Annotated in this window: 100 protein-coding genes, 2 tRNA genes and 1 rRNA gene (1 of these 103 running past the window's edge); 59 read left to right on the forward strand and 44 right to left on the reverse strand. The window is 40.7% G+C overall.

What is annotated here, in order from left to right:
* The 3 genes from PSR9079_RS14300 to rhlB all read right to left on the reverse strand — a co-directional run.
* Nucleotides 1-117, reverse strand: a 16S ribosomal RNA gene (locus tag PSR9079_RS14300); the annotation flags it as partial.
* Nucleotides 118-663: 546 nt separating this feature from the next.
* A complete protein-coding gene (gene gppA, locus PSR9079_RS14305; protein ID WP_145239897.1) occupies nt 664-2,157 on the reverse strand; it encodes a guanosine-5'-triphosphate,3'-diphosphate diphosphatase in 1,494 nt (497 codons plus the stop codon).
* 47 nt (nt 2,158-2,204) lie between these two features.
* On the reverse strand, nt 2,205-3,482 hold the full coding sequence (gene rhlB / locus PSR9079_RS14310; protein ID WP_145239899.1) for an ATP-dependent RNA helicase RhlB: 1,278 nt from the start codon (nt 3,480-3,482) through the stop codon (nt 2,205-2,207).
* Nucleotides 3,483-3,572: 90 nt separating this feature from the next.
* Between rhlB and trxA the strand changes: the two genes are divergently transcribed.
* Nucleotides 3,573-3,899, forward strand: a complete 327-nt coding sequence (gene trxA / locus PSR9079_RS14315) for a thioredoxin TrxA (protein ID WP_145239901.1) — start codon at nt 3,573-3,575, stop codon at nt 3,897-3,899.
* Nucleotides 3,900-4,080: 181 nt separating this feature from the next.
* Entirely contained in the window at nt 4,081-5,340 is a 1,260-nt protein-coding gene (rho, locus tag PSR9079_RS14320) for a transcription termination factor Rho (RefSeq protein ID WP_064666866.1), read from the forward strand.
* 278 nt (nt 5,341-5,618) lie between these two features.
* On the opposite strand, the gene PSR9079_RS14325 is transcribed toward rho, so the two are convergent.
* Entirely contained in the window at nt 5,619-8,435 is a 2,817-nt protein-coding gene (locus tag PSR9079_RS14325) for an ATP-binding protein (RefSeq protein ID WP_149982163.1), read from the reverse strand.
* Between the two features lie 79 nt (nt 8,436-8,514).
* Between PSR9079_RS14325 and PSR9079_RS14330 the strand changes: the two genes are divergently transcribed.
* The gene (locus tag PSR9079_RS14330) at nt 8,515-9,099 is read left to right on the forward strand and encodes a DNA-J related domain-containing protein (protein WP_149982164.1); all 585 of its coding nucleotides are present in this window, start codon (nt 8,515-8,517) and stop codon (nt 9,097-9,099) included.
* A 7-nt stretch (nt 9,100-9,106) separates the two neighbouring features.
* Here the strand turns inward: PSR9079_RS14330 and dbpA are convergent, their stop codons facing one another.
* Nucleotides 9,107-10,495: an ATP-dependent RNA helicase DbpA gene (gene dbpA, locus PSR9079_RS14335; RefSeq protein ID WP_145239907.1), complete on the reverse strand. Its 1,389-nt coding sequence runs from the start codon at nt 10,493-10,495 to the stop codon at nt 9,107-9,109.
* A gap of 224 nt (nt 10,496-10,719) precedes the next feature.
* On the opposite strand from dbpA, the gene PSR9079_RS14340 reads away from it, so the two are divergent.
* Both PSR9079_RS14340 and PSR9079_RS14345 read left to right on the forward strand, forming a co-directional pair.
* Entirely contained in the window at nt 10,720-12,123 is a 1,404-nt protein-coding gene (locus PSR9079_RS14340) for a M20/M25/M40 family metallo-hydrolase (protein WP_149982165.1), read from the forward strand.
* A 92-nt stretch (nt 12,124-12,215) separates the two neighbouring features.
* A complete protein-coding gene (locus PSR9079_RS14345) occupies nt 12,216-13,154 on the forward strand; it encodes a tetratricopeptide repeat protein (RefSeq protein ID WP_149982166.1) in 939 nt (312 codons plus the stop codon).
* A gap of 112 nt (nt 13,155-13,266) precedes the next feature.
* Here PSR9079_RS14345 and PSR9079_RS14350 read toward each other — a convergent pair whose 3' ends face one another.
* Nucleotides 13,267-15,225: an alpha/beta hydrolase family protein gene (locus PSR9079_RS14350; RefSeq protein WP_149982167.1), complete on the reverse strand. Its 1,959-nt coding sequence runs from the start codon at nt 15,223-15,225 to the stop codon at nt 13,267-13,269.
* A 315-nt stretch (nt 15,226-15,540) separates the two neighbouring features.
* Between PSR9079_RS14350 and PSR9079_RS14355 the strand changes: the two genes are divergently transcribed.
* Nucleotides 15,541-16,830 carry a hypothetical protein gene (locus tag PSR9079_RS14355; RefSeq protein WP_149982168.1) on the forward strand — a complete coding sequence of 430 codons (1,290 nt, stop codon included), beginning with the start codon at nt 15,541-15,543 and terminating at the stop codon, nt 16,828-16,830.
* Nucleotides 16,831-16,886: 56 nt separating this feature from the next.
* Here PSR9079_RS14355 and PSR9079_RS14360 read toward each other — a convergent pair whose 3' ends face one another.
* Nucleotides 16,887-17,807 carry a DUF808 domain-containing protein gene (locus PSR9079_RS14360; RefSeq protein ID WP_149982169.1) on the reverse strand — a complete coding sequence of 307 codons (921 nt, stop codon included), beginning with the start codon at nt 17,805-17,807 and terminating at the stop codon, nt 16,887-16,889.
* Nucleotides 17,808-17,930: 123 nt separating this feature from the next.
* On the opposite strand from PSR9079_RS14360, the gene PSR9079_RS14365 reads away from it, so the two are divergent.
* Complete coding sequence (locus PSR9079_RS14365) at nt 17,931-18,215, forward strand: MliC family protein (protein WP_149982170.1); 285 nt, start codon at nt 17,931-17,933, stop codon at nt 18,213-18,215.
* A 76-nt stretch (nt 18,216-18,291) separates the two neighbouring features.
* Nucleotides 18,292-20,313, forward strand: coding sequence for a methyl-accepting chemotaxis protein (locus PSR9079_RS14370; protein ID WP_149982171.1), 2,022 nt, complete (start codon nt 18,292-18,294; stop codon nt 20,311-20,313).
* Between the two features lie 84 nt (nt 20,314-20,397).
* On the opposite strand, the gene PSR9079_RS14375 is transcribed toward PSR9079_RS14370, so the two are convergent.
* A complete protein-coding gene (locus PSR9079_RS14375) occupies nt 20,398-23,031 on the reverse strand; it encodes a sensor domain-containing protein (protein ID WP_149982172.1) in 2,634 nt (877 codons plus the stop codon).
* A 166-nt stretch (nt 23,032-23,197) separates the two neighbouring features.
* On the opposite strand from PSR9079_RS14375, the gene ubiD reads away from it, so the two are divergent.
* The 5 genes from ubiD to PSR9079_RS14400 all read left to right on the forward strand — a co-directional run bounded on the left by ubiD (nt 23,198) and on the right by PSR9079_RS14400 (nt 27,155).
* Nucleotides 23,198-24,664, forward strand: a complete 1,467-nt coding sequence (gene ubiD, locus PSR9079_RS14380) for a 4-hydroxy-3-polyprenylbenzoate decarboxylase (RefSeq protein ID WP_149982173.1) — start codon at nt 23,198-23,200, stop codon at nt 24,662-24,664.
* Nucleotides 24,665-24,750: 86 nt separating this feature from the next.
* Nucleotides 24,751-25,464: an NAD(P)H-flavin reductase gene (gene fre / locus PSR9079_RS14385; protein WP_149982174.1), complete on the forward strand. Its 714-nt coding sequence runs from the start codon at nt 24,751-24,753 to the stop codon at nt 25,462-25,464.
* Nucleotides 25,465-25,566: 102 nt separating this feature from the next.
* Nucleotides 25,567-25,890 (forward strand): hypothetical protein, encoded by a 324-nt coding sequence (locus PSR9079_RS14390; RefSeq protein WP_246175571.1) that lies wholly within the window; start codon nt 25,567-25,569, stop codon nt 25,888-25,890.
* Nucleotides 25,891-25,919: 29 nt separating this feature from the next.
* On the forward strand, nt 25,920-26,633 hold the full coding sequence (locus tag PSR9079_RS14395) for a helix-turn-helix transcriptional regulator (protein WP_149982175.1): 714 nt from the start codon (nt 25,920-25,922) through the stop codon (nt 26,631-26,633).
* A 108-nt stretch (nt 26,634-26,741) separates the two neighbouring features.
* Entirely contained in the window at nt 26,742-27,155 is a 414-nt protein-coding gene (locus tag PSR9079_RS14400; RefSeq protein WP_149982176.1) for a CBS domain-containing protein, read from the forward strand.
* Nucleotides 27,156-27,185: 30 nt separating this feature from the next.
* On the opposite strand, the gene add is transcribed toward PSR9079_RS14400, so the two are convergent.
* The 8 genes from add to cyaY form a co-directional block, all read right to left on the reverse strand.
* A complete protein-coding gene (gene add / locus PSR9079_RS14405; protein ID WP_149982177.1) occupies nt 27,186-28,187 on the reverse strand; it encodes an adenosine deaminase in 1,002 nt (333 codons plus the stop codon).
* A gap of 125 nt (nt 28,188-28,312) precedes the next feature.
* A complete protein-coding gene (locus PSR9079_RS14410) occupies nt 28,313-31,006 on the reverse strand; it encodes a CHASE domain-containing protein (protein WP_149982178.1) in 2,694 nt (897 codons plus the stop codon).
* Between the two features lie 38 nt (nt 31,007-31,044).
* Nucleotides 31,045-32,154, reverse strand: a complete 1,110-nt coding sequence (locus tag PSR9079_RS14415) for a heme biosynthesis HemY N-terminal domain-containing protein (RefSeq protein WP_149982179.1) — start codon at nt 32,152-32,154, stop codon at nt 31,045-31,047.
* Nucleotides 32,151-34,016, reverse strand: coding sequence for a uroporphyrinogen-III C-methyltransferase (locus tag PSR9079_RS14420; protein WP_149982180.1), 1,866 nt, complete (start codon nt 34,014-34,016; stop codon nt 32,151-32,153). Before PSR9079_RS14420 ends, PSR9079_RS14415 begins: the two co-directional genes overlap by 4 nt.
* The gene (hemC, locus tag PSR9079_RS14425) at nt 34,017-34,955 is read right to left on the reverse strand and encodes a hydroxymethylbilane synthase (RefSeq protein WP_149982317.1); all 939 of its coding nucleotides are present in this window, start codon (nt 34,953-34,955) and stop codon (nt 34,017-34,019) included.
* A 62-nt stretch (nt 34,956-35,017) separates the two neighbouring features.
* A complete protein-coding gene (locus tag PSR9079_RS14430) occupies nt 35,018-35,923 on the reverse strand; it encodes a DUF2914 domain-containing protein (protein WP_149982181.1) in 906 nt (301 codons plus the stop codon).
* A 25-nt stretch (nt 35,924-35,948) separates the two neighbouring features.
* Nucleotides 35,949-36,605: an alpha/beta hydrolase gene (locus tag PSR9079_RS14435; protein ID WP_149982182.1), complete on the reverse strand. Its 657-nt coding sequence runs from the start codon at nt 36,603-36,605 to the stop codon at nt 35,949-35,951.
* Nucleotides 36,602-36,925, reverse strand: a complete 324-nt coding sequence (gene cyaY / locus PSR9079_RS14440) for an iron donor protein CyaY (RefSeq protein WP_145239944.1) — start codon at nt 36,923-36,925, stop codon at nt 36,602-36,604. Before cyaY ends, PSR9079_RS14435 begins: the two co-directional genes overlap by 4 nt.
* Nucleotides 36,926-37,073: 148 nt before the next feature.
* Here cyaY and lptM point away from each other — a divergent pair, with 148 nt between their 5' ends.
* From lptM to PSR9079_RS14480, 8 genes are all read left to right on the forward strand, one after another.
* Nucleotides 37,074-37,268, forward strand: coding sequence for an LPS translocon maturation chaperone LptM (gene lptM, locus PSR9079_RS14445; protein ID WP_149982183.1), 195 nt, complete (start codon nt 37,074-37,076; stop codon nt 37,266-37,268).
* Entirely contained in the window at nt 37,268-38,521 is a 1,254-nt protein-coding gene (lysA, locus tag PSR9079_RS14450) for a diaminopimelate decarboxylase (RefSeq protein ID WP_149982184.1), read from the forward strand. Before lptM ends, lysA begins: the two co-directional genes overlap by 1 nt.
* 62 nt (nt 38,522-38,583) lie before the next feature.
* Nucleotides 38,584-39,414 (forward strand): diaminopimelate epimerase, encoded by an 831-nt coding sequence (gene dapF, locus PSR9079_RS14455; protein WP_145239950.1) that lies wholly within the window; start codon nt 38,584-38,586, stop codon nt 39,412-39,414.
* Nucleotides 39,411-40,043, forward strand: a complete 633-nt coding sequence (locus PSR9079_RS14460) for a DUF484 family protein (RefSeq protein WP_149982185.1) — start codon at nt 39,411-39,413, stop codon at nt 40,041-40,043. Before dapF ends, PSR9079_RS14460 begins: the two co-directional genes overlap by 4 nt.
* Entirely contained in the window at nt 40,040-41,005 is a 966-nt protein-coding gene (locus PSR9079_RS14465; RefSeq protein WP_149982186.1) for a tyrosine recombinase XerC, read from the forward strand. Before PSR9079_RS14460 ends, PSR9079_RS14465 begins: the two co-directional genes overlap by 4 nt.
* Before the next feature lie 12 nt (nt 41,006-41,017).
* Nucleotides 41,018-41,731: an HAD-IA family hydrolase gene (locus tag PSR9079_RS14470; protein WP_149982187.1), complete on the forward strand. Its 714-nt coding sequence runs from the start codon at nt 41,018-41,020 to the stop codon at nt 41,729-41,731.
* 17 nt (nt 41,732-41,748) lie between these two features.
* Nucleotides 41,749-42,861: a retroviral-like aspartic protease family protein gene (locus PSR9079_RS14475; protein WP_149982188.1), complete on the forward strand. Its 1,113-nt coding sequence runs from the start codon at nt 41,749-41,751 to the stop codon at nt 42,859-42,861.
* Between the two features lie 8 nt (nt 42,862-42,869).
* Nucleotides 42,870-43,226: a HopJ type III effector protein gene (locus PSR9079_RS14480; RefSeq protein WP_145239960.1), complete on the forward strand. Its 357-nt coding sequence runs from the start codon at nt 42,870-42,872 to the stop codon at nt 43,224-43,226.
* On the opposite strand, the gene PSR9079_RS14485 is transcribed toward PSR9079_RS14480, so the two are convergent.
* Nucleotides 43,219-43,629 carry a GNAT family N-acetyltransferase gene (locus PSR9079_RS14485; protein WP_145239962.1) on the reverse strand — a complete coding sequence of 137 codons (411 nt, stop codon included), beginning with the start codon at nt 43,627-43,629 and terminating at the stop codon, nt 43,219-43,221. The two genes, PSR9079_RS14480 and PSR9079_RS14485, sit on opposite strands and share 8 nt — an antisense overlap.
* A 46-nt stretch (nt 43,630-43,675) precedes the next feature.
* Nucleotides 43,676-43,981 (reverse strand): DUF6482 family protein, encoded by a 306-nt coding sequence (locus PSR9079_RS14490; protein WP_145239964.1) that lies wholly within the window; start codon nt 43,979-43,981, stop codon nt 43,676-43,678.
* An 85-nt stretch (nt 43,982-44,066) separates the two neighbouring features.
* Here PSR9079_RS14490 and PSR9079_RS14495 point away from each other — a divergent pair, with 85 nt between their 5' ends.
* The 3 genes from PSR9079_RS14495 (at nt 44,067) to PSR9079_RS14505 (ending at nt 46,436) form a co-directional block, all read left to right on the forward strand.
* The gene (locus PSR9079_RS14495; RefSeq protein ID WP_149982189.1) at nt 44,067-44,759 is read left to right on the forward strand and encodes a pseudouridine synthase; all 693 of its coding nucleotides are present in this window, start codon (nt 44,067-44,069) and stop codon (nt 44,757-44,759) included.
* 81 nt (nt 44,760-44,840) lie between these two features.
* On the forward strand, nt 44,841-45,215 hold the full coding sequence (locus PSR9079_RS14500) for a BlaI/MecI/CopY family transcriptional regulator (protein ID WP_145239968.1): 375 nt from the start codon (nt 44,841-44,843) through the stop codon (nt 45,213-45,215).
* Between the two features lie 9 nt (nt 45,216-45,224).
* The gene (locus PSR9079_RS14505; RefSeq protein ID WP_149982190.1) at nt 45,225-46,436 is read left to right on the forward strand and encodes a M56 family metallopeptidase; all 1,212 of its coding nucleotides are present in this window, start codon (nt 45,225-45,227) and stop codon (nt 46,434-46,436) included.
* A 146-nt stretch (nt 46,437-46,582) separates the two neighbouring features.
* Here PSR9079_RS14505 and PSR9079_RS14510 read toward each other — a convergent pair whose 3' ends face one another.
* A complete protein-coding gene (locus PSR9079_RS14510) occupies nt 46,583-46,966 on the reverse strand; it encodes an MAPEG family protein (RefSeq protein ID WP_145239972.1) in 384 nt (127 codons plus the stop codon).
* 273 nt (nt 46,967-47,239) lie between these two features.
* On the opposite strand from PSR9079_RS14510, the gene PSR9079_RS14515 reads away from it, so the two are divergent.
* On the forward strand, nt 47,240-48,121 hold the full coding sequence (locus PSR9079_RS14515; RefSeq protein WP_145239974.1) for a DMT family transporter: 882 nt from the start codon (nt 47,240-47,242) through the stop codon (nt 48,119-48,121).
* 56 nt (nt 48,122-48,177) lie between these two features.
* Here the strand turns inward: PSR9079_RS14515 and PSR9079_RS14520 are convergent, their stop codons facing one another.
* The 3 genes from PSR9079_RS14520 to PSR9079_RS14530 all read right to left on the reverse strand — a co-directional run bounded on the left by PSR9079_RS14520 (nt 48,178) and on the right by PSR9079_RS14530 (nt 52,627).
* Complete coding sequence (locus PSR9079_RS14520) at nt 48,178-48,495, reverse strand: DMT family transporter (protein ID WP_149982191.1); 318 nt, start codon at nt 48,493-48,495, stop codon at nt 48,178-48,180.
* Nucleotides 48,495-50,027: a bifunctional GNAT family N-acetyltransferase/carbon-nitrogen hydrolase family protein gene (locus PSR9079_RS14525; protein ID WP_145239976.1), complete on the reverse strand. Its 1,533-nt coding sequence runs from the start codon at nt 50,025-50,027 to the stop codon at nt 48,495-48,497. The genes PSR9079_RS14520 and PSR9079_RS14525 overlap by 1 nt, the downstream gene beginning before the upstream one ends.
* Nucleotides 50,028-50,335: 308 nt before the next feature.
* Nucleotides 50,336-52,627, reverse strand: coding sequence for a penicillin acylase family protein (locus PSR9079_RS14530; protein WP_149982192.1), 2,292 nt, complete (start codon nt 52,625-52,627; stop codon nt 50,336-50,338).
* Between the two features lie 165 nt (nt 52,628-52,792).
* Here PSR9079_RS14530 and PSR9079_RS14535 point away from each other — a divergent pair, with 165 nt between their 5' ends.
* From PSR9079_RS14535 to nadE, 3 genes are all read left to right on the forward strand, one after another.
* Nucleotides 52,793-56,158 carry an ATP-binding protein gene (locus tag PSR9079_RS14535; protein WP_149982193.1) on the forward strand — a complete coding sequence of 1,122 codons (3,366 nt, stop codon included), beginning with the start codon at nt 52,793-52,795 and terminating at the stop codon, nt 56,156-56,158.
* A 38-nt stretch (nt 56,159-56,196) separates the two neighbouring features.
* Entirely contained in the window at nt 56,197-56,820 is a 624-nt protein-coding gene (locus PSR9079_RS14540; protein WP_145239982.1) for a YceH family protein, read from the forward strand.
* Nucleotides 56,821-56,930: 110 nt separating this feature from the next.
* Nucleotides 56,931-57,767: an ammonia-dependent NAD(+) synthetase gene (gene nadE, locus PSR9079_RS14545; protein ID WP_149982194.1), complete on the forward strand. Its 837-nt coding sequence runs from the start codon at nt 56,931-56,933 to the stop codon at nt 57,765-57,767.
* Here nadE and PSR9079_RS14550 read toward each other — a convergent pair.
* Complete coding sequence (locus tag PSR9079_RS14550; protein WP_179959194.1) at nt 57,764-58,660, reverse strand: sulfite exporter TauE/SafE family protein; 897 nt, start codon at nt 58,658-58,660, stop codon at nt 57,764-57,766. The genes nadE and PSR9079_RS14550 overlap by 4 nt on opposite strands.
* Before the next feature lie 218 nt (nt 58,661-58,878).
* On the opposite strand from PSR9079_RS14550, the gene folM reads away from it, so the two are divergent.
* From folM to folX, 3 genes are read left to right on the forward strand one after another with little or no spacing between them, the layout of a single operon-like run.
* Nucleotides 58,879-59,598: a dihydromonapterin reductase gene (folM, locus tag PSR9079_RS14555; protein ID WP_149982195.1), complete on the forward strand. Its 720-nt coding sequence runs from the start codon at nt 58,879-58,881 to the stop codon at nt 59,596-59,598.
* 19 nt (nt 59,599-59,617) lie between these two features.
* Complete coding sequence (folE, locus tag PSR9079_RS14560; RefSeq protein WP_145239988.1) at nt 59,618-60,172, forward strand: GTP cyclohydrolase I FolE; 555 nt, start codon at nt 59,618-59,620, stop codon at nt 60,170-60,172.
* A 4-nt stretch (nt 60,173-60,176) separates the two neighbouring features.
* Nucleotides 60,177-60,536, forward strand: a complete 360-nt coding sequence (gene folX / locus PSR9079_RS14565) for a dihydroneopterin triphosphate 2'-epimerase (protein WP_145239990.1) — start codon at nt 60,177-60,179, stop codon at nt 60,534-60,536.
* On the opposite strand, the gene PSR9079_RS14570 is transcribed toward folX, so the two are convergent.
* The 5 genes from PSR9079_RS14570 to PSR9079_RS14590 all read right to left on the reverse strand — a co-directional run bounded on the left by PSR9079_RS14570 (nt 60,533) and on the right by PSR9079_RS14590 (nt 72,597).
* A complete protein-coding gene (locus PSR9079_RS14570; protein ID WP_145239992.1) occupies nt 60,533-60,967 on the reverse strand; it encodes a YqaA family protein in 435 nt (144 codons plus the stop codon). The genes folX and PSR9079_RS14570 overlap by 4 nt on opposite strands.
* Nucleotides 60,968-61,033: 66 nt before the next feature.
* Entirely contained in the window at nt 61,034-61,405 is a 372-nt protein-coding gene (locus PSR9079_RS14575) for a DUF4870 domain-containing protein (protein WP_145239994.1), read from the reverse strand.
* A gap of 185 nt (nt 61,406-61,590) precedes the next feature.
* Nucleotides 61,591-63,771: a S9 family peptidase gene (locus PSR9079_RS14580; protein WP_149982196.1), complete on the reverse strand. Its 2,181-nt coding sequence runs from the start codon at nt 63,769-63,771 to the stop codon at nt 61,591-61,593.
* 168 nt (nt 63,772-63,939) lie between these two features.
* Nucleotides 63,940-68,337 (reverse strand): S8 family serine peptidase, encoded by a 4,398-nt coding sequence (locus PSR9079_RS14585; RefSeq protein ID WP_149982197.1) that lies wholly within the window; start codon nt 68,335-68,337, stop codon nt 63,940-63,942.
* Nucleotides 68,338-68,541: 204 nt separating this feature from the next.
* Nucleotides 68,542-72,597: a S8 family serine peptidase gene (locus tag PSR9079_RS14590; RefSeq protein ID WP_149982198.1), complete on the reverse strand. Its 4,056-nt coding sequence runs from the start codon at nt 72,595-72,597 to the stop codon at nt 68,542-68,544.
* A gap of 249 nt (nt 72,598-72,846) precedes the next feature.
* Between PSR9079_RS14590 and PSR9079_RS14595 the strand changes: the two genes are divergently transcribed.
* Nucleotides 72,847-73,317 carry a DUF2721 domain-containing protein gene (locus PSR9079_RS14595; protein ID WP_145240002.1) on the forward strand — a complete coding sequence of 157 codons (471 nt, stop codon included), beginning with the start codon at nt 72,847-72,849 and terminating at the stop codon, nt 73,315-73,317.
* Nucleotides 73,318-73,442: 125 nt separating this feature from the next.
* Nucleotides 73,443-73,895: a c-type cytochrome gene (locus PSR9079_RS14600; RefSeq protein ID WP_149982199.1), complete on the forward strand. Its 453-nt coding sequence runs from the start codon at nt 73,443-73,445 to the stop codon at nt 73,893-73,895.
* 68 nt (nt 73,896-73,963) lie between these two features.
* Here PSR9079_RS14600 and PSR9079_RS14605 read toward each other — a convergent pair whose 3' ends face one another.
* On the reverse strand, nt 73,964-74,620 hold the full coding sequence (locus PSR9079_RS14605) for a cytochrome b/b6 domain-containing protein (protein WP_149982200.1): 657 nt from the start codon (nt 74,618-74,620) through the stop codon (nt 73,964-73,966).
* A 123-nt stretch (nt 74,621-74,743) separates the two neighbouring features.
* On the opposite strand from PSR9079_RS14605, the gene PSR9079_RS14610 reads away from it, so the two are divergent.
* A complete protein-coding gene (locus PSR9079_RS14610) occupies nt 74,744-75,448 on the forward strand; it encodes an AzlC family ABC transporter permease (RefSeq protein WP_149982201.1) in 705 nt (234 codons plus the stop codon).
* Nucleotides 75,448-75,747 carry an AzlD domain-containing protein gene (locus tag PSR9079_RS14615; protein WP_149982202.1) on the forward strand — a complete coding sequence of 100 codons (300 nt, stop codon included), beginning with the start codon at nt 75,448-75,450 and terminating at the stop codon, nt 75,745-75,747. The genes PSR9079_RS14610 and PSR9079_RS14615 overlap by 1 nt, the downstream gene beginning before the upstream one ends.
* A 27-nt stretch (nt 75,748-75,774) precedes the next feature.
* On the opposite strand, the gene PSR9079_RS14620 is transcribed toward PSR9079_RS14615, so the two are convergent.
* Complete coding sequence (locus PSR9079_RS14620) at nt 75,775-76,929, reverse strand: iron-containing alcohol dehydrogenase (RefSeq protein ID WP_149982203.1); 1,155 nt, start codon at nt 76,927-76,929, stop codon at nt 75,775-75,777.
* Nucleotides 76,930-77,102: 173 nt separating this feature from the next.
* Here PSR9079_RS14620 and PSR9079_RS14625 point away from each other — a divergent pair, with 173 nt between their 5' ends.
* Together PSR9079_RS14625 and PSR9079_RS14630 are read left to right on the forward strand one after the other, a co-directional pair.
* Entirely contained in the window at nt 77,103-77,975 is an 873-nt protein-coding gene (locus PSR9079_RS14625; RefSeq protein ID WP_149982204.1) for a LysR family transcriptional regulator, read from the forward strand.
* A 95-nt stretch (nt 77,976-78,070) separates the two neighbouring features.
* Nucleotides 78,071-78,562, forward strand: a complete 492-nt coding sequence (locus PSR9079_RS14630; protein WP_145240017.1) for a glutathione peroxidase — start codon at nt 78,071-78,073, stop codon at nt 78,560-78,562.
* A 49-nt stretch (nt 78,563-78,611) separates the two neighbouring features.
* On the opposite strand, the gene PSR9079_RS14635 is transcribed toward PSR9079_RS14630, so the two are convergent.
* Complete coding sequence (locus PSR9079_RS14635) at nt 78,612-78,800, reverse strand: PA3496 family putative envelope integrity protein (RefSeq protein ID WP_145240019.1); 189 nt, start codon at nt 78,798-78,800, stop codon at nt 78,612-78,614.
* Nucleotides 78,801-79,207: 407 nt separating this feature from the next.
* Between PSR9079_RS14635 and PSR9079_RS14640 the strand changes: the two genes are divergently transcribed.
* The gene (locus PSR9079_RS14640; RefSeq protein WP_145240021.1) at nt 79,208-80,005 is read left to right on the forward strand and encodes a YggN family protein; all 798 of its coding nucleotides are present in this window, start codon (nt 79,208-79,210) and stop codon (nt 80,003-80,005) included.
* A gap of 83 nt (nt 80,006-80,088) precedes the next feature.
* Here the strand turns inward: PSR9079_RS14640 and PSR9079_RS14645 are convergent, their stop codons facing one another.
* Complete coding sequence (locus PSR9079_RS14645) at nt 80,089-81,531, reverse strand: aminotransferase-like domain-containing protein (RefSeq protein ID WP_149982205.1); 1,443 nt, start codon at nt 81,529-81,531, stop codon at nt 80,089-80,091.
* A gap of 116 nt (nt 81,532-81,647) precedes the next feature.
* Here PSR9079_RS14645 and PSR9079_RS14650 point away from each other — a divergent pair, with 116 nt between their 5' ends.
* Nucleotides 81,648-82,583 carry a DMT family transporter gene (locus tag PSR9079_RS14650; RefSeq protein ID WP_149982206.1) on the forward strand — a complete coding sequence of 312 codons (936 nt, stop codon included), beginning with the start codon at nt 81,648-81,650 and terminating at the stop codon, nt 82,581-82,583.
* Between the two features lie 77 nt (nt 82,584-82,660).
* Here PSR9079_RS14650 and PSR9079_RS14655 read toward each other — a convergent pair whose 3' ends face one another.
* On the reverse strand, nt 82,661-83,515 hold the full coding sequence (locus tag PSR9079_RS14655; RefSeq protein WP_220494565.1) for a diacylglycerol/lipid kinase family protein: 855 nt from the start codon (nt 83,513-83,515) through the stop codon (nt 82,661-82,663).
* A gap of 323 nt (nt 83,516-83,838) precedes the next feature.
* On the opposite strand from PSR9079_RS14655, the gene PSR9079_RS23675 reads away from it, so the two are divergent.
* The 3 genes from PSR9079_RS23675 to PSR9079_RS14665 all read left to right on the forward strand — a co-directional run bounded on the left by PSR9079_RS23675 (nt 83,839) and on the right by PSR9079_RS14665 (nt 84,425).
* A complete protein-coding gene (locus tag PSR9079_RS23675; protein ID WP_169019719.1) occupies nt 83,839-83,979 on the forward strand; it encodes a hypothetical protein in 141 nt (46 codons plus the stop codon).
* 211 nt (nt 83,980-84,190) lie between these two features.
* A tRNA-Ser gene (locus PSR9079_RS14660) sits at nt 84,191-84,281 on the forward strand.
* A gap of 51 nt (nt 84,282-84,332) precedes the next feature.
* Nucleotides 84,333-84,425: transfer RNA gene (locus tag PSR9079_RS14665), tRNA-Ser, on the forward strand.
* A 1,333-nt stretch (nt 84,426-85,758) separates the two neighbouring features.
* Here PSR9079_RS14665 and PSR9079_RS14670 read toward each other — a convergent pair.
* Complete coding sequence (locus tag PSR9079_RS14670; RefSeq protein ID WP_149982208.1) at nt 85,759-86,547, reverse strand: amidohydrolase; 789 nt, start codon at nt 86,545-86,547, stop codon at nt 85,759-85,761.
* Entirely contained in the window at nt 86,535-87,677 is a 1,143-nt protein-coding gene (locus PSR9079_RS14675; protein ID WP_145240033.1) for a methionine aminotransferase, read from the reverse strand. The genes PSR9079_RS14670 and PSR9079_RS14675 overlap by 13 nt, the downstream gene beginning before the upstream one ends.
* Before the next feature lie 90 nt (nt 87,678-87,767).
* Here PSR9079_RS14675 and PSR9079_RS14680 point away from each other — a divergent pair, with 90 nt between their 5' ends.
* Genes PSR9079_RS14680 through PSR9079_RS14695 form a run of 4 tightly spaced genes read left to right on the forward strand, consistent with a single transcriptional unit; the run spans nt 87,768 to nt 89,970 of the window.
* Nucleotides 87,768-88,385: a methylthioribulose 1-phosphate dehydratase gene (locus PSR9079_RS14680; protein WP_149982209.1), complete on the forward strand. Its 618-nt coding sequence runs from the start codon at nt 87,768-87,770 to the stop codon at nt 88,383-88,385.
* Nucleotides 88,382-89,068: an acireductone synthase gene (gene mtnC / locus PSR9079_RS14685; protein WP_145240037.1), complete on the forward strand. Its 687-nt coding sequence runs from the start codon at nt 88,382-88,384 to the stop codon at nt 89,066-89,068. Before PSR9079_RS14680 ends, mtnC begins: the two co-directional genes overlap by 4 nt.
* A complete protein-coding gene (locus PSR9079_RS14690) occupies nt 89,065-89,607 on the forward strand; it encodes a 1,2-dihydroxy-3-keto-5-methylthiopentene dioxygenase (protein WP_145240039.1) in 543 nt (180 codons plus the stop codon). The genes mtnC and PSR9079_RS14690 overlap by 4 nt, the downstream gene beginning before the upstream one ends.
* 24 nt (nt 89,608-89,631) lie before the next feature.
* Nucleotides 89,632-89,970, forward strand: coding sequence for a gamma-glutamylcyclotransferase family protein (locus PSR9079_RS14695; RefSeq protein ID WP_149982210.1), 339 nt, complete (start codon nt 89,632-89,634; stop codon nt 89,968-89,970).
* On the opposite strand, the gene mtnA is transcribed toward PSR9079_RS14695, so the two are convergent.
* Nucleotides 89,967-90,992, reverse strand: coding sequence for an S-methyl-5-thioribose-1-phosphate isomerase (gene mtnA / locus PSR9079_RS14700; protein WP_149982211.1), 1,026 nt, complete (start codon nt 90,990-90,992; stop codon nt 89,967-89,969). The genes PSR9079_RS14695 and mtnA overlap by 4 nt on opposite strands.
* Nucleotides 90,993-91,124: 132 nt before the next feature.
* On the opposite strand from mtnA, the gene mtnK reads away from it, so the two are divergent.
* Nucleotides 91,125-92,342, forward strand: coding sequence for an S-methyl-5-thioribose kinase (gene mtnK / locus PSR9079_RS14705; protein WP_149982212.1), 1,218 nt, complete (start codon nt 91,125-91,127; stop codon nt 92,340-92,342).
* 89 nt (nt 92,343-92,431) lie between these two features.
* On the opposite strand, the gene PSR9079_RS14710 is transcribed toward mtnK, so the two are convergent.
* Nucleotides 92,432-93,913: an FMN-binding glutamate synthase family protein gene (locus PSR9079_RS14710; protein WP_149982213.1), complete on the reverse strand. Its 1,482-nt coding sequence runs from the start codon at nt 93,911-93,913 to the stop codon at nt 92,432-92,434.
* Nucleotides 93,914-94,093: 180 nt separating this feature from the next.
* The gene (locus tag PSR9079_RS14715) at nt 94,094-95,872 is read right to left on the reverse strand and encodes a DUF885 domain-containing protein (RefSeq protein WP_149982214.1); all 1,779 of its coding nucleotides are present in this window, start codon (nt 95,870-95,872) and stop codon (nt 94,094-94,096) included.
* A gap of 355 nt (nt 95,873-96,227) precedes the next feature.
* On the opposite strand from PSR9079_RS14715, the gene PSR9079_RS14720 reads away from it, so the two are divergent.
* The 12 genes from PSR9079_RS14720 to PSR9079_RS14775 all read left to right on the forward strand — a co-directional run bounded on the left by PSR9079_RS14720 (nt 96,228) and on the right by PSR9079_RS14775 (nt 108,863).
* Nucleotides 96,228-97,214, forward strand: coding sequence for a GGDEF domain-containing protein (locus PSR9079_RS14720; RefSeq protein WP_149982319.1), 987 nt, complete (start codon nt 96,228-96,230; stop codon nt 97,212-97,214).
* A 115-nt stretch (nt 97,215-97,329) separates the two neighbouring features.
* Entirely contained in the window at nt 97,330-98,085 is a 756-nt protein-coding gene (gene ubiE / locus PSR9079_RS14725; RefSeq protein WP_145240051.1) for a bifunctional demethylmenaquinone methyltransferase/2-methoxy-6-polyprenyl-1,4-benzoquinol methylase UbiE, read from the forward strand.
* A gap of 40 nt (nt 98,086-98,125) precedes the next feature.
* Entirely contained in the window at nt 98,126-98,731 is a 606-nt protein-coding gene (locus PSR9079_RS14730) for a ubiquinone biosynthesis accessory factor UbiJ (RefSeq protein WP_149982215.1), read from the forward strand.
* Between the two features lie 17 nt (nt 98,732-98,748).
* Entirely contained in the window at nt 98,749-100,353 is a 1,605-nt protein-coding gene (ubiB, locus tag PSR9079_RS14735; protein ID WP_149982216.1) for a ubiquinone biosynthesis regulatory protein kinase UbiB, read from the forward strand.
* An 80-nt stretch (nt 100,354-100,433) separates the two neighbouring features.
* Nucleotides 100,434-100,673, forward strand: coding sequence for a Sec-independent protein translocase subunit TatA (gene tatA / locus PSR9079_RS14740; protein ID WP_149982217.1), 240 nt, complete (start codon nt 100,434-100,436; stop codon nt 100,671-100,673).
* Nucleotides 100,674-100,678: 5 nt separating this feature from the next.
* On the forward strand, nt 100,679-101,011 hold the full coding sequence (tatB, locus tag PSR9079_RS14745; RefSeq protein ID WP_149982218.1) for a Sec-independent protein translocase protein TatB: 333 nt from the start codon (nt 100,679-100,681) through the stop codon (nt 101,009-101,011).
* 47 nt (nt 101,012-101,058) lie between these two features.
* A complete protein-coding gene (gene tatC / locus PSR9079_RS14750; RefSeq protein WP_149982219.1) occupies nt 101,059-101,802 on the forward strand; it encodes a twin-arginine translocase subunit TatC in 744 nt (247 codons plus the stop codon).
* Nucleotides 101,803-102,333, forward strand: coding sequence for a hypothetical protein (locus PSR9079_RS14755; RefSeq protein WP_149982220.1), 531 nt, complete (start codon nt 101,803-101,805; stop codon nt 102,331-102,333).
* Nucleotides 102,333-103,115 (forward strand): TatD family hydrolase, encoded by a 783-nt coding sequence (locus PSR9079_RS14760; RefSeq protein WP_149982221.1) that lies wholly within the window; start codon nt 102,333-102,335, stop codon nt 103,113-103,115. The genes PSR9079_RS14755 and PSR9079_RS14760 overlap by 1 nt, the downstream gene beginning before the upstream one ends.
* 2 nt (nt 103,116-103,117) lie before the next feature.
* Nucleotides 103,118-104,968, forward strand: a complete 1,851-nt coding sequence (locus PSR9079_RS14765; RefSeq protein ID WP_149982222.1) for a sensor domain-containing diguanylate cyclase — start codon at nt 103,118-103,120, stop codon at nt 104,966-104,968.
* Nucleotides 104,969-104,977: 9 nt separating this feature from the next.
* Nucleotides 104,978-105,985, forward strand: a complete 1,008-nt coding sequence (gene hemB / locus PSR9079_RS14770) for a porphobilinogen synthase (RefSeq protein WP_149982223.1) — start codon at nt 104,978-104,980, stop codon at nt 105,983-105,985.
* 142 nt (nt 105,986-106,127) lie between these two features.
* Nucleotides 106,128-108,863, forward strand: coding sequence for an ExeM/NucH family extracellular endonuclease (locus PSR9079_RS14775; protein WP_149982224.1), 2,736 nt, complete (start codon nt 106,128-106,130; stop codon nt 108,861-108,863).
* Nucleotides 108,864-108,941: 78 nt separating this feature from the next.
* On the opposite strand, the gene PSR9079_RS14780 is transcribed toward PSR9079_RS14775, so the two are convergent.
* The 6 genes from PSR9079_RS14780 to PSR9079_RS14805 form a co-directional block, all read right to left on the reverse strand.
* Entirely contained in the window at nt 108,942-109,373 is a 432-nt protein-coding gene (locus PSR9079_RS14780) for a hypothetical protein (RefSeq protein ID WP_149982225.1), read from the reverse strand.
* A 401-nt stretch (nt 109,374-109,774) separates the two neighbouring features.
* Entirely contained in the window at nt 109,775-111,859 is a 2,085-nt protein-coding gene (gene fusA / locus PSR9079_RS14785; RefSeq protein ID WP_145240072.1) for an elongation factor G, read from the reverse strand.
* Between the two features lie 165 nt (nt 111,860-112,024).
* On the reverse strand, nt 112,025-113,188 hold the full coding sequence (gene nagA / locus PSR9079_RS14790; RefSeq protein WP_149982226.1) for an N-acetylglucosamine-6-phosphate deacetylase: 1,164 nt from the start codon (nt 113,186-113,188) through the stop codon (nt 112,025-112,027).
* Complete coding sequence (locus tag PSR9079_RS14795; protein ID WP_145240076.1) at nt 113,185-114,114, reverse strand: ROK family protein; 930 nt, start codon at nt 114,112-114,114, stop codon at nt 113,185-113,187. The genes nagA and PSR9079_RS14795 overlap by 4 nt, the downstream gene beginning before the upstream one ends.
* Nucleotides 114,107-115,243: an SIS domain-containing protein gene (locus tag PSR9079_RS14800; RefSeq protein ID WP_149982227.1), complete on the reverse strand. Its 1,137-nt coding sequence runs from the start codon at nt 115,241-115,243 to the stop codon at nt 114,107-114,109. The genes PSR9079_RS14795 and PSR9079_RS14800 overlap by 8 nt, the downstream gene beginning before the upstream one ends.
* Nucleotides 115,244-115,260: 17 nt before the next feature.
* Nucleotides 115,261-115,343, reverse strand: the 3' portion of a protein-coding gene (locus tag PSR9079_RS14805) for a D-tagatose-bisphosphate aldolase, class II, non-catalytic subunit (protein WP_149982228.1). 1,201 nt of this gene lie beyond the right edge of the window; the window shows 83 of its 1,284 coding nt (coding positions 1,202-1,284); its start codon lies off the right edge, out of view — the gene reads right to left on this strand; it ends in the stop codon at nt 115,261-115,263.

Genomic DNA, 115,343 nt, shown 5'->3' on the forward strand with positions numbered 1-115,343 from the left:
CTCACCCGTCCGCCGCTCGTCAGCAAAGTAGCAAGCTACTCTCTGTTACCGCTCGACTTGCATGTGTTAGGCCTGCCGCCAGCGTTCAATCTGAGCCATGATCAAACTCTTCAATTAAAAGTTTTTTGTCTTTCGACAGCTCAATGAATTCTGAATTTATTTAATATCTTTCGATATTGAATTGACTGTGCCGAAGCAACTTATAAATAAGTTACTTCTGTTGGTCACTCAGCTTCTCTTTCGAGAAATCACATTGAGACTCTAAATTTTTTGCCTTGCTTAGCGAACTAAGCTCGGCTGTTAGAACTCAATCTGTACGAGTGCCCACACAGATGATTGCTTTATATTGTTAAAGAACGTTGCGACATTGTCGCTAAGGATGCGTATAATACATCCTTTATTTTTCGAGTCAACACTTAGCTTTAAACTTTCTTGCGAATATTTAAAACCTAAGTTTTATTTAACTCTCTGAGTTGTTCGTGCCTCGCTATGCGTTGTCCGCTGCGCGTCGCCATATCCCGTCTCAGTGGGGTCGCATTATAGGGAGATCCAAAAACAGATCAACACTTTTTTTGATCTTTTTTGATTTAATTGACTGTTCGAACAAATTTAGTGCATAAAGGTGGTTTTTAATACAATAAAAGGGCTTTTACAGCCCTTTTGTTACTTAACAATAAACTTCCAACCAGCTTTTGCTTGCTGTTTAGACTCTTGTTGGAGCTCACTTGCCATTAGCGGGTGCGCTTTTAGCCAATCATTTTCAAATATTAGTGTTAGAGCGTCATTATTAACAGTTAATACTAATTTTGGTAATACATCATCTTGGCGACGCATTGATAAGATCACTGCGATCCTAAGCAACCGTGTTACATACTGAGTAAGCTGAGCATGGCAGCCTAAATACTCAAAAACATTCTTTTGCAGATCTGAACGATGTGCATTCGCTACAGCCGCAATAATTTTATGCTCCGATTGTGAAAAGCCTGGCATATCGGTGTTTTCTAAAATATAAGCGGTGTGCTTTTGATATTGCTTATACTCAATTAACAAACCAATCTCATGCAATTGCGCAATCGCTTTTAGTAAAGGCAGGCCACTATTGTTGAATAGTGGCCACTGCTCGCTGACTTGAGCTGCGAGGTGACTGGCGAGTTCTGCAACTCGGTTCGCTTGTTTTTGATCGACATGATAACGGCTCATCAGGCCATCAACAGTGCGCTTTCGAATATCATGATTATGAAACTCAGGGATCATGCTATAAAGCACACCTTCACGAAGTGCGCCTCCTGCTAATCCCATTTTATCAATTTCAAGCGCTTCGAATAAAGCAATTAAAATAGCGAGCCCTGACACAAAAACTAAACGTCTTTCTTCACTAAGCCCAGGTAAATCTAGCTCAGCGATGGTCTCATAGGCGATCGATTGCTTTTTAATTTTATTGAGTTTATCTAAACTCAGTGTTTCATCGAGTGATTGTGCCACCATAATTTCTTGGATAGCTTGTACAGTACCCGATGCACCTGATGCAATCTCCCAACCCGCCACTTTATAACTTGGCGCTATATCATCAATAACTACTCGTGCGGCTTTAATAGCAGCATTGAAATTAGCGTCATTGAGTTTACAGTCTTTAAAGTAACGTTCTAGGTAGGTAACACAGCCCATGTTTAGGCTTTTATAATGTAGTGCGTCGAATCCCTTACCTATAACTACCTCAGTACTGGCACCGCCAATATCTATTACTAGTTGGCGACCACTACATGAAGATGTATGCGCAACGCCTTTATAAATAGTGCGCGCTTCTAGCTCACCACTAATGACATTAATTTTATGCGCAAGGATTTGCTCGGCTTTGATTTTAAATTCATCAGCATTCGTTGCTAAGCGCAAAGTAGCGGTGGCAACAATAGTAATGTTGTTTTTAGGGATATCTTGAAGACGCTCTGCAAATAGTGCGAGACATTCCCAGCCTCGTTGCATTGCTTCTGTGCTCAGTAAATTATCATCATTTAGCCCTGCGGCTAATCTGACTTTGCGTTTAACTCGGCCTATTGTTTGTAAGCCGCCAGCAATTGACTTAGCGATCAACATGTGAAAACTGTTAGATCCTAAATCAATTACTGCATAAACATTTTTTTGCGGTTTAAGTTGCCCCACCGTTCAAAAACCTCTAGTTACTACTACGACTATAACGACGGTCGCAATTACGACCGTGCTTTTTGGTAACTATTGTTTGGTCTACGTCCGCTGTTGTTACTACGACTACGTGGGCCTGTTGAATAATTACGCTTTCTTTGAATAGTAGGCTTAGTTAAATCATCAAGCAATGCACTTTTATCATAATGTGATAAAGGAATGCTGTGCTCTATGTATTCTTCAATTTCATGAAGATTATATGCGTACTGCTCACATGCAAAACTAATTGCCTTACCTGATGCCCCAGCGCGTGCTGTACGGCCAATACGATGAACATAATCTTCACAATCATCTGGTAAGTCGAAGTTAAATACATGACTCACTTCAGGGATATGTAAGCCACGAGCAGCAACATCTGTTGCCACAAGGAAGTCTAAATCACCTTTAGAGAATTGCGCTAAAATTGATTGGCGTTTTTTCTGATTTACGTCACCAGTGAGCATTCCCACCCGGTGTCCATCAGACTTTAACCATGCATAAACCGTTTCACAGCTATGTTTAGTATTTGCAAACACAATGGCTTTCTCAGGCCATTCTTCTTCAATCAAAGTTAATAACAGCTTAACTTTATCTTCTTGAGAAGGATGAAATAACTCTTCAACAATGCGCTTGCCAGTTTTCACATCGGGTTCAATTTGTACATGCTCTGGGTTTGTCATGTGCTCAAACGCCAGTTCTTGAACGCGATACGATAACGTTGCTGAAAATAATAAATTAAGGCGTTGTGATGTATCCGGCATACGGCGGAACATATAGCGAATGTCTTTTATGAAACCCAAATCAAACATACGATCGGCTTCATCAAGTACCACTACTTCGATTTCATTGAGGGTGTAACACCCTTGTTTATATAAATCGATTAAGCGCCCTGTGGTGCCAATTAAAATATCAACGCCTTTTTCTAATTGTGCACGTTGTTTTTCGTAATCTTCGCCACCATATACTAAACCTAAGTTAAGATTACAGTGTGGCGCTAAAATTTTTGCATCTTTGTGGATCTGAATCGCAAGCTCCCGAGTAGGGGCCATGATCAGGGCTCTTGGATGTTTACTAGGTGCTTTGCTAGATTGTAATAACCGATGGCACGTGGCAGTTAAAAACGCCAACGTTTTGCCTGTACCTGTTTGTGCTTGACCCGCAATGTCGCGGCCATCACAAATAAAAGGTAGGCATTTAGCTTGTATGGGTGTGCAATATTCAAACCCACTTTCGGTTAACCCGGCAACCACTTCCGGTGCAATAGCAAAGTCTGAAAACTTTTTATCGGTCAAATGTGTCTTAGTCATAGCGTTTAAGCATAACGTTTAAACTTGCAATAAGAAACAAGAGTGTTTAAATACGCATTAAATAATTCGCCTAACTTATCGGAGAGCGCAATGAGCGAGAAAATTATTCAATTAACTGACGATGGCTTTGAAGCTGACGTTTTACAATCAGACAAGCCTGTATTAGTTGATTTTTGGGCAGAATGGTGTGGACCGTGTAAAATGATCGCGCCAATTCTTAATGAAGTGGCAGAAGAGTTTGATGGCCGTGTTGTAATCGGTAAATTAAACATTGACCAAAATGCAGGCACACCACCTAAATTTGGTATTCGTGGTATCCCTACGTTACTTCTTTTCAAAGAAGGCCAAGTTGCGGCAACTAAAGTGGGTGCACTTTCTAAAACTCAACTTGTTGAGTTTTTAGAAAACAACATCTAAAAATATGCCTAAAAAAAGGGCCACAGCCCTTTTTTTTAATTTTTTTTGTATAAAGACTGGACGCCTAGCGAATGACCTGCTAGTTTATAAAGCCAACTAATCCTTAGTTTACCAACAAACCTCTCTCACTAATCAATATCGATTATATGAGCATGATAACTGTAATAAAGAACCCACCAATATGCATTTACGCGAATTAAAAGACAAGTCGATCAAAGAACTTGTAGACTTAGCTGAGTCCATGGGGCTCGAAAACGTAGCCCGCTTAAGAAAGCAAGATATTATCTTTGCTATCCTTAAAGCCCACGCCAAAAGTGGAGAGAACATTTTTGGCGGTGGTGTATTAGAAATCTTACAGGATGGTTTTGGTTTCTTAAGATCATCAGAAGCCTCTTACCTTGCTGGTCCTGATGACATTTATATATCACCTAGCCAAATTCGTCGTTTTAGTATGCGTACTGGTGATTCTATAATGGGTCTCATACGTCCACCTAAAGACGGTGAACGTTACTTTGCATTACTAAAAGTAAACGAAGTAAATTTTGATAAACCTGAAAACTCTCGCACGAAAATTCTTTTTGAAAACCTTACCCCGCTACATGCAAACGAACGTTTACGTATGGAACGCGGTAATGGTAGCACCGAAGATATCACTGCTCGAGTACTTGATTTAGCCTCTCCAATTGGCCGTGGTCAACGTGGTTTATTAGTAGCACCGCCTAAAGCGGGTAAAACAATGCTACTACAAAATATTGCGCAATCGATTACCCATAACCACCCAGATGCGACATTGATGGTACTACTTATCGATGAGCGTCCAGAAGAAGTTACTGAGATGCAACGCCTAGTAAAAGGTGAAGTTATTGCATCAACGTTTGATGAACCAGCAAGCCGTCACGTACAAGTTGCTGAAATGGTAATTGAAAAAGCAAAACGTTTAGTTGAGCACAAAAAAGATGTAATCATCTTACTGGATTCAATCACACGTTTAGCACGTGCTTATAACACGGTAATTCCTTCATCAGGTAAAGTACTTACTGGTGGTGTTGATGCTAACGCCCTGCATAAACCAAAGCGTTTCTTTGGTGCTGCGCGTAACGTTGAAGAAGGCGGTAGTTTAACTATTATCGCAACTGCGCTTATCGATACCGGCTCTAAGATGGATGAAGTTATCTACGAAGAGTTTAAAGGTACTGGTAATATGGAATTACACTTAAATCGTAAGATTGCTGAAAAGCGTGTATTCCCTGCAATCGACTTTAACCGCTCAGGTACCCGTCGCGAAGAGCTACTGACTAAACCTGATGAACTACAAAAAATGTGGATTTTACGCAAAATAGTTCATGAAATGTCTGAAATTGATGCCATGGAGTTTTTAATTGATAAACTCTCTATGAGCAAAACCAATGATGAATTTTTTGATTCGATGAAGCGTCAATAATTCTCTTTACTAGATTCTAAAATGCCTGTTAATACAGGCATTTTTTTTGCCTATCCCTCAATCTCACTCCTATTATACATTTGTTTTATTAATCTCTTTGCTCTGTTCCCTATAGACGAAAATCATCAAACTGTGCAGTACTGAGTAAATATTAAAACTGCGATTATTTAAATCCAGCACGCAGTAATGCCTCTCAATAAAACGCTCAACTCGCTTTATTGGTTAGTAGTAACTTATAGTCTTAAAGTAACGACCTCTTAAGCTTATATATCGCTCTTTTAAGTCAGCTGTTGTGATAGCTGCTTAATCAAATCATCTACTAATTCTTTTACGTCTGCATCACTGCTGGGGTTATGTTTTTGTGATAAGAGTGATTTATCTAAGCACATCGCTGCATTAGCTACATCAGTTAATGAAAATATCTGTGCGGCACCAAGGATACGATGGCTATCTTGCTGTAATGCAATATAGTCCTTTGCTGCAAGGTGCTGTGTAAGTGATGCTATTTCATCATCAAAGCTGGCAATAAAACTCGTCACTAAATCGCTAATATCAGGATTAGCTAAAGGTAGCGTGCTGGTGCTATTTAAATGCGCTGCGAGTGCCTGATAAAACGCTTCTTTTTCTATTGGCTTACTTAAATAGCCAGTAAATCCCATCGCTAAGTAATTATCTATTTCATGACTCATTGCATTAGCTGTTAACGCAAAAATAGGTTTATTAAAACCACACTTATTTAACAGTTCAAATGCACTAAGGCCATCCATTACTGGCATCTGTATATCTAATAAAACAACATCTGGAAATTCACTGAGGCACTGTTCAACTGCTTGCTCACCATTACTTACTGAGATCACTTCAAGGCCAATCGACTTTAAAAAGCGCGTTATTAGTCTACGATTGTCGGGATGATCTTCTGCTAATAATACTCGCCCAACTAGACCTTTAGTTGCAGCTGGTTTTGAGTTGTCGGTAGCAAGAAGGGTTGGCGCATACTCTTTACATGGCACATTAAAAATAAACTCACTGCCATTACCATGCTCACTTTCAACACTAATATAACCCCCCATCATAATTGCTAATTGCTGGGAAAGACTCAAACCAAGTCCTGAACCACCGAACCTGCGAGTGATGGTATTATCGCCTTGTTGAAAACATTCAAAAATGTTTTTTATTTGCTCTGTATTCATACCAATCCCCGTATCAATCACTTTAAAGCATACGCCTTGTTCGGTGTGATTAATATCCAGAGTAACACTGCCGTGCTCGGTAAATTTGATCGCATTAGTCAGTAGGTTTATTAGTATTTGCTTGACGCGGATCATATCTAACTTAGTCCAATAACTCGAGCCTAAGTGATTTTCTAATAGCAGCGTTAAGCCTTTGCTTTTAGCCTGCATACTTGACATAGCATAAACATCATTTACAAGCTCCACGAGGTCAAACTCGCTAACATGTAAATCTAAACGGTTTGCTTCTATCTTACTAATATCGAGCACATCATTAATCAAATCTTTTAAATGATCGCTATGTTTTTTAATAACTAACAATTCTGTTTGTAATTGCTGGGGCTGATATAAACCATGCAATAAGTCGTCTGTTTGCCCTAAAATAGCGGTAAGTGGTGTGCGTATTTCATGGCTGATATTAGCCAAAAACTGGCTCTTAACTTGATTCGCGGCACGTAGCTCTTGTGCCACATATTGTAATTCTTGAGTACGTTGCTCAACTTTTTGCTCTAATTGGGTTTTGGCCTTTTTTTCGATTGCACGGCGATATAATACAACTGCACAGATCAATACCAACATCAGCACAATAGACAGTAAAATAGTTAACTGTGAGCGTTTTTCAATCTTTAATTCTTGTAGGCTACGCTCTTGTTTAAGCTGTTTAATTTCTTGGTTTAACTGGTTCGACTGAAACTGAGACTGAAATACATTTAACGCTTTCATAACCTCTTCACTGGTTATGCTACGTTGATAATCGACAAACTGTTGGTGCAGATGAATAGCCCGCTTATAGTCACCGGCACCAGCACTTAACAACGCCTCGATACCTAAGCCGTCTTTAATGCGCAATTCATCTTTATATTCTTTGGCTAGTGATATTGATTGTTGTAAATTTTGCTCCGCAATATCAATATCCCCCATCACTAATTGCACTTTAGCTAAAACATGTAAAGAAGCTAACCGTAAGGATTGATTATCTATCTGCAGGGCGTATTTTTGAGCTGCTTGTGCGTGATACAAAGCTGCATCCAACTCATCTATTTTTAAATTTATGTTAGCTAAGTTGGTATGCTGTACGGATAATTGATAGGCGTCATTAACACTTTGATAATAGCGTAAAGCGAGCTGGTAATAGTGCAACGCTAATTGATTTTGACCCGACTCAGTATAAGCAACCCCCATGTTGCCATAGGCACGAGCAATCCCCTCTTCATCACCCAATTGCTGAAATACATCGAGCACTTCACGATAAATTTCAAGTGCCGAATCATAGCTAGATAAACGAATATAGATGCCCGCAATATTATGAAGAATATCAGCTTTGTCTTGCGCGCTACCATCTATTTCATAAAGTGCTTTTGCCTGCTGGTAATGCTCTAAAGCAAGCTCCATGTTGTGCATATTAAAATATGCAAGGCCAATATTACTTAGCAAGTTGGCTTGTTTTAATGGACTCTTTAAACGTACCGCTAAGTTTAACGCACGGCTGTAATCAATAATGGCTTGTTGTAATAAACCTTGAAAATATTGCACCACGCCCTGCATTTTTATTGCTCGAAAATGTAACTCAGGCAGGTTTTCAAATGTACTATGCTGCTCAAGCAACTGATAATAATGCAATGCTTGGGGATAATTACTCAACTCAAACGCACGCTCAGCTAAACCAGAATAAATAGCAACTTGTTGCTGATTTGATAATTGTGTAGACAGTAACTGGGTTGCTAACAGCTGCTTTTCAGGCCATTCATCCGTAACTTTAAATTGTTCAAAAAGTGCTACTTGTTGTTGAGCATTACCTGATTGAGAAAAAACGCCAAGCACACTAATCGAGCAAATAAATAATAGGCGCTTAAACTGACCCAGCATAATTTTTTCCTTGGAATTTTGTTAGCAGTAGAAGCTATGATAGTTTAGTCAAGATACACCAATAACTAGACTGTAAACAATGCTTAACCCACTGATTGATGAGATTTTCGAGTTAATTTTAACGAAGCACATTTGGAAGGTTCACACTTTAGCATTGGAATTATCTGAGCGTGGTGTAATTAATGACTTAGATACAGATCCATACCGTGATCTGTTTAAGCGTAACTTTTTAATTATGAATGCACTTTATCAACTGCAGCAACAACTGTTGCCAAATCAATATTTATTGGTAGCCAGTTTACATATAGAGCTCACAGATAATCCAGATAAGATAACCATTGCAGCGCATGACTCATTACAAGCGTACTATCTAGATTGGCAAAATTACGATGCCTCGATAACAGAAGTTAAATCACTGTTAGATGATTTTTGGCGTACGTTTCGTGCATCACCAACAATAAATACGCTTGATCAACAACAACGCCAGACATTATTAAAGCGCTGGGAATTACCTGACGATTTTTCTATGCCGGCATTGCAAAAGCGCTGGCGGCAGTTGGCAACACAATATCATCCAGATAAACAACATGGTAATGCAGAGCAGTTTAAACAGTTAAAAAATGAATATGAGCAGCTTAGAGCAAGCTGCTCAAAAACATCATAAGCAATAATTAACGAGTTAAACGACGGGCACGAATTTTACGGCCTTTAATATTACCTTCCGTTAATTTTCGTAGCGCGGGCTTTGAGCTATTACGTTCGACAGCCACAAAAGCCACATTATCAAGCACATTAATTTTACCGACTTGACGCCCTGCTACGCCATCTTTACCGGTTAATGCACCTAAAATATCACCTGCGCGTACCTTTTGCTTTTTACCTGAATCGATCATTAGTGTCACCATTTGTGGTTTGTATGGTGGCTTTTCAAGTAGGCTAAACGGCGGTAATTGTTCTGGTAAAAAATCACATTCATAATGGTCACCAATTTGTGCCACTTTGAATTGTTCCGCATCGCCATAAATAGAGCATGCAATGCCTTTTTTACCAGCACGACCAGTACGACCAATACGGTGTACATGGGTTTGTGGGTCATGGGCAAGGTGGTAGTTAATCACCATATCCATATCATCGATGTCTAAACCACGAGCGGCTACATCAGTGGCCACTAAAATCGAGGCGCTTTTATTAGCAAAGTGGATCAAGGTGCGCTCACGATCTCGCTGCTCTAAATCACCATGCAATGACACGGCACTGAAGCCTTCATCAGCTAAATCATCACACACCTGTTGAGTTTCGACCTTGGTATTACAAAACACCACACAGCTTTCTGGCTGAAACTTCAGCAGCAACAATTTTAATGTATTAAAACGTTGTTTGTTATTATCCATTTTATAAAAGTACTGTTTGATCGTACTTTTTTCTTGCTCTTCTTCAACCTTCACCATAACAGGGTTGCTTAATACACGTTTGGCAATCGCTTCTATCGCGCGCGGAAAAGTGGCGCTAAATAATAAAGTTTGACGCTGTTTTGGAATACGCTCAATAATCGCATCCAAAGTGTCTTGAAAGCCCATATCAAGCATTTGATCGGCTTCATCAAGTACCAGAGTGTCTACATCATCTAAACGTAGCGTACCTTTGCGAATATGATCATCAACACGCCCAGGTGTGCCAACAATAATATGTGCACCATGCTCTAGTGAACCAATTTGTGGACCAATCGACACGCCACCACATAGAGTTAATATTTTTATATTGTGAATACCACGCGCTAATTTACGCATTTCCACAGCTACTTGCTCAGCCAACTCACGGGTTGGACAAAGCACTAAAGACTGTATACGAAAACGCTTAACATTAAGCTTGGCCAACACACCTAAACTAAATGCGGCAGTTTTACCTGAGCCAGTTTTAGCTTGTGCAATGATGTCTTTACCTTCAAGCACTGGCGGCAGGCTTTGCGCCTGTACAGCGGTCATTTGGGTGTAACCTAAAGTCGATAAGTTATCGACCAAACCTGATGGTAAAGCGAGTGATGAAAAAGCTGTAGCGGTCAAAGTAATTTCCAGTGCAATAATTAAACATGAAAAGCCGCTGCAGATGCCCGACTTAGTTATGCTGCATAATAGCAGAATATACAAATTGCTACCATTAAGCTGACCATATTCTCAATAAACATTCACCATAACATCACCACCGATAGGCATTTATCTCATCTACTTTTGTTGCTCAGTATTAAATGCTTTAATAACCCTCACTTGAAAATATAACCAGGTCAATAATGAAAAAAATCATCACCGGATTACTGCTAGCCGGCAGCTTTTTAGCCAATGCCGCCGAGCCTGAATTTACCGCAAAGCAACTTCAGCAAGTCACCGAACTAAGAACTAATGCCAGTAACAGCGAGTTAAGCTATCAATTGCTTGAATCGCTTACTACTGAAATAGGACCTCGCTTACCTGGTACAGAAAATGATAAAAAAGCCGTTGCGTGGGCCCAAGCTAAATTTAAAGAGCTTGGTTTTGATAAAGTATGGCTAGAAGAGGCAACCTTTCCTGAATGGCGCCGTTTTAGTGAAAGTGGCAAAATTTTAACGCCAAGCGAGCAACCTTTGCACCTAACAGCATTAGGCCACAGCGTTAGCACACCGAAAGATGGCATTACCGCTGAAGTTGTATTATTTGAAACGCTTGATGAACTTATCGCAGCACCAGCAAACAGCTTAAAAGGTAAAATAGCTTATATAAATTACCATATGAACCGCCATATTGATGGCAATGGTTATGGTCCTGCTGTTCGTGCTCGCTCAACAGGTTCAGTTGAGGCTGCAAAAAAAGGCGCGATTGGTTATATGATGCGTTCTGTTAGCACCGCACACCACCGCTTTGCTCATACCGGTGGCAGTCACTATCAAGAAGGTGTTACGAAAATCCCTAATGTGACCATTGCTAACCCTGATGCAGATCAGCTAGCTCGATTAGTTGCACTAGGTAAAAATGTTACCGTAAATATCAATGTGCAAACTGAAGATCGCGGCCAAGGTACTGGCTATAACGTGATTGGTCAGTTCAATGGCACACAAAACCCTGAACAGTACGTACTTATTGGCGGTCATTTAGATTCTTGGGATTTAGGCACTGGCGCACTTGATGATGGTGCAGGCGTTGCGTTAACCATGGCTGCTGCCAAACATATTAGTGAAATAAAACGTCCTAAACGCAGCATTCGTGTAGTGTTATTTGCCGCTGAAGAGCTAGGATTATGGGGCGCTAAAGCTTATTTCAAAAAGCATGCAAATGAACTTGATAAAATTGTTGCCGCAGCTGAATCTGACTTTGGTGCTGATGTAGTGTATGGCTTTGAATCGAATGTATCTGCAGCCTCGTTGCCAGTAGTGCGTGCAATAGCCAAGCAACTTGCGCCGCTAAATGTTGAATACATAGGTAAAAATAGCGCTAATGGTGGGCCTGATTTAATTCCATTTAAAAATGCCACCAGCGCGCCAATTTTTGAGCTGCACCAAGACGGTACTGATTACTTTGACTACCATCACACTGCTGATGATACGCTTGATAAGATCGATCCGGCTAAACTTAAGCAAAATACCGCAGCATATGCTGTATTTGCGTTTATGGCAGCTGATGCTAAAACTACAATTAAAGCAAAGCCTGTAGCGAGTAAATAAGCTAACCAAACATACTTTCTTACAGTTTTCTGCTTTGCATCTAACCTTCCTTGTTTTAATTTAACGTAAAACAAGGAAGGGAAAAAGGTCATATGCTACTATTCAATACCAGCGATTCATTGTCGTTTTTCAGCCAAACAAAAACCTGCCCATACTGTCATCACGATGACTATCGACTACAAAACCAAAGCCGCTTTTTGCGTTTTTCAATTGTCCCTATGCTGCCATTAGCATGGCATTACCAATACCAGTGTAGCCATTGTCAGCACAATGTGCAGCTTTCAATTATGCAACTGCCATGGTTAGAAAAGCTTTCTTTGATCAAATATTTTATAGGCTCGATATTACTTATCTGGTTATCAATTTACTTCTATACACAACATCTTGATGAGCTAAAAGCCAAGCAAGCAATACTCAGCCAGCCACAAGCATTCGATACTTACTTGGTACATGCTGATAAGTTTTCTAACGAACCATTGCGCCCTGAAAACCTAAAAGTAGCTCAAGTACTCGAGTTTGATGACCAAAATATCACCTTTCAAATCAGCAATTATCGCTATAAACGCGACAGCGGCATTACTATGGCTATGCGTACCAGCTTATTGATACAAAAAGATTATTTCTCATCAAAAACAATAACTTTACCGCGCAGCGAAGTACAGCGTTTATATGAGGATGGTGCTATTTATGATGTACTACGCCCTTATGCATATAGCTTATATGGTGGTTTTGTGATGTTCCCACCACGCCCTAAACCGCTATATGAAGGGTTGAAGCTTAATAAAAATAATCAGCAAGGCATCATCTATTACAAAGATGGGTTATTTCCTGAAGCGTTCGAAAGCTTTTTACTCGCCAGCAAAGAAGGCTCACAATGGGGTCAGCTTAATACTGCGCAAATGTATCGTGATGGTGAAGGGGTAGAAAAAGATATCAGCCAAGCTATTTATTGGTATCAACAAGCTGCAGGGCAAAATAACCACAAAGCCAAAGTACAATTAAAAGAACTCTGTCTAAAACATGCTTGCTAGTAGCAATTTTATAACAGCTTCAGACTCGCAAGCTGTTGTTACAAAATAAGATCACTAGTTTATAATAAAAATGGCAGGCCAAAGCTTGCCATTTTTATGCAAACATATTTTTTCACAATGTTAAATGTTGCTCTAAAAACGCTAACACTTTTTTATAGTAGTATGTTCTATGTTCTTCTTTATAAAAACCATGCCCTTCATCTTCAAGCAGTTCATATATATAAGGATGTTTAGCTTTTTTAAGAGCCGCAATAAGTGATTCGGCTTGTTCAATCGGTGCACGCTGATCTTCACCACCATGTACTATCAGCACTGGAGCCTTTAACTTATCAATATTATAGCTAGGTGAAAAAGCCTTTAATTGCGCTTCATCTGTGCCTATAACAGTTTCTAAATAGTTGACACCTGAACTATATTGCTGAGTATCACCTTCGTTATACATTAGGGGTAAATCATAAATCCCCATTAAACCAATGGCGCATTTAAACATGTTGGGTTCTAAAATCGCACTTTGCAGCGCAGAGTACCCACCAAAACTTGACCCCATAATACAAATATTGTCTTTATTAACTGTACCATCTGCAATTAATAACTTTACGCCATCAATAATGTCATACTGAACATTCTCTCCCCATTGACGATAACCCGCTTTTTGAAAATTCATGCCAAAGCCTTTTGAGCCACGAAAATTCACTCTCAGCACCGCAATCCCCTTATTAGCCAGCATCTGTACCTCTGGATCATATCCCCAATAATCTCGAGCAATAGGCCCACCATGCGGCATAACCACTAAAGGTAAGTTTTTCTCAACTTTACCGTTAGGTACGGTTAGATATGCAAGAACCTGTAAACCATCACGACTTTTAAATCGAATAGGCGTAGTTTGCGCCATATCAGCTTCTTTAATCCAACCCCGTGTAGAAAAAAGAATCCGTAATTTATTGCTTTTCGCATCATAGAGATAAAACTGACCTGGGTTAATATCACTAGAGGCATAAATGATACTTTTGTCACCTACTTCAGTGCTACTAATAAGCTGTACTTGGTTACCAGGTAATGCACCTAGCATATCTTTTAAACGTTTACTTTTTTCTGATTCACTATCTATAAACGAGTAACTTGGATAATCCGCTTCAGTCTCAATGGCAAATAATTCTTTAGTTACTTCATCGACCCACACATGCTTTGGTGATACCTGTTTATCTTGAAATATCTGTGTTGCTTTATTAGTGATTAAATTTATTTTTATTAAGCCTTCAGCTTCACCATTTGAAGATGCCATCGCATAGACAAAATTACCCGTTTTATCAAATGTTTCAAGGCTTATATCAGTGTAATTAACACCCGTTAAATCCAACTCTTTCCAACTCCCTCCTTCTGGCTCTCTGATATGTATTTTTGCATTGAGGTAATCGTCTGTTGAAATTGCAATACGAACATTACCTTCATGATCAGTTAAAAATCGCCCCATTGGCATTGGTGAACGAGTAATTTGAGTACGTAAGCCACGATACACATCAACCTCATATACAACCGAAGTTGGCTCGTTACTGGCAGTCCAAGGATAAGTTACTACCAATACCTTTTTATCATCATGGAGTAGTGGATCAAGTAAGTAAGAAGTACCATTAACTGGCGTTTGCTTTTTTACACGCGAACCTATTTGCTGCTCGCCATGCATACCGATGACATACTTACCACGGCTACCGTCAGCATTTATTGCAAACAATTCTCCATAATAAATAGGCGTATCTTGCCACCCTCTTAAGTATTCTTTTTCAAGAATGACACGCTCATTATTAACCCAGTGATATTCACCAACCTGCGCATTACCAGGAAAACTAACAGCATGAATTACAGAAAACTTACTGGTGTCTACAATTATTAATGAATTTTTACCTTCCAGTTTTTTAATAGCCCCAATATAGCTGCCATCAGGCGAAATAGTAACGCGGCTAAATTCATCAGCTTTACTGAAGTTATCAACAGAGAGTGACTTTGAATTAACAGTGCCAGTAAAAGTAAGCGAAAATACCAATATCACTAATATAAAGAGGGAAAGCCTAAACATATTTAACTCCATTTAACATTTTAATTATTATTATCATCTATTTAACAATAACTAAAAAGAACTCAATTATCTACATTTTTAGGGGCATTATCAGCTTTAATTTATGACAAAATACGAAGCAAATAGGCTGTATTTTTTGCTATCCGACAAATTATAAATAGATATTATTCTCTATAGCTTCAAAATTATTTTCAATTCAAAAAATCATTAGTATGTGCCACAGCTGTTTTGCTAAATCATAATTCTCAGGTCTTTACTTTGCTTTTGTTACACTATAACATAACCGACATATTATAACAAAACACCGGACTGTTTATGATTTTACCTAACTTTAAAACTTGCTTAATTGCCTCTATGGTTGCTGTACTGTGTGCCTGTAACAGTGAAATTGATGACCTTGTAGATAAAAATGCTGAGCAGAAAGATGACCATGACCACACCGAAATCACTGCAAAAGGGCGATTAGCGATTAGCCATGCTGATATTGCTAACGTATCTGTTTTTAACGCTGACAACAACTCGTTGCTGGAGACCTTTAATACCAGCAACATAATAAGTGGTCTATATGCCAGTCCTAATTTCCGTTATGCAGTATTGATCCAGCGAGCAGAAAATTATGTTGAGTTCATTGACGGTGGATTATTTACAGAAGATCATGGTGATCACCAACATGGTTATGAACAGCAACCCGAGCTGCATGATTTAATCTTTAGCGATAGTAAACCAACCCATTTTGATGTCAGTGAACAGCAAGCTGCACTGTTTTTTGATGGCGATCTTGATGCAGGGATCCCTGCAAGCTTTGTGTTATTAAGTGATGAATCACTTGCTGCTGGGAAAACGTTAGCAGCACATAGCTTTAACAATGCCATGCATGGTACAGCGCAAATTCGCGGTGAATCGGTAATAACAACTTATCGCAGCGAAGATATAACTAGCGTGCTGCCAAATTATGTTGAACAACTGCATATTCATGGTGATCACTTTCATCAAGAACAGCGGTTTGCAGTGGATTGCCCTGCACTACATGGCAGTGCGCAAAATCACCAGCATATCGCTTTTGGCTGTAGCGATGGTGTATTAGTTATAACTGAAAAAGGTGGTGTGTTTAACGCAGCCAAAGTAGCTAATCTCAACAGCTTTGCTGAAGGTACGCGTATTGGCACAATTAAAGCGAGTGAACACAGCGAACTATTTTTAGGTATTGCACAAAGTAAGCTTTTTTACACCATCGACCCAGCATCAGCTGAAATGACACAGCTTGCATGGCAACAAAATACTGAAAATACCGTATTAGCAAGTGCACTGGATAGGATTACCGGCGAGTTTTATGTACTTGAAAGTGATGGTTTCTTGTCAGTGCTACATGCTGAAGATGATTGGCAAGTCAGCGCACGCTTTAAAGTACTCGAAAACCCAGCTGGTAACTATGCACTCGCGGCCTCAGCGGCCGACGATACTTTATATATCAGTGATGCAAACAACCAAACAGTATTAAGTATCGACACCCATGAGCAAACGACTAAAACTATTCTTAACCTTGATTTTATCCCTAATCAAATTACCTGGTTAGGTATAGCTGCTGAATCAAAACATGAACACTAATTAATTCAAGCAAATAACTTTCATAGCATTCCCTTGCTAATTCATTGCCAGCAAATTTACTTTGCTGGCTTTTTTGCTTTCATGCTGACAATTCCATGATGAACTAACACAGCAATCGCACCGGCTAATACACCTAATAAACCATCGAACAGTAAAGGCGCAATAATCTCTCCCAGCGTACCTAAGTTTGCCAGTGCAAACTCAGCAACAGCGGTTTGCCAATGATGCAACACACTAATACCATGCACTAAAATTCCTCCACCCACTAAAAACATCGCTACCGTACCTGCAAATGCTAAAAACGCCATTAAACGTGGTGCTGCGGCTAATAAACCTTTACCTAATAATGCTTTAAAACGGTTTCCTGTTTGCTGTGCTTGGTTAAGCAAATACAAACCAGCATCATCGAGTTTTACAATCCCTGCCACTAACCCATAAACGCCTATGGTCATGATCACCGCAATAACACTTAAGACTAGCGCTTGATTTAGTAAACTTGCACCCGCCACGGTGCCTAGAGTGATAACTATTATTTCTGCCGATAAAATAAAGTCGGTTCGAATAGCCCCTTTTACTTTTTGTTTTTCGTACTCAACTAAATCTAAATTTTCGACAGCATCTACATCATCATTTTTCGTAGCTGGTAATAACTTTTCAACTAACTTTTCTGCACCTTCAAAACACAAAAATAATCCACCAACCATCAATAAAGGTGTAATAAGCCAAGGCAGCCAGACACTTATTAATAACGCTGCAGGAACTAAAATAGCTTTATTTAAAAATGAGCCTTTCGCTACCGCCCACACGACCGGTAGCTCACGATCGGCAGTGACTCCTGTCACTTGTTGCGCGTTTAAGGCTAAATCATCCCCTAATACACCCGCAGTTTTCTTCGTGGCGACTTTACTCATAGTGGCAATATCATCTAATAAAGTGGTGATATCGTCCAATAATGTCAATAGGTTAGTACCTGCCATCTCATTTCCTTTGCAGTTAAAAAATTTATAATAATCAACATAGCCTAAACAAGTATTTTCACCAAAGGTTAATTTTCGTTTGCTATGCTAGTTGCTAAACATATTTAGCCAAGGTACTTGTTAATGTATAAAACCCTATTAATTGCACTCGGTGTTATTAGCCTCAGTGCATGCACAGAACAATTAAATAGTCAGTCTTTCTCCTGCGATAGCCAGCTAAGCGCCGTTATTACCAGTAACGATGAAGAAAGTGCCACGCTAAATTACAATCAAGTAAATCATTCGCTGACCAAACAAATCAGCGCCTCGGGCGTAAAATATACCAATGAAGATGTGCTGTTTTGGACCAAAGGGAATGAAGCAATGTTGATAATTGATGGCAACAAATATCATTGTAATTTAGAGTAATACAATCGCTCGCCAAACTTATAATTTATAAAAATACTGCTACACTCATAAATAATTAAGTATTTACGGGTTCACTATGCGCGCTATTGCTATTAAAACGAAACTAATTTTTGCCTTTGCCACAATTGGTTTTTTAATGCTCGCCAGCAGTAGTTTTTTTTACTGGTCATTAGGACAAATTAATCACGCCACTTCGGATATAGAAACTTTAGCTGTACCGGTACAACAGCAAAGTCATGCCTTGCGGTTATCGCTGTTATCAATCACCAAATTTAATGCCGTTGCATACAGCCAAACAAGTAAAGCCAGTTTGCAACAGCAGCAACAGAGAACTCATGAAGAACAAGCTTTATTTAAAACCAAGCTAGAAGAATTAAACTCTCAGCTGCACGACCAACCGCAAATGCTGCAATTACTATCGAAAATAACACAACGCTATCAGCAATTTAGTACCACTAGTGCAACAATGTTTAACACCAAACAACAAGGCCTAACAGCAGCAACTCAGGTTACCTCATTAGCAAATGATTACGCTAATAATCTTGCTGACTTGAGTAGTGGCTTACTTGATTTAGAACTAATCGAAGTAACACCGGAGCAACAATCGTTATTAGCCGCTATTGTTGGTACCGCGACCCGCATTGACGACTTACTATTCACCTTAGGCAATAATGTTAAGAGCATCAACCACATTAGCTCCCTACAAACACTCACAGAGCACCAACAAGATACCGCTTTTTTATTAGACAATATCCAATCTAATTTTACATACCTACAACAGCAAGCGAGTGAGTTAAAAAATCAAACAAATTTCAGCAACCTAAAAGACCTTCTCAGCTTAATTAATCAACAGTTGGCAACACTGTACCAGCAACAAAGTACTCTTTTGACCAGTAAAGTTGCGACCGAGCAAGCCTTTGCTGTATTCCAGCAACAGTTTCAACTTACCGAGCAGCTCATTATTGAGTTAAATCATTTAGCCGATAAACGCTTTGATACCTTGCAGGCGGATGCTCAGTCGGTGATCACTACAGGTTCGCGACTCGCGATTATTATAAGTTTAGTGCTTATTTCGTTTGCAGCCTTGATCTGCTTTTTAACCACCAAAGCAATGTTAAAACCACTCAATGCTGTAAATAAAGCACTATCACGTATCGCTTCTGGGGATTTATCGAAACGTACAAAGCCCCATAATGATGATGAATTTGGTGTACTTTTAAACAATATCAATCAATTAAGCGATGATCTAAGTACATTACTAAGTGCGATAAGTGATAACGCCCACACCTTAGATCAATCAGCAATTCAAACCAGTGCACAAGGCCAACATATGACCGAAGCAGCACAGCAGCAATTAGATCGTATTGCAGAGGCCGACTCGGTGGCGCATAGCATGCATAGTAATTCCCAAGCGGTCTGTGAACGAGCTGATAACACCTCTAATGAAGTTGCTAACGCTTCGCAGTTTGCCAATGATGTAAATCAGATTGCTGATCGTAACAGCCAGCGTATTGCAGCGTTACTGACTCGGCTTGATCAAGCTGTACAAAGTACTAATGAGCTAACCCAACACACACAATTAATTGGCGCAATCGTGGATACAATTAGCAGTATTGCTGAACAAACTAATTTACTTGCGCTAAACGCTGCTATTGAAGCTGCCCGTGCAGGAGAAAATGGCCGAGGCTTTGCTGTTGTGGCAGATGAAGTTCGCTCTTTAGCTGCACGAACGCAAAACTCGACTAGCGAAATACATACAATGATCCAAACACTGCAACATCAGGCCAATACTGCTCATCATGAAATTAACGATGGGCAACAACAAGCAAAAGAATGTGTAGCAAATAGTAGTGAATTAAACCAAGCGGTGGATAAAATAAAAAGTACTTTAGTGACAATTAACCAAATGAGTATGCAAATTGCTAGTTCATCACATCACCAGCTTGATAACAGCAATGAGATAAAACAGATTATGGCGCAAGTAACGGTGCAAGCACAAACGAATGCCGAACATGCAAAGTCACTCGCCAATCAAAGTGAAGACGTTAACCAACTCGCTCACTCATTAACCAGCGCAGTAGAAAGATTTAAGTTCTAACTCTGAATATAAAACCCATCTGCAGCTATTGTGATAATGATAAATACACGCCACAGAAATAACGTTGCAGTGGCGTGTAGCAACTTATTTATTATTTTGCTCCGCGATAAACTCCCTAATGTATTTATCAAATAGTGCCGCAGGCAGTGGTTTGCTGTATAAAAAACCTTGAATATAATCACAATTTAGAGCGTTTAAAAAAGCCAGCTGTGCAAAGGTTTCAACTCCTTCGGCAACAACTTTGAGCTGTAGGTTACTAGCCATTGAAATTATTGCACTAACCATCGCACAATCTTCAAGATCATCCGGTAAGTCTTTTATAAACTCCCGATCTATTTTTAACTTACTCAGCGGAAAACGCTTTAAATAACTCAACGATGAGTAACCGGTGCCAAAGTCATCAATTGCTAAACCCACGCCGGTTGCCCGTAATGCTTGCAACTGCTGCAAAATATTTGAGCTATTATCAGCAAGTAGCGTTTCTGTAATTTCAAGGGTTAAACACTGAGCTGATAACTGCGTTTCCTGTAGAACACTTTTAACTAACGCTTCAATATCTTGGCGAATAAATTGCACGCTAGACATATTTACCGTAACAAAAAACTGATCACCGAAACAACCACACCACTTAGCAGCTTCGCGGCATGCTTCTCTGAGTACCCACTCACCAATTGGAATGATTAATCCTAACTCTTCACATACAGGAATGAATTGTGCCGGCGACACATCGCCAAGCTCCGCACTATGCCATCGCAATAATGCTTCACAGCCGACCGTTTTTTTATCGTGGCTAATAATTGGCTGAAAATAAACGGTAAACTCGTTATTACTAAGCGCTTTATGAAGAGCATTTTCGAGCCTACTGCGAGCAGTCGCTTGTTCATGCAAGCCACTGGTAAAGAACTCAAAGCAGTTTCGCCCTTGCGCTTTAGCTTTGTACATAGCGCTATCAGCATTACGTAGTAATATTTTTCGATCGCTGCCATCGTCGGGGAAAATAGTGATCCCCATACTGCCGGATACAAATACATCTTGCTCACCAATTTTAAATGAAGAACTAAGCGCCAGCAGAGCTTTTGTAGCTAGTCGCTCAATATCTGCTAACTTATTGATCCCTGGCAGTAATAGCGCAAACTCATCGCCACCTAAACGGGCAACTACGTCAGAGCTGCGCATACATGCTTTAAGCCTTTTGGCAGCCTCAAGTAATAGTAAATCACCACTATTATGCCCTAAGGTATCGTTAACGCTTTTAAACCGATCTAAATCAATAAAACAAATTGCCAAACGCTTATTATCAGCTGTCGCACGGATCATTTCTTGATCTAGCTTGCTATTATAATGATAGCGATTTGCCAAACCCGTTAAGGTATCAAAATTAGTTTGTAGCCACATTTCCTGTTCATTTTCTTTGCGTAAAGAAATGTCGTTAAATAAGGCAACATAAACTTCAATGTCTTTTTCCTCGTCAAATACTACCGAAATATTGACCCAGCTCGGGTAAATACTACCATCTTTGCGGCGGTTCCATATTTCACCTTCCCAGTGCCCAGCCTCATTTAAACGTCGATATAACACTTTAAAAAACGATGGTTTATGATGGCCCGAATTTAATATTGCAGGTGATTTACCAAGCACATCTTGTTCTTGATAACCGGTGATCTGTGTGAAGGCTTTATTTACAGCTTGAATTTCATTATCACGATTAGAAACTAAAATACCTTCATTAGTTGTTGAAAATACCGTGCTCGCGAGTCGTTGTTGTTGAAGTGCTTTTAATTTTAAAGTGATATCACGAATTAAATGTATTTCACCAATTTTGCTATTTTTTTCGTCGATAACTGCGGTTACTCGTGCCTCTCCCCAAAATACCTCTTTAGCTCCGTGAAATTGACACTCACTATCAACCCCAACTACTCCTTTCGAACACTCAGTAAATGAGTAAATATTTTTATCTTCCAGTGGCTCGCCTGCCGTCAACTTTTGCACAGCCGCAGTATTAGCTGTAATGACCCTATGTTCGACATCCGTGTAAACGAGCAGATCATCAATACTATTGAAAATCGCTTTTAGCGTCGCACTGTCTTTTTGCGCCGATTTTTTAGCTCGGCGTAATCGCAAAGCTAACATGGTTAAAGTCGCTAACAGTATTAGTAGTACAGAAATAGATATTAGCGCTAACAGCAATTGATCGGTGCGTTTTTGTTCTATTTCATTAGTTTGAATGGCAACCAATTGTTCAAGATTTTCTTGATAATGCCAAAGCGCTTTTTCAAGGTTACGTTGAGATGAAATATCATGTATGACAGAAAATAAAAAATCTTTATTTTCAATTGTAAATGGGGCTGAATAAACGCTAACGGTACGTGTTTCACCGCTCGCTAATCGGTGTTTGAAAACAAAATAGTTTTGCCCTTTACTCAGAGCAGCTTGGCGTTCCTGTGCAACTTGTTGCTCAGTAAATATATTAATTTGCTGGATACGCATTGTTTGCAATTGCGCAATACTGTAACCATAAAATGCTGCCGCTGCTTTATTAGCAAATTTAATTTCACCCGTTTGCGGTTCTACCACTAACATCACGGCACTGTGCTCATTAAAAAGCGGCACATTGAGCGCGGAATTTAATGATTGCTTAGCACTTACTTGATCTACAAAGGTAATTACACAGCAAAGAAGAACAGCCTTGATAAATGTTTTTACGATAAGCCCACCCATTAATCAAAAACTCATTTCAAACATTTGTCCTAAACTATAGCTTACTCACCTTATAATGTAACAAAAATGATCGCTTAAATGCGCTCTAAAAACACCTCATTAATTCGCTTAACGTCTTTATTTAAGTATAATGCCAACAGTCTTTTAAGCTTTAAAGCGGCCCACAATGAAATACAAAGATCTACGTGATTTTATCGATTTATTAGAAAAAAAAGGTGAACTGAAGCGTATTCACCAAGAAATTGATCCTTATCTTGAAATGACCGAAATTGCCGACCGCACACTACGTGCTAAGGGACCCGCTTTATTGTTTGAAAACCCTAAAGGTTATGATATCCCCGTACTAGCTAACTTATTTGGTACACCAGAGCGTGTTGCCATGGGAATGGGTAAAGAACACGTTAGCGAACTACGGGAAGTCGGTAAGTTGCTGGCATTTTTAAAAGAGCCAGAGCCACCAAAAGGCATTAGAGAAGCATTTAGCCAAATTCCAGTGTTTAAGCAAGTATTAAATATGCCTGCCAAAGAAGTTAAAAAAGCGCCTTGTCAGCAAATTATTCTAGAAGGCGATGATGTTGATTTAACTAAGCTGCCAATTCAACACTGCTGGCCTGGTGATGTGGCTCCATTAATCACTTGGGGTTTAACCGTCACCAAAGGACCTTTCAAAAAACGCCAAAACTTAGGTATTTACCGCCAACAATTACTCGGTAAAAATAAAATCATTATGCGCTGGTTATCACACCGTGGCGGTGCTCTCGATTTTCAAGAATGGTGTAAAGAAAACCCAGGCCAACCTTATCCGGTATCGGTAGCATTGGGTGCTGATCCTGCGACAATCCTAGGTGCCGTCACGCCAGTGCCAGATACCTTGAGTGAATACGCCTTTGCCGGCTTGCTACGTGGTAGCAAAACAGAAGTAGTTAAGTCGATCTCCAATGATTTACAAGTTCCTGCCAGTGCTGAAATAGTTCTTGAAGGCTATATAATGCCGGGCGAAATGGCACCTGAAGGCCCTTATGGCGATCACACGGGTTATTACAATGAGGTTGATAACTTCCCTGTTATGACCGTGACCCACATGACACATCGTAAAGATCCTATTTATCACAGCACTTTTACTGGTCGTCCACCAGATGAGCCGGCAATTTTAGGAGTCGCACTCAATGAAGTCTTCGTACCTATTTTACAAAAGCAATTTCCTGAGATAGTCGATTTTTATCTACCGCCAGAAGGCTGTTCATATCGTATGGCGATAGTGACAATGAAAAAACAATATCCAGGTCATGCCAAGCGCGTGATGATGGGGGTATGGTCGTTCTTGCGTCAGTTTATGTACACAAAGTTTGTCATTGTCTGTGATGATGACGTTAACGCACGTGATTGGAATGACGTGATCTGGGCGATTACTACACGTATGGATCCCGCCCGCGACACGACTCTAATTGAAAACACTCCGATTGATTATTTAGACTTTGCATCACCGGTTTCAGGTCTTGGTTCAAAAATGGGTATGGATGCCACTAATAAATGGCCCGGCGAAACCACTCGTGAGTGGGGCGAACCCATTGTGATGGATCAAGCGACTAAAGATCGCGTCGATGAAATCTGGCAAAGCTTAGATATTCTTTAACAGCTCTTTTAGAGGCTATAAACTCACTATGCGGATATGTTATTATTGTTCAAATAAAGTGCGTATCCGCTAATTTAAGGTAAAACATGCAAACATTACACGCTGAAGTTGTCGCTATCAGCCCACTCACTGAATTTGTTCACAAAGTAATTTTAAAACCTGTTGAAAGCGTCACCTTTGAAGCTGGCCAATATTTGCAAGTAGTGCTTGGCGAAAAAGACAAGCGCGCGTTTTCAATTGCCAGCCGCCCTTCACAGTCTGATGAGCTAGAACTCCATATTGGCGCATCTGCAGTTGATTCATATGCAATGCAAACTTTAGAGCATCTTCGCCAAGCCCATGCTGAGAAAACTCAGGTGTTGATTGAAGCCGGCTTAGGCATTTCACAGTTGCGTCTCCAATGCGAACGCCCAATTATTTTACTCGCTGGCGGCACTGGGTTTTCATACGCAAAATCTATGGCTGATCATTTAAGTGAAATCGGTTGTGAGCGTCCGGTATTGTTCTATTGGGGTGTGCGTGAAGAGTCAGCCTTGTATGCGCATACTGAAATGCAAACATGGGCCGATAGCCGTGAAAACTTTACCTTTATACCAGTAGTTGAAAACCCAACAGCTAGCTGGACAGGCCACACAGGCTACGTACATAAAGCGGTGATGAACGATATCGTATCGCTTGCCCCATATGATATTTACATGGCAGGGCGTTTTGACATGATAGGTATTGTCCGCGATGATTTCCTAGCACATGGTGCAATTCGCGAAAACATGTACGCCGATGCATTTGCATTTATAAAATAGTATAACCAGAGTAACCAGCTTAATTTTTATCCGTAAGCTGGTTACTGACACTCCCTGACAGCCCGCTATGATTTACTTAGCTCTTCTTAAACAAGGAGAACTATGATGACCACAAATTTAATCGAAGTTGTAAATTTCAAACTAAAGACTGATACAAATTTAGCGCAGTTCCATATCGCTAATAATGATTTTCAGCGTTATATTGATAACCAATCAGGCGTACTTTACCGCTCCCTTGCTAAACAAGCCGATACCCAGCAATATAGTAGTATCATTTATTTTGCTACGGTTGCTGATGCCCAAAAACTGCGTGATACATTTTTTGATAATGCTATTTGCCAACAGTACACTTCTCTCATTGCAAAAGAATCGATAAAGCTGGATCGTTTTGAAGTGCTTAGCCAAACAGCTTGCCAACAAAGCTAACACTGTATTTTTGAAAACAAGGATAACCAATGCACAAATCAGAGCGGCTATTTCAATTAGTAAACATACTTAAGAGTCGCCGCTTTGCGATCACTGCAAACGAACTTGCCAATAAATTACAGGTATCTCAGCGAACAATTTATCGCGATATTCAGCACTTACAGAGCTCGGGCGTGCCCGTTGAAGGTGAGGCAGGCACTGGCTATTTAATTACCGATTACGACCTACCACCGATGATGTTTACTCTTGAGGAGCTACAAGCACTGTTGCTAGGTAGTAAAATGGTCAGCGCTTGGACTGATCCACAGTTAGCGGCGAATGCCCAAGCTGCAATGACTAAAATTAATGCAGTGTTGCCTAACAGGTTAAAGCAACGCGTTGCAGAGCTGCCGTATTTAGTCTCTGCATTTCATCACGATAAAAGCCACCAAACGACCACTTTGATACTTCGTAAAGCCATCACTAATAAAACCTGCATTGAATTTCATTATCTGGATGTAAACCAACGACCAACTCAGCGTATTGTCGACCCTTTAGGACTGGTATATTGGGGAGCAAAGTGGACTCTTATCGCTTATTGTCAGTTGCGCAGTGACTACCGAGAGTTTCGCTTAGATCGTATTCAAAGCATTATTCCACTCGCCAAGGCATTTGATACTAATTCACAAAAAAGCTTAGCGCATTATATGGAGTTAGTGAAAGCCAAATACCAAACTCACTCTGATGGTCTGGCTCATAATTAAATTTAGCTGTGATTGTTGTTACCTATCAGCGCAATCAACATAAACAATTTCACAAACGGCCAATCCTTAACCATACTTTGAATAACTCATTAATTGGGAGAGACCCAAATGTTAAACACCAAAGTAAAAGATTTTATGCAGCGCAAGTTACCGCATATAACCCCTGAAACCGAGATGACCACAGCAATTGCAGAACTACAAAAATTCAAACTACTGGGAGCGCCAGTGTTTGATGATAATAAATGTTTAGTGGGCTTTATTTCTGAGCAAGAACTGCTAAAACCGTTAATGCAAAATAGTTATTTTTGTGACGGTGTGGTTAAGGTTTCACAACTGATGCAAACCGAGGTTGTAACCGTCAACGGCGACACCAACATAATGGAACTTGCAGAGCAAATGAAAACCGGTAAGCCGAAAAACTACCCTGTTGTAGAAGGCACTACGGTCATAGGCATGATAGGCCGTAGTGATATTCTTAAAGCCATGTTTGATAACTACCTAAGCTGCCAACGTGAGCATTAGGCGCATAATTTAATGGCTTGTGCATCGTAACTATCGAGCAGCGACTGCTTGCTTTAGTTGCTGTTTTTCAGCATCACTCAAGTATGCAATATCAAGTGCATTGGCTTGGGCTTTTTCCATATCAGCCTGAGTCAGTCCTGCAGCAGGTCCTGCAACCATGTATTCATGTTCAATTTCGATGCCTTCCACTGCGGGATCATCGGTATTAATACACGCTAAAATACCATGATCTAAGAAGCGCTTCAGTGGATGTACATCTAAACTCGCTACTGTGCTGGTTTGCACGTTACTAGTTAGGCACGATTCAATACCTATGCGTTTATCACGTAGGTAGTCCATTAGCTTGGCATCTTCAATAGCTTTGACACCATGGCCAATACGCTCAGCACCTAGCTCATTGATTGCTTGCCAAATACTGGCAGCTCCCAGAGCTTCACCGGCGTGAATCGTTGCGCTAAGGTAAGCATCACGTACTTGCTTAAAGTGATCGACAAATAACTCGCCCGGAAAGCCAATTTCATCACCAGCTAAGTCCACTGCAACTAAATCATTTTTAAACGCGAGTAAGGCATCTAACTCTTGCTGGCAAACTCTAGTACCATAAGTACGTGATAATATACCAATCAGGTTAGCTTTAACCGTGCTACTTTGAGTCGCACTTTTAATACCATCAACTACAGCTTCAACAACACCTTGTGGATGTAAGCCTTGGCTTTGTGCCATGTAGTAAGGGCTAAAACGCAGCTCTACATAATCAAGACCTTGTGCTTGCGCATCTTCAATATTTTCGATGGCAATACGCCGACACGCATCGTAATCACCCAATACCGTGACGCCCCAGTCAAGCTTTTGTAAAAAAGCCATTAAGTTAGGCTCAGGATCGATAACTTGCACATGCGGTATTAAGTCTGCAACATTATCAGCAGGCAGCTTAATATTGAACTGACGACCTAAATCAAGAATAGTTTGCGCGCGGACATTACCATCTAAATGGCGATGGATATCTAGCAAAGGGAGTTTTTTATTGATCATAATTAGCACTCAGTTCAGTTAATTTGCGCGGATCATACGCACTTAAATCGGTAATTCAAGTTTAGATGATTTTGTTTGTATTATTGAGGTCATTTGTCAGCCCCGCTCGATAAAAGTACTAAAAATTAATCACTACTCTTTTGTAGATAATGCCATATGGTTTTAAATAGCTTTTCGGCATCGATTGGTTTTGTTAAATAGCCATTCATACCAGCTGCGAGAGCTTTTTTAACATCATCATCATGAGCATTTGCTGACAGAGCAATAATAGGAAGCTGATGTATAAATAGCTCATCACGAATCACTTTAGTGGCTTGCAAACCATCCATATTAGGCATTTGAATATCCATAAGCACTAAATCATAACGGGTTTCAGAGACCTTCTCAATGGCTTCAAAACCGTCACTGGCAACATCAGCAATACACCCTTTGGTTTTTAATATAGCGGTAGCAACATGTTGGTTTAGCGGATTATCTTCCACCAATAGGATCTTAAATTCAGCAAGCGATAAAGTACTCGTGTCAATCTCAGCAAAGAGAGGCTCTAATTGCTCGGCTTTAGCGAGAGGCGAGATACGTGGTAAGGTAAAAGTGAAAGTTGAACCTTGTCCTTCCTCGCTTACTAAACTAATATTTCCTCCCATCAATTCAACCAATTTTTTGCAAATACTTAACCCCAAACCTGTACCGCCGAACTGTCGCGAGGTAGAGCTATCGGCTTGTGCAAACGGTTGAAAAAGTTGCTGTTGAGCTACTTGGCTAATACCAATACCAGTATCACTGACACTAAAGTAAGTGACGTCTTGCTGCTGCCATACTTTGAGTGTGATTGTGCCTGTAGCGGTAAACTTAATCGCATTATTTAATAAATTTAGCAAGACCTGCTTTAAACGTATTGGGTCGCTATCTAGCTGAAGATCCGCGTTGTTATCGAGTTCTAATATTAATTTCAGCGACTTTATATCAACGTCAAATTTCACCAAATTAACTAATTCATCAATAAGCTGATTTAACGCAATAGGCTCTTGTATTAAATCGAGTTTGCCAGCTTCCATTTTAGAGAAATCGAGTACATCATTTAATACTCGCAGCAACACACTCAGTGCACCATCAGCTTGTTCAATATAATGGCGGGCTTGTTGCCAATCTTGCTGTTGCAACGCTAAATAATGCAGACCTTTAATGCCATTGATCGGAGTACGTACTTCGTGACTCATATTCGCTAAAAACTGGCTTTTGATTTGACTTGCTTCATCTGCTTTTTGTTTTTCTTGACGCAACACTCGTGTTTGTTGAGCAACTTGCTCGCGCACCTGAATATTGGTGCCGGTCACTGAGATTAAAAAAGTGATCAGTAACCAAACAAATAACATCCCTAATATTTGTGCAAACCAATACATTATCCATGACGTTTGTGTTGTTGGTTCAAATAGCTGAACTTGCCAAATTCGCTGCCCGATAACTAACTGGTATTCACTCAGCAGTTCACTATCGGTGCGAGATGCGCGGTAGATTAGTTGTCGCTGCTGCGCATCAGTCACATCGTAGAAGTGCATACTTATTTGACTACGATGATTAACCTGCAAAGTATCAGCCAAGCGCGCTAAGTTAATAACGCCAACCACAAAGCCCCTAAAATCACCTTGCATATCTAAGTCACCAAAAACCGGAAAGAAAAACAACACCCCAGTATCATCATTGTTACTTTGTACAAGCTTCATCGGCTCGCTGATAATCAACTCATTTAATGCTTTTGACATCATCATCACATTACGGATTTGCGCATTTGAGGCTAAATCAAAACCTAATACCTCTTCATTACCCAGCATCGGATGTACATACTGTACAGGGTAATAACTGTCCCGTTTAGTCACACTCTGCCACTGTTGCTGGGGTGATTGCTCTTTTATATAAAACTCATTAAAGCCTTCTAGACGAATTTGTTGTTGGTATTGAGCAACCGTTGATAACGGTACATTTGGCACCCATTCTAGGGCAAGTACTTCATTGCTGTAATTAAGTTGAGTTGTAGTAAAACGCTTAAATTCAGCGTAACTAACTTCATCACTACTGGCAAAAAAAGTAGAAAGCAGAGCTAAATGCGCCGATACCTCATCTAATTTATGATTTATTTCCAACCGAACTTCAGCTACTTTTGCTTCTTGCTTTTGAATATCTTTGTCTTTTTTCACACTTGCTGCAGCATAAAAGCTAACACTTATAACAATATAAATTAGGGTTGCAGGTAAAATTACTTGTAAGCGATGACGCATCTGCTCGTAATTAAAAGCCGCCAATATTAACGGTGTAAAAATTAACACCCCAATACTGTCGCCAATCCACCACGCCACAAAGTTATCAAAAGCGGTATGTACCGGTATTATATTATTGGACACCAATAAGCTAGTGCCTATCGCTGCAGCAATCACACAGCAAGCAGGCCCTGCAATGATCAAGCTTTGTACACTGTGTTTTAAAGAGGATAAATCTAGCGGAGCTTTAATTATTTTAACGATGCAATAGCAGCCTACCCAGGCCTGCAAAACGGCTGCAAAAGAGACAGCTAAAGCTTGTAAGAAAACCTGCCAATGCAGAATATCAGCAACACGATCGAGATGAATCATATTGGTGAGTAAAGCACCGAGCAAAACCCCAACTAAAGCGCGTCGCCCGCACAATAAAAACCCAGCAAGGGCAATGCCTGATGGTGGCCACGAAGCCACTGCATAACCATCAATAGCGAGTAGCGAATTACTGAAAAACCCAGTAATAAAATAAGCAAAGGTTAAACCAAACGTCAGAGTAAATATATTTTGCAATGCTCTGGCGCTCCTATTCAGGCCTCAACTAACTGTAATTACAAATAAAGGTCGAGTGCTTTTTGTGGTTGTGCGCTTTTACTATAACTAAGCTTTGCTTGTACTAAATATTCTTTGCTGTTCTCTGTGTTTAACGCTTTATCGAACACCCGGGCAGCAAGCTCATACTCACCATGAGCATTAGCTAAGCATGCAAGTGCCAGTAACAATGCTTGATTATCCGGCTCTTTTTTTAAAGTATCTTGTAAACTCGCCTGTAACTTTAATGCGTCTCCAGGGGCGGACACTTTTAATATATGTGCAAGCTCAATATGCTGCTCTGGTTTTTTCAGCATTTTAAGTAAACTTAATTCAATCTCATTTAAACGCCCAGCTTTTGCCATCGCAGCTAAGTAACAGCTATGCGCTTTTACTTTTACATTTTTAGATAGTTGCTGATACTTATTGGTTAATTGCGATTCTGGCTGTGCCATAAAGTAAGTGGTCAATAATATCGACCATTGGCTATCTGTTAACGCTTTTTTACTTAGTAAACGCGGCATAAACTGCTCAAGCGCAGTCCATTTTTGCTGTTGCACAAGTACTTCGGCATACAATTTCAGCTCCAGCGCGGTGGCTTTTTTAGCTTCCGCTAACGCTTTTAATTCACCGGTCACAGTACTGCTATCACCACTGGCTAACCAGAGTTTAGCCGCTTTTAATTGGTTTTCTGGTGATATTTTCTCAAGTAATCCAATCGCTTTGCTTGTGTCATTATTTTGTAAAGCCGCTTTAGCTAGTAACGCATAGCGCACATCTTGCCAATTATCAGCCACGCTATTGTTTCCCAATGCCAGTTCTAGCTGCTCGCTATCACCATTAATTAAGCTCCATACACCTTGCTCAATCGCTGCTTGTTTACGCTCTTCACTGCGGGCAAAAAAACGATGGCGAGTATTGCTGTATAAAGACAAAATATAACGAATAAGCTTATAAGTTAAATACAAACCCAGCGCGATAACCAAAATGGTCGCGCAAAAAGCAACGATAGACCCTTCAATAGTAGTTTGATTAAACGAAATTAATACATAACCCACTTCACCTATTAACATAGGCGATAAAGCAAGTAATACAGCAACTGCTAAAATAACCAATATTAAGCGGATCATTTTGCCCACTCCTTGATCTGCTCAGTACTTTGCAAAGTGATAGCTGGACTAAAGTTTAACTGCTCTTTGCTCAACTCCTGCAGCGCTTTAAGCGTACTTTTAGTTAGTGCTTCATCATGTTGGAAATAATCTTTTACTAATACTTCGGCTTGACTCAGAGCAGTAAAATAAATACTGGCTTGTTTAGTCAAAAGCGCATCTTGAGCTTGCGATAAATATAAACTTAATCGCTGTTGGATCAAATTACGCTCGTACTCTGTCAATAAAGGTTCAATAGCGATATCTTCACGTTGGCGAATTTTAATAAAGTTATCTTTAAATTGCTGCCACGAATTAGCTAAATTTTGCTGCCAATCACTAACGTTTTCGCTCAATACATGTTGCTCTTTTTGATCTACTTCTTGTGGTAATGCCACAGCATTAAAAACGAGCTTATCTACTTGCCCGAGTACACCGTGCAGCTTTAAATAAATTGCTTCTATTGCAACCGGCTCAACAGTGCTAAGCGCTTGCAAATCTTGATATATTGCTTGGCGAATAGCGCCAGTTCCTGGATGCTCTGCTAATAACGTATCTAATCGAGTTAATACTGCCGCCGCTCCATTATAATCATGCTCAGCCCACAGTTTAAACTCAGCCATACGCTGCAAACTAGTCACCTCTTGTGGATTAAGACTATATGTTTGTTGCTCTGCACGCTGCAAGGCGGCTGCTAATTGTTTTGCCGTGTTATCTGCATTTTCAGCTAAGCTAGCAGCAACTTTTTGCTCACTATTAAACAGCGCTTGTTGCAAGGTTTGCTGCGCAACTTTCACTGCTTGCAGCTCTTTACCGAGTAATTGGTTGTCAGCTGATAACTGATTAACTAACAGATTTGCTTGCTGTTGTGTATGAAGTTTTTGGTAAAACTGAAAACCAACACCAGAGGCCACAATCAACGAGATAAGTAATGCTAAGCTGCCAGTTTTACTTATTTTTTGTTTGTTGTTTTGGTTCGTTTCTTGTTTCATAGCAAAGTCTTTTTTTGTTGCCGAAGCAGAGTCTGCAACCTTAGCATTCGCCTTGGTTGAACTGCTTGGCGTTGCTTTAGGGTCAGCAAGCTGTGATGTTGGCTTTGTATCTTCACTCATAATGTTACCTTCGCTAATACAAGTAAACATAGCGCTATCGCTTGCACCTGCAGCAATGTGTATATTTGCCGAGTCAATCTGTTGCGCCGCAAGGTATTCACTAATGCGAGCACTGGCAACATAAAACTGGCACTGTCTGATCCACTCTAATTGTTTTGCGCCCAGTTCACGAAAAATCGTATCAACTGCCGCATTACTTGTTATGACTATACCTTTAACATCAAGGCTTTGCCAGTGGTCTAGCCAGTCAGTTGCATTACCTTCTACAGGGCCTCGTTGATAAACCACTAAATTATTTAAAAATGCCCCACGTTGCTTTAAGTTTTTTGCAATCGTTGCTCGGCCATCCTTACCTTTGACCAACACTATATTTAGACCATCAACTTGCTGTAATGATTTTAAAGCCAATAGTCCTTCAGAATCATGCAGTTTAGGCACGGCTGCTCGTACGCCAAATGCCTGCCAAATGGCTTCTGCCGTTTGTTCACCTACGGCATAAAATTGCGCTTTAGTATTGATATCGGGTTTAAGTGCCAACAATGCTTTGACAGCATCTTGGGAGATAAAAATAATTTTATCTGCATTCAGTAAAGGGGTCAGTTGAGTATTATCTGGGGTTAAGTAATCAATTTTCAAAACCGGAAATAAAGTCGCCTGATAACCCCCTTGCGACAGTTGCTCAGCAAGGTCGGCGCCTTTTCCATGTGGGCGAGTTATCAGGATCTGTGACATTTATGCGTCTCTATATACTTCAGCTAAAATTTTATCTGCGCCTAAAGCAAGTAACTGTTCAGCCAGTTGCACACCAAGCTGTTCAGCATCAATTGCTTTACCACTGATCTCAGCGCGTAAAATTTCGCTGCCATCAATTGCGCCCACTAAACCACGTAAATGTACTTGCTCGCCATCAACTAAAGCATAAGCGCCAATTGGCACTTGGCAACCACCTTCTAAACGGCGATTCATTGCACGTTCGGCATTAACACGAATACGTGTCTCGTTATGCTCAAGTGGTGCGAGTAACGCTTGGGTAACCTCGTCATCAATACGACATTCAATACCTACAGCGCCCTGACCATTCGCTGGTAACGATTCTTCTGGTTCAATAAATGCTTTAATACGGTCATGCATCTGTAAACGAATTAAGCCAGCAGCAGCTAAAATAATCGCATCATATTGGCCATCATCAAGCTTAGCTAGGCGAGTATTGACGTTACCGCGTAAATCACGAATTTCTAAATCAGGACGCAGTTCACGAATTTGACACTGACGACGCAAACTTGATGTACCAACAATAGCACCTTGTGGTAGCTGTGCAATGTTAGCAAAGGTATTTGACACAAATGCATCGCGTGGATCTTCACGTTCACAAATTGTATGCAGTGCTAACCCTTCAGGAAAATCAACAGGTACATCTTTCATTGAATGCACAGCGATATCTGCACGGCCATCTAACATGGCCTGCTCAAGCTCTTTAACAAATAGTCCTTTGCCACCGATTTTTGCAAGTGGTGTATCAAGAATAATATCTCCTTGCGTCGACATTGGTACTAGCTCAACAGTAATGCCGGCATGGAAATGCTCTAGCTGTGCCTTTACAAATTCAGCCTGCCACAGTGCTAATGCACTTTTACGCGTAGCGATACGAATAAGTTGAGGTTTTTTTGTCACGTTTTCAGTCATAAAAGGAGTCCAATTAATTTTCTTTGCTGAGCCTAAAGGTGAATAAACACTTACTCAGCTAAAATGCGAAATTCTTTTTGTGCCAATAAATGGCCCTGTTCGTCAACAACATCAACACGCCAGTTGCCAACTTGTTCAGGTAAAATAGTTTTATTAGAGTAAGTGCGATACCGAGGAGACGTTACACCAAGCTCAATACTATCTAGCACTTCATTTTCATAGCGCCAAACATGCTTGACCGTCTGCCCTTGCATATTTTTAAGCTCACTAAAAAATGCCATTGTTTCAGTAAATTCATTTAAACGCACATCCGCTTTAAAAACATTAACGGGTTCACGATCAACCACTTCACGGGTCAATACTGCGCGGCTTACTTTGTCGGTATCAATTTTTGCACCAAGAGCAACGCTGGCAATATGTGCGGATGTAGCAAAACTATCTGGTTGCTCCGCACTAACGTCACTCTCTACTGGCTCATTATTGGTATTTGTAGCAACAATAGTATTAGCTGCAAGTGCTTGGCTTTGTTCGGGCTGATTACTATCAACAATTTGCAGCTCTGGGCTATCAGTTATCATCGCCATTTCTAGCGATTCACTTTTATCATCCACCACACTAGCATCATTACCATCATCAGCATTAATATCAGTGAGCGTCGACGCTTCGCTGACTACCTCAAACTCTGTATTGTCTGCTACCGTTGTTGAAGATGTTAAAGGCGCGTCTTCTTCGCTTGTCTGTGCAACAGACTCGGCGGGGCTATCAAGGGGTTGTTGTTGATCATTTTGCTCAGCATTAACGGAGCTCAACAGGCTATAAGTAAAAATAACTAACGCAAATATCATCAGTAGCGTAACGGTAACAATGCGCTGCCAATGCCATTGATAGGTTACCTCAGGCGCGATAGGTGCAGCCTCTCGACTCATACTTGCAGTGATCACTATTTTTTGTTTCATTTTAGCCTCGGCTACTCAACACTATTTAACTTAAGCGCGCGATCAACCAGTGGCGAATAGCCATTAGTTCTTCCCCGCAGAGCTGATGGCCCATTGGGTAATCTTGCCAACTTACATCCATGTTATGCGTTGTAAGTATGTCAAACGCATGACGACCTGCATCATAAGGTACTACTTGATCTTGGCTACCATGAGCCATAAATACCGACAAATCTGTATGTTTAGCTTCAGCCGTTAACTTATCTGGCACGCACATATAAGTCGAAAGCGCCATTACACCTGCCAGTTTCTGAGTTAAACGCGGTGCTAAATGTAGCGCAATAACGCCACCTTGAGAAAAACCAGCCAATATTATTTTATCTGCAGGAATACCTTTACCAAGCTCTTGCTCAATCAACTGCTCAACCTTCGCCGCTGATTCGCGTACCCCAGTTTCATCAGCGCGCTTGTCTAGATCCATAGATTTAATATCATACCAAGAACGCATTGCCATACCACCATTTATGGTGACCGGTTGTACCGGAGCATGTGGGAACACAAACCGCACACCTAATTCATCAGGCAATGCAAGTTGCGATGCGACAGGTAAAAATCCATCGCCTGAATCGCCTAAACCATGTAACCAAATAATCGTTGCTTGATGCTGGCCTTTTGCCGCGTATTCTACAAACTCTAAACTCATAGTGCTGATTGCCATTCTACCGTTTGGCCAGCTTGACGCGTTGTTGCTTCATTCATAAACTGCCAAAATTCTGCGCCCGAGCGATTATCAATCCACTTATCGCCACGCAATTCAAAATGGTGACCATTAAACTTAGTCGCAACCCATACTTGATGCAAAGGAGCTTGCTTATTAATCACAATTTTACTGCGATCAGCAAAAATAATCTCCAAAATACCTTGTGCAGATTCATAGTCTAAGTCAGCTTCACAGTCATCCACTTGTTCTTCAATGGTAAACATAAGAGCTTCGGCTAATTGGTGGTATTCATGATCAGTCATTATTGTTTCCTTTTACGGGCATTTAGCCAGATATTCGGTACGAATTGCATGCAGCTAGTGTAACAGGAATAAATTCATCCGCGAATAGCTGCATTTTTTAGATATTCTGTTAATCTGCGATTATAAAGCCAGCAACACGATTAATCTAATGAAAGAGATGCATCTTAAACAATTAAAACGACTTTCCCCACTTGGTGTACTACTCATCACTTTAGCTGGCTGCGGACAAAGCGGGCCACTGTATTTGCCAGAAGATAAAGCCGAGCCAAATAAACCACAACAAGTAACAACTCCAGTTACGCAAACACAGTCATCAACAACTGAATCGAAACAGGACCAATAATGGACTTTTTTGACTATAAAAATAATCAGCTGCATGCTGAAGACATCGCTGTCAAGGAGCTCGCCGCACAATACGGTACGCCTTGTTATATATATTCTCGCAAAACCTTTGAGCGTCATTATCTTGCCTTTGCACAGGCCGCGACCAATCATAAAAACTTAGTTTGCTATGCTGTAAAAGCCAATTCAAACATTGCTGTTTTAAATGTGCTGGCACGTTTAGGCTCAGGTTTTGATATTGTTTCTAAAGGTGAGCTTGCCCGCGTCATTGCGGCCGGAGGCGACGCTAGTAAAGTGGTTTTTTCAGGGGTTGCCAAAACAGCTGACGAAATTGCCTACGCACTCAAGCTCGGGATTAAATGTTTTAATGTTGAGTCCGTCTCAGAGCTAGATCGTATTTCACACGTTGCCAGCGAACTTAATTTAGTCGCGCCAATTTCAATTCGTGTAAACCCTGATATCGATGCGAAAACCCATCCGTATATTTCAACGGGTTTAAAAGAAAATAAATTCGGTATAGATATTCTTACTGCAACAAGTGTTTATCAGTATGCTGCGTCATTGCCTGGCCTAAAAATCACCGGGGTTGATTGTCACATTGGCTCACAGCTGACTGAAATCAAACCATTTCTCGAAGCACTAGACAAAGTACTGGCTCTAATTGACGATTTAAAAGCCAACGGTATTGAACTCAGCCATTTAGATATTGGCGGCGGTTTAGGCGTACCATACAATGGCGAAGCGCCACCGCATCCAAGTGAATATGTGGCACATATCACCGATCGTTTAACTGATTATCAACACTTAGAGCTTATTTTTGAACCGGGCCGTGCGATTGCTGCCAATGCGGGTATTTTGGTTACAAAAGTTGAGTTTATAAAACAAAACCAAGATAAGTTTTTTGCAATCGTTGATGCCGGTATGAACGATATGTTGCGCCCTGCTTTATATCAAGCATGGCAAAAAATTGTGCCGGTAACGCCTCGTAATGACGACACACCCACATACAACTTTGATATTGTCGGTCCGGTGTGTGAAACCGGTGACTTTTTAGGTAAAGATCGCCTGTTAGCCTTACAACAAGGTGATTTACTTGCCCAGCGCAGCGCTGGTGCCTACGGCTTTACCATGAGCTCAAATTATAACTCACGGCCACGTGTGGCAGAGATCATGGTCGATGGCGAGCAGAGTCATTTGATCCGCGCGCGTGAAACTCTGGAAAGTCTATGGCAAGGCGAGAAAATTTTACCATAAACTTTTTGTAACGAGGCTGCTCTGTGGCATGATTAGCGCAGAGCAACCCGAATTAGAGCGCTATGTTAGTTAATTTTTCCAAAATGCACGGCCTAGGCAACGATTTTGTTGTAATTGATAACATTACACAAAACGTTTTCTTGTCACGAGACCAAATAAAAAAACTGGCAGATCGCCATTTCGGCATCGGCTTTGACCAACTATTAATGGTTGAAGCGCCTTATTCTCCCGATCTTGATTTCCATTATCGTATTTTTAATGCTGACGGTAACGAAGTAGAACAATGCGGCAATGGTGCTCGGTGTTTTGCCCGTTTTGTACGGATGAAAGGCCTTACAAATAAACATAAAGTCACCGTATCTACCAAATCAGGTAATTTAACCTTATACATAGAAAAAGATGGCCAAGTCACCGTCAACATGGGTCACCCTAATTTCGAACCGAGCAAAATTCCACTCAAAGCGACTAAGCGTGAACTGACTTATATTATTCGAGCAGAAGAACACACCGTATTTAGTGGTGCAGTATCAATGGGTAACCCACATTGTGTACTTGAAGTTGATGATATAGAGACAGCTGACGTCAGCACTTTAGGCCCGCTACTTGAAAATCATGAACGTTTTCCACAGCGCGTTAACGTGGGGTTTATGCAAGTGATTAATTCTGAGCATATTAAATTGCGAGTTTGGGAACGTGGCGTTAACGAAACGCTCGCCTGCGGTACAGGCGCATGTGCAGCAATGGTAATTGGCCAAATTCAAAGTAAATTATCCACTACAGTACAGGTCGATTTACCGGGCGGTAGTTTGCAAATTCGCTGGCAAGGTGAAGGCCATCCAGTGCGAATGACCGGCCCTGCAGAGCATGTATTTGATGGGCAGGTCGCTTTATGAGTAACTCAAACGACCAAGTAACTAGTGAGCAAGTGAGTGAGTTTTTACAACAAAACCCATTGTTTTTAGCTCAAAATCCAGCACTATTAGCCCAACTTGAGCTGCAGCAAGTACAAGGCGCAACCTCATTGGTGCACATCCAACAGCGTCAATTGCGTGAACACAACACCATGTTGAAAAGCAAAATTGACATCTTAATTAAGCACGCAAAAGAAAATGAGCTAATTTATAGCTTGTTCAGCGAGTGTCATCGCCAGCTTTGGACTAACTACGATTTTAAAACTTTAGCAATAAACTTACGCAATATTATTTGTACTAATCCGGCGATTAATGAATGCCACTTGCTTAAGTATGATAAAAAGTTTGCGCAACTAATTGAACACCGCTTAGAGCATAATGGCGTTTATCTGGGTCGCGTAAATCAGCAAGAGCGAGATTTACTGTTCAGCCCTGCTACACAATCAACTGCGCTCTATTTAATTGGTAACAGTCAGCACCCTATCGCTATTTTGGCCTTTGGCAGTGATGATGCAAACCACTTCGAACCAGCAAAAGATAGTTTATTTGTACTTGAGTTTGTTCGCTCACTGCAACTTAGACTGTTGGAATTGGAACTAGAGCAGGCATGAGCGAGCAGCAGCCGCCAAATGTTGAGCAATTATGTGACAAACTAAGCGATAAGTGGCGCACGCCAATCCTATTATTTAGTGATTATCTGCGCTTCGAAAGACAATACTCACCACACACTATCAGCCAGTACACCAGCCAACTTAACTTCGCTGCATTGTATTTCAGCAAACTGTGTAATGATTGGTCAAGCGTACAGGGTGAGCATATACGCCGTTACAGCATGCAGCTTAGAAGCAAGCAACTAAGTGGCCGTACGATTAGTTTAAAGCTCAGCTGCATTCGCAGTTTGTATAAGTTTTTAAAGACCAAAGATAACAGTCAACAAAACCATTATCATAATCCGGCAGAAGCAATCAAAGGCCCCAAGTTTGCCAAACCCCTGCCTAAAAACCTTGATGTAGACCAAATGGCACGGTTACTTGATATTCACGATGATGATCCTCTTGCAGTTCGCGATCAGGCGATGATGGAGCTGATGTATTCGTCTGGCTTACGAATTAGTGAGTTAGTTGGTGCCAATATACAAGATATAAATCGCAGTGCGGGGGAAATATTAGTCCGCGGTAAGGGCAACAAAGAACGCCTGTTACCAGTGGGAGGCAAAGCGCTAGAATCATTAAATAAATGGCTTAAACTACGCCCTCAATTTGCTCATCCAGAAGAAATTGCAGTATTTGTCAGTAGCAAAAAGTGCCGTATTTCAGCACGTCACGTTCGACTTCGCATGCAAGAGTGGGGAATAAAACAAGGTATTAGCAGCCAAGTACACCCACATAAATTACGCCATTCATTTGCATCACATATTTTAGAATCATCGGGTGACTTGCGAGCAGTACAAGAGTTATTGGGTCACAGCAGTTTATCGGCCACCCAAGTGTATACCCATTTAGATTTTCAGCATTTAGCTAAAGTGTATGACAACACGCACCCTCGCGCTAAAAAACGTTCAAATACCGACTAGCAAGGAGCTTATATGATCCGCTTTAATCGTGCCATTTCACCTTTTACCGTATTGAGTTTTGACTTAGACGACACCTTATACAATAACCATCCGATAATTACAGCAGCCGTTCAAGCACAGATAAATTATCTAAATGCATTGCCAAACTGGCAAGCACAAGGTAAAGACTATTGGCAACAGTGCCGTGAGCAGGCGCTACTTGATAACCCCGAGTTAGTCGACAATGTTACGCAGTGGCGCAAAAGCACTCTGCGTACAGCACTGGCAAAGCTCGGTTATCAAAACGCAGAGCTCGAACACCATGCTAATAATGCTTATCAAGCATTTGCTGATGCCCGCAGCCAAATTGTAGTGGATGATAAAGTGCTCGATTTACTTTCACAACTGAGTAAACGCTATCGCTTAATTGCTATTACCAATGGTAATGTAGAAATTGAACGTTTTAACTTAAATGGTGTATTTGAACTGGTTTTACAAGCAGGTATTCACGGTAAAGCTAAACCTCATACCACGATGTTTGAACAGGCCGCCGCCGCGCTTGGCGTCCCAACCCAGCACATTTTGCACATTGGTGATAGTTTAGACACCGATGTACAAGGTGCGCATAATGCGGGTTGTCAGTCACTTTGGTTAAATGACCAACCAGCTAAATATGCCTACAAAGGCTTAGCCGATATTGAAATAACTGATATTCAAGCGCTTAAACACTTTTTAAGCCAGCCATAATATTCTAGGAGCGAGCAATGAAAGGGACTGCTGTTACTAAATTTATCACGCTGCTGCTACTGCTATCAGTGGCACTTAATGGCTATTTATTGTGGCCACAACAGCAAGCAACAGCCCCACAAGCAGCCGTTAAATTGTCGCCATCAGTTATCGTTGAAAACAATCAGCAATCACTCTATCAGCAAGCTCTACAGCAATTTAATCAGCGACAGTTTACGGCTGCCTTAGCCAGCTACCAAGCATTAACTACAAGCCAGCCATTACAAGCTGAACAACTTTACTTTTTATGGTTAGATAAACTCGATAACTGGTTAAAAAATAATGAGCTCACAGTTGCTGAGACTTTTTTGCAATTATTTTTAAATAGCTATCCATACGATATAAATATGTTACAGCTTGATGCCGAACGTTTAGTGAAAAACCAGCAGCTACACCAAGCTATTGTTGCGTTATTATCATTGCAATCACTTGCCAATGAAAGCCAGCAAGCAGCCATTAATATGCGTTTAATACAATTGACCATGGCACAAATAAAAACGCTTACAGAGCAGCACGCGTGGCAAAAAACCATTAATCAAACCTTAGTGTGGCTTGATTATGATAACGAAAATCCTAATTACTTATTCGCACTCGCTAATGCATATTACCATCTCGGTGACCTGCTAAGCGCGCAAGCAACATTAGAGCGCTTTCCTTTGGAGCATCCATTACAAGCGAAAGTTGCTGAATTACAAACACGCATAGCACAAGCGCAAAGCGGTATTGATCTGGTGCCATTACGTCCATACGGCGCACACTATTTATTAGATATGCAAATCAACGATGCGCTCAACACCCAACTAATGATAGATACCGGGGCAAGCTTTACCGTATTACCAAATAACGTATTTCAAGCATTACGGCCAATACCCGACTATATTGATAGCTTAAGCATCAATACCGCCAACGGCCAAGTAATCGCAAAACGTTACCAACTTGATTCAATTTTAATTGGCCAGCAATATATTGAAAACTTTGAAGTGTTAGTAATTGATAACCATAGTGGGTATGGATTACTCGGCATGAATTTTTTACAGTTGTTTAAATTTAATATTAATCAACAAACTAATCAGCTAGAGTTAGCTAAATAAGGATGACTATGACACTCAACGATTTTTTAAGCCGTCTGGCTAATGAGCCACACACCATTGCATTTGCCGATACGATGGCAGTGATTGAAGCAAACTATACTTTTACAGCCTGCGCATTCAATAACCACGGCTTAAAAAGTGCCGTTGGTGAAAATAATGGCTCATGTAAAATTTTTGCTTTTGCTAAACTAAACCAACTAAGTAAACAAAATACTCTAGATTGCTTTGGCGCGTTTTATCGTGATGATGTACTTGGCAATCCTAATGAGCACGATCACATGAACATTCGCACATTTATGTTAGCACCAGAAGTAACCCCCTTCTTGGGCATTACTTTTGATGGCGAACCATTAACAGCTAACTAAGTGATTTTTCCATAAAGTAGCGGGTGCCAGAGCGAGGATAATTATCGAGTTGATATTTAACTTCATAACCACGATGTTCATAAAATGGTTTAGCTTGAAAATCTAAAGTATCAAGCTGAACTTGCAGCGCACCTAACTGCTTACCCTTTAATTCGATCGCGCTAAGTAACTTACTAGCTAGGCCTTGACCGCGTGCTTTTTCATCACACCAAAGCCAATTTATTTGTAACCAGTTACCAAATAATTGAGCAGCTACAGCCGCCACCACTTGCTGATTTTCATCAACAAATTTACACCCCAATGGCAGTCTTTGTGCATCAAAGTGAGCTTGATTATAAGCAACTATTTGCTCACGCAATAACTGTTCTAATACCTGTGAATCATCATTTTCAAACTGATACATGGTCGCTTTTTACTAAGTTAAAAGGTCAGTTTAAATGACTAACAAGTTAATATAAATGATTTTTACCGTAAGGCACCTCAAGCATATTACTGCCCACTTTTTCACTCTGGCCACACATTTCATCGTATGCACTGGTATGACGCAATACCATTTGCGCATAACTAAGGTGGTCGAGTCGTTTTTGAATATGCAATGGACTTAAGCCACGAATAAACTCCCCCTGCTCATCCGTTACATAATACTCAACATTGTTGATCATCACCGACACTTGGTATAAAGCCATTTCCAATGAGTGAACAATAACTTTTTGCAAAGGCTGATGGTTTTTAAGTTCTGATAATTTTATCGCCATGGTGAAACCCTTTTTACAGTGGATTAAGTTATCTGTACGTTGCTTTGATATACTTTGATCAATTTAAACCGAAGCGACTTAATTTATGAGCGAGAAAACTCGTCTAGCTAAATACCTTGCCCATGCTGGCGTTTGTTCTCGTAAACAAGCCTCGCGGCTGATTGATGAAGGTGTGGTGAGCGTAAATAACCGCCCAGCCAATCATATTGATCACGTTGATGATAACGACGATATACGCGTCAATAACACGCGTGTACAAGGTAAAGCAACGCGCGTTTATTATGCCTATCACAAACCGGTAGGAATTGATTGTAAACTCAATCAACATGACCCTAGCAGCTTAATTCACCATCTACCAACAGAGACCCGCGTATACCCGATTGGCAGGCTAGATAAAGATTCTCGTGGTCTGTTAATACTGACTAATGATGGTGAATTTTGTAATCAGCTGATCCATCCTGACTTCCACCAGCCAAAACGTTATTTAGTCACTGTTGATAAACCGCTTAATGATGGCTTTAGCCAAAAAATGGCAAATGGTGTGCCTGTTGATAAACATATCACACTGCCATGCACCGTGGAGAAAGTAGCCGACTGCCAATTTAGTATTATTTTAAAGCAAGGGCTGAATCGCCAAATCCGAAAAATGGCCCATTACTGTGGCTATAAAGTGATTGATCTTTACCGAGAACAAATTGCCGAGCTTAATTTGGCCACCCTAAGCCTGCCAGAAAATACCTATCGTAAAATAAATAAATCTGACATTTTAAAAAACTAATTATTTTTATATAAAATAGTTGCAAAGTTTGATTACAGGTGTAATCTTAAGTTAAAGATTACACCTGTAGGCAATATATATATGATTGAATTATCAAAAGCAGAATTTGAAGTGCTCGATGCACTTTGGCTGAACTACCCTGCTACAGCAAGCCAAATTATCGAGCGTTTAAGCGATGATAAACAATGGCACGAAAAAACCATTAAAACCTTACTCGGTCGGTTAGTAAAAAAAGGCGCACTCAGCTTTGAAAAAGATGGCCGCCAGTATATTTACACTCCTTGCATGGAACGCGCTGAATACACGCTAAAAGAAAGTCAAAATTTTATTGAGCGTTTTTTTAGTGGCCGTATCGCGCCGTTAGTCAGCGGTTTTGCTAAATCTGAGCAACTTTCTCAACAAGACATCAACGAACTTAAAAAGGTGATTGATGACTGGGAAAAACAGCAAAAGTAAGGGCTTAATATGTTAGAAAACACCTTTAACTGGCTTCTTGAGCAGCAACTATTAATCAGCTTACTGATACTCAGTTTGCTGGTTTTAGAACGCTATTCACTAAAATGGCTCAATGCTAACTTTGTCTATAAGTTATGGCTAATGTTACCAATCACATTACTGCTAGCAAATATGCCAGAGCATTTTAAGCCGCTGCCAAACAACGTCATTAGCACTATGCTGATCAGCCCCAAGCAAGGTTTTTCAACAACGATTAGTATTAGTTGGGTACTAGTTTATAGCGCTATATTTAGCATACTGGCGTTAACTGCCATCGTGGTACACCTGCGGTTTATCAACCAATTACGATTAACCAATCTTGATGATAAAGTGCTGATTGACGCACATCCCGACATGCAACTATTACAAAGTAGCGCCGTTAGTACACCAATGGTTATAGGGCTATTCAGTAATCAGCTAGTCCTACCAACCGCCTATACACAACACATTGATAGCACTGCGTTAACGCTGATCATTGAACATGAAAAAGTACATATAAAACGCGCCGATAATTTATTTAATGCGCTGGCATTAATGGCCACATTGCTGATTTGGTTTAATCCACTGGCTTGGCTTGGCTACATGAACTTTAGACGCTTGCAAGAGCTGTCGTGCGACGAAAAAGTACTGACCAATAAAACTACTCAACAACGCATTTTATACAGTAAAGCTCTGATCAACTGTGCAGCAAATAGCCGTGCAGGGTTAATAGCTTACTCACACTATGGAGATAAAAACACGATGTTACAACGACTCAATCAAATCAAACACACCGGCAATAGCTCAATGATTGCCAAAGGCGCTTTACTTATTTTTGCAGCGGGTATGATCAGCAGCTTTGCTATCGCAAAACAACCAGAAGCAATAAGTAAGGTGCAAGCTATTTCACCCATCATGCGTATTGAGCCTCTTTACCCGATACAGGCAGCTGAACAAGGTATAAGCGGTTCAGTAGTATTAAAATACGATATTAGCCCAGCCGGAAAGACACAAAATGTGTCGGTTGTGAATGCCAAACCTGAAAGAGTATTCGATAAAGAGGCAAAAAAAGCGCTAATGCAATGGCAATATAAGCCTTCAAATTCAGGCTTTAAAGATGTATTGGTACAGTTAGACTTTGCAATTGACAGTAATTACAAATCAGAAGAACTGATTGAAAAGGTGACTGTTGCGGCTAAGTAAATTTTAACAACCAAGACCCTAAAGCAAGCGCCTTATTGAAGCCGCTTGCTTTAGCGTTTTAAAAAACAAAGCTTATACCAATCGACTTAAATATTTAACCATTCTAGCGAGCTAAATAAATGGTCAGTAACTTAACACGATTGGTATTACAAGCACACAACAATCATAGCGACTGCAGCAGCTAAACCAACCAGCCATGATAAAGAACGCAGTACGTCTAAATTTAGATAGTAAAAAGCACAATATAGAACGCGGGCAATAATATGAGTAATGGCTAATAGCTCAGTAACTTGGTGGACATTATTGGTGCCCAGCACGGTGGCTAACGCTACAGCAAACACGGCCAATGATTCAAAACAATTTTGATGTGCTGCCAGCGCCCTTGCGCCAAATCCGGTGAGCTTAGACTGTTGCTCTCTTGGCTGCTTATTATCGTAGCCATCGAGCTTGTTCATTGCAAATGCCACGGGGGCCTTGGCAAAGTAAGGCATCAGTACAGCAAGTAGTGCGCAAATAAGTAATATCGTCATCGTTACTCCTAATCATAGTTTTCATTAACTTAGCACAGCTAAACTGATCGCGTAATTGACTTGAGTAATAAAAAAGCCGCAATGACTTATATGAAATAAATACAAGGCATTGCGACTAACAATAACATCGCGATAACTATAGCCCAAAAAGTTGGATTTGCAGCTGTGGCATATTGTCGCAGCAAAGATATTTTCATTTTATGGAATCTTAGTTCGCTTTAGAGCCCTGGCACTGGTAACTTATCCGCCTCTGTGAATTGCTGTTTTTTCATTATGACTTGGATCTTTTTAACTATTTTAGCCGCTTTTATGCAGTCGTGGCGCAACGCTTTACAAAGTAAACTAAGTGCGCATGTGAGTGTTGCAGGCGTCACCTTAGCGCGCTTTATACTTGCAAGCCCACTTGCTTTGGCATACCTCATTTCATTATATCTCTATCAAGATGCTCCCTTACCCACCTTCAACCTAGCTTTTATTAGCTACATTGTCGGCGCGAGCATAGTGCAAATTATTGCAACAGGATTAATGGTGACGTTATTTAAAATGAATAACTTTGCTGTTGGTGCTGGTCTTGCAAAAAGTGAAGCTCTCGTTGCGGCTATACTAGGAGTATTATTTTTTGGCGCGACGCTATCTTTATTAGGCTGGCTTGGCGTGTTTATTGGCTCAATTGCAGTATTACTATTAAGTGGAATTGCTAACATTAAGCACTTTAGCTTAAAAACAGCCTTACTAGGCTTGGCCTGTGGGACAGCATTTGCACTTTCCTCATCATGGATACGCGAAGCAAGCCTAAACTCAGGTCTGTCGTTTCCTTATTCCGCAGCATGGGTTTTACTGCTTATTATCAGCCTGCAAACTATCATGCTATGTGGTTATATTACAGTAAGGGAACGCTCAACATTTCGCGCTATGTGGAACCATAAAAAAACCACCAGTGCGGTGAGTTTTTTTAGCTGCATAGGCTCGATTGGTTGGTTTAGTGCGATGAGTTTACAGCATGTTGCCTATGTCAAAACCTTAGGGCAAGTAGAAGTATTTTTTACAATCTTGATCTCAGTTTTATGGCTCAAGCAGCCTTTAAAACGTCAAGATACCGCAGGGCTGGTGTTAATTGCTATAGCCGCAGTATTAGTCATGTTACCTTCGATATAAACAACAAAGGCGGCTCACTGCAACATGGCCGCCTTTCGATTTTTTAATTCACTGAATTAATGGCTGATTTTCAATGTGATAACGCCGCTAATAATCATTAATACACCGGCAATACGGCCGAATGTTGCTGCATCATTATAAAATAGTATCCCTACTAAAAATGTTCCTGCCGCGCCAATGCCTGTCCACACTGCGTAGGAAGTCCCCATCGAAATATCACGCTGTGCCAGCCATAACATAAAACCACTGGCGACCATAAACGCCACTGCAATGCCAATACCTAACCAGCGATGTTCACCCTCTTGCGACATTTTTAATCCTACAGGCCAGCCAATTTCCAGCAAGCCTGCAATAATTAAATAAATCCACGCCATTAATTTTCTCTCTTTTTCAATATTACATCGTACAGATCTTCACGACGATCTTTTAAGTTACGCACCGTGCCTTCACTGTGCAGAACTTTTAATTTATCCATATCTAAATCACTAAATAACAGCATTTCAGTATTGGGGGTTGCTTCATTAAGCGTTGCATCATGAGGGAACGAAAAATCAGACGGTGTTAATACCGCTGATTGTGAATACTGCACATCAAGACTTTCAACTTCTGGTAAGTTACCTACCGAGCCGGCAATAACCACGTAGCATTCGTTTTCAATGGCCCGCGCCTGCGCGCAGTGGCGTACTCGTAAATAACTATTTTTGGTGTCGGTCCAAAATGGCACAAACAGAATATCGAGACCTTGTTTTGCTAAAATACGTGACAATTCAGGAAATTCAACATCGTAACAAATTTGAATACCCACGCGTCCAGCATCAGTATCAAATACTGCAATTTTATCACCACCTTGAATCACCCAGTCATTTTGTTCATGAGGCGTGATATGAATTTTACGTTGTTCGTCAATTTTACCACTGCGATGGCATAAATAACTGACATTATAGATTTTATCGCCTTCAGCAAGCGGCATTGAGCCGGTGATAATATTCGCATTATACTCAATCGCCATACGCGACATCGCATCACGAAAAGTCTCCGTGTATTCGGCTAAATAACGAATAGCCTCGGTCTGATTTCTTTGCTCTGTAAGCCCCATTAGTGGCGCATTAAAAAACTCCGGAAAAAGAATAAAATCACTTTTGTAATCAGACACTGTGTCTACAAAATATTCGACCTGCGTGAGCATTTCTTCAACCGACTCAACACTGCGCATTTGCCATTGCACTGCGCCTACTCGCACTATCGACTTCGTTGATTCAAGTACCGTGTCGGTCGGTTCAAACATAATGTTATTCCACTCAAGTAGCGTGGCATAACCCACCGAATTTTGATCTTCCGGTAAATACTTTTTAAGTAAGCGTTTAACCTGGAAATCATTCGACAATTGAAAACTTAAAATTGGATCATACAGCTCTTTATGATCGACTTTGGCAATATATTCTGTTGGACTCATGTCACTGCTATGATTGTAATAACGCGGAATACGTCCGCCAGCCAAAATAGCCCGCAGATTATACTGACGACATAATTCTTTACGCGCATCATAAAGCCTGCGCCCTAAACGCATACCACGATGAGTAGGCGAAATAACCACATCTAAGCCATACAGCGCATCACCATCGGGGTCACTAAATACCCGATCATGGCCGTCAACAATATCTTCATAGGTGTGCGGATTAGAAAAGCGCGTGTAATCAACTTGCACACTCAACGCAATCCCTACCAGCACGCCATCATCCACCATGCCCAACTGCCCTTCAGGGAACTGGTCAATCAGTCTAAATATAGTATGGCTTGGCCATGCACCACCTAAATCTGGATAAGCCTGATCCATCAAAGTTTTTACTTGTGGATACTGCTCTTTAGTTAAATTACAAATCTCAAGATGGGTTTTTTCTGCCGACATACACAACTCCTTTAGGCGTAGGACATTAAATTTGCTAGTTCAATACGCACATAATACGTGATCAGCTCTGAACGCTTGCTTAGTGCAGCATACCTAGCGCTGGTTTATTTTTAAGATAGCACCAACAACAGTGTTGAAGTAAGTATAAGTAGCTATAAATTTTTATTTTTACACCTCTTTGCTCAGCTAACATTAACGCTGGTTTAGCGGTTTTCGACCTAAAGCTTAGGTTAATTGCACTTTATAAGAGTAAAAGTAATGGCCGAAATCAAACGGCCACTACCTCAAAACAAGCTGGCTTTACTCATTTAAAGCTCATTTGCAGGTAATATTGTGATCTCATGCATTAGTGTTTGCGGTAATAGCGGCGTTGGTTTTGCAGCTACGTAGTCATCAAATCCTGCGCGATAAAATGGCGATAGTGGATGACCTGACTGGCCACCGGGAATGGCCATTATGGCGTTTTCTAAATGCCCAGGTTGAGCAATAAATCGCTGTGACGCACCAAAACTGCGCCCCTGCACTGCTGGCATATAACTGTCGCCAAATCCTGGCGCTGTCGGCATATTTAATAATTTACTTAGTTGTGGTATTTGCTGTGCGAATGGATGCTCAATAACCAATTCATTAACTGTCCCCCACTGCCAACCTTTTAAGTTACTGCCAAACTCTTTACTTAAATTACTGACAACTTGGCTAAATGAATCAGTTAATTGTGCATCCCAATCAGCAAATTGTGGATTTAACCAGCTATCTGGTTGCTGCTCAATAAGCTGCCATATTGCCGGCTCTAAATCACGTTTAACATACTTTAATGAACCGCCCTGAGCCTGTAAATTTGCTTGCATAGCCGTAAATACACTATTGATAACTTCATCACGATAACGCCTAACCAGCGTGTAGCCTATTGACGTTGCACAGGCGCAACCTTGCCAGTTCTCTAATTCTTTTATGTACTGCTGATTAGCCGTACTATTTTTATTAAGCTGTTGCAGCAATAAGCTATGCCACGCTTGTAAAAAGCGCGCCTGATTATCATGCTGCAACTGGTTAAAATTAGCTTCATTAAAATGTTGCTTTTCATACAATCTATCACGAATTTGACTCGATCGTGCTCCCAAGGCATAACCACCATTACCAAAACGCTGGTCATCCAAAGCCGATACAACGCGAGAGTTCCCAGTCCATAAACGGCCATCAACAGGATTTTTAACTTCCGGCCTTTGCTGTTCATTATGCTGCCAAAGTGTTGAGTAGTCATTTTCCTGAACAGCTAGTTCACTGGGCTTAATACGCCCTGGAATGGCTCCCATATTTTTCCAACCCGCATTGCCTTGGCTATCTACCACCATTAAATTTTGTACTGGAATACCCACTTCACTGGCAATCAGCAGCGCGTCATCGACAGTTGTTGCTTGTTCTAATTTCAATAAATCCATATCGACTGCATAAGGTTGATGGCCAACCCAGCTAAGCGCATAAGGCTTGCCATTTATTTCTCGCACTGGACCATACTCACTCAATGTCAGCTTATATTCTTCAATTGACCCATCGGGTAGTGCTATTTGCTCAACTTCTTGCCATGTTTTACTGTTATCAGTTAATGCTACCCAATCGGCAGTATCGAGGTAACCATTAGTAAATCCCCAGGCAATATTGTTATTAGTTCCCACCACAATTGCTGGTGCGCCAGGCAAGGAAACCCCTGTCACTTGGCTCACTTTTCCTGACATTGCATAGTTAAGTTGCGCACGATACCAAATAACCGGCACCGCCATCGACAAGTGCATATCATCCGACAGCATCCCAGCACCTGTGGTAGTTAACTGCCCAGTCACCGCCCAGTTATTACTACCACGTTCTTGATTTGCATCAATCCTGAGTAAAGCTTGTAAGGTTTGCTTAGGAAATTCAGGAATAGTTAAATTATAAGGTGCGAGTGTGCTGCCATCTAAAGCCGCTTGATATTGACTGGGTTGAGTTAAAAAACTGACCATTTGTGGGCCATAAATATCGGCAATTTGAATTAACGCTTGGTCACGTTCGAAGGTCGCCGTTTGTAAATCTAAGTACATACTGTAAATCACTAACAAACTGTCTTCACTGCGCCAAGGCTTTTGCTCAGCGCCTGTTAGTAAATATTCAAAACTGCTAAAACCTACCTGTGCTAAGCCTTCGTTAACGCCAGCGGCATAACTTGTTAATAATGCTTGATCTGCTTGAGGCAATTGCTCAACAATCGCAGCGCTGCGTTTTCGTAACTGGTGGAAGCGCATTTTTTTATCCAAACCTAATGCTGCTTTGCCAAACAGTTCACTCAATTCACCTGCAGCATTACGGCGCAACAAATCCATTTGAAAAAATCGGTCTTGACCATGTGCGAAACCTAAACCATACGCAGCATCAAGGCGGTTCTCAGCTGAAATAACTGCTTGACCCAGTTGGTCTCGGGAGATTTTTACCGCTTGGCTGACGTGGTTACTACGCCCATTACCATCAAGCGCCGGTAAGCTAATTGACAGTACACCATAAATAACTGCTGTTGCAGCTAATCCTAAAATTACGATTGCTAACACCAACCACTTGATAATTTTAAACATGAACCAGTCCTTTTACTCTTGATTAGCTCTATCATAACCATAGTTTTATGAAAAAAGTGCGGTAATTTAAATAAAAAAACAAATAGCTCAATTGATCGGACTATTTTTATTTCCGTGATAAATTGACTATAGTTGAACAGCCAAATATAAAAGCACAAGTCGCTAATGCCATTGTTAAAAACAGATGATCACAAACAAGTCTACAAATTTAAACTGATATTTTGGTGCTCGCTCGTTTTTATTTTATTAATCAGTTTAGTGCTTGATCAGATCAGTTATAAACGTGCCCAAGAATCTCATCGACTATTAATTTTATCTGAAGTAAGTAGCTACCGTACTCAACTTGAATCAACATTAGTATCGAATATTCAATTGGTGCGTGGTTTAGCTGTTGCAGTTGCTGCAGAGCCTAATTTAGATCAACAACGTTTTGCCCAAATTGCCGCGCCATTATTCGACACCTCATCTGAATTACGCAACATCGGTGGTGCACCTAATATGGTGATCCGCATGACTTACCCATTGGCAGGCAATGAAAAAGCCATAGGGCTAAACTTTTTAGATAACAAAGCACAACGTGCAGATGCAATTCGTGCGCGTGATAACAATGAAATAGTTATGGCAGGCCCACTTACATTAGTGCAAGGTGGTGAGGCATTAATTGCCCGAGTCCCTGTTTACCTTGCCCCTGATAAGCATTTTTGGGGGCTGCTCTCGGTGGTACTCGACATAGACAAAATATATAAAAAAGCGGGTATCTACGAACTAGAAGAAGACTATGATGTCGCCATCCAAGGACGCAATGGCTTGGGTCTAAAAGGAGAGTTTTTCCGTGGTAAAGCGGATATTTTAGAGCGTAACCCTCTGGAATTTACTTTAACCTTTCAAGGTGGCGAGTGGGAAATTTTTGTTACTCCTAAAGTTGGTTGGGCACCTCCGAACTCTGCGATTTGGCCGCTGAGATTAGCAATATTTACTATTTGCGGGTTACTAATTTTAGCTTTCTTATTATTCTTAAAAATGCTCAATCGCCAGCTAAGAAATGAAAAAATGCTAGTGACAATGAGTAGTCTTGCAAAAATTGGCGCTTGGTCATTTAACCTTGAAACACAACAAGTATATTGGTCAGATATGACCAAAAACATTTTCAAATATCCGCTAGACGAACAACCGAATTGGCCAACGAACTTTACTTACTTTAAAGAAGGCGAAAGCCGTGACACGATAAAAAAGCTCGTTGAGCGAGCGATTAAATATGGTGAAAGTTACGAAGTTGAGCTCGAAGTTATCGATTCTAAAGGTAATGCTTTATGGGTGTTAGTGCATGGTGAGGCCGAAATCCGTAATGACCGTTGTATTAAGATTTTTGGCTCTTTACAAGATATAAACGTCCGTAAATGCATTGAATTAGAAAGCAGTAAAACTGCTTTGCACAATGAGGTACTCGCCTCACTTACCGTTAATAACGCAGTGCTAACTGGTAATTTAAAACAAGCAAAAGATATTATTACACAATCAATTTGCGATGCATTTAATGTTGAACGTGCCAGTATATGGCTGTTCAATGATGCAAGAGATCAACTGCAATCATTTGCCCATCATGGTAAACACACCCCAAAGAACACTGCGTTACCAGCATGGCAGCAAACTGAGTTAAATGATTTTTTTACAGCGATTGATAATCAAGCTGTGATCCGCGCCTCAAATGCACTGAGCAATAAATTTACAGCCCCGCTTACAGCGCACTATTTAGCTCCTTTCGATATAAAATCAATGCTTTGTGTATCTATTCCTACTGGAAGCGGGGCGATTGGTATTGTTTGTGCTGAGCATTGTCAGTATCCGCGGGCATGGTCGCGTAACGAAGAAAGCTTTTTAATTGCCGTTGCCGCTTTAATTGGCAGTTTATATTCTAGCGAGCAACGTATAGAAACCGAGCAACAATTAGTCACAGCAAAAGAAGCAGCGGAACAAGCTGTAACCGCTAAAGGTGAGTTTTTAGCGAGCATGAGCCACGAAATTCGCACCCCGATGAACGGTGTGCTCGGGATGCTTAATATTGTGCAACAAACTAAGTTAGATCCTCAGCAAACGCACCATATTGAATTAGCACAATCATCAGCACAATCGCTGCTTAATATAATTAACGATATTCTGGATTTCTCAAAAATTGAAGCTGGTAAATTAGATATCGAAGAGATTGCCTTTAATTTACCGAAATTACTCGGTGAAGTGGTCGAGTCATTTGCCCTTAAAGTAGAGCAACATAATACTAAACTGATTTTAGATGCCACTAAAATTAATGTAAATAAGATTGTTAGTGACCCAAATAGGCTTCGCCAAATTATTAATAATTTACTCGGTAATGCCGTTAAATTTACTCATAATGGTGAAATTATCGTGAGCGCAAACTTAAAAAATACCACTAACGGGACTTTTTTAGATTGCTCAATTATTGATACCGGTATTGGTATTAAAGCCGACAAACAAGCTTCATTATTTGATTCTTTCACTCAGGCCGACACCTCAACTACTCGCCAATATGGCGGCACAGGCTTGGGCCTGGCGATTGTTAAGCAGCTTTGTAATTTGATGGATGGAGAAATCAATGTCACGAGTGTTTATGGCCAAGGCAGTACCTTTACTTTTTCCATTAAAGTACAGCCGCTACTGGGTAAAGAACAAGACTTACCGAGTCATTTAATTAAAAACAAACATATTTTAATTGTCGATACTTGCCCGTTAAATAGCTCAATTGCGCAAAAACAGCTAAACGTGTGGGGAGCGCGTGCGCATATCCTCAAAAACTACCTAGCCTTGAGTTATTATCTCAATTCGAGCGATGAATTGATTGATGCTGTGCTGCTTGATTATAGCTTTTTTCAGCAAGCCGACGCTGCTGCAATTAATGCATTGAAAATTTACCTAAGCGAGCATCACGTAAAACTGATCCTTATGGCGCCAATGAGTTTCTCACAAGAAGCACATGCAAACTTGCCAATCGAAGCCGATTGCATGATTTTTAAACCACTAACGCCTTCGGACTTGTTTGATTCTTTGGCGAATGAAAAATTTATCGAGCAACAACAAAATAACAATGCACTACCAGCAAGTATTGCAATCAACAATACACACTTTGTAAATCAAGACAAAATCCTGCTGGTAGAAGACAATAAAGTAAATCAAGTCGTTGCCTGTGCATTACTAAAACAAGCAGGCATTAATTTTGATATCGCTGAAAATGGTCTGGAAGCTATTGAAAAACTAAAAAGCAAAACCACAGAACCATACAAGCTATTGTTAATGGACTGCCAGATGCCAGAAATGGATGGTTACCAAGCAACTAAGGCAATCCGTAATGGGGATGCGGGTGAATACTACAAAAACGTAACTATTATTGCGTTAACCGCAAATGCTATGCAAGGCGATAGAGATAAATGCCTCAGTGCAGGAATGACTGATTACCTAACCAAACCACTCGATTTTGATGCGCTTAATCCGAAACTGCAACAATGGCTTGGTAAACAATAAAGGTGTAAGCTAAGGCATAACAAAAAGAAGGATTTATTATGCAACTCACTGCTATTGAACAACGTGTGATCGGCTGCCTACTTGAAAAACAAAGCACCACACCAGAGCATTACCCGCTGTCACTAAATGCATTGACCAATGCGTGCAATCAAAAATCGAACCGAGAGCCAGTGCTCACGCTCAGCGAAACTGAAGTACAAGAGGCGCTAGACTCGTTAGTTTCCCAGCGGTTAGTTACATTAGACGAAGGGTTATCTGGACGCGTAACTAAGTTCGCACATCGCTTTTGCAATACTGAATTTGGTAATTTACAGTTAACGGAGCAACAGCGCGCTATTATTTGTTTAATGCTGCTACGTGGCCCACAAACCCCTGGTGAATTAAGAACACGCAGTAATCGGCTCGCTGAGTTTAATAATGTTGCTGAAGTTGAGTCGGCATTAAATGCCTTGATGACTGCCGAACATGTGACTAAACACCCACGAGAACCCGGCAAACGTGAAAGCCGTTACAGCCATTTATTTGCTGATCCACAAAGTGCTGTTGCAGTAGAACCACCTGAATTGCCAGCACTCAAAGCTGACGAGTTGAATGAGTTACTTGCTGAAATTGATGAGCTAAAAGCTGAATTACAAAAAATTAAGCTACATTTAGGGCTTTAAATTAAACCCTTTGAATTAGATAATAATTCCAATTACATTAAATAGAGATCATGCTTTTAAGCTAATTGGTATAACCATGACAACCAGTAATATTATTAGGAGAGCTCAGCATGCGCGCTGAAATAGTGGCAGAAATGAAAGTCCAGCCAAATATAGACGTCAACAACGAGATCACACGCCGCGTAAACTTTATAAAAAACCGTTTAGTGGCAGCACATTCACGCTCTTTAGTGCTGGGGATTAGTGGCGGTGTAGATTCATCTACCTGTGGTCGCTTATGCCAACTCGCCGTTAACGAATTAAATGCGCAGCAACAAACCGACAAGTATCAATTTATTGCGGTTCGCTTACCGTATGGTGTGCAAGCTGATGAAGCTGAAGCGCAATTGGCTGTTGATTTTATTCAACCAAATAAACGCCTAACAGTGAATATAAAACCCGCAGCAGACGGCATGCATGAGCAAGCATTAGCGGCAGTAGTAGGTTGCGGTGATGCACTGCCGGAACAAGCACAAATTGATTTTATTAAAGGTAATGTGAAAGCCCGCCAACGCATGGTCGCGCAATATGAAATTGCCGGACTGTGCCAAGGCCTCGTTGTTGGTACTGATCATAGCGCCGAGAACATTACTGGCTTTTATACTAAATTTGGTGATGGCGCATGCGACTTAGCGCCATTATTTGGCTTATCAAAACGCCAAGTACGCGCATTAGCCAAGCAGTTAGGTGCACCCGATTTACTCGTTAATAAAGCGCCAACCGCCGACCTAGAGTGTGATCGCCCAGGCCTTACTGATGAAGAAGCCCTTGGTTTAAGCTATGAACAAATTGATGACTTTTTAGAAGGCAAAGAAGTCAGTGACGAGGTAAGTGAAAAACTCATCGCAATTTATCTACGCACTCAACATAAACGCCAAGCGATTCCAACCATTTACGACGATCTTTAGGCTGTCATAAGCTCATAAACCGTAAATGACACTTCTAGGGCAATTAACAATAAGAAAAATGTGATTAATTGCCCGCTTTTTACTTTAGCACAAACATAAGCCCCTAAAGGTGCTCCTACTACGACCACTGGAATAGCCGCTAATAAATACGACTGTATTTCGCTACTTAAGCTATTGAAGAACCATACGTTAGCAATGCTTGCCACCACAGACGTTATTGCCATGATAATCACCGAGGTTGCAGTCGCTTTTTGAATATTAGCGTTGCAGGCGATAATCAATAACGCAAAAATAGCAATGTCAGCTCCCGAACCAACTAAGCCAGATGCAACTCCTCCAATAACAGCAACTAATGCAACTGTAAATGTACTAACGTGTATATCGGTTTGACTACATACATGTTGCACCCTGCAGTAAATACGCCATAAAAGAGTTAATGCGAAGCATATTAAAAGTACGCTAAAGACTCCTTTAACCACCAGTCTTGGTAATTGATCGGCAATAAAAGTAAGGCTTAGTAATACGCCAACTAATGCAGCAGGAGCTGCGATTAATACCACTTGGCGATAATATGGAATACCAGTAAAAATAATGGTTAATGCGGCCGCACTCATACCAAAACTTTGAATCGCTAACGAGAATACTTTTGCGGTTACAGGATCTATTGCCAGTAACTTAGTCATCACAGGAAATGCTACTGCGCCACCACCAAGTGCAGTGCCACCAGCAACAAAAGACCCAAAAGCCATAGTCACAACAATGCTAAACTCTGCGATAACACTTTGTAGCGCAGCATTTGCGCCTTGCCAAGCAATTAATGAACAATACACGCCAGCAACAAATAACCAGGGGATCATACGCAGTTTATGGATCGGTTTAGGTGGTGATTGCATAGTTACAGATCATAAATTGAAGTTTTATTATTATGCCTGACAATCATCGCAGAGCAAATGATCGCAACTGTTCGTTACGGCGTACAAACAGATTGTTATATGAGTGCAATATCTTTGCAGTAAAGATGAAATAGTTCTGTAATTTAGTTTATAGTTGTTAGTAAAGACATGGTAATCCAGCTCATCGCATTAAAAAACCTAAGGATTTGTATTTAGTTATGACATCGCCCATTTTAATAACAGGTGCCGGCCAACGTATTGGTTTAGCACTGGCAAAACATTTTATAGCCCAAGGGCAAGCTATTATCGTTACTTACCGAACTCGCCATCCCGCTATTGATGAATTATCTGCCCATGGTGCTGTATGTGTTTACGCAGACTTTAGCACTGACAACGGCATTAATGAGTTTGTCAGTCAATTAAAGCTGCACACAAATAGCTTAAAGGCGGTGATCCACAATGCCTCGAGTTGGGATTGCGAAGCGAATAATCCAGATAGCAGTACGCTATTTGATAACATGATGCGGATCCATGCTAAAGCACCTTACTTAATTAACTTAGCGCTTAGCGAGTTACTGTTAAATTTCCAGCAACAGCAGCAACACCCTGCTGATATCATTCATTTAACTGATTATGTTGTTGAAAAAGGAAGTCCAAAGCATATCGCATATGCCGCAAGTAAAGCCGCCTTAGAAAATATGACAAAATCATTTGCAGCTAAGTTTGCCCCGAATATTAAAGTGAACGCTATCGCCCCTTCATTAATTATTTTTAATGATCACGATAGCGATGAGTACCGAGAAAAAACCCTTAAAAAATCATTAATGGGCATCGAGCCCGGTTGTCGCGAAATTATAAACAGCGTCGATTTATTGCTTAGCAGCCATTACATCACGGGACGTTCTTTACCCGTAGATGGTGGCAGACATTTAAAATAACGGATTAATCGAGAAATTTATGCACGATCAATTAAAAAATAGTTACCACGAAATTATTACTGCTGTAGGTGAAGATCCACAACGTGAAGGCCTATTAGACACGCCAAAACGCGCCGCCAAAGCGATGGAATATTTGACCAAAGGCTATCGTCAAACATTAGAAGAAATTACCAATAATGCGGTATTTACTTCTGATGCAGATGACATGGTTTTAATTCAAGATATAGAGCTTTATTCGATGTGTGAACATCATTTATTACCATTTGTAGGGCGCTGTCATATTGCTTATATTCCTAACGGCAAAGTGCTGGGTTTATCGAAATTTGCGCGTATTGTTGATATGTTTGCACGCCGCTTTCAAATTCAAGAACAACTGACTCATCAAATCGCTAAAGCGGTTGAAGAAGTCACCGGTGCAAAAGGCGTTGGTGTAATAGTGGAAGCAAAACATATGTGTATGATGATGCGTGGGGTTGAAAAACAAAACTCAAGTATGCGTACGTCGGTAATGCTAGGTAACTTCAGAGCCGATCCAAAAACCCGCAATGAGTTTTTACAACTTGTAAAAGGCTAATCCTATGGCCAATGCAATTATCCATGTAACTAACTTACGACTGCGCACTTTTATTGGCTTTAATCCCGATGAACGTGAGAAGAAGCAGGATGTAGTGATCAATTTAGAAATTCACTATCCTGCTGAGCAAGCCTGTGAAACGGATCAAGTTGAACAAGCACTTAATTATAAAGTGATCACCAAAGAAGTGATTAGTATTGTTGAGCAAGGTCACTTTTTATTGCTTGAAAAACTAGTGGCAGAAATACTCAGTGTTTGCCATAGCCATAGCAGCGTGAATTATGCAAAAGTGCGAGTTGATAAACCTCACGCTTTGCGTTTTGCAGATTCAGTATCGCTAACACTCGATTGGAGTAAAGCTTAAAGCAACTTATCCAGCCCAACGGCAAAGGCTAGTACAAGCAAGTAACGTGCGCCTTTGCCAAGGGTAACCAGCCATAAAAATGTCCACCAGCGCACTTTAAAAATGCCTCCTACAACTGTTAGCGGATCACCAATAATTGGTAGCCATGCCAACAACAGACTATAAACACCATACTTTTCAAAGCGCTCTGCAGCCTTATCGATACTTGCCTGCGACACGGGAAACCATTTCCGATCCTTAAAACGTATGACTTGCGTGCCTAACCAGTAATTAACGCAACTACCTAGTACGTTACCAACTGTGGCACTGAGCCATAACAACCAAAGTAAATATTCTCCTTTGGTCACCATTGCTGTGAGTACCACTTCTGATGAGCTTGGCAATAATGTTGCCGAAATAAACGCAGTAAAGAACAGAGTTAAATAAGCCATCTAAGCCTTTATTAATACATATAAAAAACCCAGCATTTGCTGGGTTTAATAAAAATGAAGAGTAGTTTATTTTATCAATTGTAAGCTAAATGGGTAGTTAAACTCTTTACCGTCATTAGTTTTGATTGCGCCAATCACTACCATAATAAACGAGAAAATAGCGACTATAGGTAATAGAATTACTCCGATAACTGCAAACATCAAAATCAAACACACTATATATGCTATGAACATAGTGATTTGAAAGTTAAGCGATTTACGCCCATGTTCAGCCACTAATGGCATTTCATCTTTTTTTATTAACCAGACAATCAGCGGACCGATGATACTACCCATAGGTATAATAAATCCGGCTAATGCGCTTAAATGACATAACATCGCCCACATACGCTCATCTTTACTCGTTATAACTGGTTCAACCTGTTGATTATCTTCCATTACCATCTCCTTATTTCGTTAATACCTATATGCTGACCTTTTTCAGTCTTAATGTCTAGATTTTAATCAGCGTCGTCGATACTGCTAAGCTCGAGCAAGTGTGCAAAACCACAACACTTAATTTAGACAAAAAATTAAGGCGTAACCTAAGTCACGCCTTAATTGTAAAACACTAAAATCAGTTATTACTTTTTAATACCAGCTAGATCTAAGATAAATGCATAATTTAGAGCTGTATCTTGAAGGCTTTTAAAACGCCCAGATGCGCCGCCATGGCCTGCTTCCATATCAATTTTAAACAGTAGTTTATTATCATCGGTTTTAAACTCACGTAATTTTGCAACCCATTTTGCTGGTTCAAAATATTGCACTTGAGAATCATGCAAACCTGTGGTGACCAACATATTTGGATACGCTTGTTTACTCACTTGATCGTACGGTGAGTAAGACAGCATATAATCATAATATAGTTTGTCATTTGGGTTGCCCCACTCGCCGTACTCGTTGGTTGTTAATGGTAAGCTCGCATCTAACATAGTGGTCACTACATCAACAAATGGCACAGCCGCAACCATCCCCTGATAAAGCTCTGGTGCTTGGTTTGCCACGGCGCCCATTAATAAGCCGCCCGCACTGCCGCCCATCGCGAATATTTTATCTTGCGCACCATACTGCTGGGTAACTAAGCCTTTGGTTACATCAACAAAGTCATTAAAAGTATTCTTTTTATTGAGTAGCTTGCCATCTTCATACCAAGGACGACCGAGCATCTGCGAGCCACGAATATGCGCGATAGCAAATACAAAGCCTCGATCAAGTAAACTCAAACGGCTACTAGAAAAACTTGGATCCATGGTTGCCCCATACGACCCATAGCCATATTGTAACAATGGATTAGTGCCATCTTTTTTGAATTTATCTTTGCGATAAACTAAACTCACCGGTACTTTTACGCCATCTCGCGCAGTAATAAATAGTCGCTCCGATGCATAATTATCGGCATTAAAATCACCGATCACTTGTTGCTGTTTTAACAGTGTTTTCGTTGTGCTATTCAAATCGATATCATACGATGAACCAGGCGTCGTCATACTGGCATAATATACTCGTAAGCTTTCGCTATCTAATTCATTATTACCATATGTTCTGACCATATAACTGCTGTCATTAAAGCTCAGCTGCTGTTCATCACCCGACTTTAAGTTGCGTATCGTTAAACGAGATTGCCCCATTTCACGCTCTTTATACACTAAATGATCAGTGAACAAATCGATGCCTTCAAGCTTAATATCATCACGCGCGGCGATCAGTGTTTGCCAATTCGCTTTGTCGTGCGCTTTATCTTTATCCACCGTCATTAGCTGAAAGTTTACTGCGTTAAGGTTCGTGACTATGTAATAAGTATCACCGAGTTTAGCAATATCATATTCTAGGTTTTCTTCACGTTCAATTAAGCGCTTTGGCTGCGCCTTGACGTCATTAGCATCAATTACCGACACACCTGAAGCGTTAGTACTGCCATGCCAAATATAAATTTCTTGTTTGTCTTTACTCTTACCAAGGCCAGTGTAATAACTTGTGTTAGTCTCTTCGTACACTAACTCATCTTGTGCTTGTGGCGTACCTAAGGTATGGCGATAAACCTGATAACCTAACAATGTCTGTAAGTCTTTTTTAATGTAATAAAAAGTTTTATTATCATTCGCCCAGACGATATCACCATCGGTCCCTTCGAGCTTATCTTCTAGTAATTTACCGGTCTTTAAATCTTTCACTAAAATAGAGTAGATTCGTCGACTTACCGTGTCTTCACCATATGCTAATAAGTGACCATTTGGGCTGACAGATAAACCTGTTGCTGCGAAATAGTCATGGCCTTTTGCCAACTCATTTACATCTAATATAACGTGTTGATCAGTGCCCTTATCATCGCTACTGCGAACATAAGTCGGGTATTCATTATCCCCTCGCGTTTGCGATGAATAATAATAATCGCCACTTTTAGTTGGCACGGAGTCATCATCTTTTTGAATGCGCCCTTTTAACTCTTCAAACAAAGTAGTTTGTAACGCTTTAGTATGCTTTAGCATCGCATCAGTATAGGTATTTTCTGCATTAAGGTGTGCTATGACAGCTGCATCTTTTCGTGCATCGTCACGCATCCAATAGTAATTATCGGTGCGCGTATCACCATGAATAGTCATTTCGAAAGGGATCTTATTGGCTACCGGTGCAGTTACATTAACCACTGCAGCTTCACTCTGTACAGCCTCGGATTTTATATTATTTTGTTCTGGGGCTTTATTACAGCCCGCTAAAATAGCTAACGACAAAGCCGCTAACGCAAATGATTGACGTGTTTTCATAGTATTCCCTAGAGTTATTATTATTCCACTACTAGCAATATATCTAACTAACTGTTGATTACCTATATTAGTTTGTAAAGCAATGTAAAAAGGGAGCCTAAGCTCCCTTTGTTTGATTAACTTTGCTCGTTAGTCACTGATAATTAAAATGACTAACTAAACAATTAATTACTTTTGTTTACGGCGGCGCATAAATGCAAATGGTGCAATAAGCAATGTTAACCATGCTAGTGAACCGCTATCACCGTCATTATTATCGTCATCTTTGCCCACAATATTCTTTACTCGTATTTCAACATCAACAGCTTTAGAGTTATTACCCGCACTATCAACAGCGATAACACTAAATGTAAAGTTACGCTCATATTCATAATCAATACTACCTGCAACAACAATTTCACCCGCAGCATTAACAGTGACTAAGTCAGTGCCTGACACAATAAACTTAGTAACAGGACTTACATCAGCATCTGGATCACTAAAGTTGAGTTTACCAATCACAGTGCCAAGCGCTGTATTTTCATCAACACTAAAGCGTTGATTATCAGCAATAACTGGCGTGTTTTCTAATGCGTCTTGCGCTACAGTGATTGTTACTTCAACAGCTGCAGATTGATTACCAGCACTATCCGTTGCGCTAACCATCAGCTTTATCTCAGGTGTTGCATCATAATCAACGTCACCCGCCACTGTGATTTGGCCAAGTTCATCAATTGCAATACCGTTATGACCTGCAACTGTGTAGCTTACAATTGGTGTTACTGCTGTATCTGGATCAATAGCACGTATTTGACCAATCACAGTGCCTACCACAGCATTTTCTTGCACTTTAAAAGTTTGCCCGGCTTCGATAATTGGCGCAACTTCTGCTCCTTCATCAGCGACATTTAACACGTTAATCGTCACAATTTCAGCAGCTGACTGATGACCATCTTCATCAATTGCGACTATCTCTAACGTAATAGTACTTTGCTCTTCAAAATTAAGTAGTTGAGCAACGGTTAGCATCCCCGTATTATCAATCGTGATTGCATCACTTCCCGCTACAGTAAACATAGTGATTGAACTGTTATCTGGATCTGTGAAAGCTAATTGAGCAAATGCGGTAGCTACTGGGGTGTTTTCTGCAACAGAGAATACTTGGCCAGAATTTATAATTGGGGTTACTTCGCTCGCTTCATCTGCAACATTGGTAATGTTAATAGTAATAACAGCTGGCTCTGATGTATTTCCCAAAGTATCGATGGCAACAACGACTAGTTCAGCGATGTGCTTACCAACTTCAAAATCAACTAACTCGCTGTTTGATACAAGAATTTGCCCTTTATTATCAACACTAAAGCCTTGATGAGTTTGCGATTGCACATAAAACTCAGCAATCGCTAAATCTCTATCTGATTCCACAACACTCAAGGTGCCAACGAGATGGCCGTTTTCCGCATTTTCAACAACATCAAATGATGCATTTGCAAGCTTAGGAGCCTGCGTTGTTGGTAACACTAAGTCTTCAGCAGTCACTAATTTCAGTACATCTTGTAATGACGATGCTGTAAAAGCAAATGGCGCACTAGCATTCACAATCGCTTTTTCACCTGGCGCAAGTTGATTTACGACTGTATCACTGCCATCCACCGCAGTTAAACTCACTGACGCTGAAGAACTAAAGGTCGTAGCGCCAACTAGACTATCTGTTTCAAAGTACACGCCGCCACCATAAGATGGATAGCCTACAGATGCCTTAATATTTAACGGATCACCTAAATTATCACGTGTTAACCCCAGTGTGCTGCTACATACCGAGAAGGTAATGGTATCTGCACCAGCTGATTGATATAACGGTGTCAAAAACCGAAGCGTTTCTGCGCCAGTGTCATCGATAGTACCAATAACAGTACGTGAACGCCCTGGCGAAGTCGTTTTACGACCTCGGTCATTGTAGTTCTGCATAAGGAAGTCATAGGCACCATCGTTGTTGGTGTCTATATCTAAACGATAACCTGCTTGGAATACATGAGTGATCTCATCACGTAACTGAATCGATGCTGTAACTAATACACCAGATTCACACCCTTCAGCTGCTATTGCATTGAATGTCGTTGCAAGAATATTGAACGGTGCCTCTGCTGCTGACTTAACTTTACCAGTTGCAACAATATTTTCTGTCATTGTTGAAACTGTTGTTGCCCCGGTATTCTCAACGATAAGTTGCATCTCATTACCAACCACTTCCGGAGCAATACTTAATTCACTAGCCGCTTTTGGTAGCGCATGATAAACAACATGTAGCGCATCATCTGAATCAGTATCATCCACATCGTCAAACACTAAGGCGCCGTCAAACTCTGCGAGCGTTAATGCGGCGCTTCGTGCAGCTACCGACTCGGCATCAAATGGGTTTTCCAGTTTCCACTCGTGCAATTTACTAGGATCAACCGTTAGCGTTACATCAAACTCTGTAGTTTGACCTGCGGGAATTGTTACGCTGGCTGGAATATCCCAACTGATTGCACCGCTGTTTTTATCATTTGCGTAACGTGCTTCAGTCCGTAATTTGTAGGTTTTTTCTTGTGTCGAGAAATTTTTCACGGTGACTGTTTTGCTGATTGACCTAACGCCAGTAAAATTTTCTAAGCCAAACGATAATGCCGCTTGTTTAGTTTTAAACTCGGTATTATCAACCCATGCTGCAACAGGCAGATTAACCGCTTTTTCAACGTTAACTAAACCAGCACCAATCATACTAATTGGTGCTAATTCAGAATCTGGATTTGTGCTAAGCGGCTCATTAGTCACATTTAGATCTGCCGTATTCATTAATGTTGCTTTAATTTCAAAGGCATTACGCTGTGGGTGTGCTGCGCGTACTAACGCAACCGCACCGGCAGTAATCGGTCCTGAAAAGGATGTACCTGAAGCTGGAGCTAGTTGATCTTGCGTACCAGTTGCTGCAACCATAATGCTTGTACCTGGCGCTGTGATTTCAGGTTTTAATAAACCATCCATTGATGGACCGCGCGATGAAAAGGTTGCCACAGCACCTGATGTTACTTTACGCTCAACAACTAAGCTATATGCAGCCTTGCCTGATGCTTTAAGCTCCGCTTTTATCGCTGCCCCGGCAGCATAAGTAATGCCAATATTTGGGATAGTAACCGTGGCATCAAATCCACCCATTGAAGCAGGAGTACCGTCATCTTCGTTATTTGCAATAAATACAAACGATGCGCCGCGCTGTTGTGCATGCAGTACTTTTTTCGTGAAATTACATTCACCACGATCTATAAGCACCGCTTTATTATTAAAATCGGTGTCTTCTGAAAATGCTTCACAGCCATTTTGATTTGCGGTTGGGTAAACAAGTTCAGCATCGGTATCTGCCATAGCAAATGCGGTTTGCGGACCAAAACCTGAAACTTGAAAAACAACCTCTTCTCCAAGCACTGTACCTGAAGCAATCCCAATATCTAATGTTGGATGCGTCATTGCACCAACTGCAAGTGCGTTTGGCGTGGTACTTGGTCCCCCAATACGAAAAGGATGATCGCCATCATTGCCTGCTGAGATAACAACATTTACACCTAAATCAACCGCTTTTTGAATTAAGTATTGAGTACCTCCGTCAGTTTCAGTGCCACCAAACTCGCCACCTAAAGACATATTAATAACATCTACGCGGTCAGAGATATCGCCATCACCATTAGGATCCATTGCCGCTTCTAATGCTGATGCTTGTGCTGCACTTGGACAACCACCACCACACACTGAGTACACATATAACTCTACTTCAGGAGCAATTCCAGTGACAGAGTGAGAAACAGACGTACCATGACTGGTCGGTTCATCAACATCGGGGATCACGACTACAGGATCATGTTCAATTGGATCAGCATCGTCACGAATAAAGTCGTAGCCACCATGTACGATGCCTTGCGGCCAAGCTACAGAAGTAGGATCAGCTTGAGCTGCGTCATACGCCTCTACGGTACCAGCACCACCAAAAACGTTGTGCGTGTAGTCAACACCTGTATCCAGTACCGCTACCGTTTGACCTTTACCTGTTACAACCCCATTTGCAACCAATGGTGAAGCTTTTAAATAATCTGCAGATGCGGCGACATGTAATTCATAATCATACATTGGCAGCACTTTCTCAACTCGGTAGTCACGGGCAATTTTTTCTAACGCCTCAGGACTTGCTTGTACAATCAAAGTAGGCGCCAGCACTTTAGTTTGGCCAATTACTTTTGTACCAAAATCTAGACTACTTAGTTCAATTGTCACTGCACTTTGCACTTGCTCAATTTGTGCAATGGTTGCACGGCTGTCACCTATTTGATAAATACCTTGCGCCATTAGATCGGCAGCGGTTGTCGCTCTTAGCACAATCATATGAGCTGATGGTAACTGTTCTTTAACTTCGGTTTCATTAAATGTAGCTGTAGAGAAATTATTGAGAGCGGTAATACTGTGTGCTGCTTGCACTGTTTGTGCATTTACCGATGCCGCCATTAGTGCTGATGATACTGCAATTGATAAGGCTGTTTTTGTTATTAACTTGTTAGACATAAATTCCTCTGATGAGATTATTGTTATTAAATGTCCCCAAAAAGAAACATTAAGTCCCGAATACTACACCAGCAAGAAACAAAAAAACAACATTGAAACAAAAAATGTAACCATTTTAGGTAATAACAATAAATTTAAAACAAAAAAAATACCGCCCAATGGCGGTATTTTAACTAAAGCTATATGCCTTTAGAGGCTATATTACTACTTTTGTTTACGGCGACGCATAAATGCAAACGGTGCTACAAGCAGCGTTAACCACGCTAGCGAACCAGAGCTATCATTGTCGTCATCATCGTTCGCACGTAGATTGTTAACGTCAATCTCAACACTTACCGCTTTCGATACATAACCTTTGCTATCTTCAGCTTGAACACTGAAAACAATCTCTTTATCAAACTCATAGTCAATTTCACCCATAGTCACAATTGAACCATCTAACTGAACACTAACTAATGTTGTTCCAGATACAATAAAACGAGTAATTGGCGAAATATCCATATCAGGGTCTGAGAATACCAATTGACCCAACACGGTACCAATGGCAACATTTTCATCAGTTCTGAATTTTTGACCACCCTCAATGACTGGGGCATGAGATTTAGGATCGGCGGTTACATTCAACATAACTTGCACAACCTCAGACTCTAAGCCGCTGTCATCCATTACTGTTACATCAAGAGTCATAGTTGGAGTTGCATAATAACTTAGGCTGCCAGTGACAACTAGCTCACCCTTATTATTAATACTAATTAAGTTTGTGTTTGCAACCGTACCACCAGTAACCATTGTTGCCGCACTTTCAAACAAACTATGATCAAGCATGCCAATCACTGTACCTTCGGCTGCGGATTCAATAATACTGAAATTTTGCCCTTTTGCTACAACTGGTAACTCATCTGCATCATTGGTAATCGTTACTTTAATATCGGCTGCTGCAGATTCAGTACCAAGTAAATCAGTCGCCTTCACTGTTAAAATGATTTCTTTAATGTCAGACTCAAAATCCAACATACTCGTATCTTCAACCATGATATCGCCAGTTTCAGCATCAATCATTAAGCCTGGAGCAGACATACTCACAACAGTAAAGTTTGTTATACGTAGTGCTGGAGTATCTTCAAAACTAAGTCTACCAATAGTAATACCATCAAGTGCAGTTTCATTAATTGTAAACTCTTCTACAACGAGATTAGGCACAGCTGGAACAGCCGGAACACCAGTTACTGAATTAGTATATACATCTGTCCCTGTAGCTGAGGTCAATGCGAAATTACCATCAGCTCTAATTACAGCCTTCTGACCTGGAGCAAGTTCAGATAATTTAGTTTCAGCGTCTTCTGTCGATTCCAAAGTAACCACAGGATTACCTGTAAACACAGTAGAACCAACTACACTATCGGTTTCAGAGAACACACCGGCTTGATAATTTGGATAACCAACTGAAGCTGCAATGTTAATTGTGCTGCCCAGCATATTTGCATCTAAGCCTAACAAATTACTACATCCAGAGAAGGTCACTGTATCTTCACCAGCAGCATGATACATCGGTGTACCCCACTGCCACACATCCTCACCTGCGGCATCGATTTCACCAATTAATGTACGGCTGCGCCCAGGTATTGCTGCATCACGGCCAACATCATTAATATTCATCATAAAGTGATCATAAACACCATCATTATCAATATCGAGATTCATACGAACACCGATTTGACGCATGTGGGTAATTTCATCTCGTAATTGAATTGAAGATGTAATGAACACACCTGACTCACATGTCTCAGACGTATAAGCAGCAAATGTAGTTGAGAGAATATCAAAGTCAGCGTCGCGGTTCTCTTCACTTGTAGCAACCACTGATTCTGCAGTTGGTAATATCGTAGTCGCCCCCACATTGGTTACAACCAACTCACCAACACCATTAACTTCTTCATATGAAAAAGCTAATTCAGCACCGGCTTTAGGTATCGCATGGTAAACAATGTGCAAGTCATGATCTGTGTCGGCTGTTGAAGTATCATCAAATACCAGCGCACCATCAAACTCAGCCATAGTCAGTGACGGACTACGAGCTGCTAGATCCTCTTGGCTAAATGGGTTTTCTAACGTCCACTTATGCAGTTTAGATGGATCAACTGTCATGGTTACATCGAATGTTGTTACCGTATTTGCCGCAACAGTTACGCTCCGTGGAATATCAAAACTAACAGCACCAGTATCCACATCATTCATATAACGCTCTTCAATACGAAGGTCATATGTTTTGTCTGCATCAGAGAAATTTTTCAACGTCACTGTTTTTGTAAAGCTGGTTGTTTCTGTCATGCGTTCTAAACCGAACGATAGCGCCGCTTGTTTAGTTTTGAATGTTTCATCTTCAACCCATGCCGCAACAGGTAAGTTAACAGCTTTGTCAACATTTACTAAGCCTGCACCGATAGAACTAATTGGTGCAAGTGGAGAATCTGGGTTAGTACTAATCGGCTCTACGGTTACATTTAAGTCAGCCGCATTCATGATTGTCGCTTTAATTTCAAGTGCAGTACGATCTGGATGCGCTTCACGAACTAATGCAACAGCACCAGCAGTGATCGGACCTGAAAATGAAGTACCTGTTGCGGGTGCTAATTGATCTTGTGTACCAGTTGCCGCTACCATGATATCAGTACCTGGCGCTGTAATTTCAGGTTTTAGTAAACCATCCATTGATGGACCACGAGATGAGAACGATGCAACTGCACCCGCTAGCACTTTACGTTCAATCGTTATGCTATATGTTGGCATTTCACCGGCTGTTAAAGCAGCTTTCATTGCTGCCCCTGCAGCAAAATTAATACCGACATTAGGAATTGTTACTGCTGCATCAAAGCCACCCATTGGCGCAGGCGTACCATCATCAACATTATTTGCTACAAATACAAACTTAGCACCACGATCTTGAGCGCTTAATACTTTTTGAGTGAAATTACAGGCACCACGGTCAATAATTACCGCTTTGCCAGTAAAGTCAGTTTCAGCAGAAAATGCCACGCAGCCATTTTGGTTTTCTTCAGGGTAAACAACTTCAGCATCGGCATCTGTCATTACAAACGCAGTTTGTGGACCAAAACCTGACGGCTGAATTGTGGTCTCTGCACCTTCAACTGTGCCAGATGCAACGCCAACATCATTTGCAGGATGCGTCATCGCGCCAACAGAGAGTGCATTTGGCGTCGTAGAAGGACCGCCAATGCGGAATGGGTTATCACCATCATTACCAGCAGAAATAACAACGTTCACACCTGCATCTACGGCTTGCTGAATTAAAAACTGCGTACCACCACCGATGTATGTGTCACCAAACTCTCCACCTAAAGACATATTGATTACATCAACTCGGTCTTCTGAATCACCATCACCATTTGGATCCATAGCGGCTTCTAATGCCGAAACCTGTGCTGCACTTGGACAACCACCGCCACACACTGAATACACGTATAGCTCCACCGCTGGTGCAATACCAGTGACAGAGTGAGATACAGATGTACCATGGCTAGTTGCTGCATCTTCTTCTGTTGGAGTAGCTGGATCATTTTCAATTGGATCAGCATCATCACGCATGAAGTCATAACCACCCATAACTTGACCTTGTGGCCAAGTCACTGCAGTTGGATCTGCTTGAGCTGCTTCATAAGCTTCAACAGTTCCTTCACCACCAAAAATTTTGTGAGTATAATCAATACCTGTATCTAGTACTGCAACAGTTTGCGTTGCACCTGTTACTGTACCATTTGTTACTAATGGTGACGCTTTGATGTAGTCAGCAGTTGCTGCAACATGAAGGTCGTAATCAAACATAGGTAAAACACGCTCTACACGCGAGTCTTTTGCAATTCTATCTAGTGCACCTTGGCTTGCTTGAACAATTAAAGTCGGCGCCAAAATTTTAGTTGAACCAAGTACTTTTACATTGCTATCAAGGGTAAATAGCTTATCTTGAACTTGGCTTTGTAACGTTGCAACTTGATTATAGCTCTGACGAGCATCAGAAACATTGTAGACCCCCTGCTCCATCATATCAGCTGCTGTTTTTGTCTTTAAAACAACAAGATATGCTGATGGTTGATTTTTATTTACAATATCGGTCTGTGATACTGGCGTGTAGCTGGTATGCTTAAGTACGCTGTTATTTATTGTATTTGCATTTACAGCGCCGGTAACTAAGATACTTGTTACAGCGGTTGCAACCGCTGTTCTTTTTATTAGATCCTTAGACATGATTTCCCCTGGGATATGTTATGTATTATTGTATTTATTGATGATCATAAATTAAGTGCGAGACTAATATAGAACTTCAACACCAAAAATAACAACAACTCGATTACATTAAAATTACAAAGGCAAATAGAAAACCGAAAAAAATAACACTAAACATCTGTTTTTAATGTTTAAAAACTGAAAAGTGCAAATGTAAATGTTTGTAAACAAATAGAACTAAAGCACACCAATATACCTAAAAGGGAACCAATGAACTCTGATGTTATAAATATTTTAACAATGGCAAAAGTAATCCAAACAGCCGTTGCGCCGGTTTTTTTAATTACTGGTATTGCTGCTACGCTGGGCGTTTTATCTAATCGCTTAGCTCGAATTACCGACCGTGCTCGTCAACTTGAACGAAAATTAAAGGTAAGTACCGATGAAGAGTTTAATTCATCGCTAACAACCGAGCTACGAGCACTGCTGAAACGCTCTCGCTGTATCCATATTGCTTTTAGTTTAAGTGTATTAAGTGCGGTACTTGTTTGCGCCGTGGTCATGCTGTTATTTTTGTCTCATATTCAATCAGTTAATTTAGGTGTTTCCATCGGCAGTTGTTTTGTTGGCGCAATGGCACTACTTATTTGTGCATTTATGTCATTACTGGGTGAAGTATTTTTAGCAACCCGTAGTATGCGCAGAGGAATGATCTTTGCTGACATTGATATAAATAATTAAGGCATGATCTTAGTTTTATAATTCAATAACAGTTCAGTTTAACCGCAATATACTTGAATAATCTGACTTGCTGATATACAACAGCTGCTATACAAGCAATGAATTACATATAAGGGGCAAAAGGAATGAAGTTAAAGCAATTATTTTTAGGTGCAACACTTTGTGCACTAACATTTGGTGCAACAGCAAACTCTGTATTTGAAGAGCCTAGTGACGCCATTGAGTACCGCCAAGCGGCGTTTTCAATGATCCGTGTCCAAATTGGTGATATGGGTGACATGCTAAAGGGCAAAGTACCTTTTGATGCTGAGCGTTTTAAGCACCGTGCAAATAATGCCGCTGCATTATCAAAAATGCCATGGGAAGCATTCGTTGCAGGCAGTGACAAAGGCGAAACATCTGCATTACCTGCTATTTGGAGCGATAACGAAACCTTTATGAAAAAAGCGGTAGCATTCCAACAATATGCTGATGAACTAGCCGTTGCCGCGCAAACAGGTGATAAAAAAGTAATTGCTAAAGCATTTGGCCCATGGGCTAAAGGCTGTAAAGATTGCCACACATCATTTAAAGACTAATCTTTAATGCGATCATCTTAAAACTAAAACGGCGCTTAATTAGCGCCGTTTTTGATCTGTTGAACCGTTTAACTAAACAAGTAAGCCACAGGTTCTGCGCCCCATGTCATCAGTAATGCCGCAAATACAACGACAAAAATAATTATCGCAGTCCACGGTGATTTTGTTAGCTCTTCATTACTATCATTATTTTTTTCAGCGGCATAGCCCGTAACCATTGCTTTGACTAAATTTTTGCCTTTAATGCGATAAATTACAATTGCCACAATATGGAGAATAATCGCGTACAACAATAAATCAAAGTTTTTATGATGCACCCAGCCGGCCCATTCAACTACATTACTTGATACATACTGCACTAATGGGCCATCTGTCAAAATGTCATCGGTGGTCATTAAGCCGCTTACTAACTGCGCCAGTAATAAAATAAAAAATGCCAACACCATGTAGCTGCCCGCTGCGCCATGGCCTGGTTTATTATCTGTTTGTTTAAATGATTTTAGTGCTGCGCTAGGTGAATGAAACAATGCACTTAACTTAGCTGTTTTGCTACCAATCAAGCCCCAAATAAGGCGTGTTACTAGTAGCGCTAAGGTGAAAAAGCCAGCCACAAAGTGTAATTCCATCATGCCTTCTTCAGCACTAAAATACAGCGCCGCAATTGCAATAACTAACAACCAATGGAAACTGCGAATAAACCCATCCCATACTTTAATTTTGTGCATGCTTAACCTCTTTTGCGTAAAAGCTTATTATTTCAAACTTTTGTTAATTTAGCATCTTTGCTGTTCAGGGTTAATTGATCTATGGCAGACTAAGGGCATTAATTACCGTAATGAATAATATTAATGACACTTAGCACCAAACGCGCACTCCTAAAAGGCTTTTTAGATATGCTACCACTGTGTTTAGCAGTGATCCCTTGGGGGATTTTATGTGGTTCACTGGCAATACAAAATGGCTTTAGCGCATTTGAAACCCAAGCTATGTCATTATTAGTGTTTGCCGGTTCCGCCCAACTAGTAGCTATAGAGCTAATGGCTGGCAATACGCCTTTATTAACTATTTTATTCACCACCTTCATAATTAGCTCACGACACTTTTTATACGGCTTAGCGGTGCGTCATAAAGTGATTGATCAGCCGCTGCGTTGGCGCTTACCGGTAAGCTTTGTACTCACTGATGAGCTGTTTGCGTTTTCCCATCACCGCAAAGCTTATCGAAATAAAACTCGCTTGATCTACGCGCTCAGTGCCGGCTTTAGCTTTTATATTACTTGGAACTTGTGGACATTAATTGGCATCGTAGCGGGCAGTCTGCTACCTGATCTCACTAATTTAGGCTTAGACTTTGCTATTGCTGCAACTTTTATTGCATTAGTAATTCCAGGTATTAAAAATCTCGCTACATTGGCAACGGTTGTAAGCGCTGGTGTTGTCGCTACCGTTTTAAAAAGTCAGGGGTTTGAACTATGGTTAGTAGCTGCGGCACTATCGGCAATGACTATCGGTTACCTTATTAGCCGTATCCAAGATAAATTGGAGCATAACTGATGATGAGCACTATTTTACTTATGGCGTGTATTACCTTTTTTACCCGTTACTTATTTTTACATCGTGACCTACCATTTAAAGTTGGCCCGAAAATGCAGCAGTTTTTAAGTTTTAGCGCACCGGCGGTACTTACCGCGATTTGGGTACCTATTGTGTTTGTAACAGACGAGGGGATAAATTTAGATTGGCAAAACCCATACCTCAGTGCGGCAATAGCAGCCATTATTGTCGCGTATAAAACGCACAACATTTACTACACAACACTGGTTGGTATGGGTTTATTTTTGATATTAAATTAGCACATTAGTTATGCGCTAAAAGTAGCTTTAAACGCTGGCTAACAAAATAGCACGGCTTTTATCTAGAGTGACCTGACCACGTTCGCCAATAGCCGTCATACCGTGGCGTTCAAGTTGCTCAACAATTTTATCAGCGACTTCTTCGCCTAAGTTATAATCACTTAAACGCGTTGGCATATTCACACTGTGAAAAAACGCTTCAGTTGCATTAATTGCTTGTTCAATTGCTGCATCTTCATCACTGATATCTAATCCTAAAACGCGTTCTGCGTACTGTAAGATTTTACCGCGCTTAGTTTCTGTTTGCTCAGCCATCATACGAGGTAATACAATCGCAAGCGTTTGCGCGTGATCAAGGCCATACATCGCAGTCATTTCATGGCCCAACATATGAGTTGACCAATCTTGTGGTACACCCGCTCCAATTAAGCCGTTTAATGCCATCGTTGCTGACCACATAATATTTGCACGTACTTGATAGTTATCAGGCTCACTGAACGCTTTTGGGCCCTCTTCGATTAAGGTCATTAAAATACCTTCAGCGAAACGGTCTTGCAGCTTAGCACCTACATCGTAGGTTAAATACTGCTCCATAGTATGCACAAATGCATCAACAATACCGTTCGCTACTTGGCGCTCAGGCAATGAAAAAGTCACTGCAGGGTCGAGTACGGCAAATTTTGGCAATACAAATGGACTAGCAAATGCAAGTTTTTCGTGAGTGTCAAGATTTGAAACAACACTATTGCCGTTTGACTCAGAGCCCGTTGCTGGTAACGTTAATACCACACCAAGAGCAATAGCAGATTTAATCTCGCCACCTTTTGATAAAATATCCCATGGCTCGCCGTCATAATTAGCTGCTGCGGCAATAAATTTACTACCATCAGCGACTGAACCACCACCAACTGCAAGAATGTAATCAACTTGCTTTTCTTTAACCAAAGCAACGGCTTTCATACATGTTTGATAACTTGGGTTAGGCTCAATACCGGCAAACTCAAACCACGTATGTTCACTTAACGCATCGACGACTTGATCATAGACGCCATTACTTTTAATACTGCCGCCACCATAAGTAACTAATACTTTTGCGTCTGCAGGGATCTCATTTTTAATTAAAGCGATTTGTTGTTCGCCGAAATGAATTTTGGTTGGGTTTGCAAAACTGAAATTTAACATGCTTGCTCCATTGCTTAGAGATGCTCATTATTTAGTGTGAGCTAAAATTTGGTGACCATCTAATTGTAGGGATTTAAGCATTAATTTAAAGACTAAGCTCAGAGAATCACTTTTGCACAGCTGCAACAATAGATGGTATAAACTATAATTACTTAATATTTGAGAACTAAATTATGTGGCATGGCCTTGATGAATTTTTACATGTGGTTGAACATGGCAGCTTTACCAAAGCAGCCAAAGTCATGGAAGTATCAACTTCACATATTAGCCGCCAAGTACAGCAACTTGAAAACCGCTTAGGCTCATTGCTATTTCAACGTACTACCCGAAAAATAAGCCTCACCGATGCCGGCCGCGAATATGCCGTAAAGCTCAAAGCAATTAAACAAGAGCTAATTGATGCTAATAATCAACTGCAAGGTGAGCAACGTAAACCCAAAGGGATCATTAGAATTTCTGGTGCTGGTGAATTTGTTGCATGTCATGTAGCACCTAAAATTGTTGAGTTTGTAAAACGCTACCCTGAGGTTGAAGTAGATATGGACTTCAACAATCGTAATGTCGACTTAGTTGAAGAAGGTTTTGATTTAGCGATCCGTTTTGGCCGCATGCAAGACTCTAACTTAATTGCACGACCACTTAGCCCGCGAATCATGACTCTCGTTGCCAGTCCAGAATATTTAGCACATCACCCAACCCCAACTACGCCTCAACAATTAACCGCTCATAATTGCTTAATTGCCATGGGGAAACGTTGGCGATTTAATTTTGCCGGCGATATTAAAGAGGTAAAAGTTGCCGGCAACTGGCGCAGTAACCATCCGCGCGCACTATTATCTGCGACATTAGCAGGCTTAGGCATTGCCCATTTAGCCACTGATATTGTTGATAAGTATATTGAAAACGGGCAACTAATTACCTTACTTGATGAGTTTCAGGTAACAGACAATGCCTCTTGGTTAGTGTATCCACGTAAAGATTTAATGCCGTACAGAGTGCGATTATTGATTGAACATTTACTCACAAGCTTTAATCATGCAAGTTAAAATAAAATGGTCTATGCAATGTGATGATAATTTAAGCTGTATGTCTGTCACAACTCAGGATAGAATTTAACAAACAACAATAACAAGAGAGCAACATGAACGACTTCTATCAACTTTCAGCCAGCAATCTGCAAGGCCAAAGCATTGATTTTTCAGATTTCGCAGGCAAAGTTGTGTTAATTGTCAACACTGCCAGTAAATGTGGCTTCACTCCACAGTACGAAGGTTTACAACAATTACATGCAAAATACGCTGATCAAGGGTTAGTAATTATTGGTTTTCCGTGCAATCAATTCGGCAAACAAGAGCCTGGCGGCGCAAAAGAAATAGCGCAAGGTTGTTTAATTAACTACGGTGTTGATTTTGTGATGATGAGCAAAATTGATGTTAATGGCGAAAATGCCCACCCCGTATTCAGGCATTTAAAATCAGCCTTACCTGGTTTTTTAACCCGCAAAATAAAATGGAATTTCACTAAGTTTTTAGTTGGCCGCGACGGCGAGGCAATTAAACGCTTTGCACCATTTACTAAACCGCAGCAAATCGAAGGTGCTATTATCAAAGCCCTTAAAAGCAGTAATATCTAAACTCTAAAAGCAATAAAGAGGCAAATTGCCTCTTTATTTAAATTATCTCTTAGTCGTTTAAATACTCATCTAAGTCATCATCGCCCAAGTTTTTACGCAAGCGTTTTTGCTCAAGGTAGTCTTCCAACTTTTTCTTAACCTTTTGCTTATTCTTGTCGTGTTGATTACGCCCGACCATTTCGTACTCGTCTTCAACAAAATCGTCATCTAGCGCATCGTAACTAAATGTCTTACCCACAACCCACTCCATAAAGTGTTTGAGACCAATTAAGGATTTTTTATCACTATCATTGGTAAATTAAAAATGTTCAGCACTATTTCATCGTATGAAAAAGCACCAAAATAAAGCCATAACGCAATTCTAAAATAGTGTTATGTCGATATTGTGAATAAATAGCGCTAAATTTGAGTTCTGGAAAGTGAGAGTTTTTTATCGAAACGATAAGTATCTTTTATGCATTAATGCAAATTAGTCAAAATGACTAAAAAATGGCTTTTTTATAACATTTAACTGCAATTAAAAAAGGGCAAAAAACAATTAACCCATTGTTTTTAAATGCCAATAATTATTGGCATTAAACTTGATAAGTATTAAATACGTTAAATGCGTACTGGTCATAATCAACAAATTAGCAGGAAATAAAAATGAAAAAATTACTATTAATAAGTTCTTTATTCATTGCCACAGGGGCAATGGCACACAATGACAATGAGACGAATATTTCTTTTAGCGGCGACACATGTGACGTTGAATTTAAAAATGATGTGCGCATTAAGCCAAATGAATTAGAAATTTTTACAGCTGATAACCACACTATGACTTTTATAAATAGTGGCGAGTTAATGATTGATGGCCAAACTTTGACACTCAACAGTCAACAACACCAAGCGATCAGTAATTATTCAGACAGTCTGCGTAGCCAATTACCAGAAGTCGCGAACATTGCTCTTGAAGGCGTTAAAATTGCCGGGGTCGCCATTGAAGAAGTCGCCAATGCATTTAATATCGATGGCCTAGATAGCATTAATGAATTAATGGCTGATATTCAGGTAGAAGTACAAAACACCTTTTACCAACAAGGCGCTTTTGTAATGGGCCAACAAAGCTTTAGCCAATTTGGCGAAAACTTTGAAAGCCAATTTGATGAGCAAATAGAAAGCGCTGTACAAGCTGCGATGATGCAATCGATGGGTAGTATTTTAATGGCTGTAGGTTCAGAACTAATGGGCTCTGGTGGCGATATGCAAGCCTTTGAACAACGCATGGAAAATATGGGAGCTGAAATTGAAGCCAAAGTTGAGCAACAAGCTAACCAACTTGAAAAACGCGCTGATGCACTGTGCGGTAATTTTTCAACCATTGCTGATCAAGAGCAACAATTAGTTAAACTAGTTCCAGAATTGAAAGACTACCAATTATTTAGTTATAAACAAAATAACTAACTTGAACTCAGGTTCTAAACGCTAAAAGTTTGATATCCCTTTAGCAGCACTCTTTTTTAAAGGTGCTGCTTTTTTATGCCATGCTATTTCTTCGCTAAATGCACTAACTCACCTAGCTTTATAATAGCTTGTTCAATTTTTTCACCCCATGGCAAACCATAACTTAATCGAATACAACTGCGATATTTATTAGTGGCTGAAAAAATATAGCCCGGAGTAATGCTAATGCCACTTTCTAATGCCAGTTGAAATAGTTTTACACTATCGTAAGCCGCACCTAAATCAATCCAGATCACACATCCGCCTTGCGGATCGCTGATCCTAGCGGTACTCGGAAAGGCCTGTTGTAAACACCAGATCATTCGTTCTTTATTAGAACGTAGACGCTGTCGCAGTAGTTTTATATTACGATCATAATCACCACTGACTATAAATTCATATAACGTCCATTGATTGATCAGTGAAGTAGAACAACTCAATGCACGCTTATAGCGACGCGCTTTGGCAGCAAACTTTCCGGCAATCAACCAGCCAACACGATAACTCGGCGCCGCAGTTTTAGAAAACGAAGCACAGGTTAATACCAACCCTTTTGTTGAGTAAGCCTGAGCGGGTGTACCACGCTGCGGGGTAAAATGTAAATCACCATACACATCATCTTCAATTAGCACCACATCTTGAGATTCCAATAACTCTACTAATTGTTTACGCTTATGATCAGGCATAAAACTACCCACAGGATTATTGATCGAAGTAGAGAACACACAAGCTTTAATATCGTGCTCATGTAAAGCCTGGCTCAGATCATCAAGCCAGATCCCATCATCAGGACACAGCGGGATCTCGAGCGCCTTGAGGCCCAGGCTTTCGATCAATTCAATGATACCAAAATAACAAGGTGACTCGATCGCCACCACATCACCTACTTTAGTGACACATTTTAGCGCGATCGCCAGTGCTTCCTGTGCACCGTTGGTGATCACAAGTTCTTGCGAGTCAACACCAATGCCAAAATCTAAATAACGATGGATTAACTGCTTTTTCAATGGTGCAAAACCATCCATCGCACCATAATTTATGGCGCGACTGCCGGCAATCGACATAACCCGGCGCATCGTACGACCTAGCATTTTATCAGTTGGAGCGGCAGCAACAGGATTAGCAATGCCAAACGGTACGACATCGGCTTGATGAATTGCATCATACACTTGCTCAATTAATACCTGCATGTTGACCGAAACTGGCTCACGATTGAGTTTAACCCGCTTTGGCCGTGCTAACTGGGTGTGTGCCGTTTTTAAAAAATAGCCTGACTTTTCTCGTGCTTCAACCAAACCTTGTGCCTCAAGTGATTGGTAAGCCAATTTCACCGTCGGAATACTGACATTCAGCTTAGTGGCCATTTTACGTAATGAGGGGAGTTTTTCGCCTGGTAATAGTGTCCCCTGCTTACTCAGCTCACGCACCAGCTGCATTACTTGCTGATATAAAAAGTCATGGTTGGTTTTGCTGATCACCAGCGACATAGTAGACACCTTAAAGCCGTACAATCTGTATAGGTTGCATTTATAGTTTTCTGTGTATGTTAAGTATACAGAAGTATCTTAAAATAAACACTTAATCGACATAATGGACCAAGGCCATGAAAAGTATCGTGCTTTATGCACTAACCGTTTTAATTTGGGGCTCTACCTGGCTCGCAATCGAATTTCAACTTGGCGATATCGCCGTTGAAGTTTCACTATTTTATCGCTTTAGTTTGGCTGCAATTCTAATGTGGGTATGGGTGAATATTAAAAAATTACCGATGAATTATAGTCGTCGCGATCATGGCTTTTTCGTATTACTAGCACTGTGTAACTTTGGCCTTAATTACTTAGTACTTTACTGGGCACAACATTATTTAACGTCAGCCATGGCATCAATCGCCTTTTCAATGTTGTTATTAATGAACATTGTAAATACCCGATTATTTTTTGGTAAACCCATCGCTAAACGTATTTATACGGGTGCATTGATAGGGGTATTAGGCATCATCAGTCTGTTTTGGCCACAATTACAGCAGTTCGACTTGAGTAATGGGGCGTTGGTCGGTTTGCTACTTGCCTTAGCTGGCACCTTTGTGGCTTCATTAGGGAATATGGTCAGCGTGCGTAACTCTCAACAACGTATTGGCGTCATGCAGGGCAATGCATGGGGCATGTTATACAGCGCTATTGGTTTATTTGTATATGTAATCATCAGCGGTGCCGATTTTAGCCTGTCGGCCCCAGCAAGCTACTGGTATTCATTAGTTTATTTATCGGTGTTTGGGACGGTTATTGCATTTGCATGTTACTTTGCACTACTAAAAAATATCGGCCCAGAACGTGCCAGCTATGTGATTGTGTTATTTCCATTAGTTGCAGTGACTTTAAGTACATTATTTGAAGGTTTTAGTTGGCAAGCCAATACGTTTATCGGCTTTAGTTTAGTACTGCTTGGTAATGCTATTGTACTGACTCCAACAAAAAGAATTAAAGCGTTTATTGAGTCTAATAAAGCATCATTTGCTAATAAACGCTCCATCCCCAGTTAGAATGCGTATATACGCAACTAACGCCAAAAGCGCCTACTTGTTAGGCGCTTTTTTATTACTAACATATTACTCGTCATTTAACATTGCGGCATACAAAAACGCAACGCGAGCGGATGAATAGTCACCACCGCTGGGGTAACGCCTACCAGCTCACCATCTGCTTCGATTGGTAAATCAGGCGTATTTATATAAGCAATTTCTAAGCGCTGGTAGTTGAGCTCTTTCATACCGTGGTGCTTACGTAGCAATAAGCGCACAAAACTGTAGAGGTTACCTAACAAACCACGCGTAGGCACGCGATAGCACTCTAAATAGCCACTATTCAATTGTGCTTTTGGCGCTATCATCAACCCCCCACCAAAATAATGATGATTTGCAAATACAGTAATCAAATTACCATATTCGCATTGCTGCCCTGCAAAACTCCCAGCCAAGCGAGAAGGCTGATAAACGAATAAACACTTAAAGCCAGCTAAACTATAACTTAAAGCGGATAATGCAGGCTTGGTTTGCAATGCCTGTACTACATGCGCATCAAAGCCAACCCCCGCAATATTAATAAAGTAACGGCTATTTATTTGGCCAATATCGATTTTTACTTGATGCTCACTAAAAATAGCATTACGCCAAGCTGAGTTTGAACAGCCAAAGCCGCGTGCAAAATCATTACCCGTCCCCTGAGGCAATAACGCCAACGAGCAACTCAATCCCATCAATGCATTTACAGCCAAATGCAGGCTGCCATCACCACCGAGCACAACAACGCGCTTTTGTGACTGAGCCAAAACCGTTATTTTTTGGCAATCATTGGTAAAATGTCCTGTGGTGTAAAAAACAGTGTAACTAATTTGACGTTTTTGACACTGCTCTAATAACCAAGTGCAATTTTTTTTATGTTTTTTTTGCGTACTTGGTTTAATAATTATTAGCATCTGGATACCAGCCTATTCAAAAGTAGGGAAATAGACATTTTCAAAAAATAAATTAATCTGAATAATTAGTCACTTTATTTATTATCTAATGCATTAAAATATCAGTGTCAGTGTAATATTGCTTTTAAACAAGTGATTTAGGCGACTTCAAATTTCATAACCATGCATAATACTCAGTACGCACTATCTGAATCATACCTTAATAAAAACAATTCGGATTAGTTATTTCTATCCGACCACCCTAATTTTTATCGTTTTATTTTTGTGCAAAAAAAGCTCAGAATAGCCGTGTTGTCAAAACAGACATAACCCGGAGCAAAGTAATGAACCCAGTAAATACATTAAACGAAAATGCAGCTACCCATGTTGCAGTAAAACCGACCAACCGCAAAGCAAAAATGCTTGCCAGACTTAACCGTTTCGGCAAAAAGCTAGCTCTTGGCGGCGCAGTTCAATACAAGTAATCACCCAACCATGATTACTTTAGCGGTGCAGCAAACACCCAACCACTAAATGAAACTACTTATTTAGCTCCCTCGTTTGCTGCAACCCCTTCTTTAAACTCCCTAAAAACTCCTTTTTTATAAAAAAACCTCTTTTTTAGAACAAAAAAACAGCAAACGATCTTTTTCCTATTTACACACCCCAATCACCTGCGTATTATTCTTTCCCAACGGAGAGATGGCAGAGTGGTCGAATGCACCGGTCTTGAAAACCGGCAGGGGTTTATAGCCCCTCTAGGGTTCAAATCCCTATCTCTCCACCATTATTACGTTTTGGTGGTTCACTCGATTATCAAAATGACAATTTATGCGCCGGAGAGGTGGCCGAGTGGCCGAAGGCGCTCCCCTGCTAAGGGAGTATAGGGTTTGTAGCTCTATCGAGGGTTCGAATCCCTCCTTCTCCGCCATTTAATAACGAAAAAAGCCCCGCAATTTATTGTGGGGCTTTTTTTGTTGTTAAAAATGGCAGAAGGCGGGTGAGAACCCTCGACCAGGGTTCGATAAAATGTCAGGAACATTTTAGGCCGCTGCAAGCGTCGCGAAGCGATTGGTTACATGGACGTAAGCAAGCCCATCCCCACGTTTGACACAAATTTCAGAATGAAAAGCCTATTGTTTTATGTCCGTAACCTTTACACCAATGAAGGCGGGTGAGAACCCTCGACTAGGGTTCGACCAAACTTTGTCTGGAACAAAGTTAAACGCACGCAGTGCGGCCAGAAAACTAAACTCTAGATCCCTTCCGCTAAGTTGTGTAATGTAATATCAAATAGAACACATAAGTCAGCTCTTAAACCAAATTCAAAAATCGTTCTGACTTTTCTTTTTAAAAACACCAAAATATTTTCTAAGGCTACAAGTTGAATAATACCAATCGTGTTAAGTTACTGACCATTTATAGCGACAGATAAATGCAGTGATAACAAGGCGTAAATTTTGACATGTAGTTGTTCTACTTAAAAAAATTATAACGCAGTTAGCGCTTTATTTAGCTCGCTAGAATGGTTAAATATTTAAGTCGATTGGTATAACAGTGAGGACAAAGAAAGTGGTATTTTATATGCAGTTTTTACAACTGTATTATTGTACTTCCTTTTCAAAATCACTTTAATTTACACAATAGTTTCAGACCGACATGCTTCTTGTCTAAGCTCTCGCTGGGACAACATTGAAGTAGTTATTACTCCTTTTTCAGCATTCTTAATTTTAGCAATGTTGAGTTGTATTTGGTTGTTCCTTAGTTGTTTAAAATATAAAAAGAAAGTAGGTAAAGCAGCCTATCTAGTATTTTTTTTCGCAGCGATATTCTATTATTTTTGGTTTAAAGGTTTTTACGGCTTTTGGTTACTAATGGAGTATGAGCAGGACAAAATAACCCTATCTCAATTTTTTAACAAAACTGGGGGCAATGAGTTATTTAAATTATATGATGGGCATCACGAAATTCAGATATTGTGCCAACCATATAATCACAATGCAGATAAAAAACCGGATAACTAACTGTTACATCATAGTAATGCAATAGGTTGCTACCTATTAAATCAATACTTTAACCTAGCCTAGGTATTCTCTCGTAACGATTGGGTGAGCAGGTAAAAATTCATCGCAGATAAACGGCCTTGTATTGATACAAGCCTGTAGATTATTTTTTTGTTGTATGTTGTCGGGTTTCGCTGCGATCAAACTCACCTACAATGCTTCTGCGTAAAACGGGTAAAGAGGCTAAACAGTCTCTTTATCTTAATAACCCAAACTAAACCCATCGGCATCTAAATGCGCTGGGAAACTTTGCTTAAAGAGCTCAAGCGGCTGTTTGTCCAAAGTGATAATAACAACATCATCTTTGTTATCAGTAGCGGCTGCTAACGTATCACCTTTAAAGTCATACACTGCCGTGCCGCCATTGTGCGCGACGCCATTAGCATCATCACCAATACGATTAACGCCAATCACATAACACTGGTTTTCCATCGCCCGCGCCATTAGTAAGGTGTCCCATACTTTGCGCCTTGCAGCAGGCCAGTTGGCGACATTAACCATCACATCGTAGTCATTGCGATTGCGCTGAAAGACCGGAAAACGTAAGTCGTAACAAACTTGCGGTAGAATTCTAAAGCCATTAAGGGTGAACACTTCACGTTGCTGCCCTGCGGTTACAAAATCGCCCTCTTTGCCCAAACAAAATAAATGCCGTTTGTCGTAATATTTCACTTCGCCATTGGGCCATGCCCAATAAAAGCGATTAGCTTTTTTATCGCCTTGAGTTACCAATACCGAGCCTGCAATTACCGCATTGCTTGATTTTGCCGACGCGATCATCCAATCAAGCACTTTGCCTTGCTTTAACTGATGATCCGGCTCTGCGCAATCAAGGTTAATAGCAAAGCCGGTGGCAAAGGTTTCTGGCAATAAAATAAGCTCTACTGATTTATCTATATCAGCTATTTTATTGCCAAAGTGTGCCAAGTTGGCGTCTTTATCTAACCAATTAAGCGATGTTTGTATCAGTGCTATAGTTAAAGTTGACATAAAATCTCCGCGGCTTGTAATAGCGTGGCGTCATTTTTGGCAAAGCATAAGCGAATAACTTTATCGTTGCTTGGTTGCTGATAAAACACGCTTAGTGGAATGGCTGCAACGCCTGCTTGTTCTACTAACCACTGGCAAAATTCTACGTCATTTAAATCCGATACATCGCTGTAATCAAGCAGTAAAAAGTAGGTGCCTTCACTTGGTAAAATGGTAAAGCGGCTATCTTTTAGTGCTTTACTAAGTACATCACGCTTTTGTTGATAAAACTCACTGAGCTCATCCACATGCTCACCTTGCTGTTCTAACATATCGGCTAATGCATGTTGTGCCGGCGTAAAGCTTGAAAAAGTCACATATTGGTGAATTTTACGAAACTCGACCGCAAGTGCAGCGGGTGCGATGCAGTAACCCATTTTCCAGCCTGTGCTATGAAAAGTCTTGCCAAAGCTTGAGATCACAAAGCTGCGAGCAAACAATTCGTTATCACGCAGCACACTTAAATGCGGTTGCTGATCAAAAGTAATATGCTCATATACTTCATCACTTATCAGGTATAAGTCATGCTTAATTACTAAGGCTTTTAGAGCATTAATATCGTGCTGTTTTAACGTTTTACCACTTGGGTTATGTGGGGTGTTGATTATAATAGCCCGCGTTTTGCTATTGATAGCCGCAGCCACCGTTTGCCAGTCAATTGCATAACTCGGAGCATGCAGAGCAATATTGACTGACTTACCACCGGCCAATTCAATCGCTGGCTGGTATGAATCATAAGCGGGGTCAAACACAATGACTTCATCACCTTCGCGCACCAGCGCCTGAATGGCAACAAACAAGGCCTCGGTCGCGCCAGAGGTTACCGTTACTTGCTGCGCGGCATCTATTTCAGCTGCATATTTTCGTTTTGCTAACTGGGCAATTTGTTGCTGCAGGCGCGGCACACCAGATGAAGGTGAATATTGATTAACTCCTTCAAGCACATAATGATTAAGCTGTTTTTTAAGTAGCTCAGGCGCATCAAACTCAGGAAACCCCTGCGATAAATTAATCGCTTCGAATTGATTTGCTAAAGCAGTCATTTGACTAAAAATACTGGTGCCTAAATTTGGCAATTTACTTTCAAACACTGGTTACCCTTAATGATGGTTTTGCGCCCAAAGCGATGCTATCATTGCTGTTAACAGATGTATAGCCGTCTAAAAAAGTATGAGGAATGTATGCATAACAATACCGCTATTTCAGAACTTATAGAAGCAGGAAAGTGGATCAGTCAACGTGGTTGGGTGCCAGCTACGGGTGGTAATTTTTCAGCGCGAACTAACACCGGTTTTGTGGTTACTGCCAGCGGTTTTGACAAAGGTCAATTAGGGTCGCATACCTTTATTGAACTGGATCATGTCGGTAATCGTAGCGCTAGCGCCGCCAAACCCTCAGCTGAAACCGAATTGCATTTGTGCATGTATAAACTTATTCCTGCTGCTAATTATGTATTGCACACTCATTCGGTTGCTGCGACGGTATTATCTCGGGTTATTAAAGGTCACAGCCTAGACTTACACGGCTACGAAATGCAAAAGTCACTAACCGGCATTACTTCACATTTAGACACCTTGAGTATTCCAATCTTTGATAACGACCAAGATATTGATCGCTTGAGTTTATTAGTGAGCGATCACCACTTACACACGCCTATTGAGCACGGCGTGCTTATTCGCGGCCACGGTTTGTATGTAGTGGGTCGCACTATTGGTGAAGTACGCCGTCAATTAGAAGGCCTTGAGTTTTTATTTGCATGTGAGATAGAACGCTTAAAATTAGTAGGATTAGAATCATGATCAAAGCACTGCTGACCGATATTGAAGGCACTATTACCCGTATTTCGTTTGTTAAAGACGTACTATTTCCATATGCCGCAAAGCAGCTCCCCGAATTTGTAAAAACTCATCAAGAGCAAAGCGCTGTAGCTGAACAAATTTATGCCGTAAAAGCGGTGATTGAACAGCCAGATGCCAGTATTGATGTCGTAATTAACACTTTACTTGAATGGATCCGTGACGATAAAAAAATCACTCCATTAAAACAGTTACAAGGTTTGATTTGGCAAACTGGCTATGAAAATGGCGATTTTACCGGCCATTTATACCCAGATGCCTACCACTTTTTAGTTGCACAGCAACAAGCCGGCCAGCAGTTGTATGTGTATTCATCAGGGTCAGTAAAAGCACAGCATTTAATTTTTAACTACTCTGACTTTGGTGATATTCGCTCCTTATTTACTGATTATTTTGATACTCAAGTCGGCGCTAAACAAGAGCAACGTTCATATCACAATATTATTGAGCAACTACCTTTTGCCGCTAATGAAGTGTTATTTTTAAGTGATGTGGCAGCCGAGCTTGATGCCGCCAAAGCCGCAGGTTTAAAAACCTTGCACCTGATCCGTGATGGTCAAGCAAGCTCGCCTGCGCATAACTATATTAACGATTTTAGCCAATTCACTGTGGAGCATTTAGCATGAGCCAACTGACTATTTTTGCTGACTGTAACGGCAATAATGCTTTATTAAACACTCAAGATACAGCACAAATTGCCACCGAGCTTAATAAAGTAAATGTACGATTTGAGCAGTGGCAAGCAACAAAAATGATTACTGCTGATACTAGCCATGAAGCTATTATTTCCGCCTATAACGCTGATATTGAAAGCTTAAAGCAACAAGGTGGTTATCAAACTGTAGATGTTATTTCGCTGGCAAAAGGCAATCCGAACGCTGCAGAATTACGTGCTAAGTTTTTATTTGAGCACACCCATAGTGAAGACGAAGTACGCTTTTTTGTAAAAGGCCAAGGATTATTTTGCCTGCATATTAACGACAAGGTTTACCAAGTACTTTGCAAGCAGGGTGATTTAATTTCAGTACCAGAGCTTACTCCCCATTGGTTTGATATGGGCAGCGATCCTGAATTTACTGCGATCCGTTTATTCAATAATACCGAAGGCTGGGTGGCACAAAGCACCGAATCTGAGATTGCTAAGCAGTTTCCTTTATTGGACTAGATATCTGTTAATAATGGAGTTTAAATGGAAAAGTTGTTTTCATACGGCACTCTGCAATTAGAGCAAGTACAGCTTGATACCTTTGGCCGCTTGCTCGAAGGCCAAGCCGATACACTACAAGGTTACGTAGTAGGCGAAGTTGAGATCACCGACGCCGCCGTGCTGAAAAGCAGCGGCCAGCGTTTTCATCCAGCATTAATTAAAACAGGCCTGCCAACAGATACAGTAACTGGCACTATTTTTACTATCACCTTAGAGGAACTTGCTAACGCGGATAGCTACGAAGTTAATGACTACATCCGTATTGAAGAGTCATTTAGCAGCGGCATTAATGCATGGGTGTATGTGGCAAAAGGCTGTTAAACCAGCCTTTTTAATTCACCAACTAAAACTTGTTGTTGGTCATAAACGCCAGTATCGAGTACCCAGCCGGTAATAAGCTTAGCGGGGGTTACATCAAATGCGGGATTATATACGTTAGCATTTGTAGGTGCCCATAGCGCTTCACCAAAGCTTCCGCTTACACCGCGCACTTCTGCGCTGTTACGTTGTTCTATTTCAATGTCTGCACCGCATGCTGTGTTTACATCGAGGGTTGTTAGCGGCGCTACTACATAAAATGGGATGTCATGAAAATGCGCCAGTACTGCTAAGTTATAAGTGCCTACTTTATTAGCAAAGTCACCATTTGCAGCAATACGATCTGCACCGACAAAAATTTTATCAACCTTGCCAGCAGCCATTAAACTCGCTGCCATATTATCGCAAATTAAGGTGTAAGGTACTTGCCAGCGCTCAAGTTCAAACGCGGTTAAACGCCCGCCTTGCAATAATGGCCGCGTTTCATCCACCCATACATGAATATCGCCATGACGTTGCTGCGCTTTATAAATAACACCAAGAGCAGTACCAATACCTGCGGTTGCTAAGGCACCAGTATTACAATGTGTGAGAATATTATCGCCGCTGCTAACCAATGCAGCACCATGATTTGCCATGCTTTCACACAAGGCGATATCTTCATTAAACAATGTTACAGCAGCGCTTACAATTGCCGTTACATAATCATCTTGTTGTAATGCAATACGTAACTTTGCCATACAATGCATTAAATTAACCGCAGTTGGCCGAGTGGCTTCTAAATCATCAATCGCCTGCGCTAATGCTACTTTAGCTGTGCCTTGCTCTGCCAAATGGGAAACTAGCAAACTTGCTCCTAAACCAATCAGCGGTGCGCCGCGTATTTTTAAGCTTAGAATTAAATCCCTCATACTGGCTACATCATCACATTCGTGCCATACCTGCTGATGCGGCAGTAGGTATTGGTCTAACACGCTTAGTGTATTGTTTTGATATTTTAAACTGCTCGCTATGAGGTCTTGCATGATTGATCCTGAATAATCGTTAGGCTGAGGTTATTTTACAGTAGTTTTTAAAACGCACAACCCAGAAGTGTAGACATCTAAACGGTTGAAGGTATAGAATGCTATTGTTTATCATTTTCTGAGAGTACGCCGATGGCCGAATACGTTGCCTTTAATGCACAGCATGCGATTGATTATATTAAAAATCTTGTAACTAAAGATGGGTATGATTTGTTTGATCCTGATCAAACGTTATCGGCGTATGAGTTTGGAGATGGCAATTTAAATCTCGTTTTTAGAATAAGCGACGAGCAAAGTAATAGCGTTATTTTAAAGCAAGCCTTGCCTTATGCACGCTGTGTGGGTGAATCATGGCCATTAACGCTTGACCGAGCACGCATTGAAGCTGAGGTTTTACTCAATCACGGCGCATTAAGCCCTGACTACACAGCAAAAGTATTGCATCATAATCCAGAGCAAGCACTGACCATTTTAGAAGATCTTGGTCACTTACAAATTTTGCGTAGCGCACAAATAAACGCAGAGCAATTTCCGCTATTAGGTCAACATGTGGCTCACTACTTAAGCCATACCGGTTTTTATAACTCAGACTTTTACCTAACCGCGCAAGATAAAAAAGCCAAAGTCAGTCAGTTTACCAATCCAGAGTTGTGCCAAATTACTGAAGATTTGTTTTTCAACGATATCTTGCGTGAACATGAGCGTAATAACTACCCAAGTGAGTTGCAAAGTACAGTCAATAAACTACAAAATAACACCGCATTACATTTAGCGATCGCAAAACTAAAAGCTAAGTTTTTATCATGCCCGCAGACGCTATTACATGGTGATATGCATAGCGGCAGTATTTTTGTCGATCAAAACACCACTAAGATGATCGACCCTGAATTTGGCTTTTTTGGCCCAGTTGGCTTTGATATCGGCTCATTTATCGGCAATTTATTATTAAACTACTGCGCGCAAAATGCTCGTATTAGTGAATTTGTTACACGCCGTAACTATCACACCCATTTACTGACTTGCCTGCAAGAGAGTTATTCTTTGTTTGAACAACAGTGGCTGACATTTATTGCAGAGCAAACCACAGATAACAATTTAAAAGCCGCTGGTTATGGCGAGTATTTTATGCAACAAGTATTACAAGACGCGATTGGTTACTGTGGGACAGAACTGATACGCCGCACTATCGGCTTAGCACACGTTGCTGACATTGATGGCATTGAAGATGCGCAGGCGCGTTTAGACGTACAACGCCACACTTTAGCGCTGGGTGAGCAGTTAGTACTCAACGCCCACACTTGCAATAACAAAGAAGAGTTTTTCTCTTTATTGATAAGCCAACTAAATTAAATTTATAAAAATAGCAAAAGGCACTTTATTTAGTGCCTTTTATCAACCTATTTGGGCGGGACCTAGCTTCTATTACCTAGTATTTTAAATTACTGATAATTTTCATACATTTTATCAAGCGGCTCTGACAGGCCGTTTTCTTGCACAACGCGCACATGCTGGCGGCCAAGTTCACGGGCACTAAATACCCCGCATGAGTGAGCAATTAAACCCGCACCATAATGAATGTACTTATTATAGTTTGCTACGCGCTGCGCTTTATCGGCGACATCTAAACCACGTTGCAACCGCTCGTTGTGTGTGGTTATCCCTGTTGGGCAAGTGTCTTTATTACATTGCAGCGCTTGAATACAACCCAAAGCAAACATATGACCACGTGCCGATACAACAAAGTCTGCGCCCACCGCGAGCGCCCATGCAACCTTAGACGGCACAATCAGTTTGCCTGACGCAATAACTTTAATTCGCTCTCGCAGGCCATGCTTTTCGAGCATATTAACAACCAAAGGTAAACTTTCTTTCAGTGGTAAACCCACCGAATCCATCAGCGGTTGTGGTGCAGCACCGGTACCGCCATCAGCACTATCGATGGTAATAAAATCGGGCGCAGATTCAATACCACGATGATTGATCTCAGCAAACAAGGTTTCCAGCCATGCATAAGCGCCAATAACCGCTTTAAAACCGGTTGGCTTGCCAGTCGTTTCGCGCACCGAGGCAATCATATCAAGTAAATCTGCAGGGTTTTTAACTTCAGGATGGCCATTTGGGCTAATTGAATCGTGACCTTCTGGGATACCACGAATAGCCGCAATTTCAGCAGTCACTTTTTTGCCTGGCAACATACCGCCTTTACCAGGCTTCGCACCTTGGCTCATTTTAATTTCAAACATTTTTACTTGTTCATGCGCAGCTATTTGCTTGAGCTTCTCATGACTTAATTTACCTTGTTCATCGCGCACACCATATTTAGCTGTGCCAATTTGAAACACAATGTCGGCACCTCCTTCTAAGTGATAAGGGCTTAAACCACCTTCACCAGTGTTCATCCAACAACCAGCGAGTTTGGCACCTTGTGATAACGCACGTACAGCAGGTTTTGATAACGCACCAAAACTCATACCTGAAATATTGAATAGCGATTTAGTAATATAAGGATTTGGACAATGCGGCCCTAACGTAACTGCACTCGGTTCAAGCGCTTCTTCGTCCAAGGTAGGAAACGCGCAGTTCATAAACATCACGGTCCCGGTAACTTCTAGGCTCTGAGTTGAGCCGAAGGCGGTGGTACGATCAACATTTTTAGCCGCTTTATAAACCCAACTACGATCGGCGCGATTAAATGGCATTTCTTCGCGATCCATAGCGAAAAAGTATTGACGAAAAAACTCACCTTGGCGCTCAAAAAAGTATCGAAACCGACCTATTACCGGATAATTACGTCTAATCGCTTGTTTAGATTGAGTTACATCACTGATATAAAAATAAATAACCACTAAAACTAAACACCCAAATACCACTATAAATAAGCTGGCAAACACATCAATGCTAAAAACTATTAAATTACTCATGCAGCGCCCCTTGCTGGTTATTTTGTCATTTCACTAATACTTATACTAAAAACTTAAGCTAAGTAGCGAATATATTAGTAAAAATCTTATTACAGTAGAGAGCATATAAGCAGATTAAATTTCAAGCAAAGGATTTTAATGGATCACTGCACTGAATGCAGCGATCCATATCGATAGAAGCTAGCTTTTTTGTTTAGTCAACTCAGTTTCAATGTATCGATGGATTTGATCTTCTAATACTGACATTGGCACAGAGCCATGACGAAGTATTTGATGATGGAACTCGCGTACATCAAAGTCTTGCCCTAATGCTTGCTCTGTTTCTTTGCGTAAGCGTTTAATAGTCAGCTCACCAATTTTGTATGATAGTGCTTGTGCTGGCCATGAAATATAACGATCAGTTTCGGTTTTCACATTGTGTAAAGACAACGCCGTATTTTCGCTCATAAATTTCATCGCACGATCGCGACTCCAGCCGTACATGTGCATGCCAGTATCAACCACTAAACGGGCTGCACGCCACATTTCATAAGTTAAACGACCAAAGTTACTATATGGATCTTGATAAAAGCCCGCTTCAATACCTAAGTATTCAGAATATAATCCCCACCCTTCGCCAAATGCTGACAAATAAGCATCTTGACGATAACTTGGTAGGTTTTCTAATTCAGCATTAAGGGAGATCTGTAAATGATGCCCTGGTACAGCTTCATGAAAAGTAAGTGCTTCTAAAACATATAAAGGGCGCTTATCAAGTGCATAAGTGTTTACCCAGTAATAACCCGCTTGATCATCACGACTCGACCCAGAGTAACGGCCAGTCGTGTACTTAGGCGCTATGCTTGCTGGCACCGGCGCAACACCATAAGGCATGCGTGGTAAGGTGTGAAATAGCTTAGGTAATTGTGCATCCATTTTTTTAGCTATGTACGATGCTTCTTTTAATAACTCTTCCGGTGTTTTAGCGTAAAATTGCGGATCAGTACGTAAAAAGTGCACAAATTCAGCAAATGTGCCTTTAAAACCAACTTGCTCAATAATCTTATCCATTTCAGCACGAATACGTGCCACTTCTTTTAACCCCAGTTCATGGATTTCTTTTGGTGTCATATCTGTAGTGGTGTAATACTTGGCACGATTAGCATAAAACGCAGCACCATTTGGTGTAGCAGAGATACCAATTTCAGTACGCGCACCTGGCTGATACTCTTCATTAAAAAACGTTAAATAATTTTTATAAGCAGTAATCACTTGTTCTTTAATGATTTTTTTAGCTTGTTGCTGTAAAGCAAAAAACTCACTATCACTCAAACCAGCGGTATTATTTAAAAATGGTTTATAAAATTCAGACTCAGTAACGTCATCAACAATATAGGCACTGATAGAATCTTGATAACCAATTAATACAGCCTTAGGTTGAGTTAAGCCAACTTCCAGCCCTTTACGCATCCAACCGATATTTTGCGTAAAAAACCGAGGAACTTGCTGCAAACGCTGTAGATAAAGTTGGTAATCAGCTAGTTTTTTATAATCTGAACTCGACACCATAAAAGATAAACTCGAGTGAAAGCCATATTCAGAAGTAAGCGGCATATAGTGGCTGTTAAATACATATTCATCGATACTATTTTGTACTTGGCCGCGAATTATAGTGAGGTTAATACGGTTTTCATCACTGAGTTTGTCTTTATCTATTGCGTCTAACTGCGCTAATAATTCAGTGTTATGTTGGTATTTCTTTTCAAGAAACTCCGCAGATAAATTAGTTAACAAATAGCCATCAACACCCTCAGGGTTGCTATACGTGCTTATACTTTTACGGTAATCAACAATTGATTGCGCCACTTGCGTAAATTGTTGGTCGCTATCTATCGTGGTCATTTGGCACGCACTTAATGTACATGCCAAGGCGATACTTAACAGGGAGTGACGCATAACCGATGAAGGTGATTTTTTCATAATAATAGGGATCTGCTACTTAAAACGTGATGTTTAACCTAACCTAGACAGATCAAATAACCAAAAAAATGCGACCAAGGGCGATAAATATAAGGTTAAATTAACCGCGACTATTGGCTAGTAGTTAATCAGCATTTTTATTGCCTAGTAAGATTGTCGAGAAAACCAGCTAATGAACGAGAAAAATGGAGATTTCGCTGCCAAATTACATATTTTTGCTTTTAAATATCCCCGATACAGATTAATGTAAGGCAATCTCATACGCTAGGATCGCGTCAAGACCTCATGGAGAAGGTTATTTAATTTCGCTGTTACGTGTATTTAATTGGTGTATACAATGATGTTCCATGATTCCATGGCTATTGCTCAAGAAAAAATGACCAAGGTATGTATCTTTTTAGAACACCATATATTACCACCGACCCCTCTCAATTATCACGTTGTCTATACCTATATCAGCCAAGTTAATTCTGATTTAAATACCACTATCGATCGTGCAATTGCCCAAGGCCAAGAAATTGACTGTGTTTATATAGAGCAACTGTATTTCGATTATATGGATCAAGCTCATCAAGCTGAAACCAAAATGGTACGCAATGTTGATGATGTTATTAATTCATTATCACGTAGCGCGCACTCAACCGAAAAAGATATCATTCGCTTTGCAAGTCAGGTCAGCGAATGCGTGCATTTATTAGATGAAAATAATGTTAGCCAAAGCAAACTCGCACTTGAGACATTAAATAAGCAAACTGCCCACCTGCTCACTCAACATAAACAATTTAAAATAGAGCTGATCAAAGCAAAGCGATTACAAGAGAAAACCCAACAACAACTCGTACAATTACGTAAACAACACATCACCGACCAGCAAACAGGCCTTTTTAAACGTCATTATTTAAACCAGCAAACACAATTATGGTTAAACCAAAAAAAATCTGTGTGTGCAATTGCCATCCAAATCGATAACTTAGATCACTTTATTGATAACTACGGCGATATCATTGGTGAAGTAATTTTAAGTAAAGTAGCTAAACAAATTCAAAAGTATGTATTTGAAAGTGGCCTGCCAGGGCGTACTGGCAAAGATGCTTTTACTGTATTACTGGCCGATATCGACCCTGAAACTGCGAATGTAATTGCTGAAAAAGTCCGTAATGGAGTCGAGAAACTGCGATTCGTCAGTTCTAAAAATGGCATTAAGCTACCAGCAATCAACCTGTCATTAGGGATTGCCAAGCACTTAGACGAAAAAGATTTTAATAATCTTGCCCGTAAAGCCTCTAATGCAGCACATAAAGCAAGATCGCTTGGCCAAAGCAGCTTTATTGCCGGACAGTGAGCCACAACGAATAAATAATAAACCTTGATCCACAAGCAATTTCCCCCATATTCAAATTGCACCATGGCGTAACAATCAAGTACACTAGTCTTTATTACCACGATAGAGATTAATCATGAACGAGAATCCTGAAAAGACCACGCATTTTGGTTATAAAACCGTTGCCGAAACCGAAAAAGCTTCTATGGTTGCCGATGTATTTCATTCAGTTGCTACTAAATATGACGTAATGAATGATCTCATGTCGTTTGGTATTCATCGTTTATGGAAACGTCAAACCATTGCCAGCTCAGGTGTGCGTAAAGGCCATCATGTGCTGGATTTAGCAGGTGGCACCGGCGACTTAACGGCAAAGTTTAGTCAACTGGTTGGTGATACTGGGCAAGTAGTATTAGGTGATATTAACTCATCAATGCTTAAAGTGGGCCGCGAAAAGCTACATAACCTAGGTCTAGTCGGCAATATTGACTACGTACAAATGAATGCTGAAGCACTGCCTTTTCCTGATAATAGTTTTGATTTAATTACCATTGCCTTTGGTTTACGTAATGTTACAGATCAAAATAAAGCACTTCGCTCGATGTATCGAATCTTAAAGCCTGGTGGTCGTCTACTGGTATTGGAGTTCTCCAAACCAGAGCATCAAGTGTTAAGTAAAGCCTATGATTTTTACTCATTTAACTTACTACCTAAAATGGGAGAGTTAGTTGCTAACGACGGTGAATCATACAAATACTTAGCTGAATCAATTCGTATGCACCCAGATCAAGAAACACTAAAAGCAATGATGAACGAGGCTGGATTTGAGCAAACCACCTATCAAAACCTCACCGGTGGTATTGTAGCATTACATCGTGGCTTCAAATATTAAGCGTCACACCAGCTAGTAACGTTTATTGCTAAGGTATTGTATGTTAAATAATTTCATAGTCGCACTAGTCGAAGGTATTTTAAATACGGCACTTAAGCTCGACCCCACTCTTGGCGATAGGCTGTCATCAATTGCCCAACAACGCTTATTAATTGATATACGCGATTGGCAACAGCAGTTTTTAGTGGTGTTTACTGGCCAGCAACTGCATTTATACAACACTACCGAAACGCAATATGACTGCATGATAAGCGCCGATATTAATACGTTAATGGCACTTAAAAACCCTGCGATGCTGACTCAGTTAATCCGCCAAGATAAACTCGATTTGCAAGGTGATCTAAATATTGCACAAGGGTTTAGTAATGCTTTCGCTGCGCTTAATATCGATTGGCCTGAACACTTATCTGATTATCTTGGTGACGCAGCGGCACAGCAACTATGGCAGTTAGTTAAACAAACTCAACAGCAAGGTCAAAAAGCCAACAAGAAACTCTCTACAACGCTCACTACTTTATGCCAAGACGAGCTCAAAGTGACTATTCATCCTTTAGAGCTTGAGCAATTTAAGCAACACACGCGTCAACTCAAAGCACATGTTGCGCAACTTGAGTTACGTATCAACCAACTACTTCAAGCAAAATGAATCAGTAAGGATTATCTGTGTCAGCTGCTCGGCTTTATAACATCACAAAAACCCTCCTTAGCTATGGTTTGGATGAACTGATCCCATCACAAAAAATACCTTGGTATGGCAAAGTTGGCCGTGCATGTCTATTTTGGCTAACCAATAAACACCCAGAAAAACCAGCAGGGTTAAGACTGCGTTTAGCATTACAGCAATTGGGGCCGGTGTGGATCAAGTTTGGCCAGATGTTATCTACTCGGCGCGATTTATTACCACTAGACATCGCTTTAGAGCTGGCCTTACTACAAGATCAAGTACAGCCATTTGATGGTGTGTTAGCACAACAACTAATTGAAAATGCACTTGAAATCGATGATATCAGTGAATACTTTAGCGATTTTGAGCAAACCCCTTTAGCTTCAGCATCCATTGCCCAAGTACATACTGCCACTTTAGTGGATGAACATAATCAACCACAAAAGGTGGTTATTAAAGTTATTCGCCCTGATATCAGAGAACAAATTGACGCTGATTTAGCATTAATGGAACAATTTTCCAAAGTAGTGGCCAAGTTAATCAATGAAGCGAAAAGGTTACGCCCAGTTGAAGTAGTCAAAGAGTATAAAAAAACCTTACTTGATGAACTTGATCTGATGCGTGAAGGCGCAAACGCCATTCAATTAAAGCGTAATTTTGAGGGTTCTGATTCGCTTTATATTCCCTATGTTTACAGTGACTATAGTCGCGTAAATGTACTAGTCATGGAGCGAATCTACGGTATTCCAGTGTCTGATACTGAGGCATTAGTTGCGCAAAACACCAATATGAAACTACTGGCCGAACGCGGTGTGGAGGTGTTTTTCACCCAAGTGTTCCGTGATAGTTTTTTTCATGCTGATATGCACCCTGGTAACGTATTTGTATCCTACGAGAGCCCTGAAAACCCTAAATTTATCGGTATTGATTGTGGCATCGTGGGCACGCTAAACAAAGAAGACAAACGTTACTTAGCCGAAAACTTTATTGCCTTTTTTAATCGCGATTATCGTCAAGTCGCACAATTACATGTCGATTCTGGCTGGGTACCTAAAGACACCAGCGTGGAAGAATTTGAGTTTGCCATTCGCACTGTCTGCGAGCCGATTTTTAATAAGCCATTAGCAGAGATTTCATTTGGCCACGTCTTAGTTAATCTATTTAATACCGCTCGTCGCTTTAATATGCAAGTTCAACCCCAATTAGTTCTACTACAAAAAACCTTGTTGTATGTTGAAGGCCTTGGGCGTCAGCTATATCCACAATTAGATTTATGGAAAACAGCTAAACCCTTTTTAGAAGACTGGGTAAAGCAACAGGTTGGTCCTTGGTCGGTATTGAAACAGGTATACGCAAACTTGCCATTTTGGGCAGAAAAAATGCCTGAGTTACCTGATTTGATTTATCACAACCTAAAACAACAGCGCAACAGCCCTGCACCACTGCCACAGCCATCATACAAGCCATTATTACTTGGTCTTTTTGCTGGTTCAGCAATGATAGTCTCTGGGTTATGTTATTTGCAGCATGACCTTGTCGCTGCAGGTATTGCTGCGATATGCTCTTTAAGCGGCTTTATACTTGCTTGGCGCAGCGCAACATAAACTAAGTGCTATTTAGTGCTCGGTGAGTATAATCAGTACAATAATTTTAATTCACAGTATTTAAATAAGTGGAGAACATCATGGGTTTTGGCGGCATTAGTATTTGGCAATTGTTAATTGTTTTAGCAATCATAGTGTTACTTTTTGGCACAAAAAAATTGCGTGGCATTGGCGGTGATTTAGGTAACGCTGTAAAAGGGTTTAAAAAAGCAGTCTCTGAAGATGAGCAAAATAAACCAGCAGAACCAATTGAACAAGCAAATAACCCAATACAAAACAAAGAGTCTGTTGATAAAAATAAAGAAGACCATAAGGCTTAATTAGCATGGGTATGTGGGAACTTGTTGTGGTGTTAATCGTCGGCTTAGTGGTACTTGGCCCTGAGCGTTTGCCGGTTGCTATTCGTACTGTTAGCCGTTGGGTAAAAACTATAAAATCGTTGGCTAATTCTGTTAAGGCTGAAGTCAACGAAGAATTAAGAGTGCATGAGTTACACCAAAATTTAAAAAAAGCTGAACAACAAGGCATGCAAGACTTAAGTCCAGCAATAAAAGACTCGGTCAGCGAATTACAAAAGGCAGCGGACTCAGTCACCCACAGTTATAAAAAAAGATCTTCTGAGCAAACAGATAAAGTGAATATTGATGAACAAAAATGAAATTTTTTTTGTTGGCTATGGTCTATATATCGGTAACGAGTTAAATTATGACTGAACAAGTTAAATCAGGCTTTGTAAGTCATTTAATTGAATTGCGAAATAGGCTTATGAAAGCCTTATTAGCTATATTGGTATTTTTTATTGCGCTGGTTTACTTTGCGAACGATATTTACGGTTTTGTAGCGGCCCCATTAGTTGCGCACTTACCAAGTACAGCAACCATGATCGCTACTGATGTAACAGCACCATTTTTTGCGCCGTTTAAGTTAACCTTATTTGTCGCTTTATTTGCAGCGTTTCCATTAATATTACACCAAATATGGGGCTTTATTGCGCCAGGGTTATACCAACATGAAAAACGCATGCTAATGCCTGTTTTAGCATCTAGCATTATACTTTTTTATAGCGGTATCGCATTTTGTTACTTTGTAGTACTACCCATAATTCTTGGCTTTTTTACTAGCGTTGGCCCAGAAATGATGACGTTGGCACCAGATATTAGTAGCTACTTAAGTTTTGCGTTGAAGCTATTTTTTGCTTTTGGGGTCGCTTTTGAGATTCCAGTAGCGATAATGCTGCTGTGTTTTAGTGGCGCTACCACAACACAAAGTTTAAAAGAAAAACGTCCTTATATTGTGGTCGGTGTTTTTGTTGTAGCTATGTTTTTAACGCCACCGGATGTACTATCACAAACATTATTAGCATTTCCCATGCTACTGTTATTTGAATTGGGTTTAATCTTAGCATCCTTTTATAGCGCTAAACCCCAGCAAAATGAGTCTGAGGAATAAATGAAAAAACAACTACTACCAATACTTGCCTTATTAAGCATTCCTACTGTTCATGCCAATGAAGTTAACTTACAAGCTTTACAAGCATGTACATTTGTAGAAAATGACTTCAATCGTCTGCTTTGTTATGACAACACTATGGCGGGTAAATCATTAAGTAAGCCAGCAACAACAAAAACCTTAACCCCACCTGCCAACTCAGCAGCCCCTAACGTTGGCACACCAACAGCTGCAGCAGTAGCCAATGAGCAAATAGTTAAGACTAAAAATGACGATTTTGGTTTAGAACACAAAGAAGTAGCAAGAGATAATGACAATGAAATATCAGCCGTCGTTAGCAACGTCAAAGAAGCGCCATACGGTGAATTAATTATTAGTTTAGACAACGGTCAACAATGGCGTCAAATTGGCTCAGATAGCTTGCGTATCGACCAAAATGATACCGTGATTATTGAACGTGGTATGTTCAACTCCTTTTTATTAAAAAAAGCAGGCCAGAATCGTTCGATCCGCGTTAAGCGCACTAATTAATGACCACATCACTCATTGATGCAGGCGTAAATCTTACTAATCATCAATTTGATGCTCAACATTCGGCTATCATTGCTCGCGCAAAAGCGCAAAATGTTAGCCAAATGCTGTTAATTGGCTGCGATATAAACTCCAGTCAGCAAGCGATTAACTTAGCACAACAGTACAACCTACTTACTACCGCCGGTGTTCACCCCCATGACGCAAAATCAGCCGATGGAAAACTAGAAACACAACTGCGCACTCTCGCTGCACACCCTGAGGTTGTAGCGATTGGCGAATGTGGATTAGATTACAATCGCGACTTTTCTCCCCGCGAGACTCAACGTTCCGTGTTGCACCGACAACTCACTTTGGCGGTAGAGTTAAACCTTCCGGTATATTTACATGAGCGCGATGCGAGCGAAGATATGCTGGCAATATTGCAACAGTATTCGGTGCGTGGAGTATTACATTGTTTTACTGGTGATCAACACGCCTTAGAACAATACTTATCGCTCGGTTTATACATTGGTATTACCGGTTGGGTCTGTGACGAACGTCGCGGTAAATCACTGCAACAACTGATGCCAATGTTGCCATTAGAGCGCCTATTAATAGAAACGGATGCACCGTTTTTGATCCCTCGCTCGTTAACACCAAAACCCAAATCGCATCGCAATGAGCCAAGCTATTTACCACATATATGCCAAACTATCGCGTCCTTAAAAGGACTAGAGTTTGCAACTGTTGCAAAGCAAACTACACTTAACTTCCAACAGTTATTCAACCACAAGGGCTGATAATGAAGCGTGTTTGGTTGCTGCTTTATAGCTTTGTATTTATTTCATTTACGGCCAACGCAACGCAGATCACCTTAGATAAGCACTTCAAACACCTTGTGAATATACCTTTCGAATATTCCCTGCAGCCTTTCACAGCAGAGCAAGCCAAGCTCACTTCAAATCAGCAATGGCAACAGCTTTCAGAGCAATCGCTCAATTTAGGACTCACTAATCAAGCCGTATGGCTACGCCTGCAACTGGTTAACGCTGAGAATTCAGAGCTACCAATTTTATTGTCCATTGATAATCCGTTATTAGATAAAGTTGCTGTATACCATTACTTTAAGCAAAACAGATTATTGTTTAAAGAAATTGGTGATGTATTACCACTCAATAACCGACAAATTAATACAGAATCATTATTAGTAAAGCTAACACTGCCACCGGCAAGTCAGTCAACATTACTTCTTCGAGTTGAAAGTCTAGATGGTGTTAGAGTGCCGTTAAGTCTTTGGCAGCATGACGAATATTTAAAAGATAAAAGTAAGTTTAATTTAATGTACGGCCTGCTCGTCGGATTTATTTTATCGTTGGCAGTCACTTGCTTGGTCATGTTTGGCTTTTCACGAAAACGTTACTTTGCACTCAGTGGCAGTATTTTAATCACGTTATGGTTATTACTGATTTACTTATATGGCTTTGGTTATCGCTATTTCCACCCGTCTTTGCCTAGTTTGCAGCAGCTAGCCGTGCCTAGCATGCTGATATTAACCACTTGCTTATTCAAGCTATTATTTGAACAATTGCGCCTGCCCACAAAAACAGCGCTGCAACCCTTACACAAATGGAGTAACTGGTTACTTTTTATCAGCTTATTTTTTATCTGGTTGCTCCCTACAAATATCATGCTTTATTACAGCCTAATTGCACCGGTGTTGATTATGTTGTTACACATAACTGCGTTAGGGATCGATATTAAGCAACAGCGAACGCAGCCTCTGAGTGCGCTTTTATGTAGTATGTTAATGTTCTTAACTGCGCAGATCTATCTCATAATTGTCGTGTTTGACATCTATGATTTTAATACCCGTGGTTTACCATTTGTATATGTTAGTTTTTTAATCTGTTCACTCAGTTTAAGCTTTGCCACCATTAAGCACTTTTTAATCGAACGCGATGCCCAAGTCACCGACCAGCAGTGTAAAATCGCCCAAAGTGAAGCTCAAGATGCTTTATTGCAAGAGCGTTTAGCACTACAAGAGCAAGCTAGATTAGATTTAGAAGCAAATATAGAAGAGCGTACCTTTGAACTTCAGGTCACCCTGCGGGAACTTGAAGACAAGAATCGCGCACTTGAACAAATCAATATGGAAGATCCATTAACACAAATAAAAAATCGCCGCTACTTTGATAAAAAACTAGTGATGGATTTGCGTCGCTCTCGTCGAGAGCAAACGCCTTTAAGTGTGGTCATGCTCGATATTGATCACTTTAAGAGCATTAACGACACCTACGGGCACTTAATTGGCGACCAAACTATTCGTGCTGTGGCTGACATTATAAAAAGCCATTTAAAACGCCCACTCGACGAAGTAGCCCGTTATGGTGGCGAAGAGTTTGTGATCTTACTACCTAATACCATCCTCGGCGGTGCAGTAGAAATAGCTGAGAAAATCCGCCAAGCAATCATGGATGCCACAATTACAGTGGCAAACACCCAGATAAAGTTTACCATTAGTGCTGGTGTATATAGCGCCATTGCAGAAGACATTCATAATCCGGGATTATTCACCGACTGCGCCGACAAAGCACTTTATCATGCCAAGCAAAGTGGACGTAATCGTGTAGTTAGTTTTCCAATTTTAGACTAGGAGCAAATAATGGCCCAATCAGGTCTCGACCTTTTCCCTTATACTCGCATGCGCAGAATGCGCCGCAATGATTTCTCTCGCCGCTTGATGGCCGAAAATCAACTCAGTGTAAATGACTTAATTTATCCAGTATTTGTACTTGAAGGTAACAATCGCCGTGAAGCCATTGCATCGATGCCAGGCATAGATCGCTTATCGATTGACTTACTGCTGATTGAAGCAAAAGAGTTGGTTGAATTAGGTATTCCTGCAATCGCTATTTTTCCGGTCACCCCTGCGGACAAAAAATCATTGCTTGCTGAAGAAGCTTACAATGATGATGCACTGGCACAACGCACTGTACGCGCACTCAAAGAAGCCTATCCAGAATTAGGGGTAATCACCGATGTAGCGCTTGATCCATTTACTGTGCATGGACAAGACGGCATTATCGACGATAATGGCTATGTAATTAACGACATCACGACAGAAATATTAGTTAAACAAGCGATATCTCATGCACAAGCGGGTGCAGATATTGTTGCCCCTTCAGATATGATGGATGGCCGCATTGGCGCGATCCGCGAAGCGCTAGAGGCCGAAGGTCACATTCATACACGCATTATGGCTTATTCAGCTAAATATGCCTCAAGTTACTATGGACCATTTCGTGATGCCGTCGGCTCTGCTGGTAACTTAAAAGGTGCGGACAAAAAAACCTACCAAATGGACCCTGCTAATTCTGATGAAGCCATTCGTGAAGTAGCGCTGGATTTACAAGAAGGTGCTGACATGGTGATGGTCAAACCTGGTATGCCTTATTTAGATATTGTACGCCGGGTTAAAGATGAGTTTGGTGTACCTACTTTTGCTTACCAAGTGAGTGGCGAATACGCTATGCATAAAGCGGCGATAGATAATGGCTGGCTTGCTGAAGAATCCACGATTATGGAGTCATTGCTTGCTTTCAAGCGTGCTGGCGCTGACGGTATTCTTACCTATTTTGCAAAACAAGCTGCACAATTACTTAAAAGATAAGCCTCATAGATATTTAATTTAGAAAAGGGCGATTAACCGCCCTTTTTATTTTCATGTTATTAACATTTTGTATTTTCTTTGTCATAAATTTTCCTTAAACTGTTTGTCCCATTCGGGACACAATACACGGGAAAAAATAATAATGTTCAAAACAAAAATAACGCCATTGGCGCTTGTTATTGCAAGCCTCAGTGCACCAGCTTCTGCTAATTTAATAATTTCAGAATATGTTGAAGGTGGCGGTTACAATAAAGCAATTGAAATCTACAACACCTCATCAACAGCTATATCTCTCGACGGCTATACCCTTAATTTATATTCAAATGGCAGTGATACAGTTTCAACAAGTGAAGAATTGTCAGGCTCTCTTGCTGCTGATAGTACTTTTGTTATTGTAACAACGGACACCCGTGCTTTAGATGACTTAACAACTAAAGCAGATTTACGTAGCGGTGCTGTTAACTTTAATGGTGATGACGCTTTCACACTTACGCTCGGTGATACTGTTATTGATAGTTTTGGACAGGTAGGTGTGCAAGAAGTTTGGACAGCGGGAGGGGTAACTACTAAAGATAAGACTCTACGTCGTAAGGCAGATGTCACCTCTGGTCGCACTGATGCAACTAGCGCGTTTGATCCTAGTGAACAATGGCTACAATTTGATAAAGATGACTTTTCTGGCCTAGGCTTCCACGGTGAAAACAACCAACCAGATCCCGAGCCAGAACCGGAGCCGTTAGTCCCATTAGAATGCGGCGCAGCTAAAACCTTGATCAGCGCTGTACAAGGTGAAGGCGGTGATAGCCCTCTATTAAACACAGAAATTGAACTGGAAGGCGTGGTAACTGCTGATTTTCAAGGTAGTGAGCAATTAAGTGGCTTCTTTATTACATCACTTGATGCAGATATTGATACAAACCCACTTACTTCTGAAGGTGTCTTTGTTTATTTTGCTGATACCGATGTCAATGTTGGTGACCATGTGCGCGTCAAAGGCAGTGTTGCTGAATACTTTAATGCCACCCAAATTGGTGATGTTAGTCAAGTGGAAGTATGTGCTACAGGCTTAACGCCAACAGCAACAAGCATCACTCTCCCTGTTAATAATGTAGCCGATTTAGAAGCTTATGAAGGCATGCTGGTTTCACTAGAACAACCGCTGGTCGTTAGCAACAACTATGGTTTAGGCCGTTATGGTGAAGTAGGTCTTGCCACAGAACGTTTATATCAAGGTACACAAATAGCCCTTCCCGGTGATGCTGCTAACGCTGTTGAAGCCGAAAACATCAAGAAACAAATCTTACTTGATGATGGTTCAACGAAACAAAATCTTGACCCAGTTTCTTACCCAGGTACTGGCTTAGACGCTTATAACACATTACGTTTAGGTGATTCTGTGAACGCAATCACTGGTGTAATGGGTTACAGCTTTGATCGCTATCGCATTCACCCAACAGTACAACCAACTTTTGTTGCAACTAATCCACGTACAGATGCACCAGAACTGCACGCTGATGCAGATCTTCGGATTGCAAGCTTTAATGTGCTTAACTACTTCAATGGTGATGGCCAAGGTGCTGGTTTCCCAACCAGTCGTGGGGCTGATAGTGAAGCTGAATTTATTCGCCAACAAGCGAAAATTGTCAGTGCACTTGTTGCTATAGAAGCTGATGTTATCGGTTTAATGGAAATCGAAAACGATGGTTTCGGTGCAAATAGCGCTATTGCTAGCCTTGTTAATGCGTTAAACGATGAAGATAGCAATAATGAATACGCCTTTGTTAATTTTAACGTAGATAAAATTGGTACTGATGAAATTACCACCGCACTTATCTACCGTGCAAATAAAGTCGCACAAGTTGGCACCGCAGCTATCACAACCCAATATCCATTTGACTATAGTAACCGCCCACCTATTGCACAAAGCTTCAAATCTCTTCAATCAGAAGAAGTATTTACTGTTGCTGTAGCGCATTTAAAATCCAAAGGTAGCTGTGGCAGTGCTAATGGCAACAATGCTGATTTAGGTGATGGCCAAGCATGTTGGAATGAGATCCGTGTAGCGGGCGCCAATGCTTATGCTGACTGGCTTGATAGCAAGCCAACTGGTGTAGACGATGAAGACATCATTTTAGTAGGCGATATGAATGCCTATGCGATGGAAGATCCAATACGCGCATTTGCTGATAAAGGATTTAAAAATGTCGTCGCAGAATTAGATGGTAATACTCTTGGCTATTCATATAGTTTTTCTGGCCGCATGGGTAGCTTAGATCATGCTGTTGCTAGTCCAAGTTTACTTGCTAAAGTTGTCGCAGCGACAGATTGGCATATCAATGCTGATGAGCCGATCAGTCTTGATTATAACGTAGAGTTTAAATCTGATTCTCAAGTTGCTAGCTTGTATTCAGAGAGTGCTTATCGTGCCTCTGATCATGATCCTGTAATTATTGATATTCAATCTACACCTGCTGTAGAGCCAACGCCTGAGCCACAAGCTCCAGTGCTAGAGCCTGAGCAGAGTTTTAACATCAGTGAAAATAGCCCTATTGGCACTGTCATTGGTCAATTGAGCTTTAGCGATGCAGATGCACAGTACACACCCGTTATTGGCTTTATTGTTTCTGGCCACAATGCAGTGACTATAAATGAGCAAGGACAACTAATCGTTGCTGGTGATTTAGACTATGAGTTTGAAAGAAAAATCACATTAATGGTACAAGCAAAAGACAGTGCTGGTAATTTATCAAATGCACAGCTTGTGTACATTAATATCGCTAATGATGAGACTGATGACGAAGACGATGACTCAGGTTCATTATTTTGGTTAACGTTACTGGCGTTACCACTAACACTCCTGCGCCGTAAAAAAGCGTAGTATAAACTAAACTCTGCTTGAATAGGTTTATTCAGCAGAGTTCAGATTAGTAAAAAGGCCGCTAAACTGCGGCCTTTTCTATGCATTACATTCAGTATGCTGTGAATTATTACAGCGATTCTTCTTTTTGCTATACCAACACCTAATTGACTGCTGGGCTTGCTCGTCAAACTGCCAGTTATAAAAACAAATTTCTTTGTTATTTTCTAAAGAAACCGATAATACAGTCAGTAATTTTAATGAGTTAAATTGAATATCAACAATTTCATCTGCATTAATATATTTTTTACTTAACCCTTGAGAGTAATAAATACCCGCTTTATAACAATGCATAAAACGTAAGTTGGCGATACTTAAAATTGAGATAATAAAAATAACAGGAACAATAATTAGGGCTAAAAAAGTCTGATTAACAGCAAAGATGATTGTTAGCAAAAAAGCAACTGTACAAAGGGTTAGTATCATAACTAACTGCAACAGCCAGTTTGGGCTCAATTTAATTGCATTCATATAAACGTCCTAAAAAAGTACACATATATGTCTCTTTATTCGAGAGACTTCCATTTCTCTAATATGCGTATATGGGTGGCATAAGCGGGTATTCTACCTGTATTAGTAACTAAGATTCAAGTAATTGCACTACTTTTTACCTAGTTATAAATAACTAGTTTAATTAGTAAAACAGCCAGCTTTTAAACTACAACTTATGAGTGGAATGACGTTTAAACTGCAGTAATAAATAGTTGATTCTTTTTCTATTATTTAACTGTTTGCTTAAATAACTACTAAAGAGTGCTAACTACTCATTACTAGCATGACAACAAAAAAGTATTCGATTGTTGGAGGGATAATATTTCTGGCAATAAAAAACCCGCAACAGGTGCGGGTTTTTTTAAGAGTTTAAAGGCTAATTACTTAGCAGCTTTTTTCTCTTTTTCTGCAGCGATTACAGTTTCAGCTACGTTTTGTGGACATGGTGCATAGTGTGAGAACTCCATAGAGAACTGACCACGACCTGATGTCATTGTACGTAATGAACCGATGTAACCGAACATTTCTGATAACGGAACGTCAGCTTTAATACGAACGCCTGTTAAACCAGCTTCTTGGTCTTTCATCATACCACGACGACGGTTAAGGTCACCGATTACATCACCAACGTGATCTTCTGGAGTGAACACGTCAACTTTCATGATTGGCTCAAGAAGTTGTGCGCCCGCTTTAGGGATCGATTGACGGAAAGCGCCTTTAGCAGCGATTTCGAATGCGATTGCAGATGAATCCACGGCATGGAAGCCACCGTCGAAAAGTTCAACTTCAACGTCAAGCACTGGGAAGCCAGCTAGCACACCTTCGCTCATCATTGACTTGAAGCCTTTCTCAACTGCAGGCCAGAATTCTTTAGGTACGTTACCACCAACAACTGATGATTTAAACGTGAAGCCTGAAGCAACTTCGCCTGGCTTGATACGGTAGTCGATTTTACCGAACTGACCAGAACCACCAGATTGTTTCTTATGCGTGTAGCTATCTTCGATTTCACGAGTGATAGTTTCACGGTAAGCAACCTGTGGTTGACCAACGATAAGGTCTACGCCGTAAGTACGCTTAAGGATATCAACTTTGATATCTAAGTGAAGCTCACCCATACCTTTAAGGATAGTTTCGCCTGAATCTTCATCAGTCTCAACTTGGAAAGATGGATCTTCTGCAACCATTTTACCGATAGCAACACCCATTTTCTCATTACCGCCTTTATCTTTAGGCTGTACAGCAATCGAGATTACTGGAGTTGGGAATACCATTGGCTCAAGTGTTACTGGGTGCTTAGGATCACAAAGAGTGTGACCAGTTTGCACGTTTTTCATACCTACGATTGCAATGATGTCACCAGCTTGTGCGCTAGTTAATTCGTTACGGTCGTCTGCTTGCATCTCAACCATACGGCCAACACGCTCAGTTTTACCAGTAAACGCGTTAAGGATTGTGTCACCCTTATTAAGTTTACCTGAGTAAATACGTACGAAAGTTAATGCACCAAAACGGTCATCCATGATCTTAAACGCTAACGCTTTGAATGGTTCGTCAGTAGATACGATTGCGAATTGACCATTTTCGTTACCTTCTTCATCCATAAGAGGTTGAGGATCAACTTCTGTAGGAGATGGTAAGTAGTCAACAACAGCGTCAAGTACTAATTGCATACCTTTGTTCTTGAAAGCAGAACCACAGTATGTAGGGAAGAAAGCAAGGTCACGAGTACCTTTACGGATACAACGCTTGATATCTTCTAAAGAAGGCGCTTCACCTTCCATATACGCTTCAAGAAGTTCGTCGTCTTGCTCTAGAGCAGTTTCAACTAGCATTTCATAGTATTCTTCAGTTTTGTCTACCATGTCAGCTGGAACGTCTTCGATCGTGTAGTTCTCTGGAAGACCAGTTTCGTCCCAGATGTATGCTTTTTTAGTTAAAACATCAACAACACCACAGAACTCATCTTCGATACCGATTGGTAACGTCATGATTAGTGGGTTTGCGCCAAGTACTTTACGTACTTGCTCTGTTACACGGTAAAAATCAGCACCCATACGGTCTAATTTATTTACGAAAATAACACGTGCAACTTCTGATTCGTTAGCATAACGCCAGTTAGTTTCTGATTGTGGCTCAACACCACCAGAACCACAGAATACACCGATGCCGCCATCAAGTACTTTTAATGAACGGTATACTTCAACTGTGAAGTCAACGTGTCCAGGAGTATCGATAACGTTAAAACGGTGATCTTTCCAGAAACAGCTTACAGCCGCAGACTGGATAGTAATACCGCGCTCAGCTTCTTGTTCCATGAAGTCAGTTGTTGATTCACCATCATGAACCTCACCAGTTTTATGGATTTGACCAGTAAGCTTTAGGATACGCTCAGTAGTCGTGGTTTTACCCGCATCAACGTGCGCGAAAATACCAATGTTTCTGTACTTCGATAAATCTGCCATTATTTTACTCTTAATAAAGTCGAAAAATTATTCGGCGGGAGTATAGCATTACTTATAGCGAACATCACCATACATGTCGCTTAAAATGCAATCAATTTTATAATATTTTACTTTCTATGGGTTTTGAAGCGCATAGCCACACTAAAGCCGAGCGCTTTAGCCATTTTATGCACTTTTAAAAAAGCACCGCTGACCCTTCACATAGGTCGCCTGAATACTAAAATCGCTGTTTAAAATAGCAAAATTCGCATGCTTACCTTCCGCTAAAGAACCAACTTGGCTGGCAATATTAAGAAATTGCGCGGGCACAATGCTGGCCATATTTATCGCCTCACGTAGCTCAACACTGCCTAATTGATGTATATTTTTAACTGCTTGCTCAAGCGTTAAAGTGCTGCCAGCTAACGAGCCGGAGGCAGTTCTCGCCACACCTTGTTGCACAACAACATCCATTTTACCCAATTTATACTCACCATCATTTAGTCCACCAGCATTGATACAATCACTGATCAAAGCGATTTTTTGTGGACCTTTTAGCTTATAGATCAGCTTTAAAATTGCAGGATGAAGATGTACACCATCTGCAATCACTTCAACAAGTGCGTCATCATTCATCAATACCGCGCCGGCACAACCTGGATCACGATGATGAATGCCACGCATCCCATTAAAAACATGCACCCCACCGCATGCGCCATGCTCAAGCGCGCTTTGGGTTTGTTCATAATTGGCATCACAGTGACCAAGCATTACCCTAATTCCTTGCGCTGTCAGGTATTCAATTAATGCATTTGCGCCTGGCTTTTCTGGCGCCAACGCAACCACTTTTAAGCTACCCATGGCTGCATTAATCATCGCTTCTAGATGCGACTGCGATAGCTCTAAAAAGTAATCTTGATTGTGCGCGCCTTTATGAACTTCACTGAAAAACAGGCCCTCACTATAGCCACCTAGCAACTGTGCACCGCTAGGTTGCTGCGTGTATGCCTGACCAATTACACTCATAGCATTAAGTGTTTGTTGCCAATCGGTGGTCACAGTCGTTGCTAAAAAGCCTGTTACTCCATGCTCTGCAAGTGAGCATGAAATCGTTTCAATACTACTCATTTTACAATCAATCACATCACAACCTTCGCGACCATGAATGTGTAAATCAATTAAGCCTGGAATAATTGCAGCATTACCATAATCATCAATAGGCACACCGGCTTTAGGGTTTTGCGTAAAGTGACTAATAATGCCATTTTCAACTAACATGAAGTGATTTTTAAGTACTCGTTTTTGACAATAAATTACATCAGCTTTGACGTAAAAAACGGATCCAATCATGCCAGCGCTCCCACTTGTTCTTTGGCCAAAATAGCGGCACCGCGAGCGCCACTGGCATCGCCAAATTCAGCAAGCACTATCTTTGGCACCCGAATATCAGCAAATACATACGGTACGATTGCCTCTTCAAGCTTGCTCATTAGTTCATCAACTAAAGACATACCGCCACCAACTACAATCACCTCAGGGTCATAGGCCATAATAATTGCCGCAAAAGTACTGCCAATTAAATCCAAATAACAGGCAAAGCTTTGTTGGCAAAATACGTCGCCTTTTCTCAACCCTTCAACAATTTCAAAAGTAGTTAATACTTCGCCAGAAAAGTGCTGGTAAATTCTCGCCAAGCCAGGGCCTGCAATATAACTTTCAATGCACCCTGTTAAACCACAGCCACATTTTAAAATAGGTAACTGGTACTTCTGCTGTAACACTGCAGAAAGTGCGTAATGACCGTATTCACCAGCAATTCCCTGGGCGCTTTTATACAATTGACCATCAATACACAGCCCACCACCCGCACCAGTACCAAGAATTGCACCGAACACCCGGGTATGTTGCAAACCAACGCTGCTGCGCGCTTCTGAGAGTGCAAAACAGCGGCAATCGTTTTCGATCGCAACCGGGCGATTTATTAACTGAGCTAAATCTTGCGCGGCATTTTTACCGGTCGCATGAGGCACGTTAGCCGACAGTACTTGTTGGTTCGCATTAACAATGCCAGGCATACCAATACCGACCGCACCGTGACATTGATATTTATGATCAGCACTTAAAATCATACCTACTAACGCATTTAGAAAGTCTTGATAACTATTTTGCGGAGTCGCAATGCGCCATGATTCAAGTTGCTTTAATGAAGCGTCAAATACAGCAAGCTCAATTTTACTACCGCCAATATCAATGCCATAAATATACTGCTTAGTCATTAATATCACCTTGTTTTAGCGGGTAAATCGTCACCCCTTGCACCACTCTGTTTACTTCACCAGTTGGGCATGGGTTATCTACTGTAATGCCTAATTGCCACGCTTTATAGAACGACATTATTTGCGCGCAGACCATATAATATAAGCCATTAAATACATCGTCTAATTGCTGCATCACCGTGTCATCTGGCAGCGCCAAGGCATGAACATCAATAGCTTTATTATCACTACGTAACTCATTCAACAAATCAATATCGTACTGCTTGGTATAGGTATTAGTTGAGCCAAATAAAATAATTAAGGTTTTATCATCAACCAATGATTTTGGGCCGTGACGAAAACCAAGCGGGGATTCAAAATACCCCATAACTTGACCCGCACTTAATTCTAATAATTTTAATGCTGATTCTTGCGCATAGCCTTTTAAGGATCCTGCGCCTAAATACACTAAGCGATGCATAGGCAGTTCAGCCAATGTTTTTAGTTCAGCTAATTTACCAGCAATATTTTTTTCAACCGCTTCTGCAATAGTTAAAACAGCGTTATCTGCATCACTAAATATTGCCACACTTGCCACCAACATTGAGGTAAAACTACTGGTCATAGCGAAGCTGTGATCAAGTGTTTGCGTAGGCATCAATAACGAGAAATAGTTTTCATCTTGCGCTACTTGTTTATGCAGTGCTCCATCAGGGTTACAAGTAATAAATAGATGCGCGCAGTGTTTTACATAGTTATTCACTACATCAACAGCGGCAACACTTTCAGGACTATTGCCCGAGCGTGCAAATGACACTAATAAAGTTGACTTATTTGGCTGTAAATACTGCTCTGGGCAGGCAACAAGCTCTGTGCTACTAACACTTCGACAAGCAATATCCAATTGTTGATTCAAATAACCAACAACCGCCTCACCAACATAAGCTGAGGTACCGGCACCGGTAAAAATTATTTGCGCATTTGGCTTATCTAATACGCCCGCAAGCCAACTATCTAGCTGCGCTTGCGCAGCTTTTACAATACTGAGCGTTGCTCGCCAACAATCGGGCTGCTGCATAATTTCTTTTGCAGTCCATAAACTATTTTTAGCTTCTAAAAGGGTTTCATCAATTGCTAAATAACTAGACATTACTACCTCACTTACGTCTATTGTTGTTTAAAACACGCATCTGCGTAGCGACTGGTTACTTGCATTATGTGATGAAGTACCAAAGATTTAGGGCTGTTTT

This window comes from Pseudoalteromonas rhizosphaerae (assembly GCF_902498845.1).
Classification (GTDB): Bacteria; Pseudomonadota; Gammaproteobacteria; order Enterobacterales; family Alteromonadaceae; genus Pseudoalteromonas; species Pseudoalteromonas rhizosphaerae.

Coding starts and splice junctions, on each gene's coding strand:
- tatA (WP_149982217.1), top strand. CDS start 100,434: ATGGGTTTTGGCGGCATTAGTATTTGGCAATTGTTAATTGTTTTAGCA.
- PSR9079_RS14615 (WP_149982202.1), top strand. CDS start 75,448: ATGATGAGCACTATTTTACTTATGGCGTGTATTACCTTTTTTACCCGT.
- ubiD (WP_149982173.1), top strand. CDS start 23,198: ATGAAATACAAAGATCTACGTGATTTTATCGATTTATTAGAAAAAAAA.
- PSR9079_RS14605 (WP_149982200.1), bottom strand. CDS start 74,620: ATGCACAAAATTAAAGTATGGGATGGGTTTATTCGCAGTTTCCATTGG.
- lysA (WP_149982184.1), top strand. CDS start 37,268: ATGGACTTTTTTGACTATAAAAATAATCAGCTGCATGCTGAAGACATC.
- PSR9079_RS14495 (WP_149982189.1), top strand. CDS start 44,067: ATGAGCGAGAAAACTCGTCTAGCTAAATACCTTGCCCATGCTGGCGTT.
- PSR9079_RS14680 (WP_149982209.1), top strand. CDS start 87,768: ATGCATAACAATACCGCTATTTCAGAACTTATAGAAGCAGGAAAGTGG.
- PSR9079_RS14755 (WP_149982220.1), top strand. CDS start 101,803: ATGAAAAAACAACTACTACCAATACTTGCCTTATTAAGCATTCCTACT.
- rho (WP_064666866.1), top strand. CDS start 4,081: ATGCATTTACGCGAATTAAAAGACAAGTCGATCAAAGAACTTGTAGAC.
- PSR9079_RS14585 (WP_149982197.1), bottom strand. CDS start 68,337: ATGTCTAACAAGTTAATAACAAAAACAGCCTTATCAATTGCAGTATCA.
- PSR9079_RS14695 (WP_149982210.1), top strand. CDS start 89,632: ATGGAAAAGTTGTTTTCATACGGCACTCTGCAATTAGAGCAAGTACAG.
- trxA (WP_145239901.1), top strand. CDS start 3,573: ATGAGCGAGAAAATTATTCAATTAACTGACGATGGCTTTGAAGCTGAC.
- PSR9079_RS14580 (WP_149982196.1), bottom strand. CDS start 63,771: ATGAAAACACGTCAATCATTTGCGTTAGCGGCTTTGTCGTTAGCTATT.
- mtnK (WP_149982212.1), top strand. CDS start 91,125: ATGGCCGAATACGTTGCCTTTAATGCACAGCATGCGATTGATTATATT.
- PSR9079_RS14490 (WP_145239964.1), bottom strand. CDS start 43,981: ATGGCGATAAAATTATCAGAACTTAAAAACCATCAGCCTTTGCAAAAA.
- PSR9079_RS14610 (WP_149982201.1), top strand. CDS start 74,744: ATGACACTTAGCACCAAACGCGCACTCCTAAAAGGCTTTTTAGATATG.
- PSR9079_RS14355 (WP_149982168.1), top strand. CDS start 15,541: ATGATTTTACCTAACTTTAAAACTTGCTTAATTGCCTCTATGGTTGCT.
- PSR9079_RS14535 (WP_149982193.1), top strand. CDS start 52,793: ATGCCATTGTTAAAAACAGATGATCACAAACAAGTCTACAAATTTAAA.
- PSR9079_RS14505 (WP_149982190.1), top strand. CDS start 45,225: ATGTTAGAAAACACCTTTAACTGGCTTCTTGAGCAGCAACTATTAATC.
- add (WP_149982177.1), bottom strand. CDS start 28,187: ATGATCAATAAAAAACTCCCTTTGCTAGATATCCATCGCCATTTAGAT.
- PSR9079_RS23675 (WP_169019719.1), top strand. CDS start 83,839: ATGAACCCAGTAAATACATTAAACGAAAATGCAGCTACCCATGTTGCA.
- PSR9079_RS14760 (WP_149982221.1), top strand. CDS start 102,333: ATGACCACATCACTCATTGATGCAGGCGTAAATCTTACTAATCATCAA.
- PSR9079_RS14515 (WP_145239974.1), top strand. CDS start 47,240: ATGACTTGGATCTTTTTAACTATTTTAGCCGCTTTTATGCAGTCGTGG.
- ubiE (WP_145240051.1), top strand. CDS start 97,330: ATGAACGAGAATCCTGAAAAGACCACGCATTTTGGTTATAAAACCGTT.
- PSR9079_RS14480 (WP_145239960.1), top strand. CDS start 42,870: ATGACACTCAACGATTTTTTAAGCCGTCTGGCTAATGAGCCACACACC.
- rhlB (WP_145239899.1), bottom strand. CDS start 3,482: ATGACTAAGACACATTTGACCGATAAAAAGTTTTCAGACTTTGCTATT.
- PSR9079_RS14645 (WP_149982205.1), bottom strand. CDS start 81,531: ATGTCGCTGGTGATCAGCAAAACCAACCATGACTTTTTATATCAGCAA.
- PSR9079_RS14350 (WP_149982167.1), bottom strand. CDS start 15,225: ATGTTTAGGCTTTCCCTCTTTATATTAGTGATATTGGTATTTTCGCTT.
- dapF (WP_145239950.1), top strand. CDS start 38,584: ATGTTAGTTAATTTTTCCAAAATGCACGGCCTAGGCAACGATTTTGTT.
- PSR9079_RS14595 (WP_145240002.1), top strand. CDS start 72,847: ATGAACTCTGATGTTATAAATATTTTAACAATGGCAAAAGTAATCCAA.
- folX (WP_145239990.1), top strand. CDS start 60,177: ATGGCCAATGCAATTATCCATGTAACTAACTTACGACTGCGCACTTTT.
- PSR9079_RS14375 (WP_149982172.1), bottom strand. CDS start 23,031: ATGGGTGGGCTTATCGTAAAAACATTTATCAAGGCTGTTCTTCTTTGC.
- PSR9079_RS14550 (WP_179959194.1), bottom strand. CDS start 58,660: ATGCAATCACCACCTAAACCGATCCATAAACTGCGTATGATCCCCTGG.
- hemB (WP_149982223.1), top strand. CDS start 104,978: ATGGCCCAATCAGGTCTCGACCTTTTCCCTTATACTCGCATGCGCAGA.
- mtnA (WP_149982211.1), bottom strand. CDS start 90,992: ATGCAAGACCTCATAGCGAGCAGTTTAAAATATCAAAACAATACACTA.
- PSR9079_RS14765 (WP_149982222.1), top strand. CDS start 103,118: ATGAAGCGTGTTTGGTTGCTGCTTTATAGCTTTGTATTTATTTCATTT.
- PSR9079_RS14365 (WP_149982170.1), top strand. CDS start 17,931: ATGTATAAAACCCTATTAATTGCACTCGGTGTTATTAGCCTCAGTGCA.
- PSR9079_RS14590 (WP_149982198.1), bottom strand. CDS start 72,597: ATGTCTAAGGATCTAATAAAAAGAACAGCGGTTGCAACCGCTGTAACA.
- nagA (WP_149982226.1), bottom strand. CDS start 113,188: ATGATTGGATCCGTTTTTTACGTCAAAGCTGATGTAATTTATTGTCAA.
- mtnC (WP_145240037.1), top strand. CDS start 88,382: ATGATCAAAGCACTGCTGACCGATATTGAAGGCACTATTACCCGTATT.
- folE (WP_145239988.1), top strand. CDS start 59,618: ATGCACGATCAATTAAAAAATAGTTACCACGAAATTATTACTGCTGTA.
- PSR9079_RS14670 (WP_149982208.1), bottom strand. CDS start 86,547: ATGTCAACTTTAACTATAGCACTGATACAAACATCGCTTAATTGGTTA.
- PSR9079_RS14720 (WP_149982319.1), top strand. CDS start 96,228: ATGGCTATTGCTCAAGAAAAAATGACCAAGGTATGTATCTTTTTAGAA.
- PSR9079_RS14620 (WP_149982203.1), bottom strand. CDS start 76,929: ATGTTAAATTTCAGTTTTGCAAACCCAACCAAAATTCATTTCGGCGAA.
- PSR9079_RS14435 (WP_149982182.1), bottom strand. CDS start 36,605: ATGAGTTTAGAGTTTGTAGAATACGCGGCAAAAGGCCAGCATCAAGCA.
- PSR9079_RS14530 (WP_149982192.1), bottom strand. CDS start 52,627: ATGTTTAAAATTATCAAGTGGTTGGTGTTAGCAATCGTAATTTTAGGA.
- nadE (WP_149982194.1), top strand. CDS start 56,931: ATGCGCGCTGAAATAGTGGCAGAAATGAAAGTCCAGCCAAATATAGAC.
- PSR9079_RS14640 (WP_145240021.1), top strand. CDS start 79,208: ATGAAAAAATTACTATTAATAAGTTCTTTATTCATTGCCACAGGGGCA.
- PSR9079_RS14430 (WP_149982181.1), bottom strand. CDS start 35,923: ATGAAACAAAAAATAGTGATCACTGCAAGTATGAGTCGAGAGGCTGCA.
- PSR9079_RS14630 (WP_145240017.1), top strand. CDS start 78,071: ATGAACGACTTCTATCAACTTTCAGCCAGCAATCTGCAAGGCCAAAGC.
- fre (WP_149982174.1), top strand. CDS start 24,751: ATGCAAACATTACACGCTGAAGTTGTCGCTATCAGCCCACTCACTGAA.
- cyaY (WP_145239944.1), bottom strand. CDS start 36,925: ATGACTGATCATGAATACCACCAATTAGCCGAAGCTCTTATGTTTACC.
- PSR9079_RS14780 (WP_149982225.1), bottom strand. CDS start 109,373: ATGAATGCAATTAAATTGAGCCCAAACTGGCTGTTGCAGTTAGTTATG.
- PSR9079_RS14500 (WP_145239968.1), top strand. CDS start 44,841: ATGATTGAATTATCAAAAGCAGAATTTGAAGTGCTCGATGCACTTTGG.
- PSR9079_RS14400 (WP_149982176.1), top strand. CDS start 26,742: ATGTTAAACACCAAAGTAAAAGATTTTATGCAGCGCAAGTTACCGCAT.
- PSR9079_RS14340 (WP_149982165.1), top strand. CDS start 10,720: ATGAAAAAAATCATCACCGGATTACTGCTAGCCGGCAGCTTTTTAGCC.
- lptM (WP_149982183.1), top strand. CDS start 37,074: ATGAAAGAGATGCATCTTAAACAATTAAAACGACTTTCCCCACTTGGT.
- PSR9079_RS14330 (WP_149982164.1), top strand. CDS start 8,515: ATGCTTAACCCACTGATTGATGAGATTTTCGAGTTAATTTTAACGAAG.
- PSR9079_RS14575 (WP_145239994.1), bottom strand. CDS start 61,405: ATGGAAGATAATCAACAGGTTGAACCAGTTATAACGAGTAAAGATGAG.
- PSR9079_RS14345 (WP_149982166.1), top strand. CDS start 12,216: ATGCTACTATTCAATACCAGCGATTCATTGTCGTTTTTCAGCCAAACA.
- PSR9079_RS14395 (WP_149982175.1), top strand. CDS start 25,920: ATGCACAAATCAGAGCGGCTATTTCAATTAGTAAACATACTTAAGAGT.
- PSR9079_RS14460 (WP_149982185.1), top strand. CDS start 39,411: ATGAGTAACTCAAACGACCAAGTAACTAGTGAGCAAGTGAGTGAGTTT.
- PSR9079_RS14650 (WP_149982206.1), top strand. CDS start 81,648: ATGAAAAGTATCGTGCTTTATGCACTAACCGTTTTAATTTGGGGCTCT.
- PSR9079_RS14655 (WP_220494565.1), bottom strand. CDS start 83,515: ATGCTAATAATTATTAAACCAAGTACGCAAAAAAAACATAAAAAAAAT.
- PSR9079_RS14710 (WP_149982213.1), bottom strand. CDS start 93,913: ATGAGTAATTTAATAGTTTTTAGCATTGATGTGTTTGCCAGCTTATTT.
- PSR9079_RS14370 (WP_149982171.1), top strand. CDS start 18,292: ATGCGCGCTATTGCTATTAAAACGAAACTAATTTTTGCCTTTGCCACA.
- fusA (WP_145240072.1), bottom strand. CDS start 111,859: ATGGCAGATTTATCGAAGTACAGAAACATTGGTATTTTCGCGCACGTT.
- PSR9079_RS14600 (WP_149982199.1), top strand. CDS start 73,443: ATGAAGTTAAAGCAATTATTTTTAGGTGCAACACTTTGTGCACTAACA.
- PSR9079_RS14510 (WP_145239972.1), bottom strand. CDS start 46,966: ATGACGATATTACTTATTTGCGCACTACTTGCTGTACTGATGCCTTAC.
- PSR9079_RS14520 (WP_149982191.1), bottom strand. CDS start 48,495: ATGGCGTGGATTTATTTAATTATTGCAGGCTTGCTGGAAATTGGCTGG.
- PSR9079_RS14795 (WP_145240076.1), bottom strand. CDS start 114,114: ATGACTAAGCAGTATATTTATGGCATTGATATTGGCGGTAGTAAAATT.
- PSR9079_RS14420 (WP_149982180.1), bottom strand. CDS start 34,016: ATGTCACAGATCCTGATAACTCGCCCACATGGAAAAGGCGCCGACCTT.
- PSR9079_RS14625 (WP_149982204.1), top strand. CDS start 77,103: ATGTGGCATGGCCTTGATGAATTTTTACATGTGGTTGAACATGGCAGC.
- PSR9079_RS14730 (WP_149982215.1), top strand. CDS start 98,126: ATGTTAAATAATTTCATAGTCGCACTAGTCGAAGGTATTTTAAATACG.
- PSR9079_RS14540 (WP_145239982.1), top strand. CDS start 56,197: ATGCAACTCACTGCTATTGAACAACGTGTGATCGGCTGCCTACTTGAA.
- PSR9079_RS14390 (WP_246175571.1), top strand. CDS start 25,567: ATGATGACCACAAATTTAATCGAAGTTGTAAATTTCAAACTAAAGACT.
- PSR9079_RS14325 (WP_149982163.1), bottom strand. CDS start 8,435: ATGCTGGGTCAGTTTAAGCGCCTATTATTTATTTGCTCGATTAGTGTG.
- PSR9079_RS14570 (WP_145239992.1), bottom strand. CDS start 60,967: ATGGCTTATTTAACTCTGTTCTTTACTGCGTTTATTTCGGCAACATTA.
- PSR9079_RS14470 (WP_149982187.1), top strand. CDS start 41,018: ATGATCCGCTTTAATCGTGCCATTTCACCTTTTACCGTATTGAGTTTT.
- PSR9079_RS14690 (WP_145240039.1), top strand. CDS start 89,065: ATGAGCCAACTGACTATTTTTGCTGACTGTAACGGCAATAATGCTTTA.
- PSR9079_RS14360 (WP_149982169.1), bottom strand. CDS start 17,807: ATGGCAGGTACTAACCTATTGACATTATTGGACGATATCACCACTTTA.
- PSR9079_RS14465 (WP_149982186.1), top strand. CDS start 40,040: ATGAGCGAGCAGCAGCCGCCAAATGTTGAGCAATTATGTGACAAACTA.
- folM (WP_149982195.1), top strand. CDS start 58,879: ATGACATCGCCCATTTTAATAACAGGTGCCGGCCAACGTATTGGTTTA.
- PSR9079_RS14415 (WP_149982179.1), bottom strand. CDS start 32,154: ATGATCCGCTTAATATTGGTTATTTTAGCAGTTGCTGTATTACTTGCT.
- tatC (WP_149982219.1), top strand. CDS start 101,059: ATGACTGAACAAGTTAAATCAGGCTTTGTAAGTCATTTAATTGAATTG.
- PSR9079_RS14475 (WP_149982188.1), top strand. CDS start 41,749: ATGAAAGGGACTGCTGTTACTAAATTTATCACGCTGCTGCTACTGCTA.
- PSR9079_RS14800 (WP_149982227.1), bottom strand. CDS start 115,243: ATGTCTAGTTATTTAGCAATTGATGAAACCCTTTTAGAAGCTAAAAAT.
- PSR9079_RS14775 (WP_149982224.1), top strand. CDS start 106,128: ATGTTCAAAACAAAAATAACGCCATTGGCGCTTGTTATTGCAAGCCTC.
- PSR9079_RS14485 (WP_145239962.1), bottom strand. CDS start 43,629: ATGTATCAGTTTGAAAATGATGATTCACAGGTATTAGAACAGTTATTG.
- tatB (WP_149982218.1), top strand. CDS start 100,679: ATGGGTATGTGGGAACTTGTTGTGGTGTTAATCGTCGGCTTAGTGGTA.
- PSR9079_RS14715 (WP_149982214.1), bottom strand. CDS start 95,872: ATGAAAAAATCACCTTCATCGGTTATGCGTCACTCCCTGTTAAGTATC.
- PSR9079_RS14525 (WP_145239976.1), bottom strand. CDS start 50,027: ATGTCGGCAGAAAAAACCCATCTTGAGATTTGTAATTTAACTAAAGAG.